Source organism: Rhizobium sp. AG855 (assembly GCF_003610655.1).
Classification (GTDB): Bacteria; Pseudomonadota; Alphaproteobacteria; order Rhizobiales; family Rhizobiaceae; genus Allorhizobium; species Allorhizobium wuzhouense.
In genome coordinates this window covers 1-115,343 of the sequence record NZ_RAQG01000007.1, presented here as the reverse complement: position 1 = coordinate 115,343, position 115,343 = coordinate 1, and the positions used below count along the sequence as shown (strand labels likewise).

Annotated in this window: 105 protein-coding genes (1 of these 105 running past the window's edge); 72 read left to right on the top strand and 33 right to left on the bottom strand. The window is 61.3% G+C overall.

The genetic code is table 11. The annotated features are described in order from the left end of the window. The 10 genes from epmA to DFO46_RS22660 form a co-directional block, all read left to right on the top strand. On the top strand, positions 1-326 hold the end of the coding sequence (gene epmA / locus DFO46_RS22705) for an EF-P lysine aminoacylase EpmA (protein ID WP_120279203.1). The gene continues 742 nt to the left of window position 1, outside the view; 326 of the gene's 1,068 nt are visible here — the last part of the coding sequence; its start codon lies beyond the left edge, outside the window; it ends in the stop codon at positions 324-326. Further along, positions 319-1,362, top strand: coding sequence for a lysine-2,3-aminomutase-like protein (locus DFO46_RS22700; RefSeq protein WP_110793690.1), 1,044 nt, complete (start codon positions 319-321; stop codon positions 1,360-1,362). Before epmA ends, DFO46_RS22700 begins: the two co-directional genes overlap by 8 nt. Positions 1,363-1,526: 164 nt before the next feature. Continuing rightward, the gene (locus DFO46_RS22695) at positions 1,527-1,778 is read left to right on the top strand and encodes an acyl carrier protein (RefSeq protein WP_110793689.1); all 252 of its coding nucleotides are present in this window, start codon (positions 1,527-1,529) and stop codon (positions 1,776-1,778) included. Then, positions 1,778-2,959, top strand: coding sequence for an acyl-CoA dehydrogenase family protein (locus tag DFO46_RS22690; protein ID WP_120279202.1), 1,182 nt, complete (start codon positions 1,778-1,780; stop codon positions 2,957-2,959). Before DFO46_RS22695 ends, DFO46_RS22690 begins: the two co-directional genes overlap by 1 nt. 5 nt (positions 2,960-2,964) lie before the next feature. Beyond that, positions 2,965-3,873: an amino acid--[acyl-carrier-protein] ligase gene (locus tag DFO46_RS22685; RefSeq protein ID WP_120279201.1), complete on the top strand. Its 909-nt coding sequence runs from the start codon at positions 2,965-2,967 to the stop codon at positions 3,871-3,873. Positions 3,874-3,880: 7 nt separating this feature from the next. After that, positions 3,881-4,846 carry a DUF1839 family protein gene (locus DFO46_RS22680; protein ID WP_120279200.1) on the top strand — a complete coding sequence of 322 codons (966 nt, stop codon included), beginning with the start codon at positions 3,881-3,883 and terminating at the stop codon, positions 4,844-4,846. Positions 4,847-4,856: 10 nt separating this feature from the next. Then, a complete protein-coding gene (locus DFO46_RS22675; protein WP_120279199.1) occupies positions 4,857-7,325 on the top strand; it encodes a glycoside hydrolase family 2 protein in 2,469 nt (822 codons plus the stop codon). 302 nt (positions 7,326-7,627) lie between these two features. Then, a complete protein-coding gene (gene purU, locus DFO46_RS22670; protein ID WP_110793684.1) occupies positions 7,628-8,512 on the top strand; it encodes a formyltetrahydrofolate deformylase in 885 nt (294 codons plus the stop codon). A 99-nt stretch (positions 8,513-8,611) separates the two neighbouring features. After that, on the top strand, positions 8,612-11,536 hold the full coding sequence (locus DFO46_RS22665; protein ID WP_120279198.1) for an aminotransferase: 2,925 nt from the start codon (positions 8,612-8,614) through the stop codon (positions 11,534-11,536). Positions 11,537-11,707: 171 nt separating this feature from the next. Then, positions 11,708-12,115, top strand: a complete 408-nt coding sequence (locus DFO46_RS22660) for a DUF3307 domain-containing protein (RefSeq protein WP_120279197.1) — start codon at positions 11,708-11,710, stop codon at positions 12,113-12,115. Between the two features lie 3 nt (positions 12,116-12,118). On the opposite strand, the gene DFO46_RS22655 is transcribed toward DFO46_RS22660, so the two are convergent. Further along, the gene (locus DFO46_RS22655; protein ID WP_120279215.1) at positions 12,119-13,021 is read right to left on the bottom strand and encodes a LysR family transcriptional regulator; all 903 of its coding nucleotides are present in this window, start codon (positions 13,019-13,021) and stop codon (positions 12,119-12,121) included. A 179-nt stretch (positions 13,022-13,200) separates the two neighbouring features. Here DFO46_RS22655 and DFO46_RS22650 point away from each other — a divergent pair, with 179 nt between their 5' ends. Both DFO46_RS22650 and DFO46_RS22645 read left to right on the top strand, forming a co-directional pair. After that, the gene (locus tag DFO46_RS22650) at positions 13,201-14,484 is read left to right on the top strand and encodes an FAD-binding oxidoreductase (RefSeq protein ID WP_120279196.1); all 1,284 of its coding nucleotides are present in this window, start codon (positions 13,201-13,203) and stop codon (positions 14,482-14,484) included. 38 nt (positions 14,485-14,522) lie between these two features. After that, positions 14,523-16,064, top strand: coding sequence for an aldehyde dehydrogenase family protein (locus tag DFO46_RS22645; RefSeq protein WP_120279195.1), 1,542 nt, complete (start codon positions 14,523-14,525; stop codon positions 16,062-16,064). Between the two features lie 92 nt (positions 16,065-16,156). Here DFO46_RS22645 and DFO46_RS22640 read toward each other — a convergent pair whose 3' ends face one another. The 4 genes from DFO46_RS22640 to DFO46_RS22625 all read right to left on the bottom strand — a co-directional run bounded on the left by DFO46_RS22640 (position 16,157) and on the right by DFO46_RS22625 (position 19,621). Beyond that, complete coding sequence (locus DFO46_RS22640; protein WP_120279194.1) at positions 16,157-17,092, bottom strand: energy transducer TonB; 936 nt, start codon at positions 17,090-17,092, stop codon at positions 16,157-16,159. Then, positions 17,089-17,565 carry a TonB system transport protein ExbD gene (gene exbD, locus DFO46_RS22635; protein ID WP_120279193.1) on the bottom strand — a complete coding sequence of 159 codons (477 nt, stop codon included), beginning with the start codon at positions 17,563-17,565 and terminating at the stop codon, positions 17,089-17,091. The genes DFO46_RS22640 and exbD overlap by 4 nt, the downstream gene beginning before the upstream one ends. A gap of 3 nt (positions 17,566-17,568) precedes the next feature. Continuing rightward, on the bottom strand, positions 17,569-18,528 hold the full coding sequence (exbB, locus tag DFO46_RS22630) for a tonB-system energizer ExbB (protein WP_120279192.1): 960 nt from the start codon (positions 18,526-18,528) through the stop codon (positions 17,569-17,571). A gap of 169 nt (positions 18,529-18,697) precedes the next feature. Then, on the bottom strand, positions 18,698-19,621 hold the full coding sequence (locus DFO46_RS22625; RefSeq protein WP_183042004.1) for a 1-phosphofructokinase family hexose kinase: 924 nt from the start codon (positions 19,619-19,621) through the stop codon (positions 18,698-18,700). Between DFO46_RS22625 and DFO46_RS24010 the strand changes: the two genes are divergently transcribed. Further along, the gene (locus tag DFO46_RS24010; RefSeq protein ID WP_183042003.1) at positions 19,620-19,790 is read left to right on the top strand and encodes a hypothetical protein; all 171 of its coding nucleotides are present in this window, start codon (positions 19,620-19,622) and stop codon (positions 19,788-19,790) included. The two genes, DFO46_RS22625 and DFO46_RS24010, sit on opposite strands and share 2 nt — an antisense overlap. A 68-nt stretch (positions 19,791-19,858) precedes the next feature. Further along, a complete protein-coding gene (locus tag DFO46_RS22620; protein ID WP_120279190.1) occupies positions 19,859-20,476 on the top strand; it encodes a riboflavin synthase subunit alpha in 618 nt (205 codons plus the stop codon). Positions 20,477-20,482: 6 nt separating this feature from the next. On the opposite strand, the gene DFO46_RS22615 is transcribed toward DFO46_RS22620, so the two are convergent. After that, positions 20,483-20,869, bottom strand: a complete 387-nt coding sequence (locus DFO46_RS22615) for a response regulator (RefSeq protein ID WP_110793674.1) — start codon at positions 20,867-20,869, stop codon at positions 20,483-20,485. A gap of 202 nt (positions 20,870-21,071) precedes the next feature. On the opposite strand from DFO46_RS22615, the gene DFO46_RS22610 reads away from it, so the two are divergent. Both DFO46_RS22610 and DFO46_RS22605 read left to right on the top strand, forming a co-directional pair. Then, positions 21,072-21,461 carry a hypothetical protein gene (locus DFO46_RS22610; protein WP_110793673.1) on the top strand — a complete coding sequence of 130 codons (390 nt, stop codon included), beginning with the start codon at positions 21,072-21,074 and terminating at the stop codon, positions 21,459-21,461. 54 nt (positions 21,462-21,515) lie between these two features. Further along, positions 21,516-22,004 carry an MgtC/SapB family protein gene (locus DFO46_RS22605; RefSeq protein WP_110793672.1) on the top strand — a complete coding sequence of 163 codons (489 nt, stop codon included), beginning with the start codon at positions 21,516-21,518 and terminating at the stop codon, positions 22,002-22,004. Positions 22,005-22,018: 14 nt separating this feature from the next. Here the strand turns inward: DFO46_RS22605 and DFO46_RS22600 are convergent, their stop codons facing one another. Next, a complete protein-coding gene (locus DFO46_RS22600) occupies positions 22,019-22,810 on the bottom strand; it encodes an SDR family NAD(P)-dependent oxidoreductase (RefSeq protein WP_245422697.1) in 792 nt (263 codons plus the stop codon). After that, positions 22,810-23,001: a DUF3008 family protein gene (locus DFO46_RS22595; RefSeq protein WP_120279189.1), complete on the bottom strand. Its 192-nt coding sequence runs from the start codon at positions 22,999-23,001 to the stop codon at positions 22,810-22,812. Before DFO46_RS22595 ends, DFO46_RS22600 begins: the two co-directional genes overlap by 1 nt. Before the next feature lie 130 nt (positions 23,002-23,131). Between DFO46_RS22595 and glgX the strand changes: the two genes are divergently transcribed. Then, positions 23,132-25,210 carry a glycogen debranching protein GlgX gene (gene glgX / locus DFO46_RS22590; RefSeq protein ID WP_120279188.1) on the top strand — a complete coding sequence of 693 codons (2,079 nt, stop codon included), beginning with the start codon at positions 23,132-23,134 and terminating at the stop codon, positions 25,208-25,210. Between the two features lie 10 nt (positions 25,211-25,220). Here glgX and DFO46_RS22585 read toward each other — a convergent pair whose 3' ends face one another. Together DFO46_RS22585 and DFO46_RS22580 are read right to left on the bottom strand one after the other, a co-directional pair. Further along, positions 25,221-26,279, bottom strand: coding sequence for a PAS domain-containing protein (locus tag DFO46_RS22585; protein ID WP_245422696.1), 1,059 nt, complete (start codon positions 26,277-26,279; stop codon positions 25,221-25,223). 178 nt (positions 26,280-26,457) lie between these two features. Continuing rightward, positions 26,458-27,645 carry an acyl-CoA dehydrogenase gene (locus tag DFO46_RS22580; protein WP_110793710.1) on the bottom strand — a complete coding sequence of 396 codons (1,188 nt, stop codon included), beginning with the start codon at positions 27,643-27,645 and terminating at the stop codon, positions 26,458-26,460. A gap of 101 nt (positions 27,646-27,746) precedes the next feature. On the opposite strand from DFO46_RS22580, the gene DFO46_RS22575 reads away from it, so the two are divergent. The 5 genes from DFO46_RS22575 (at position 27,747) to DFO46_RS22555 (ending at position 37,284) form a co-directional block, all read left to right on the top strand. Then, a complete protein-coding gene (locus tag DFO46_RS22575) occupies positions 27,747-28,673 on the top strand; it encodes a LysR family transcriptional regulator (RefSeq protein WP_120279186.1) in 927 nt (308 codons plus the stop codon). A gap of 128 nt (positions 28,674-28,801) precedes the next feature. Next, a complete protein-coding gene (locus tag DFO46_RS22570) occupies positions 28,802-34,246 on the top strand; it encodes an alpha-2-macroglobulin family protein (RefSeq protein ID WP_120279185.1) in 5,445 nt (1,814 codons plus the stop codon). After that, positions 34,246-36,333, top strand: coding sequence for a penicillin-binding protein 1C (pbpC, locus tag DFO46_RS22565; protein ID WP_120279184.1), 2,088 nt, complete (start codon positions 34,246-34,248; stop codon positions 36,331-36,333). The genes DFO46_RS22570 and pbpC overlap by 1 nt, the downstream gene beginning before the upstream one ends. A 72-nt stretch (positions 36,334-36,405) precedes the next feature. Beyond that, on the top strand, positions 36,406-36,807 hold the full coding sequence (locus DFO46_RS22560; RefSeq protein WP_120279183.1) for a hypothetical protein: 402 nt from the start codon (positions 36,406-36,408) through the stop codon (positions 36,805-36,807). Positions 36,808-36,867: 60 nt separating this feature from the next. Beyond that, positions 36,868-37,284 carry an OsmC family protein gene (locus DFO46_RS22555; protein WP_120279182.1) on the top strand — a complete coding sequence of 139 codons (417 nt, stop codon included), beginning with the start codon at positions 36,868-36,870 and terminating at the stop codon, positions 37,282-37,284. Here the strand turns inward: DFO46_RS22555 and DFO46_RS22550 are convergent. Next, positions 37,281-37,820, bottom strand: a complete 540-nt coding sequence (locus DFO46_RS22550; RefSeq protein ID WP_348627766.1) for a DUF1810 domain-containing protein — start codon at positions 37,818-37,820, stop codon at positions 37,281-37,283. The two genes, DFO46_RS22555 and DFO46_RS22550, sit on opposite strands and share 4 nt — an antisense overlap. A gap of 245 nt (positions 37,821-38,065) precedes the next feature. On the opposite strand from DFO46_RS22550, the gene DFO46_RS22540 reads away from it, so the two are divergent. Beyond that, complete coding sequence (locus DFO46_RS22540) at positions 38,066-39,169, top strand: DUF475 domain-containing protein (protein WP_120279180.1); 1,104 nt, start codon at positions 38,066-38,068, stop codon at positions 39,167-39,169. Positions 39,170-39,250: 81 nt separating this feature from the next. On the opposite strand, the gene DFO46_RS24005 is transcribed toward DFO46_RS22540, so the two are convergent. Next, positions 39,251-39,418: a hypothetical protein gene (locus DFO46_RS24005; protein WP_165826398.1), complete on the bottom strand. Its 168-nt coding sequence runs from the start codon at positions 39,416-39,418 to the stop codon at positions 39,251-39,253. 129 nt (positions 39,419-39,547) lie between these two features. On the opposite strand from DFO46_RS24005, the gene DFO46_RS24000 reads away from it, so the two are divergent. The 8 genes from DFO46_RS24000 (at position 39,548) to DFO46_RS22505 (ending at position 44,400) form a co-directional block, all read left to right on the top strand. Continuing rightward, on the top strand, positions 39,548-39,703 hold the full coding sequence (locus tag DFO46_RS24000) for a hypothetical protein (protein WP_183042002.1): 156 nt from the start codon (positions 39,548-39,550) through the stop codon (positions 39,701-39,703). Between the two features lie 125 nt (positions 39,704-39,828). Beyond that, the gene (locus DFO46_RS22535) at positions 39,829-40,482 is read left to right on the top strand and encodes an exopolysaccharide biosynthesis protein (protein WP_245422695.1); all 654 of its coding nucleotides are present in this window, start codon (positions 39,829-39,831) and stop codon (positions 40,480-40,482) included. A gap of 52 nt (positions 40,483-40,534) precedes the next feature. Beyond that, the gene (locus DFO46_RS22530) at positions 40,535-41,080 is read left to right on the top strand and encodes a sigma-70 family RNA polymerase sigma factor (protein WP_120279178.1); all 546 of its coding nucleotides are present in this window, start codon (positions 40,535-40,537) and stop codon (positions 41,078-41,080) included. Continuing rightward, positions 41,067-41,840 (top strand): anti-sigma factor, encoded by a 774-nt coding sequence (locus DFO46_RS22525; RefSeq protein WP_120279177.1) that lies wholly within the window; start codon positions 41,067-41,069, stop codon positions 41,838-41,840. The genes DFO46_RS22530 and DFO46_RS22525 overlap by 14 nt, the downstream gene beginning before the upstream one ends. A gap of 22 nt (positions 41,841-41,862) precedes the next feature. Further along, positions 41,863-42,582 (top strand): Bax inhibitor-1/YccA family protein, encoded by a 720-nt coding sequence (locus tag DFO46_RS22520; protein WP_110793658.1) that lies wholly within the window; start codon positions 41,863-41,865, stop codon positions 42,580-42,582. A 149-nt stretch (positions 42,583-42,731) separates the two neighbouring features. Continuing rightward, on the top strand, positions 42,732-42,890 hold the full coding sequence (locus DFO46_RS22515) for a YqaE/Pmp3 family membrane protein (RefSeq protein ID WP_006728180.1): 159 nt from the start codon (positions 42,732-42,734) through the stop codon (positions 42,888-42,890). Between the two features lie 266 nt (positions 42,891-43,156). After that, entirely contained in the window at positions 43,157-43,903 is a 747-nt protein-coding gene (locus DFO46_RS22510) for a cytochrome c oxidase assembly protein (protein ID WP_120279176.1), read from the top strand. After that, complete coding sequence (locus DFO46_RS22505; RefSeq protein ID WP_120279175.1) at positions 43,900-44,400, top strand: CopD family protein; 501 nt, start codon at positions 43,900-43,902, stop codon at positions 44,398-44,400. Before DFO46_RS22510 ends, DFO46_RS22505 begins: the two co-directional genes overlap by 4 nt. Here DFO46_RS22505 and DFO46_RS22500 read toward each other — a convergent pair. Beyond that, positions 44,378-44,884, bottom strand: a complete 507-nt coding sequence (locus DFO46_RS22500) for a DUF2231 domain-containing protein (RefSeq protein ID WP_120279174.1) — start codon at positions 44,882-44,884, stop codon at positions 44,378-44,380. The genes DFO46_RS22505 and DFO46_RS22500 overlap by 23 nt on opposite strands. A gap of 57 nt (positions 44,885-44,941) precedes the next feature. On the opposite strand from DFO46_RS22500, the gene coxB reads away from it, so the two are divergent. The 3 genes from coxB to DFO46_RS22485 are packed head-to-tail and all read left to right on the top strand — an operon-like array spanning position 44,942 to position 48,482. Then, positions 44,942-45,625 (top strand): cytochrome c oxidase subunit II, encoded by a 684-nt coding sequence (coxB, locus tag DFO46_RS22495; RefSeq protein ID WP_120279173.1) that lies wholly within the window; start codon positions 44,942-44,944, stop codon positions 45,623-45,625. Beyond that, positions 45,622-48,150 carry a cytochrome c oxidase subunit I gene (ctaD, locus tag DFO46_RS22490; RefSeq protein ID WP_120279172.1) on the top strand — a complete coding sequence of 843 codons (2,529 nt, stop codon included), beginning with the start codon at positions 45,622-45,624 and terminating at the stop codon, positions 48,148-48,150. Before coxB ends, ctaD begins: the two co-directional genes overlap by 4 nt. Further along, positions 48,147-48,482 (top strand): hypothetical protein, encoded by a 336-nt coding sequence (locus tag DFO46_RS22485; protein WP_147412789.1) that lies wholly within the window; start codon positions 48,147-48,149, stop codon positions 48,480-48,482. Before ctaD ends, DFO46_RS22485 begins: the two co-directional genes overlap by 4 nt. Positions 48,483-48,520: 38 nt before the next feature. On the opposite strand, the gene DFO46_RS24300 is transcribed toward DFO46_RS22485, so the two are convergent. Beyond that, positions 48,521-48,655: a hypothetical protein gene (locus tag DFO46_RS24300; RefSeq protein ID WP_281039964.1), complete on the bottom strand. Its 135-nt coding sequence runs from the start codon at positions 48,653-48,655 to the stop codon at positions 48,521-48,523. A 432-nt stretch (positions 48,656-49,087) separates the two neighbouring features. Between DFO46_RS24300 and DFO46_RS22480 the strand changes: the two genes are divergently transcribed. Next, positions 49,088-49,945 carry a DMT family transporter gene (locus DFO46_RS22480; protein WP_110793709.1) on the top strand — a complete coding sequence of 286 codons (858 nt, stop codon included), beginning with the start codon at positions 49,088-49,090 and terminating at the stop codon, positions 49,943-49,945. A 98-nt stretch (positions 49,946-50,043) separates the two neighbouring features. On the opposite strand, the gene DFO46_RS22475 is transcribed toward DFO46_RS22480, so the two are convergent. The 6 genes from DFO46_RS22475 to DFO46_RS22450 all read right to left on the bottom strand — a co-directional run bounded on the left by DFO46_RS22475 (position 50,044) and on the right by DFO46_RS22450 (position 56,415). Next, positions 50,044-51,048 carry a TRAP transporter substrate-binding protein gene (locus DFO46_RS22475; RefSeq protein WP_110793650.1) on the bottom strand — a complete coding sequence of 335 codons (1,005 nt, stop codon included), beginning with the start codon at positions 51,046-51,048 and terminating at the stop codon, positions 50,044-50,046. Positions 51,049-51,094: 46 nt separating this feature from the next. Beyond that, positions 51,095-52,372, bottom strand: a complete 1,278-nt coding sequence (locus DFO46_RS22470) for a TRAP transporter large permease subunit (RefSeq protein WP_110793649.1) — start codon at positions 52,370-52,372, stop codon at positions 51,095-51,097. Beyond that, the gene (locus DFO46_RS22465) at positions 52,372-52,905 is read right to left on the bottom strand and encodes a TRAP transporter small permease (protein ID WP_110793648.1); all 534 of its coding nucleotides are present in this window, start codon (positions 52,903-52,905) and stop codon (positions 52,372-52,374) included. The genes DFO46_RS22470 and DFO46_RS22465 overlap by 1 nt, the downstream gene beginning before the upstream one ends. Before the next feature lie 7 nt (positions 52,906-52,912). Next, entirely contained in the window at positions 52,913-54,082 is a 1,170-nt protein-coding gene (locus DFO46_RS22460) for a fumarylacetoacetate hydrolase family protein (RefSeq protein WP_120279170.1), read from the bottom strand. A 169-nt stretch (positions 54,083-54,251) separates the two neighbouring features. Then, positions 54,252-54,980 (bottom strand): FadR/GntR family transcriptional regulator, encoded by a 729-nt coding sequence (locus DFO46_RS22455; RefSeq protein WP_110793646.1) that lies wholly within the window; start codon positions 54,978-54,980, stop codon positions 54,252-54,254. A gap of 34 nt (positions 54,981-55,014) precedes the next feature. Continuing rightward, entirely contained in the window at positions 55,015-56,415 is a 1,401-nt protein-coding gene (locus tag DFO46_RS22450) for an FAD-binding oxidoreductase (RefSeq protein ID WP_245422698.1), read from the bottom strand. Between the two features lie 220 nt (positions 56,416-56,635). Between DFO46_RS22450 and denD the strand changes: the two genes are divergently transcribed. From denD to DFO46_RS22430, 4 genes are all read left to right on the top strand, one after another. After that, complete coding sequence (gene denD, locus DFO46_RS22445) at positions 56,636-57,619, top strand: D-erythronate dehydrogenase (RefSeq protein ID WP_120279168.1); 984 nt, start codon at positions 56,636-56,638, stop codon at positions 57,617-57,619. Then, complete coding sequence (locus DFO46_RS22440) at positions 57,616-58,515, top strand: NAD(P)-dependent oxidoreductase (protein ID WP_281039963.1); 900 nt, start codon at positions 57,616-57,618, stop codon at positions 58,513-58,515. Before denD ends, DFO46_RS22440 begins: the two co-directional genes overlap by 4 nt. After that, a complete protein-coding gene (locus DFO46_RS22435) occupies positions 58,512-60,296 on the top strand; it encodes an IlvD/Edd family dehydratase (protein ID WP_120279167.1) in 1,785 nt (594 codons plus the stop codon). Before DFO46_RS22440 ends, DFO46_RS22435 begins: the two co-directional genes overlap by 4 nt. A 143-nt stretch (positions 60,297-60,439) precedes the next feature. Next, positions 60,440-61,090: a BA14K family protein gene (locus DFO46_RS22430; protein WP_183042001.1), complete on the top strand. Its 651-nt coding sequence runs from the start codon at positions 60,440-60,442 to the stop codon at positions 61,088-61,090. 6 nt (positions 61,091-61,096) lie between these two features. Here the strand turns inward: DFO46_RS22430 and DFO46_RS22425 are convergent, their stop codons facing one another. Together DFO46_RS22425 and DFO46_RS22420 are read right to left on the bottom strand one after the other, a co-directional pair. Continuing rightward, complete coding sequence (locus tag DFO46_RS22425) at positions 61,097-61,495, bottom strand: response regulator (RefSeq protein WP_110793642.1); 399 nt, start codon at positions 61,493-61,495, stop codon at positions 61,097-61,099. Further along, a complete protein-coding gene (locus tag DFO46_RS22420; RefSeq protein WP_110793707.1) occupies positions 61,492-62,619 on the bottom strand; it encodes a PAS domain-containing protein in 1,128 nt (375 codons plus the stop codon). Before DFO46_RS22420 ends, DFO46_RS22425 begins: the two co-directional genes overlap by 4 nt. A 203-nt stretch (positions 62,620-62,822) precedes the next feature. Between DFO46_RS22420 and DFO46_RS22415 the strand changes: the two genes are divergently transcribed. The 3 genes from DFO46_RS22415 to DFO46_RS22405 all read left to right on the top strand — a co-directional run bounded on the left by DFO46_RS22415 (position 62,823) and on the right by DFO46_RS22405 (position 67,780). After that, entirely contained in the window at positions 62,823-64,697 is a 1,875-nt protein-coding gene (locus DFO46_RS22415) for a PAS domain-containing protein (protein WP_245408999.1), read from the top strand. A 171-nt stretch (positions 64,698-64,868) separates the two neighbouring features. Next, positions 64,869-66,302 carry a hypothetical protein gene (locus tag DFO46_RS22410; protein ID WP_110793641.1) on the top strand — a complete coding sequence of 478 codons (1,434 nt, stop codon included), beginning with the start codon at positions 64,869-64,871 and terminating at the stop codon, positions 66,300-66,302. Further along, on the top strand, positions 66,302-67,780 hold the full coding sequence (locus tag DFO46_RS22405; RefSeq protein ID WP_120279166.1) for an oligosaccharide flippase family protein: 1,479 nt from the start codon (positions 66,302-66,304) through the stop codon (positions 67,778-67,780). Before DFO46_RS22410 ends, DFO46_RS22405 begins: the two co-directional genes overlap by 1 nt. Positions 67,781-67,829: 49 nt before the next feature. On the opposite strand, the gene DFO46_RS22400 is transcribed toward DFO46_RS22405, so the two are convergent. From DFO46_RS22400 to DFO46_RS22385, 4 genes are all read right to left on the bottom strand, one after another. Further along, positions 67,830-69,530, bottom strand: a complete 1,701-nt coding sequence (locus tag DFO46_RS22400) for an alpha/beta fold hydrolase (protein WP_281039967.1) — start codon at positions 69,528-69,530, stop codon at positions 67,830-67,832. A gap of 92 nt (positions 69,531-69,622) precedes the next feature. Next, positions 69,623-70,531, bottom strand: coding sequence for a glycosyltransferase family 2 protein (locus tag DFO46_RS22395; protein ID WP_120279164.1), 909 nt, complete (start codon positions 70,529-70,531; stop codon positions 69,623-69,625). Positions 70,532-70,568: 37 nt separating this feature from the next. Next, complete coding sequence (locus DFO46_RS22390; RefSeq protein WP_120279163.1) at positions 70,569-71,459, bottom strand: glycosyltransferase; 891 nt, start codon at positions 71,457-71,459, stop codon at positions 70,569-70,571. Between the two features lie 96 nt (positions 71,460-71,555). Beyond that, on the bottom strand, positions 71,556-72,527 hold the full coding sequence (locus tag DFO46_RS22385; RefSeq protein WP_183041999.1) for an NAD(P)-dependent oxidoreductase: 972 nt from the start codon (positions 72,525-72,527) through the stop codon (positions 71,556-71,558). A 534-nt stretch (positions 72,528-73,061) separates the two neighbouring features. On the opposite strand from DFO46_RS22385, the gene DFO46_RS22380 reads away from it, so the two are divergent. From DFO46_RS22380 to DFO46_RS22365, 5 genes are all read left to right on the top strand, one after another. Continuing rightward, positions 73,062-74,192, top strand: coding sequence for a glycosyltransferase (locus tag DFO46_RS22380; protein ID WP_120279162.1), 1,131 nt, complete (start codon positions 73,062-73,064; stop codon positions 74,190-74,192). After that, complete coding sequence (locus DFO46_RS22375) at positions 74,189-75,331, top strand: glycosyltransferase family 1 protein (RefSeq protein ID WP_120279161.1); 1,143 nt, start codon at positions 74,189-74,191, stop codon at positions 75,329-75,331. Before DFO46_RS22380 ends, DFO46_RS22375 begins: the two co-directional genes overlap by 4 nt. A gap of 85 nt (positions 75,332-75,416) precedes the next feature. Further along, entirely contained in the window at positions 75,417-77,588 is a 2,172-nt protein-coding gene (locus DFO46_RS22370) for an exopolysaccharide transport family protein (protein WP_120279160.1), read from the top strand. 214 nt (positions 77,589-77,802) lie between these two features. Then, positions 77,803-77,925: a hypothetical protein gene (locus tag DFO46_RS24295; RefSeq protein WP_281039962.1), complete on the top strand. Its 123-nt coding sequence runs from the start codon at positions 77,803-77,805 to the stop codon at positions 77,923-77,925. Continuing rightward, positions 77,922-79,160 (top strand): glycosyltransferase, encoded by a 1,239-nt coding sequence (locus DFO46_RS22365; protein ID WP_183041998.1) that lies wholly within the window; start codon positions 77,922-77,924, stop codon positions 79,158-79,160. The genes DFO46_RS24295 and DFO46_RS22365 overlap by 4 nt, the downstream gene beginning before the upstream one ends. Positions 79,161-79,201: 41 nt before the next feature. Here the strand turns inward: DFO46_RS22365 and DFO46_RS22360 are convergent, their stop codons facing one another. The 5 genes from DFO46_RS22360 to DFO46_RS22340 all read right to left on the bottom strand — a co-directional run bounded on the left by DFO46_RS22360 (position 79,202) and on the right by DFO46_RS22340 (position 86,401). Beyond that, positions 79,202-80,020 (bottom strand): PIG-L family deacetylase, encoded by an 819-nt coding sequence (locus DFO46_RS22360; protein ID WP_120279158.1) that lies wholly within the window; start codon positions 80,018-80,020, stop codon positions 79,202-79,204. 200 nt (positions 80,021-80,220) lie between these two features. Then, complete coding sequence (locus DFO46_RS22355) at positions 80,221-80,880, bottom strand: peroxiredoxin (protein WP_110793704.1); 660 nt, start codon at positions 80,878-80,880, stop codon at positions 80,221-80,223. A gap of 264 nt (positions 80,881-81,144) precedes the next feature. Continuing rightward, positions 81,145-84,219, bottom strand: coding sequence for an efflux RND transporter permease subunit (locus DFO46_RS22350; protein ID WP_120279157.1), 3,075 nt, complete (start codon positions 84,217-84,219; stop codon positions 81,145-81,147). Further along, positions 84,216-85,292, bottom strand: a complete 1,077-nt coding sequence (locus DFO46_RS22345) for an efflux RND transporter periplasmic adaptor subunit (protein ID WP_120279156.1) — start codon at positions 85,290-85,292, stop codon at positions 84,216-84,218. Before DFO46_RS22345 ends, DFO46_RS22350 begins: the two co-directional genes overlap by 4 nt. Beyond that, entirely contained in the window at positions 85,289-86,401 is a 1,113-nt protein-coding gene (locus DFO46_RS22340) for an efflux RND transporter periplasmic adaptor subunit (protein WP_120279155.1), read from the bottom strand. The genes DFO46_RS22345 and DFO46_RS22340 overlap by 4 nt, the downstream gene beginning before the upstream one ends. Positions 86,402-86,506: 105 nt before the next feature. On the opposite strand from DFO46_RS22340, the gene DFO46_RS22335 reads away from it, so the two are divergent. The 17 genes from DFO46_RS22335 to DFO46_RS22255 all read left to right on the top strand — a co-directional run bounded on the left by DFO46_RS22335 (position 86,507) and on the right by DFO46_RS22255 (position 104,547). Then, complete coding sequence (locus DFO46_RS22335) at positions 86,507-87,148, top strand: TetR family transcriptional regulator (protein ID WP_120279154.1); 642 nt, start codon at positions 86,507-86,509, stop codon at positions 87,146-87,148. 339 nt (positions 87,149-87,487) lie between these two features. Next, complete coding sequence (locus DFO46_RS22330) at positions 87,488-88,663, top strand: transporter substrate-binding protein (RefSeq protein ID WP_120279153.1); 1,176 nt, start codon at positions 87,488-87,490, stop codon at positions 88,661-88,663. After that, positions 88,660-89,250: an ANTAR domain-containing protein gene (locus tag DFO46_RS22325; RefSeq protein WP_110793626.1), complete on the top strand. Its 591-nt coding sequence runs from the start codon at positions 88,660-88,662 to the stop codon at positions 89,248-89,250. The genes DFO46_RS22330 and DFO46_RS22325 overlap by 4 nt, the downstream gene beginning before the upstream one ends. A gap of 31 nt (positions 89,251-89,281) precedes the next feature. Continuing rightward, positions 89,282-90,175, top strand: coding sequence for a proline iminopeptidase-family hydrolase (locus DFO46_RS22320; RefSeq protein ID WP_120279152.1), 894 nt, complete (start codon positions 89,282-89,284; stop codon positions 90,173-90,175). 76 nt (positions 90,176-90,251) lie between these two features. Further along, positions 90,252-91,949, top strand: coding sequence for an ABC transporter substrate-binding protein (locus DFO46_RS22315; protein ID WP_120279151.1), 1,698 nt, complete (start codon positions 90,252-90,254; stop codon positions 91,947-91,949). 71 nt (positions 91,950-92,020) lie between these two features. Next, positions 92,021-93,043, top strand: a complete 1,023-nt coding sequence (locus tag DFO46_RS22310) for an ABC transporter permease (RefSeq protein WP_120279150.1) — start codon at positions 92,021-92,023, stop codon at positions 93,041-93,043. Between the two features lie 10 nt (positions 93,044-93,053). Then, positions 93,054-94,025: an ABC transporter permease gene (locus tag DFO46_RS22305; protein WP_110793622.1), complete on the top strand. Its 972-nt coding sequence runs from the start codon at positions 93,054-93,056 to the stop codon at positions 94,023-94,025. Between the two features lie 3 nt (positions 94,026-94,028). Further along, complete coding sequence (locus DFO46_RS22300; RefSeq protein ID WP_120279149.1) at positions 94,029-95,054, top strand: ABC transporter ATP-binding protein; 1,026 nt, start codon at positions 94,029-94,031, stop codon at positions 95,052-95,054. Then, positions 95,051-96,040, top strand: a complete 990-nt coding sequence (locus tag DFO46_RS22295; RefSeq protein WP_120279148.1) for an oligopeptide/dipeptide ABC transporter ATP-binding protein — start codon at positions 95,051-95,053, stop codon at positions 96,038-96,040. The genes DFO46_RS22300 and DFO46_RS22295 overlap by 4 nt, the downstream gene beginning before the upstream one ends. Positions 96,041-96,179: 139 nt before the next feature. Continuing rightward, on the top strand, positions 96,180-97,004 hold the full coding sequence (locus DFO46_RS22290) for an aldolase (RefSeq protein WP_110793619.1): 825 nt from the start codon (positions 96,180-96,182) through the stop codon (positions 97,002-97,004). Positions 97,005-97,030: 26 nt separating this feature from the next. Further along, on the top strand, positions 97,031-98,170 hold the full coding sequence (locus DFO46_RS22285; protein WP_120279147.1) for a Gfo/Idh/MocA family oxidoreductase: 1,140 nt from the start codon (positions 97,031-97,033) through the stop codon (positions 98,168-98,170). A 9-nt stretch (positions 98,171-98,179) separates the two neighbouring features. Then, a complete protein-coding gene (locus tag DFO46_RS22280; RefSeq protein ID WP_120279146.1) occupies positions 98,180-98,851 on the top strand; it encodes a D-lyxose/D-mannose family sugar isomerase in 672 nt (223 codons plus the stop codon). Next, the gene (locus DFO46_RS22275; protein ID WP_120279145.1) at positions 98,851-99,912 is read left to right on the top strand and encodes a carbohydrate kinase family protein; all 1,062 of its coding nucleotides are present in this window, start codon (positions 98,851-98,853) and stop codon (positions 99,910-99,912) included. Before DFO46_RS22280 ends, DFO46_RS22275 begins: the two co-directional genes overlap by 1 nt. A gap of 59 nt (positions 99,913-99,971) precedes the next feature. Continuing rightward, positions 99,972-100,919 carry a substrate-binding domain-containing protein gene (locus DFO46_RS22270; RefSeq protein WP_120279144.1) on the top strand — a complete coding sequence of 316 codons (948 nt, stop codon included), beginning with the start codon at positions 99,972-99,974 and terminating at the stop codon, positions 100,917-100,919. Positions 100,920-101,019: 100 nt separating this feature from the next. After that, entirely contained in the window at positions 101,020-102,522 is a 1,503-nt protein-coding gene (locus DFO46_RS22265; RefSeq protein ID WP_120279143.1) for a sugar ABC transporter ATP-binding protein, read from the top strand. Between the two features lie 14 nt (positions 102,523-102,536). Beyond that, positions 102,537-103,523 carry an ABC transporter permease gene (locus DFO46_RS22260; RefSeq protein ID WP_183041997.1) on the top strand — a complete coding sequence of 329 codons (987 nt, stop codon included), beginning with the start codon at positions 102,537-102,539 and terminating at the stop codon, positions 103,521-103,523. After that, positions 103,516-104,547, top strand: coding sequence for a hypothetical protein (locus DFO46_RS22255; protein WP_120279141.1), 1,032 nt, complete (start codon positions 103,516-103,518; stop codon positions 104,545-104,547). Before DFO46_RS22260 ends, DFO46_RS22255 begins: the two co-directional genes overlap by 8 nt. Positions 104,548-104,551: 4 nt before the next feature. Here DFO46_RS22255 and DFO46_RS22250 read toward each other — a convergent pair whose 3' ends face one another. Both DFO46_RS22250 and DFO46_RS22245 read right to left on the bottom strand, forming a co-directional pair. Next, positions 104,552-105,583: a LacI family DNA-binding transcriptional regulator gene (locus tag DFO46_RS22250; protein ID WP_120279140.1), complete on the bottom strand. Its 1,032-nt coding sequence runs from the start codon at positions 105,581-105,583 to the stop codon at positions 104,552-104,554. 128 nt (positions 105,584-105,711) lie between these two features. After that, positions 105,712-106,944, bottom strand: a complete 1,233-nt coding sequence (locus DFO46_RS22245) for a Xaa-Pro peptidase family protein (protein WP_120279139.1) — start codon at positions 106,942-106,944, stop codon at positions 105,712-105,714. A 246-nt stretch (positions 106,945-107,190) separates the two neighbouring features. On the opposite strand from DFO46_RS22245, the gene DFO46_RS22240 reads away from it, so the two are divergent. The 8 genes from DFO46_RS22240 to DFO46_RS22205 form a co-directional block, all read left to right on the top strand. Continuing rightward, positions 107,191-108,723, top strand: a complete 1,533-nt coding sequence (locus DFO46_RS22240) for a histidine kinase dimerization/phosphoacceptor domain -containing protein (RefSeq protein WP_120279138.1) — start codon at positions 107,191-107,193, stop codon at positions 108,721-108,723. A 152-nt stretch (positions 108,724-108,875) separates the two neighbouring features. Further along, positions 108,876-109,847 (top strand): AraC family transcriptional regulator, encoded by a 972-nt coding sequence (locus tag DFO46_RS22235; protein ID WP_120279137.1) that lies wholly within the window; start codon positions 108,876-108,878, stop codon positions 109,845-109,847. A gap of 233 nt (positions 109,848-110,080) precedes the next feature. Then, on the top strand, positions 110,081-111,127 hold the full coding sequence (locus DFO46_RS22230; protein ID WP_120279136.1) for an HD domain-containing phosphohydrolase: 1,047 nt from the start codon (positions 110,081-110,083) through the stop codon (positions 111,125-111,127). Then, entirely contained in the window at positions 111,124-111,450 is a 327-nt protein-coding gene (locus tag DFO46_RS22225; RefSeq protein WP_165826390.1) for an STAS domain-containing protein, read from the top strand. Before DFO46_RS22230 ends, DFO46_RS22225 begins: the two co-directional genes overlap by 4 nt. Next, entirely contained in the window at positions 111,447-111,815 is a 369-nt protein-coding gene (locus tag DFO46_RS22220; protein ID WP_110793605.1) for a response regulator, read from the top strand. The genes DFO46_RS22225 and DFO46_RS22220 overlap by 4 nt, the downstream gene beginning before the upstream one ends. Beyond that, positions 111,812-113,815 carry a chemotaxis protein CheA gene (locus DFO46_RS22215; RefSeq protein WP_120279134.1) on the top strand — a complete coding sequence of 668 codons (2,004 nt, stop codon included), beginning with the start codon at positions 111,812-111,814 and terminating at the stop codon, positions 113,813-113,815. The genes DFO46_RS22220 and DFO46_RS22215 overlap by 4 nt, the downstream gene beginning before the upstream one ends. Further along, a complete protein-coding gene (locus tag DFO46_RS22210; protein WP_110793603.1) occupies positions 113,812-114,324 on the top strand; it encodes a chemotaxis protein CheW in 513 nt (170 codons plus the stop codon). Before DFO46_RS22215 ends, DFO46_RS22210 begins: the two co-directional genes overlap by 4 nt. 17 nt (positions 114,325-114,341) lie before the next feature. Continuing rightward, the coding region (locus tag DFO46_RS22205) for a methyl-accepting chemotaxis protein (RefSeq protein ID WP_147412788.1) at positions 114,342-115,343 on the top strand (1,002 nt) is incomplete at its 3' end.

Below are 115,343 nucleotides of genomic sequence, written 5' to 3'. Positions count from 1 at the left end.
CAGCGCTTGCGCGCCCCTGCGCCGACGATCCGCGTGTCGCGGAACGCTTCGAGCTCTATGCCTGCGGTGTCGAACTCGCCAACGCCTTCGGCGAACTCACCGATCCCGCTGAGCAACGGCGCCGCTTCGAGGCCGAGATGGTCGAAAAGCAGCGCGTCTACGGCGAAACCTATCCGCTGGACGAAGACTTCCTTGAAGCGCTCGCCATCATGCCGCAAGCCTCCGGCATCGCCCTCGGCTTTGATCGTCTGGTGATGCTGGCAACCGGTGCCCTCAGGATCGACCAAGTCATCTGGGCGCCGGTGACGGAGACGCACCTTGGCTGATGCCACCCTGCGCACGGTCGAGGATCTGGTCTCGGCGGGTCTGGTCAAGCCCGGCCCGGCCAAGGCGCTTGATGCCGTCACGGAACGTTACGCCATCGCTCTCACGCCGACTGTCGCGCGGCTGATCGACACGAGCGACCCATTGGACCCGATCGCCGCACAATACCTGCCAACAGCGGCTGAACTCATCGAGCACCCCGACGAACGGCCCGATCCGATCGGTGATCATCCGCATTCGCCGGTCGACGGGATCGTGCACCGCTACCCCGATCGCGTCCTGCTGAAGCTTCTCCATGTCTGTCCGGTTTACTGCCGCTTCTGTTTTCGGCGTGAAATGGTGGGGCCTGACGGTGACGGGACACTGTCGTCTCAACAACTCGATACCGCACTTGACTACATCCGCAGCCATGACGGCATCTGGGAAGTCATCCTGACAGGCGGCGACCCGCTGATCCTGTCACCCCGGCGCCTGCGCGACGTGATGCAGGCGCTCGCGACCATCGACCACGTCAAGATCGTTCGCATTCACAGCCGCGTGCCCGCCGTCGATCCGGCGCGGATCACGCCAGAACTCGTCGAGGCCCTGAAATCGGGTGGCAAGACAGTTTTCGTAGCGCTGCATGCGAACCATCCCCGCGAACTGACACCTGAGGTTCGGGCAGCCTGCACCCGGCTGGTTGATGCCGGCATATCGATGGTCAGCCAAAGCGTGCTGCTGAAGGGCATCAACGACCATGCGGATACACTAGCAGCGCTGATGCGCGCCTTTGTCGAGATGCGGGTGAAGCCCTATTACCTGCATCATCCCGACATGGCGCCCGGGACCGGTCACTTCCGTCTGACGATCGCCGAAGGCCAGGCCATCATGCGCGAACTGCGCAACCGGATCTCCGGCCTTTGCATACCGCAATACATCCTCGACCTGCCGGACGGCCATGGCAAAGTTGAGGCGGGCGCAAGCGCACTGCGCCAAGTTGAACCAAATCGATACATCATCGTCGATCGTCACGGAGATGAACGCTCCTACCAAGAGTAAATAAACTTGGTAAATCGGCTTTCATTTCAATAAAGGTGCGATTTAGACATGCAATGATTGCCATTCACTCGGGTTTTATGGAATTCATTAGCGAAAACTTCGTCTTTCCTCTGTAAGAAATCGCTCAATAAAAATGTGAGCCATGACTTGGGAAGGAAGAGACGATGAACGACACCATTCGCGCACTCCTGTCGAAACTGGGCGGCCTTCCGGTGGCTGTCGAGACGCTCGCCGACAATGCCGATCTCTATGCAGCAGGCCTCTCTTCCTTCGCATCGGTGCAGCTGATGCTCGGTCTCGAAGAGGCATTCGACATGGAATTCCCCGATCACCTCCTGAACCGCAAATCCTTCGCCAGCATCGCGGCGATCGAAGCGACGGTCGACACCATCCTCAAGGATAGAAAGGTCGCCTGATGGACCTCTCGAGCAAGTCGGCGGACCAGAGCTTGAAAGCCCGCGCCGTCAGGGTCTCCGCCATCGCGGCCGTCTATGCCGACGACGTCGACCGCCAGGGCCGCTTCCCCCTCGAAGCCGTCGAGGCGATGAAAGCCGAGAACCTGCTCGGCATCCAGATTCCGGCGGACTGTGGCGGCGAAGGCCGGTCGACTTCCGAGATCGCGGAACTCTGCACGATCATTGCCCAGGCCTGTGCCGCAAGCGCCATGATCTTCGCCATGCACCAGATCAAGGTGTCGAGCCTCGTTTCCCACGGCACCGAGGCCGAGTGGCATCGCGGCTTCATGCGCAAGATCTGCGACGAGCAGCTGCTGCTCGGCTCGGCGACCACGGAAGGCGGCATCGGCGGCAACCTGCGCAACTCGATCTGCGCCATCGAGGTCGAGGGTGATCGCTGCCGCCTGGAGAAGGACGCCACCGTCATCTCCTACGGCAAACATGCCGACGCCATTCTCATCACCTCCCGCGCCCACAAGGATGCTCCGCCGACCGACCAGGTGATGACGGTGTTTCTCAAAGACCAGTACACGCTGGAACAGACGCATGTCTGGGACACCATGGGCATGCGCGGCACCTGCTCGGACGGTTTCCTCTTCAAGGGTGAAGCCCCCGCCATACAGATCCTGCCGAAGCCTTTCGCCGAGATTGCAGCTCAGTCGATGCTGGCAAGTTCGCACCTTCTCTGGAGCGCTCTTTGGTACGGTATCGCCGTCGACGCCTTCACCAAGGCCCAGACCTTCATCCGCGCCGCGGCCCGCAAGGCGCCAGGGACACAGCCTCCCGGCCTCGTGCAGCTGGCAGATATGTCGAGCGAGCTCCAGGTGATCCGGTCCAATATTCAGTCCGGGCTGGTATCTTACGAACAGGCGTTGAAGGACCCGGATCGCCTGTCCTCGATGGGCTTTGCCGTTGCCATGAACAACGTCAAGATCGCCTCCTCGGAGATGATCCTGCCGGTCATCAACCAGGCGCTCAGGATCTGCGGCATCATGGGCTACAAGAACGGCACGCCGTTCAGCCTCGGCCGTCATCTGCGCGATGCCCATTCTGCAGAACTGATGATTTCGAATGACCGCATTCTCGGCAACACGTCGACGATGCTGCTCGTGCATAAACAAGAAACCGGATTGCTGGGGTAACGGACATGGATATGCAGGTAAGCTTTCTCGACCGCCTCTTCGAGAGCGGCCTTCTGATCGAGACGGGTGTTGACGGCCTTTACGGCCGCAGCGGCCAGTTCGAAGACGTCATCGCCGCCTTCGAGCGATTGATCGACCGCGTCGGCGGCGCAGACGGCGCGGAAGCCATCCGCTTCCCGCCCGGCATGAACCGCGCCTATTTCGAAGCGAGCGGCTACATGAAGAGCTTCCCGCAGCTTGCCGGCACCGTGCATTCCTTCTGCGGCAACGATCACGACCATATGAGCCTCCTGCAATGCATGGAAGAGGGCAAGGACTGGACGAAGGAGCAGAGGGCAACCGACATCGCGCTCACGCCTGCTGCCTGCTACCCGCTTTATCCGACGGTTGCCAAGCGCGGCCCGATCTCCATGGATGGCGGCCTCTTCGACCTTCAGTCCTATTGCTTCCGCCACGAGCCGTCGAAGGATCCGGCACGCCAGCAGCTCTTCCGCATGCGCGAATATGTCTGCATGGGCACCGAAGCCCATGTCACGACTTTCCGCCAGACCTGGATGGATCGCGGCGTCGAGATGATGAAGTCGATCGGGCTTGACGTCGAGATCGACGTTGCCAACGACCCCTTCTTCGGCCGCGCCGGGCGCCTGATGGCCAACAACCAGCGCGACCAGAACCTGAAGTTCGAGCTGTTGATCCCCGTCACCTCGCAAGCCAACAAGACGGCCTGCATGAGCTTCAACTACCACCAGGATGCCTTTGGCCAGAAATGGGGCCTGGTCCTTGCCGATGGTTCGACCGCTTTCACGGCCTGCGTGGGTTTTGGACTGGAACGGATCGCACTGGCGCTCTTCGCTCAGCACGGTCTGGATGTCGCGCAGTGGCCCGAACACGTTCGCACAACGCTCTGGGGCTGAGAGCATTATGACGGCAGTCTTTCCCGGGCTTGATCCGGCAACCTACCAGCCCCATGCGCTTCATTCGAGCGAGCGCATGTGGCCGGAGACGAACTGCTATGTCGATCTGTGGATCGAGGTTCTGGCGGCGCAGGGCCTGAGCCCGGAAGCCATGCTGGGTTTTACGCTCACGCAGGATTTTGAGGGCGACCAGTTCACCTTCTTCAAGGTGCCGCTGGAGGACCTCGAAAGCCTCTATGATATTCGCGTCACGGAACTCGCGATCTTCGACCGCGTGGAAACGCATGTGGAAGAACAGATCCGTCGCTGCCGCCTTTGCCTGGTCGAGATGGACAGTTATTTCATGCCGGATACGCAAGGCGTCGGCTACCGCCAGGAGCACGGCAAGACCACAGTCGGCATCAACCGCCTCGACGTTGCCGGCCGCAGCATGGACTACTTCCACAATGGCGGCTTCTTCCGCGTCGAGGGAGAGGATTTCGACGGCGTCTTCCAGCTAAACCAGCCGGACGGCAGCCTGCCATTCCTGCCCTATACGGAATTTGCCAAATTTCCCGAGCGGCAGACGACGCCGGCTCATCAGCGCGAAATCGCAGCAGCGCTTTTGAGACGGCACTTCGCCCGCCGACCGCTGGCAAATCCGATCGCTGACTTTGCCAAGGTCTTCCCGACCCAGGTGGAAGCGATCGCCGAGCGCCCCTTCGGCTACTTCCACAAATATGCCTTCAACACGCTGCGCCAATTCGGCGCCAATTTTGAATTGCTCGCGAGCCACCTGACCTGGCTCGACGCTGAGGCGCATGAGCACGCAATTGCTGAGGCTCTGAAAATCAGCGAGAACGCCAAGACGGTACAGTTCCAGCTTGCCCGCGCAATCGCGCGCAAGAAATTCGACCCACTCGCCGCAGCGCTCGATCCCGCGGTTGCGGCCTGGGACCGGCTGATGGATGATCTCGGCAGCCGGCTGATTTGAAGGACAAGACATGACGGGCACGATCTATCTGGGAGCGGATGTCCGTCCGTTGGAAGCAGGCTGGACGCTACTCGTAACCGAAGCCGGTCGCCATGCCGACCCGTCGCAAGTCCATCGCCCCGCAGCACGCATTCCGGCGACCGTCCCCGGCACCGTGGCCGGGGCCTTGACCGATGCCGGCCTGTTTGATCCTCAAAACCCGCATCCGCTGCACGACAAGGACGCCTGGTATTTTCGCTCGCTGGACGGCGAAGCACCCGGTCCGGCCATCCTGCGCTTCGAAGGTTTGGCGACCATCGCCGAGATCTATGTGAATGGGGTCCTCAAAGCCTCCAGCGACAGCATGTTCGAAAGCCTCGACGTCCCCGTCGACCTGACCGGACGCGATGAACTGGCCATCTGCTTTCGCGCGCTCCAGCCGCATCTCGACAAGCGCGGCCCCCGCGCCCGCTGGCGCCCCCAGATGTTCGACCACCAGGGCCTCCGGCTCCTCCGCACGACGCCATTCGGCCACATGCCCGGCTGGTGTCCGGAAAGTCACCCCGTCGGCCCCTATCGTCCCATCCTTCTGATCCGTCCGGGACAGGACACGATCCAAGGTCTTACCATACAGGCGGACCTCGACGACTTCGGCACCGGCAAGCTGACCATTCGCCTGAAACTGGAGGGAAGTCCCGCCGCCTCGATCCTGTGCTGTGGACGAAGCGCGGAGCTGACGGCCGGCCCGGGCGGACTGCTCGAAGCCCGTATCGATCTGCCCGGCATCGCCCCCTGGTGGCCCCGCACTCATGGCAACCCGACCCTGCACGACCTCACGCTCTCGATCGACGGGCGCCTCCATTCGCTCGGCCTTGTCGGCTTCCGCCGCATCGAGGTGGACCATGACGACGACGGAAAGGGTTTTGGCCTGCGGGTCAACGGCGTTCCCGTTTTCTGCCGCGGTGCCGTCTGGACCAATGCGGATATTTTGCGCCTCTCAGGATCGGCCGAGACCTATGCGCCCTGGCTGATGAAAGCCGCCGAAGCCAATATGAACATGATCCGCATCGGCGGAACCATGACCTATGAAAACCGGGACTTCTTCGCCCTCTGCGACCAGCTCGGCCTTCTGGTCTGGCAGGATCTGATGCTGGCGAATTTCGACTATCCCTTTGCCGACGAGGCCTTCGCCGCAAAGGTTGAGCAGGAAGTTCGGAGCCTTCTGGGCACCCTGCAGGGCCATCCCTCCCTCGCCGTGATCTGCGGCGGCAGCGAAGTCTTCCAGCAGGGCGCCATGCTGGGCCTTCCAGCAGCCGCCTGGAATGGCGCCTTCTTCAACGAGACCCTTGCACACGTAGCACACGAAGCTCGTCCGGACTGCGCCTATGTCGCCAATTCACCCTCCGGCGGCGCCATGCCCTTCTCGCCGAACGAAGGCGTTACCCATTATTATGGTGTCGGCGCCTATCAGCGGCCGCTCGAGGATGCGCGCCGGGCCAATGTCCGCTTCGCCGCCGAATCTCTGGCCTTCGCCCATATCCCGCAACAGCGCACCCTCGACCATCACCTGCCGGTCAGCCCCGTGCATGATCCGCGATGGAAGGCCCGCGTGCCCAGAGATCGCGGCGCCTCCTGGGATTTCGAAGATATCCGCGACCACTATCTCGAAGTCCTCTACGGTTTCGATCCGGCACGCCTGCGCCGCGAGGACCGGGGATTGTATCTCGACATCTCGCGGGCAGTGACCACAGAAGTGGTGACGGAAACCTATGCCGAATGGCGTCGGACCGGATCGTCATGCCGGGGCGCCCTCGTCTGGACCCTCCAGGACCTCGAACCGGGGCCCGGCTGGGGTGTCATTGACGCCATCGGTGAAGCCAAGCCCGTCTGGTATGGCCTGAAGCGCGCTTTCCGTCCGCTGCAGCTGCTGATGACTGACGAAGGATCGAACGGGCTGTGTATACACATGATCAACGAGACGGCATGCTCCAAAGCCGTAAAGCTGGAGGTCGCCTGCCTGCGCGACGGTCGCCATGCCGTGGTCAAGGGCAGCCGCGACCTCATCCTCGATGCGCACCGCACGGTCCAACTGGCAGCAACCGATCTTTTCGGTGCCTTCTTCGACACCACCTATGCCTTCCGCTTCGGGCCACCGTCGCATGATGTCACCGTTGCCCGGCTTCTTTCTGAAGACGGCAGCTTGCTTGCCGAAACCTTCCATTTCCCGCTCGGACGCAGCAAGGCACTCTATCCGGCAGAATTCGGACACACCCTGAGCGCGGTCGACACCGGTTGGGTAGTCGAGCTCACCGCCAACCAGTTCGCCCAGTCCGTTCATCTCGATTTCGAGCACTATCTGCCTGAAGACGACTGGTTTCATCTGGCGCCGGGACAACCTCGGACCATCCGCCTGTCGCCACGCACAGGCACCGACGCGAATGTGAGACCGAGCGGCACTCTCGCCCATCTCGGGAGCCGGAACGGCTATTCTATCTTCTGACCATCGGCGACAAACCAAAAGCGTTGCCGGCGCCTTCACCAGCACCGTCGCCGAAATCTCGCCCCAGCCATTCAATGACGACGGGGATGCGTCTTTGGAAGACGCAACGGGAACGGAGTTTTCCGCCTTCTCGCCTAATCTCGCATCCCAGACACAAGCGGGGCGGTCGCCGACGGACGAGAGATGCATATGGCATCTGGCGATCTTCCACCTCGCAAACAACCGGTTGCACAGGCGGCGCTTTCCGAATTGCCGCAAATGCGATAGAGACGCGCGGCAGATCCGCAGGGAGAAGAGAACCGATGAAGAGCTATGTTTTGACAGTGTCCTGTGCGTCGACGCGCGGTATCGTCGCGGCGATTTCCGGTTATCTCGCGGACCAAGGCTGCAACATCGTCGACTCGTCGCAGTTTGACGATCTCCACACCGGCCAGTTCTTCATGCGCGTCTCCTTCATTTCCGAAGAAGGAGCGACCCAGGCAAAGATCGAGCAGGGCTTCGCACCGGTCGCCGACCGCTTCGGCATGAGCTGGAACCTCTACGACGATGCCAAGCGCGAAAAGGTCCTGCTGATGGTCTCGCGCTTCGGCCATTGCCTCAATGACCTGCTCTATCGCTGGAAGATCGGCGCCCTGCCGATCGAGATCGTCGGTGTCATCTCCAACCACTTCGACTACCAGAAGGTTGTCGTCAATCACGACATCCCCTTCCACCACATCCCTGTGACCAAGGCCAACAAGCCCGAGGCCGAGGCTCGCATCATGGATATCGTCGAGCAGACCGGGACGGAACTGATCGTACTGGCCCGCTACATGCAGATCCTCTCTGATCAGATGTGCCAGAAGATGTCGGGCAAGATCATCAACATTCACCATTCCTTCCTGCCGTCGTTCAAGGGAGCGAACCCCTACAAGCAGGCCTTCGAGCGCGGCGTAAAGCTGATCGGGGCAACGGCGCACTATGTCACAGCCGATCTCGACGAAGGTCCGATCATCGAACAGGACGTCGCCCGCATTACCCATGCGCAGTCGGCGGACGACTATGTCTCGATCGGCCGCGACGTCGAAAGCCAGGTGCTGGCGCGCGCCATCCATGCCCATATTCATCACCGCACCTTCATCAACGGCAACCGCACCGTCGTCTTCCCGGCCAGCCCTGGCTCCTATGCCTCAGAGCGCATGGGCTGAGTAATTTAGCCAGGAAGTACAGACGACCCTCCTCCCGGGATGGACGCTTGACATCGGTCTGGATAATGTCGCCGCCATGATTCCTTGGGGGGACCCTTCATGGCCGACTCGGCTCTTCTTCAGCGCACTGAACTCTCGCGTCCGGATGTATCCATTTCGGACGCAAAAGCCATTCTGGGCGACTTCTATGGCTTCCATGGAGAGATACGTGAACTCGGCAGCCAGCAGGACCGCAACTTCCTGATTGACACCGGACCTGAACGCTTCGTTCTGAAAGTGACCCGAGCCGAGTACCCCTATGCTGAACTTGAGGCGCAGAACCTTGCGATGATGCATCTGCGCAGTCTGGATCTGGGTCTGGACATTCCCGAACCGATCGCCACGCTGACCGGCGAATACATTCCACAATGCGAGATCGCCGGCAGTTACTACTGGCTCCGGGTGCTGACATTCCTCGACGGCCAGCCGTTGACGCGGCAGAAATTCCTGGCGGAGGATCAGGTCGCGGCGCTCGGTGATGTCACGGCCCGCGTCGCCCTTGGCCTGAAGGATTTCAAGCATCCCGGCCTCGAACGGGAGCTGCAATGGGACCTGCGCCGGGCCGGACCTGTTGCGTTGCATCTGCTGAAATCGGTGAATGATCAGTCCAAGCGGGACCGCATCGCAAAGGCGATGATCGTCGCGGTGAAGCGGATGCAAGCGGTCGCTCCCGAATTGCGCCTGCACGCCATCCACCATGACGTAACGGACGACAACGTGGTCGCCCGTCCGGGCTCCAACGCCCGTCTCATGCCGGTCGGCGTCATCGATTTCGGCGACGTGATGTACGGCTGGCTGATTGCCGACCTCGCGGTTGCCTGTGCCGCCCTGCTGCATCATGCGGAAGGCGATCCCTTCTTCATCCTGCCCGCCGTCAAGGCATTCCATGCTCGCTATCCTCTGACGCAAGCCGAACTCATCGCTCTCTGGCCGTTGATCGTTGCGCGTGCAGGTGTGCTTGTAGCCAGCAGCGAGCAGCAATTGTCGATCGATCCGGACAACGAATATGTCCTGGGCAATGCTGCCCACGAACGTGAGATTTTTGACACCGCGACATCGGTCCCTTACTCGCTGATGGAGACGGCCATTCTGGACGCTGTCGGCCTTGCCCGATCGGCCGAAATGACCTTCGCCACGCCACTTCTCCCGGACGTTACCCCGGAAAACCTGCGTCTCACCGACCTCAGCGTCACCAGCCCCGATTTTGTCGCCGATGACTGGGCAGACCAGGAAGTCGACTGGAAGCTGCTTGCCCGCGCGGCGATGGAGACCGGTTATTCCTCAACACGTTATGGCGAGTACCGCCTCTCCTACACGCGCCGGCTGTCCGAGCGTGCGCCGGCGACCTTTGCCCTGCACATTGACATGTGCCTGCCGAGCGAGACACGGGCCATTGCTCCCTTTGATGCGACGGTGAAGCGGAACGGCCACCATGTCATCCTGTCTTCGCCTGAACTCGCTCTGCATCTTGACGGCATCGATTGCCCACTGGAAGACGGCGCAAGCGTCGCAACCGGAGACAGCATCGGCCAGGTTGCCGGCGCGGCCGGCAGCATTGGTGGCCTGCGCATCCAGCTGTGCCGCGATACGGATCTGATCCCGCCGCTCTTTGCCAAACCGCACCAAAGTGCTGTCTGGAGCCAGCTGTGCCCGTCGCCTTCGCGCCTCCTGGGTATCGGCATTGACGCCCCAGCACCGCAGAGCGAGGCCGTGCTGAAACGCCGAAACAAGAGCTTTGCAAAGCCACAGAAGAACTACTACGCGGCCCCGCCGCAGATCGAGCGTGGCTGGAAGGAACACCTTTTCGACGTCACGGGTCGCGCCTATCTCGACATGGTCAACAATGTCAGCATCCTGGGCCACGGCAATCCGACCCTGGCTGCGGCCGTCGGGCGACAGTGGTCCATGCTGAACACCAATTCGCGTTTTCACTACTCGGTCGTCGCAGACTTCTCCGACCGGCTAGCAGCTCTTGCCCCGGAAGGGCTGGATACGGTCTTCCTGGTCAACTCCGGTTCCGAAGCGGTGGACTTGGCGATCCGTCTCGCCTGGGCCCACAGTGGTCGCCGCAACATCCTGAGCCTGCTGGAAGCCTATCACGGCTGGACTGTCGCGAGCGACGCCGTCTCGACATCTCTGGCGGATAACCCGCAAGCGTTGGAAACCCGTCCGGATTGGGTCCACCCCGTTCTCTCGCCCAACACCTATCGCGGCAAATTCCGCGGCGCCGGAGCGACGGAAGGCTACGTTGCAGCCGTCGCGGAAACCATTGCCGCCATCGATGAGCGGGGTGATGGCTTGGCCGGCTTCATCGCAGAAAGTGTCTACGGCAATGCGGGCGGAATCCCGCTTCCACCGGGGTACCTGCAACAGGTCTATGCCATGGTCCGCGCACGCGGCGGCCTCTGCATTGCTGACGAGGTGCAGGTGGGTTATGGCCGCCTCGGCCATCACTTCTGGGGCTTCGACCAGCAAGGCGTTGTACCCGACATCATCACGATCGCCAAAGGCATGGGCAACGGCCAGCCGCTCGGCGCCGTTATCACCCGCCGCGAAGTGGCCGACAGCCTCGAGCGTGAAGGCTACTTCTTCTCGTCTGCGGGTGGCAGCCCTGTCAGTTGCGTCGTCGGCATGACGGTGCTCGACATCATGCAGAAGGAAGACCTGCAGAGAAACGCGCGCGAAACCGGCGACTACCTGAAGGCACGTCTCGAAGCGCTGGGCCAGCGGTTCCCGTTGGTCGGCGCGGTTCATGGCATGGGGCTTTACCTGGGGCTGGAATTCGTCCGCGATCGGGAAACGCTGGAACCTGCCACGGAGGAGACGGCAGCCATCTGCAACCGGTTGCTAGATCTCGGCGTCATTATGCAGCCGACGGGCGACCATCTTAACGTCTTTAAAATAAAGCCGCCGCTCTGCCTCGCACGTGAAAGTGCCGATTTCTTCGTGGATACCCTTGAAAAGGTGCTTTCCGAAGGGTGGTGACAGGCAAGACCTGAGACCGCAGATCCTTCAAATTCGCTAAGCGGGGCCTGCAAATTGGCACCCGCTTGGCAACGAGGTAAAAAGCCCAAATCTGGGTATACGAAATGGCGGCTTCACAGCCTTTCATTGAGTGGTCTATCGTCACGGCAAGGACACCTCGAAGGAAAGCGCATGCCCATCATCCCAGAGCAAATCTCTGCCCACGTGCTGATTTGGGCCACCGCTCTGTTCATCCTGAAGCAGTTGGTCGCGGATTTCGTGCTCCAGACCAGCTGGATGGCCAGGGGCAAGGAGCAGCAATCCGGATGGCTCTTCCCCCTCGCGGCCCACGTGACCATCCACGCGCTGACAACGCTGGCGATTTGCCTGCTGCTCTCGCCATCCCTCGCATGGCTCGCCCTGGTTGACCTGCTCGTTCATGCCGCCATAGACCGCAGCAAATCCCTGATACAGATCCGACTACAGTTCAAACCGGACCAGAGTGGCTATTGGTGGATGTTGGGGTTGGACCAGACGTTGCATCACGCCACGCATCTCGTCTTCGCGATCACGCTCGCATCGGCCAGCACGGCCCCCTGATCGTCAACCTGCCATCTCGCGCGCCAGTTCCTCAACGATCCAGGTACGGAACTTGACCAGCGGCGGATAGGCCGAACGCTCTCGTGGATAGGCGAGGTAATATCGCTGTGCGCTCTGCATTGGCCGGTTCACGGCGGCAACGAGATCGCCGCGTTTCAATTCTTCACGGATGAGAAAAGTCGGCAGCAGCGCGACACCCAATCCACCGACCGCAGCCTGTGAAGCTGTGGCGAACTGGTCGAACAGCATGCCATGCACGCTGCCGAAAGCCACGCCATTCTCCGTGAACCAGCGCTCCCAGGCATCCGGTCGTGTCGTCAGATGCAGCAACGGCGCGGACAGAAGGTCGTCAGGCGTCTCTATTCCATGCGCAAGCTTGAAGCCCGGACTGCAGGCCGGCAGTGTCTCCTCCTGCATCAGGAAGGCAAGCTCCGCTCCCGGCCAGACGGCATCGCCGAAGTGAATGGCCGCATCGATGGAATCCAGCCGAAAATCGAAGGGAGAGAGCCGTGTCACAAGATTGACGGTGATCCCGGCATTGGCCTCGAGAAACCGCCCAAGCCGAGGGGCGAGCCAACGCGCGCCGAAGGTCGGCAGGATGGCGAGATTCAGAGTTCCGCCATGCGGATTGGCCTTCAGGTTCAGCGAGGCACTCGAGATGCGTCGCAGCGCCTCGCGGATTTCGCGCGCGTAGCTGTCTCCCGCCACGGTCAGGCGGATGGTCTGACGCTCCCGCAGGAACAGTTCCACGCCGAGCTGGTTCTCCAGCGCCTTGATCTGACGACTGACAGCACTCTGCGTCAGGTCGAGCTCCCGCGCTGCTGCAGTGACGCTGCCGGTTCGGGCTGCGGCCTCGAAAGCAGTCAGCAGGGAGAGTGAAGGCAGAAATCGGCGGGCAGCGAGCATGGTCATGCCTTTTCGGAATGAACTCTTGAGAATTTATCGCTGGAATGGGGTAGAATGCTCTTCTAGAAATCGCAAGATGATACGAAGTGGAATGATCTGGGAGACAGGCGCACGCGCCGGATCGATCTTCGGCTCTACCGTTTCGCCCTCCTCAGCCACCGTCCTTTGGGGACCCGCCCATGCTTGATGATCCACGCTCACACGGCCTCTGGGAAAAGACGGCGCCGTTACCGCCGGCGACGGCAAAGCTGCAAGGCGCAGCCAGGGCGGACGTTGTGGTGATCGGTGGCGGCTATACCGGTTTGTCCACCGCCCTGCACCTCGCGGAAGCCGGCACGTCGGTGGTGCTCCTCGAAGCACGTGAGATCGGCTTTGGCGGTGCGGGTCGCAATGTCGGCCTGATCAACGCCGGCATGTGGGTCATGCCCGATGACCTGCCCGGCGAACTCGGCCCTACCCATGGCGAGCGCCTGCTGGAGCTTCTCGGCAACGGCCCCCGCGCGGTGATGGAGATCATCGACCGCCATGGGATCGCGTGTGAACTGGAGCGCCAGGGCACACTGCATTGCGCTGTCGGCACCGCTGGCCGCAAGGAGATCGAGGCACGTGCCGAACAGTGGCAGCGTCGTGGCGCGCCGGTTGAGCTGCTCGACATCGCAGAAACCGAATACAAAATCGGAACGCGTGCCTATCAAGGCGCGCTGCTCGACAAGCGTGCGGGCACCCTGCAACCGCTCGCATACGCGCGTGGCCTCGCCCATGCCGCCATGAAAGCCGGCGTCATCCTGCATACATCGAGCCCGGTCGACAATTACGAACGCACGGCAGATGGCTGGCGCGTGATGACCGCAGAAGGCTCCGTCGATGCCCAATGGGTCGTCGCCGCCACCGACGCCTATAGCGAAGGCCCCTTCGCGGCGGTCCGCGAGGAGCAGATCCATCTGCCCTATTTCAACTTCGCCACGGTGCCGCTCAGTGATAATCTGCGCAAGGCGATCCTCGCCGAGCGTCAGGGATGCTGGGACACCAAGGAAGTGCTCTCGTCCTTCCGCATGGACAAGGCCGGCCGCATGGTGTTCGGCAGCGTCGGTGCACTGCGTGGAACTGGCCTCTCCATTCATCGAAATTGGGCTCGCCGTGCCCTGAAAGCGATTTTCCCGCAGATCGGAGACATTGCCTTCGAAAGCGAATGGTATGGCCAGATTGGCATGACCACCAACGCGCTCCCCCGTTTCCACAAATTTGCCCCCGGCGTGATCGGATTCTCCGGCTATAACGGCCGGGGCATTTCACCCGGTACCGTCTTCGGCAAGACACTGGCCGCCCACATTCTCGGACAGTTGAGCGAAGACGAACTTCCCTTGCCGCTGACGGACCCGCAAGCACCACCCTTCCGCAGCATCAAGGAAGCATGGTACGAGGCCGGCGCCCAATTGGCGCATCTGGCCGGCGCCCGATTTTGACCAGACAAGACCCAGGTAGACCTGACGGAAGGACCATCATGACCCTCGCCACACTCACGTTTTCGGCCGAAATCACGTCGCTCATGGCAAGCTTCGGCGTTGATGAAAAGGCGCTGAAAGGCGGCACGCTCGCCGTCCGTTCCCCGATCAACGGTGAAACCATCGCCAACGTTGCCGAAATCTCGACCGACGAAACGCGCAAGGCCATCGACGCCGCCCACAAGGCCTTCCTCGAATGGCGCCTCGTTCCGGCCCCGCAGCGCGGCGAACTGATCCGCCTGCTCGGCGAAGAACTGCGCGCAGCCAAGATCGAACTCGGCCGCCTGGTCTCGATCGAAGTCGGCAAGATCACCTCGGAAGGCCTGGGCGAAGTCCAGGAAATGATCGACATCTGCGATTTCGCCGTCGGCCTGTCGCGCCAGCTCTACGGCCTGACGATCGCGACCGAACGCGCCGAACACCGCATGATGGAAACCTGGCATCCGCTCGGCGTCACCGGAATCATCTCCGCCTTCAACTTCCCGGTCGCCGTCTGGTCCTGGAACGCAGCGCTTGCGCTCGTCTGCGGCAACCCGACCGTCTGGAAGCCGTCGGAAAAGACCCCGCTCACTGCCATCGCCACCCAGGCGATCTTCGAAAAGGCTCTGAAGCGCTACATCGCGCAAGGCGGCAAGGCTCCGGCCAACCTCTCGACGCTTCTAATCGGCGGCCGTGACATCGGCGAGATCCTGGTCGATCATCCGAAGGTGCCGCTGATCTCTGCAACCGGTTCGACCGCCATGGGCCGCACCGTCGGGCCGCGCGTCGCCGCTCGTTTCGGCCGCTCGATCCTCGAACTCGGTGGCAACAATGCCGCCATCGTCGGCCCCTCGGCCGATCTCGACCTGACCCTGCGTGGCGTCGCCTTCGCTGCCATGGGCACCGCCGGCCAGCGCTGCACCACGCTTCGCCGCCTCTTCGTCCATGAAAGCGTCTATGACACACTGGTTCCGCGGCTGATCAAGGCCTATGGCTCCGTCACCATCGGCAACCCGCTGGAGGCCGGCAACCTGATTGGCCCGCTGATCGACAAGGGTGCCTTTGACCGCATGCAGCACGCGCTCGACGCCGCGCGTAGCGCCGGTGGCAAGGTGCATGGCGGCGACCGCGTCCATGGCGAGGCCGCGTCCAGTGCCTATTATGCACGTCCGGCGCTCGTCGAAATGCCGGAGCAGGTCGGTCCCGTCGTGGACGAAACCTTCGCCCCGATCCTCTATGTCATCAAATATAGCGATTTCGATCAGGCGCTGGCGCTGAACAACGACGTGCCGCAGGGCCTGTCGTCCTCGATCTTCACCAATGACATTCGCGAGGCGGAAGCCTTCGTCTCCGACCGTGGCTCGGATTGCGGCATCGCCAACGTCAACATCGGCCCTTCAGGTGCCGAAATCGGTGGCGCATTCGGTGGCGAAAAAGAAACCGGCGGCGGCCGCGAGTCCGGCTCCGATGCCTGGAAGGCCTATATGCGCCGCCAGACCAACACCGTGAACTACGGCCGCACACTGCCGCTCGCCCAGGGCGTGAAGTTCGACATCGAGTAAAACAACGAGGGCCGGCGCCGCTGCGGCGCCGGCCTTTCAATTGTGGCCCTCACGATCCGGTCTTCAGCGACCGACAATCTCGTCCGCTCCCCTCAGCGCAGGTTGAAGCGCACCGGTGCCGTGACCGTCTTGTTGACGCCCGGCGGCGGAGCGGGCACGGGAGAGGCGTTGCGCACCATCGCGACCACCGCATCGTCGAGCGTCGCAAACCCGGACGAGCGCGACAGCGAAACCGACAGGACGTTGCCGGCATCATCGATCCGGAACCGCACATAGACAGTCCCTTCCTCGCGATTGCTGCGCGCTTCCGATGGATAACGCTTGCGCCGCTCGAGATGCGACATCAGCCGCAACTGCCATTTGGCGGGAGACACACTGCTGCCGGCACCGCTGCTGGAGGCGCGTGCGGCATTGCGATCAGCCTGGGCGACTTCCGCCTTTGCCTGCCGCGCTGTCCGCGAAGCAGGTGGCGGTGCCTGCTGCTTCTTTGCCACTTTCTTCTTCGGCGCGATCGGCTTCTCGACCTTCGGCTCGGGCTTTGGAGGCCGTATCATCGGGATCGGCACCTCGACATTCTCGAGTTGCGCCATCACCAACTCTTCGATCGGATCGATTTCCTCGACCGGCTCCGGCAAAGGTTCGGGTTCCATGATCGGCGGCGGCTCGATGACCTGTTCAGCCACTTCGGGCAAGGGTTCCGGCACTGGTTCAGGCACAGGCTCGGGCAGAGGCTGGATAGGTGGCGGCTCGTCAGGTTCCGGCAGCGGCTCACTGGAGGCGGTCTGGACCTCTTCGGCGTCAACCTGATCGGTCGAAACCTCGGTCTCCTCGGTAATCTCCGCTTCCGGCTCCGGCGCCAGTTCGATCATGATCGCCGGTCGTGGCCCGCTGTCCTCCATGGCGACCATGGGGTCACGCAGCAGCAGGGCAACAGCCCCGGCATGGGCCGTCACCACCAGAACGCCGGCCGTCGTCCACAGCAGCCATTCGCCGAGCACACGTCCTGTGGAACGGCTCTCCCCGCTCATGGCTTCGGCTCCGCAGAGGGCGCAGTCGTCTCGGCGGCGCCGTGAGGCACCGGCAGGCTTTCGAGCCCGACCAGCGCGATCTTCAGATATCCGGCATCGCGCAACAGGTTCATCACCTCCATGAACTTGCCGTAGTCGACCGTCTTGTCCGCACGCAGGAAGATGCGGGCGTCCTTGTTGCCGTCACTGATGCGGTCGAGGGACACGCCAAGCGCCTCGCGCGTAACGGTGTCGTTGCCGAGCGAGAGGCTCATGTCTTCCTTGAGCGTGACATAGATCGGCTCATCCGATCGCTCCGCCGGCTTCGCCGTCGAGGCCGGCAGGTCGACATTCACGTCAACCGTAGAGAGCGGTGCCGCGACCATGAAGATGATCAAGAGCACAAGCATGACGTCGATGAACGGCGTCACGTTGATTTCGTGGTTTTCCGCCAGGTCGTCGCCCGATTGTGTATCGCGAATGCCGCCGGCCATGACTTACTCCGCCGCCTGGAGGTTGGTGGCCCGGATCGACAGCGCACTTTTGCGAAAATCGAGATCGCGGCTCACCAGCCGTTCGATGCCAGCCGCAGCATCGGACACAAGCTGGCGGTACCCGGTCACCGAGCGGGCAAAGACGTTGTAGATGATGACGGCCGGGATTGCCGCGACAAGGCCCACAGCGGTTGCAAGTAGTGCCTCGGCGATGCCGGGAGCAACGACAGCGAGGTTGGTCGTCTGTGTCTCGGCAATGCCGATGAAGGAGTTCATGATGCCCCACACGGTTCCGAACAGCCCAACGAAGGGGGCCGTCGAGCCGATACTGGCCAGCACGCCCGTTCCCTTGGCCATCTGGCGACCTGCACGCACCTCGAGGCGTCCAAGTGCGGAGGAAACGCGTTCCTTGACGCCCTCGGCACCGGCACGATCGATGGCCCCGTCAGAGAGCATCATTTCATGTTCGGCGGCCCGCACCATGGACGCAACGACGCCGCCACGCCTTTCAAGCAAGGCCAGAGCATCTTTCAGGTTCGCGGCCTTGGCGACCGCTTTCAGTCCTCGCGCGGCGCGGGCGCGGGCACCGAACAGCTGAAGCGTCTTTGCCAGCCACACGGTCCAGGTCACGAGTGAAGCAAAACCGAGCGCAAGCATCACGCCTTTGACGATCCAGTCAGCGGCCATGAACATGCCGACCGGCGACAGGTCATGCGGAAGGGAACCGCGCGCGGCACCGGTGTCGACGGGTTGGACAGCTGGAGGCAGTGCCGTCGGTTCGATGGTCTGAGATGTAGCGGGAACACCGTCTGACATCTGTTGTGCGCCCACCGGTCCAGTTGCCGGTTCGAAAGCACCATCGCCCGTGCCTGGGGCCTGAGCACAGGCGACGGAAGCCATGAGAAGCACAGCGAGCGCAACGCCGATGCGCAAGGCCGAATGTCCCGTATGGATGAAAGACACTGGGAGCTCCCTATGAGATGGTGCGAATAAGGGCGAGCGCCATCAATGCGACCGCAATGTCCCCCTCAATAATAAACTTGAGTTTTTTTGACAAGAAATAATGGTGCCGCAGGCCGCAATTTCCAGAATTGCATGCCGGACGCAGCCCAGACCTGCCGACGCGGCAGGATCAGCCCTTGGCCGAGGCGTAGAGCCGCAAGACATCCTCACGCCGGCAGAGCTCGGTACCCGGGGTCATCACTGCTGCAGCTCCGGCCGCCTGTCCAAAAAGGAATGCGTCTTCGATGTCATGCCCTTCCGACAGCGACCAGACGATCCCCGCGACAAAGCTGTCGCCGGCTCCCGTCGCCGAGTTCACCGGAACCTGGATGGCAGGGAGCCGAATGATGGTCTCGGCGGACACCAGGATTGCTCCATCGCCCCCCAGCGTCACCGCGATGTATTCGGCGATCCCGCGTCGAACGTAATCCTGCGCCACCGGCCCGACGCGATCATGATCCAATCTCTCGCCAACAAAGGCTTCGAACTCACCCAGGCTTGGTTTGACCAGATACATGCGTGCCGAGGAGAGGGCCGACGCCAGTGCCGGTCCGGATGTGTCGAGAACGAACCGTGCGCCGCGCGCTTTCGCTGCGTCGGCGAGGCGCACATAGGTATTGTCGGGTGCTCCCCGCGGCAGGCTACCACTTGCCACGATGTAGTCGGCATCGCTGGCGCAGACCGCCTCGATGACGGGGGCCAATTCGGCTTCCGTTACCAGTGGTCCTTCGGGAACAAAGCGATATTCGAGATTTGTCGAGATCTCATGCACCGCAAACGCGACTCGAACGGGATCATGGATGGGAAATGGGCGTTCGACGATCGGCAGAGGCTGCAGCATAGCCTCCAGAAGTGTACCCGTATCCCCGCCCGCGAGAAAAGCCAGTTCGCAGGTGCCGCCGAGCGCCGCGATGACACGGGCGACGTTGACGCCGCCGCCGCCGGGAAATTGCTGCTGGTTGTGGGTTCGGGTCTTGTGCGTATGCCGCACGGCATCTGCATCGCTGGAAATATCGATCGCGGGATTGAGGGCAAGGCACAGGATTTTCGTCATGGAAACCATCAATGTACTGGCGGGGATAAACGGGCTGCGCGGCAATGCTGCAGATGTAATCCGACCACGCCCTGCACGGCAAGCGCTGCAAAAGCCGCATGCGCATGCAGATGCCGCCATTCGTCGACGCTACGGTTCCGATGCCGTTCACCAAATGCAGACGCAGTGATCTCGCCTTGGGCATTGCCTTTGCCTCGGGAGACATTACCTTCCGGCAAATTCGCAAGGAAACCGCTCATGTACACCGGCATCGTCCAGACCGTCGCCCCCGTCGAAAACGTCGTTCGCCACGACGGCTACACCACCTTCCATATCCGTTTTCCAGAACGGTTGATGAGCGACCTGCAGATCGGCGCAAGCGTGTCAGTGGAAGGCGTCTGCCTCTCCGTCACCTCGATGACCGGCACGGACGTCACGTTCGACGCCATGGATGCCACCTTGGAGCGCACAAATCTTGGCACGCTGAAAACAGGCAGTCAGGTGAATCTGGAGCGCTCGGCCAAGCCGACGGACGAAAATGGCGGGCATAACATTGCCGGTCATATCGCGACCACCGCCCAACTGATCGCCGCCAAGATGGAGATGCCGGGCGCGTTCATTCAGTTCAAGGTGCCCGACGAATGGGCCAAATACGTCTTCAAGCGCGGCTACCTCGCCGTCAACGGTGCCAGCCTGACCGTCGCCGAAGCCGATGAGAACGTATTCACCATCAACCTCATTCCGGAAACCCTGCGCCAGACCACGTTTCCACGGTACAAGGTTGGGGATTATCTCAACATTGAGGTCGATCATCAGACAATGGTGATGGTCGACGTCGTGGAACGGACACTCGAACGGTTGATGGCCAAGCGCTGATACGGGTCAGTGGCGTCCTTGGAAACGACCGTGCGGGGTGTCGGTCATCAGTGACGTTAGAACCTTCCGGTAATCCGCAGGCTTAGGCGCGCACAATTCCTCCGGGATGCCGTTGGCCTCAATTTCCTTGATCGCCGAGCCCGAGACGATCCGGAAGGGAATTCCGGCCTGCCGGAGCTTCTGAACGATCGGTGTCACCGCTCCATCCCGGACCTGGAAGTCCAGGATCGCTCCAGCGATGTGTTCACTAGCCAGAATCTCAAGCGCATCCCGAACAGTCTCGGTTGTGATCACGGCAACACCAGCCTTCGAGACTGCATCGGCCGCATCCATGGAAATGAAGACGTCATCTTCGACGATGAGAATGGTGTCGATTGCCAGTGCCTGTCGCATTGTCTTTCTCCTTCTGCAACCACAACGCACCTCCGCACGCTTTGTTCAGTTTTTCTTAAATTGCCAAATATCATGGTAAACAATAGGTTAAGAGGATTTGGCGCAGATCCGGGCCGACAACCTCTAGGATTGCATCCCCTCGCACCAGGGAACAACGCTGCCACGCCTGCGTTTTCACGTCGAAACGAACGGGAGAACATCCATGCAGATTGTAGCGACGAAAGTGCACGAACCGACCGGCTCCAGCTCCGGCTTCACCGTGGAGTTCGAAGGTGATGGCGGCGAACGTGTGTCGGTGGTCATGGCGCAGTCGCAAAGCGGCGGCGTGACCAGGGAAAACGCCTTGGAAAAGGCGCAGGTCATTCTCTTGCAGGCGGGAAGCTTCGGTGCAGCGAATGACGACACGGCAGCGAATGGCAATTATCCGGTGGATGGCGAGCCGAGCGATGCCGTGGAGAGCCTGATGCAGGAACGGGAAGAGGCCGGAAAGCCCGGAAGCAACCTGCAGGAAGGTCTCGAAGACACGTTCCCGGCAAGTGATCCGGTCTCGTCGACCTATACCTCGACAGCTGCCCGCGATCAGAAGAACTGATGGTGGAAACGGCTCCGGTCTTCGCCGGAGCCGATCCCGTCATGGAAAACAGCCATGCCACAGGAACTGACCGCGTTTGGAACCGAAACGACGCTCGCTCTCTCCTCCATCGTCATTCGCCTTTTGGTCGCGCTCGCATGCGGGGCGGCAATTGGCTTCGAACGAGAGTGGAGAAGCCACGCTGCTGGCCTTCGGACGCATATACTCGTCTGTCTATCGGCAGCTATTGTCGCCATTCTGACGATCGAGATCGCCCATCACCCCGCTTTCGATGGAGAAGAGGTCCGAATTGACCCTTTGCGTCTCGTTGAAGCCGTCACCGCAGGCGTTGCCTTTCTTGCGGCGGGCATGATCGTCTACGCAAAAGGACGGGTCACCGGGCTGACGACCGGAGCCGGCCTCTGGTTCGCTGGCTCTATTGGTCTCTCCTGCGGCCTGGGTTTTTGGCAGATCGGCCTGATTGCGACCGGCTTTGCGTTGAGCGTGCTGTGGCTGGTCAACCTCCTTGAAAATCGCATCCCGAGCCGCACCGACGATCGGTGACGACACCGTTCATCTCATCGCAGGAGGCTTTGTCCGCCGTCGACCCATATGGGCGTTCCGGTCACATGACGCGACGCAGACGAAAGAAGGAAGTGGATCACCTCCGCAACCTCTTCGATGCTGCCCGATTCTCCCCCCGTCAGGGGAATGTCGCCCTCGGGAAACGCGACCGGAACTTCCGTTTGCTCGCGGCCACGCAATGCCGTGTTGTCGTCGATGCTGGTATCGATTGCCCCCGGACACACAGCATTGATGCGAATGCCATGACGGCCCAGCTCCAAGGAAAGCTGTTGGACCATGGCGAGCTGTGCGGCTTTGGTCGCCGAATAGGCCGTAGCGCCGGGTGTGGTGAATGTTCGCGTCCCGTTGATGGAAGAGACGACGACAATCGATCCGCCCGTCCGCTTCATCGGTCCGACGCAGTGATGCAGCGTCAGGAATGTGCCACGCAGGTTGATGGCAATCGTCTTGTCGAATTCCTCTGGCATCAGGTCGTCGATCGGCGCCCAGGTCCCGTTCACCCCGGCATTCGCAACCACCATGTGCAACCCATGCCGCTCTGAAAGGAGCGTTGCGACAGCCTGTTTCATCGCCTGATCGTCGCTGACATCCGCGACAAGCACCATTCCGTCTCCACCCGCGGACCGGATCTCTGCAAGTGCGTCTTTCAACTCGTCCTCAGTCCTGCCGAGAAGGCCGACATAGGCACCCCGCGAGGCAAGCTTCAGGGCGGCACCCCGACCGATCCCGGAACCGGCACCGGTTATAAGAGCAGTCTGACCCACCATTTCCGGCTGTTGACGCATTATTTCTTGCCTTCCGCATGCTCTGGCTTGCCTTTGTGTTTCGTTGCGGCAAGCGCCTCGAGTTCAAGCTCGCTCATGCTTTTTTCCATGCTTTTGGAAGCGCCCTTCAGATCCGATTTCCTGGCATCGCCGCGTTTTGCGGCAAGCGCTGCCCCGGCGGCTTTTTGCTGTGCCTTGGACTTGGCTGGCATTTGTCATCCTCGCTATTGGTCGATGTGCCCGAAACAACCGCAACCGTCATGGATTGTTCCGGCCGGAGCATCGGAACAAAGATCCCTCCCGCCGCTTTACGGGGGACAAACGCCACGCACCGAGGAATTCATGGACACCAACAGCAAGCATTTCCACGTTGAAGCCGGTGACTGGCACCGTTTTGGCGCCCATTTTGACGGCAAGGGCACGAACTTCGCCCTTTTCTCCGCCCATGCCGAGCGCGTCGAACTCTGCCTGTTTGACGACAGCGGTAAGATTGAAACGGCCAGGATTACTCTGCCGGAATATACCCACGAAGTTTGGCACGGATATCTTCCCGACGTGAAACCCGGCCAGCTCTACGGCTATCGTGTGCACGGCCCCTATGATCCCGGCAATGGCCACCGCTTCAACGCAAACAAGCTCCTGCTCGATCCCTACGCGCGTGAAATCGTCGGAGATTTCGACTGGAACCAGGCCCATTTTGCCTATGATCTCGACAGCGAGGAGAAGGATCTCACCTTCAACGACCTCGACAGCGCCCCCTATATGCCGAAATGCCGTGTGGTTGATCCATTCGCCAACCCATCGACAAACGGCTTTTCCGGCGTCCCGTGGGCAAAGACCATCGTTTATGAGACCCACGTCAAGGGTTTCACCAAGCTCAACCCCGCGATCCCCGAGAACCTGCGCGGCACCTTCGAAGGGATGGGCCACAAGGCAGCGGTCGACTACATCAAGAGCCTTGGCATAACGTCCGTCGAACTGCTCCCCATTCACGCCTTCCCCGACGACAGCCACCTTATGGACAAGGGTCTGCACAACTTCTGGGGCTACAATACGATCGGCTTTTTCTCGCCCGCCAGCCGGTATTACGGTCCAAACGGCATTGCCGGCTTCCGCGACATGGTCCGCGCCTTCCATGACGCCGGCATCGAAGTCATCCTCGATGTCGTCTACAATCACACGGCAGAAGGCAACGAACTCGGTCCGACCTTGTCTTTCAAGGGTATCGACAATTTCTCTTACTACCGCACCTTGCCCGACAATCATCGTTACTACATCAACGACACCGGCACCGGAAACACGGTCAACACGTCGCATCCGCGCGTCTTGCAGATGGTGCTCGACAGCCTGCGCTATTGGAAGGAAGAGATGCATGTCGACGGTTTCCGCTTCGACCTCGGCACGATTCTCGGCCGTGAACCGGAAGGTTTCGACCAGCGCGGCGGTTTCTTCGATGCAATCACGCAGGACCCCGTCCTGTCGAACGCCAAGTTGATCGGCGAGCCGTGGGACATCGGGCCCGGTGGCTATCAGGTCGGCGGCTTCCCGCCGGGCTGGGCCGAATGGAATGACAAATATCGCGATTCCACCCGCGATTACTGGTTGAACGGCGACAATTGCGCCCCGGACTTCGCAGCCCGTCTTCTCGGGTCCGGAGATATCTACGACATGCGCGGCCGGCGCCCTTGGTCGAGTGTCAACTTCATCACCGCCCATGATGGTTTCACGCTCAACGACCTCGTGTCCTACGACCAGAAGCACAACGATGCCAATGGTGAAGACAACAACGACGGACACAACGACAACCGAAGCCACAATTACGGCCACGAAGGACCGACGGACGATGAGGGAATTAACGCCCTCCGGGAGCGCCAGAAGCGCAATTTCCTCGCAACGTTGTTCTTCTCGCACGGCACGCCGATGCTGCTCGCCGGCGATGAGTTCGGCCGTTCGCAGATGGGCAACAACAACGGCTATTGCCAGGACAGCGAGATCAGCTGGCTGCACTGGGAGAACCTTCCCCCGTCCTGCGAGGAGTTGCGGTCATTCACCACCCGATTGATTGCCATGCGCACGGAGCAGCCCCTGCTGCGGAGAGAAAACTGGCGCGATGGCATGAACATCGATTGGTACAACATGACGGGAGGAGCGCAGAAGCCGGAGCATTGGCTCGACGGCAATCCGCTCGCGCTGAAACTCCGACGCCAGGACCTCGAGGCCGAAGAGGGTGTCTGGCAGGAGGTGCTGATGTTGTTCAACCCGGTCGACCAGGACACGGAATTCACCATTCCGAAAACAGACGGTGGCGACTGGACACTGGAATTGACGACGTCAGATCCAGGTCGGACAGGCGATGTCGCAGCGGAAGCCGCAGGCTTCATGATGGAAGCGCGCTCCTTCGCTTTGTTCCGCCGGGCGTAAGGCTGATCTTTCAGCTCGCGTCCACGCGGGTCAGCACTTCGAAATCGTACAACTGCCCGGCGACAGAAATGCGCCGGGCAGAAATCGTCACGTCGATGACCTGGCCGTCGGCGCCGTGGATCTCGCCGCGCTGGCCGCTATACCCACCGTCCAGATCCAGCAGTCGCAACCGCTCCGCACGCGCCTCGTCTCCCTTCACCACGCCAGAGGCAACCATTTCGCTGCCCCGAATATCGTCCCAACTCTTGCCGATCAGATCGAGATAGGCCTGGTTCACGCGCACATACCGCGAATTGCGCTGACCGATGCTGGAAATGGAGAAGGCAACCGGCGAAAGCTCGAACAGAGCCTGGATGACAGGCCCTGAGAGGGCAGTCGCCTCGGCCTGATCGATGAGATCACGGCTAAACCCGGGATCCTCGGTATTGTCGGAAAGTTCGTAGTCGGCAGGCATCGCCAGCTCGTCGCGCAAGACGGCGACCAGACGCCAGAGGTCGACCTCAAGAAAATGCGGCTTATGCGCATCGTCCACCTTATCCAGAGAGGTGGGAATGGAAGCGATCGAGGCCCGAATGCGCCGGCCTTCGAGATCATTTTTCCCGGAGGAGAGGAGCGCTTCGAGCTTGCTGACGGTCACCTCCCGCAGCAGGGCGTAAGCGTCCTGCAGCTTTGTGGCACGCGCGGCCTCCACCTCTTCCATGGGAACCGTGTCGTCGGAAACAGGCAGTTCCTCCAGAATAGCCCAAACCTGCTCTTCTTCTGGACAGTCTTCATAACCTTGGGTGCCCTGCGGCGCATAGCGCACGAGGGCCAGGATGGTGTCCACGCCAAAGGCGCTGACATCGACCGGCTCGGAAGTGCCTTCTGCATCCGTTCTGATGGCGGTCAGCCGCGTCGGCCCACCATTGTCGTCAAAGTAGACGCTGACCTCGGAGACGAAGTCCGGAAAACTGAGCCAGGGATGCTCCACTCGGAATGCAGACAGGGCTGCACTATCCAGAACCGTAACGGCGTACATGCCATTTCCTCCACTACCGGCGATCATACCGTGGGTTTTGCCCTGATCCAACTCAGGATCATACTCTTCCGGCCCGCCTTGTCATGCGCAGCATGTCGAGCATGAACCCTAGTGGTTCACAAGTGTAGAAATGCTTAAATTCGGATATAATTCCAAAGGTATGGCGCAGATTCAAGACAGCCGCACCCCTCTATTTCAAGGGATATTGCGGCTGTCTTGGAACAAGACTTCAGAAGAAGGCCTGAATACCGGTTTGCGCACGACCGAGGATCAATGCATGCACATCATGCGTGCCCTCATACGTGTTCACCGTCTCGAGGTTCTGCGCATGGCGCATGACATGGTACTCGATCTGGATGCCGTTGCCGCCGTGCATGTCCCGCGCCATGCGAGCAATGTCGAGCGCCTTGCCGCAATTGTTGCGCTTGACGATCGAGATCATTTCCGGAGCGAACTGATGTTCGTCCATGAGGCGGCCAACGCGGAGTGACGCAAGCAGACCAAGCGAGATTTCGGTCTGCATGTCGGCAAGCTTCTTCTGGAAGAGCTGCGTGCCAGCGAGCGGCTTGCCGAACTGCTTGCGATCGAGGCCATACTGGCGGGCGCGGTGCCAGCAATCCTCGGCCGCACCGAGCACACCCCAGGAAATGCCGTAACGGGCACGGTTGAGGCAGCCGAAAGGACCTTTGAGGCCGGACACGTTCGGCAACAGCGCATCCTCGCCGACTTCGACGCCGTCCATGACAATCTCGCCGGTCACGGAAGCCCGCAGCGAGAGCTTGCCACCAATCTTCGGTGCCGACAGACCCTTCATGCCCTTTTCAAGAACAAAGCCCCGGATCTCGCCGCCATGCGCCTCGGATTTCGCCCAGACGACGAAGACATCGGCGATCGGCGCGTTGGAGATCCACATCTTCGAGCCGCGCAGGCGATAGCCGCCTTCGATCTTCTCGGCACGGGTCTTCATGCCGCCCGGATCGGAACCGGCATCCGGCTCGGTCAGACCGAAACAGCCGATCAACTCACCCGAAACGAGACCCGGCAGATACTTGTCCTTCTGCTCTTCCGAGCCATAGGCATAGATGGGATAGATGACGAGAGAGGACTGAACGCTCATCATCGAGCGGTAGCCGGAATCGACACGCTCGATTTCCCGCGCCACGAGACCGTAGGACACATAGTTCGCATCGGCCGCGCCATATTTCTCAGGCAAAGTGACGCCGAGAAGACCGGCTTGGCCCATCAGGCGAAAAAGCTCTGGCTCCACCGTTTCGCCGAGATAGGCGTCTGCCACCCGCGGCGCAAGTTCCGCCTTGGCGAAAGCGGCTGCGGCGTCCTGGATCATCCGCTCGTCCTCACTGAGGATCTCGGACATCAGGAAAGGGTCACTCCAGGAAAAGGGCTGCATCTCGCTCATGGTCATCGCATCCATATTTGCTTGTCGACCACAGATTGCTCATATCGGACGATTAAACAAGCCATGTTTACTCATGTTGCTATTAGGTCTAGTCATAACGGATGCTGACACATCAACGCCGCTTCCTGCCCTCGACCAGCGCGCTCGCCGCCTTCGATTCCGTCGCCAAGCTCGGAAGCTTTTCGGCGGCAGCCAATGAACTTGCCCTGACACAAGGCGCCATCAGCCGCCAGATCGGCCTGTTGGAGGACCAGCTGGGCGTCAAATTGTTTGAACGCACCAATCGCGGCGTCGAGCTGACGATTATCGGGCGAACCTATGCCAAGGGGATCGGCGACGCGCTGGCCACGATCCGCACCTTGTCATTGGAGGCCATGGCAACCCGCGACGACACACATTTGAGGCTGGCGATCCTGCCGACCTTCGGAACGCGCTGGCTGATGCCGCGCATGCCGGACTTTCTCGCTCGGAACCCTGCCGTCATCATCGACTTTGCCACGCGCATCGGCCAGTTCGACTTCGAAGGCTCCGGCATTGATGCTGCCATTCATATTGGCGAACCCAATTGGCCAGGCACCGATTGTCAATTCCTCATGCACGAAATGGTCGCACCCGTCTGCAGCCCGGCCTTTCTGGCCGAGAACCCGGTGGGGCGCCCGGAAGACCTGCTCTCCAAACCGCTCTTCGACATGGCGTCCCGTCCACGCGCCTGGGAGCAGTGGTTTGCCTCTTTGGGCATGCAGGAAGGCCATGGCGGCGGCATGCGCTTCGAGCAGTTTTCAAACGTGGTCCAGGCCTGCCTGGCAGGGCTCGGCATTGCGCTGGTTCCGACCTTCCTGATCGAACCGGAGCTTGCGAGCGGCCAGTTGGTCCGCGCCTTCGACCACGAGGTAAAAAGCGCCAGCGCCTATTATCTCGTTAGACCCTTGTCACGGATGGCCTACGGCCCGGCCAGCGCCTTCGCCACCTGGATCATCGATCAGGCGCGCGACTTCAGTGGCTCCGGACGCGCCGGATCGCGCGGCTGATCCATATCCATCGTACTGAATTTGCAGATAGTGAGAGACTGTGTCGGCTGCCGATTGACAAGCCCCTGACATGATCCAAGAGTAGTTTCTATAAGGCTGAATTTGAAGTTGGCCTCGGGGAGAAAGCTATGTTCACGCGCCGTCTGTCGGTCATTCTCACGATGACCATGTCACTCCTTGCCCTCACGCTTCCCGCGTCTGCGCAGGACAGCCGCACCGTGGTCACGGTGGATGATGCCGATTATTTCGGCTTCGACCTGAGGACCGAGAAGAACGTCTCGCTCGACGAGTGCGAGGCAAGCTGCATCGCCGATGGAACCTGCCGCGCCTTCACCTACAATCCCAAAGTGAAGTGGTGCTTCCTGAAATCCGACTACAACCAGATGAACAGTTTCGTCGGCGCCGTCGCCGGAAAGATTGTCGAGACGGCAGCTGAAGAAGACATCGGCGCCCCTGCGCCACTCGCCTTCGTATCTGAACAGCTGAAGACCGATGCGCGCAATCAGCGTGACAGCCTGACCCTCCCGCCGGACCGCGAAGGAGCCGGCCGCGAAGCCCTGATCGACGAGGCGCGCGCAGCCATTGCCGGCGGCAATGTTGATGGCGCCATTGCCGCCCTGAAGGGTGCGCTCTCGATCGAGCCCGACGATGCCGCAACCTGGCTGGAACTGGCACGCGTCGCCAATACCGTCTCCAACAACTACACCTACGCCAACGAAGCGACGATGGCGGCCATCAACGGCTATGGCCTGACCCGAGACGCCGTGACCCGCGCCGACGCGCTGGCCACCTTGGCGCTTGCGCTGGAGAAAAGCGAAAACTACCGGGCCGCTCTCAATGCCTACAAGGCGAGCCTCGAATTGGCCGCCAATGCGCAGGTGCGCGCAGCCTTTGATGATCTGCGGTCCCGCCAGGGCTTCCGTATCGTTAGCAACACCGTCGATTCCGACGCTGCCTCACCGCGCGCCTGTGTCGAATTTTCCGAGCAACTGATCAAGCGCGGCGTTGATTATGCCCAATACGTGACCCTCGACGGCAAGCCGCCGAAGGCCGTGGAAGCCAAGAATAATCAGATCTGCGTCGAGGGCCTGGAGCATGGAGGCCGTTACCGTCTCGCCATTCGCGCGGGCCTGCCGTCCTCCGTCGAGGAAAATCTGGAAGCCCCGGTCGAACTCGAGGTCTATGTCCGCGACCGCTCGTCCACCGTGCGCTTCACCGGCGACAGCTTCGTTCTGCCGTCCACGGCGCGCCAGGGCATTCCGCTGGTCTCCATCAACTCGGACAGCGCCAAGCTTGCTCTCTATCGCATCGGCGACCGCAACATCGCGCCCCTTTTGGCCGCCTCGCAGTTTCTGACCCAGCTTGACGGCTACACCGCAAGCCGCGTCGAAGACGAAATCGGCGAACTGGTCTGGCAGGGCACGGTCGACATCGCCAACAAGATGAATGAGGAGGTCATCACCAGCATCCCGCTGCAGGAGGCGCTGCCGACGCGCAAGCCCGGAATCTATGTGCTCACCGCCGTCGCCGCCAACAGCACCGCCGAAAGCTGGGATAGCCGCGCCACCCAGTGGTTCGTCGTCTCCGATATCGGCCTCTCGACCTTTGCTGGCACCGATGGCCTGCACGTCTTCGCCCGGTCACTGGCATCAGCGGCCCCGCTGGAAGGGGTCGAGCTGCAACTGCTGGCGAAAAACAACGAGATCCTGGCAACCGCCAAGACCGACGCCGATGGACAGGCCCGGTTCGATGCCGGCCTCTTGAAAGCCGGTGCAGCCATGGCGCCGGCCGTGATCGCCGCCCACACAAAAGATGATGACAACGTCTTCCTCGACATGACCCGCGCCGGCTTCGATCTTTCCGACCGCGGCGTCACCGGCCGCCCGGCCCCCGGCCCCGTGGACGTCCTCTCCTGGACCGAACGCGGCATCTACCGCCCCGGCGAAAGCGTCCATGTCGCAGCGCTCGCCCGCGACACGGAAGCCGATGCGATCAGCGGCCTGCCGCTGACCTTCATCTTCCTGCGCCCCGATGGCGTCGAGTTCCGCCGCATGGCCGTCTCCAGCGAAAGCCTCGGCGGTTACGCCATCGACCTGCCGCTGCTGGCCAATTCCATGCGCGGCACCTGGAACGTCGCCATCCACACCGATCCGAAGAAGCCGGCCATTGCCCAGTCCTCCTTCCTTGTCGATGATTTTGTACCTGACCGCCTGGACATGACGCTGGCCAGCGACGCGACCACCCTCGCCCCGGATGGAAGCGCCACGATCAATGTCGAAGGTCGCTATCTCTACGGTGCGCCGGCGGCTGGCCTGTCGCTTGAAGGCGAACTGGTCGTCACTCCCACCAGCAGCCATCCGGATTACCCGCGCTACAGCTTCGGCCTCTCCGACGAGGAGGACGTCGAAGGCGTGCGCGTGCCATTCGAAGCGCTCGACGCCCTCGATGACAGCGGCCAGGCCAGCATTGATGTCGCGATTACCGACATGCCGTCCACGACCCGTCTTCTGAATGCCGACGTCGTGCTGCGCCTGCGCGAAGGCGGCGGCCGGGCGATCGAACGCAAGCTCACCCTTCCGGTTACCCCGGAAGGCCCTGTCATCGGTATCAAGCCGGAATTCGAGGGCGACGTTGCCGAAAACAGCACGGCCGCATTCAACCTGATCGCAATCGGTCCGGACGGTTCCAAGCAGGATCTGCCCGCAGCCAAATGGAAGCTGGTCAAGCTCGAGCGGAATTACCAATGGTACCGCGAAGGTTCGTCCTGGCGCTATGAGCCGATCACCACCACCTCGCTGGTGGCCGATGGGACCGTCGACATCAAGGCCGATGGCACTGCCCTTTCCCTTCCCGTCACCTGGGGCAGCCACCGCCTTGAGGTCGAACAGGGCGGCTCCGTCTCCAGCGTCGATTTCGACGCCGGCTGGTTCGTCTCCGCGAGCTCGACCGAAACACCGGATGCCCTGCAAGTCGGCCTCGACAAGGCGACTTACCAGGTTGGCGACACTGCCCGTCTCAAGATCTCCCCGCGCTTCGAAGGCAAGGTGCTGGTAACGGTCGGAACGGATGCCTTAATCACCTCCAAGGTTGCCGATGTGCCGGCAGCAGGCGCCGAGATCGAGCTTCCGGTTACCGCAGACTTCGGTGCCGGTGCCTATGTCACCGCCACCCTCTTCCGGCCGGGTGACGCACAGGAAAGCCGCATGCCCGCCCGCGCCATCGGCGTAACCTGGCTCGGCGTTGATCCGGGTGCCGACAAGCTGGCGGTGAAGATCGCAACGCCCGAGAAGACACTTCCGCGCCAGCCGCTGGAAATCCCGATCGAGGTGGCCGGTGCCGGCATCGGCGAGGAAGCCTATGTCACGGTCGCCGCCGTCGATGTCGGCATCCTGAACCTCACCCGCTACGAGGCCGCCGATCCGGAAACCTACTACTTCGGCCAGCGCCGCCTCGGCCTTGAACTGCGCGACCTCTATGGCCGCCTGATCGACGGCTCGCTTGGCGCGACCGGCACGCTCCGCACAGGTGGTGACGGCGGCGAAGTCGCTCTCCAGGGCAATCCGCCCAAGGAGAAGCTCGTCGCCTTCTTCTCCGGCCCGGTGAAGCTCGATGCGAGCGGCAAGGCAACGGTGTCCTTCGACATTCCGCAGTTCAACGGGACAACCCGCGTCATGGTCCATGCCTGGTCGAAGACCGGGGTCGGCCACGCGCAGGCCGACGTCATCATCCGCGATCCGGTCGTCGTCACCGCAAGCCTGCCGAAATTCCTCGCCCCCGGCGATGAAAGCAGCCTGCGTCTCGACATCGCCGCGACCGATGCCCCCGATGGCACTTACACGCTGGTCGCAACCGGCAACGGTCCTGTGACGGTGGGTGGCGAAGCGTCCAACGAAGTCACGCTCGCCTCCGGCAAGACGACGACGCTGACCCTGCCATTGTCGGCGGTCAATCCGGGCCAAGGCACGATCGACGTGGCACTATCGGGTGCCGGTGGCATCACCGTCAGCCAGTCACTCGATCTCCCCGTCCGTCCAGCAACGCTGCCGATCACCCAGCGGCAGGTCATCGCCGTGGCGCCCGGCAAGAGCCTGACCGTCGACGGCAATCTGCTCGCCGACAGCCTGCTGGACGGTGCTTCCGTCAGCCTGAACGTGACGCGGGCCGATGGCCTTGATGTGCCGGGCCTGCTGATGGCGCTCGACCGCTACCCCTATGGCTGCGCCGAGCAAACCACCAGCCGCGCGCTGCCGCTGCTCTACTTCGATGAACTGGCAAAGATATCAGGTCTTCCGGAAGATCCGGAAATCGCCAAGCGCGTCCAGGACGCCATCTTCCGCGTGCTGTCCTACCAGTCTTCCAGTGGCTCCTTCGGCCTCTGGGCTCCGGGTTCGGAAAGCCTGTGGCTTGATGCCTATGTCACCGACTTTCTCACCCGTGCCCGCGAGCGCAAGTTCGACGTGCCGGAAGAGGCGCTCGTCCAGGCTCTGCAGAACCTGCAGAACCGCATCGCCTATGACAACGACATCCGCACGCGCGGCAATGACATCGCCTATTCGCTTTACGTGCTGGCCCGCAGCCGCAAGGCCTCGCTCAGCGACCTGCGTTATTATGCCGACACGATGCTGGGCGACTTCCCGACCCCGCTGTCGAAAGCCCATCTCGCTGCAGCACTTTCGCTCTATGGCGACTCGCAACGCGCAAACAGCGTCTTCGCCGATGCCTCCGGCATGTCGGAACAGGCACGCCTGACACCGGTCAGCTTCAGCCGCTCGGATTACGGCTCGTCACTGCGTGATGCAGCCGGCGTCCTGGCGCTGGCGGCCGAAAGCAAGCCTATGCCACCCGTCGTGCCGATCCTGGCAAAGGTCGTCAATGAGGAATGGAAGGCAAAGCAGACGCTCAGCACCCAGGAACAGACCTGGATGCTGCTCGCCGCCCGCGCGCTTCAGCAGGACGATGCCGGCCTGCAGATCGATGTCAATGGCGCCGACCGGACGGGAGCCTATGCCGCGACTATTCCGGGCGAGGCCCTGCTTCAGGCACCGGTCACCGTGACCAACAAGGGCAGCGATCCGATCAGCGCCGCGATCACCACGGTCGCCGCTCCCGTCGAACCACCGGCCGCCGGTGGCGAAGGCTTCGAGATCAGCCGGACCTACTACACGCTGGATGGCGAAGAGGCCAACATCACCGAAGCCATGCAGAACGAACGGTATGTTGTCGTGCTGCAGGTCACCGAAGAGGACGAATGGCCGGCCCAGCTTCTGGTCACCGACCTCCTGCCGGCCGGCTTCGAGATCGACAATCCGAGCCTGGTCGATAGCGCAGCACTCGCCAATTTCGACTGGATCGGCCAGACGGAAACCGCCCATCTCGAATTCCGCAGCGACCGCTTCGTTGCGGCCGTGAACCGGGCTGAAGACGAGAACGGCACGATCACGCTCGCCTATGTCGTGCGTGCGGTGACCCCGGGCACCTACGACCTGCCGGCAGCGGCCGTCGAGGACATGTATCGTCCGCAGCTCTCCGCAAGGACGGCAGCTGGCGGCATGACGGTCTCGGCAGCCCCCTGATGGCACGCTTTCGAAAGCCCCTGATCGTCATTGCCACAGGCACTGCCGTGACGGGGCTTTCGCTGTTTGCCCTCGACTGGGCCGACAAGCATTTTCCGCCGCCGATCGAGGCGGCCCGGTCCGTGTCGACGGAAATTCTCGATCGCGACGGGCAACTGCTGAGGGCCTTCGCCACCCGCGAGGGCCTCTGGCGGTTGAAGACAACCGCAGAGGATGTCGATCCCGCCCTGATCCGCATGCTGGTCGCCTATGAGGACCGCCGCTTCGACCGTCACGCAGGCGTCGATATGCTCGCGCTCGGCCGCGCTGCCTGGCAATTCGTCACCAATGGCCGCATTGTCTCGGGCGCCTCGACGCTCTCGATGCAGGTCGCGCGCCTGATCGAGCCCCGGCGCGAACGGTCACTCACCGCAAAGCTGATCCAGATCGCCCGCGCCCTGCAGTTGGAACGCCGGCTGTCGAAGAGTGAGATCCTCGATCTTTATCTGACCCACGCCCCCTATGGGGGGAATCTTGAAGGCGTGCGCGCGGCAAGCCTCGCCTGGTTCGGCAAGGAACCGAAGCGGCTGACAACAGCGGAAGCCGCCCTGCTCGTCGCCCTGCCACAGCTTCCAGAAAAGCGCCGCCCTGACCGCTTCGCCGACAACGCCTTGCAGGCTCGCAAGCGGGTTCTCGAACGCGCCGAAGAAGCCGCCATCATCGAGCCCTCGGAAATCGCTTTTGCATTGAATGCCGACCTGCCGAGAGCCCGTCGCCAGCTTCCGGCCCTCGCCCCGCATCTGGCCGAAGCCGCAAGGCGTGCATCCCCCACAACTGAGCGTCATCAAACAACGCTACTTCGTCCAGTTCAGGAGAAGCTCGAGACAGTTGCCGCCGAAGCCGGACGCAAGCTCGACCCCAAAGTCTCACTCGCCCTTGTTATGGCCGATGCCACGACAGGCGAAATCGTCGCCGAAGTGGGTGCTGCCGACTATTTCGACGCCAGCCGCTCCGGCTGGATCGACATGACCCGCGCGGAGAGGTCGCCGGGCTCGACGCTGAAACCCTTCATCTATGGACTGGCTCTTGAACTCGGCCTCGTCGCCCAGGAAACCATCGTCGAGGATCGTCCGGCCGATTTCTTCGGTTACCGTCCGAAGAACTTCGACATGCAGTATCAGGGCGACGTCACCATCCGCCAGGCGCTGCAACTGTCCTTGAACGTCCCGGCCGTCCGGCTGCTCGACAGCGTCGGCCCATCCCGCTTGATGGTCCGCCTGCGTCGCGCCGAAGTCGGACTAAAACTGCCACCCAACGAAGTGCCCGGTCTCGCCATCGCCCTTGGCGGCGTCGGGGTCACGCTGAAAGGTCTCGTCCAGCTCTATGCCGGTCTTGCGAACCGCGAGCAGCCAGTGAGGCTCGGCGATGGTATCCGCGACAAACCCGGCCTGATCGACGACCAGCCGCTGCTGGAACCGATCGCCGCCTGGACGATCGCCGACATCCTGGGAGCGGTACGGCCCCCGGCTGGCAGCCCACCCGCTGGCATCGCCTACAAGACCGGCACCAGCTACGGTTACCGTGATGCCTGGTCGGTGGGCTATGACGGCCGTTATGTCCTGGGCGTCTGGATCGGTCGTCCGGACAATGCGGCCGTGCCCGGCATCTCCGGCTACAAGACGGCAGCGCCCATTCTGTTCGAAGCCTTCGCCAAGTCGGGCCTCGCAGGCACTGCCCTTCCCCGAGCCCCGACAGGTGCCGCGCATCTCGCCGCCAATGATCTTCCGGCCGGCCTTCGGCGCTTCTCCATCAATCCGAACGGCCTCGTCTCGGCCTCCGCCCGGGAAAAGCCACCGCAGATCGTCTATCCGCCCGAAGGCGCACAGCTGGAACTCGGCCGCGACGCAGCCGGCACCCCACTCCCGCTCGTCATGAAAATGCAGGCGGGCCGGGCCCCCTTCCGCTGGTTGGTCGATGGCAAGCCCATGACGGATTCGACCCGCAGGCGAACCGGCGAATGGCATCCGCCGGGCCAGGGCCAGGCGACCCTCACCGTCATCGATGCCGATGGGCGGGCAGCATCGGTCAATGTCTTCATCCGCGAATAAGCGTGACGTGATCCGCGAGTAAGGTACTTCCGTAAGAGACTCGGACAGACACTCGATCGGGAGATCCACGCCATGCATTCCAGCCTGAGAACCGGACTGATGACGCTGGTGACGCTCGCGCTCACCTCTACGGCATCGCTCGCCAACGAACGCTTCACCGCCAACGATATCCGCGAGGACATTATCGGCAAGCGCATCTATCTGGCCGTGCCGCTCGGCGGCGAGTTTCCGCTGAACTATCGCCGGAACGGCCAGGTTGATGGATCGGGCGAGGCATTGGGCCTCGGCCGTTTCGCAAAGCCGAACGACACAGGTCGATGGTGGATCAAGGGTGATCGTCTCTGCCAGCAGTTCACCAGCTGGTACAAGGGCGCACCTATGTGTTTCGAGCTGCAGAAAATCAACGACAAGCAGCTGAAATGGACCCGCGACAACGGCGAGACCGGCACCGCCCGCATCGGCAGCAGCATCTGACGCTCCTTGCAAGCAGGAAGCCACAAATCTATCGTGCTTCGATCATAGTTGGAGCACGAAATGGCTGATTTGCACCAGCGCCCGATCGGCGCCACGGCGAACTTGGGAAGGACCGGTTATCCGCATGTCCGATCGGAAACCGGAGGCACGATTGATATCGTGACCGGCGTCTCCGAACCCGGTTTCAACCCGCTCGACCTGCTCCTGGCCTCACTTGCCGCCTGCATGAGCATGAGCGCCCGCATTGCAGCCCGGGAGATGGGACTGAACGACAGACTGTCTGGCGTCAGCGCAAAGGTGAGCGGCGAAAAGGCGAAGGAGGGGCCCTCTCGTTTCCAGTCCCTGACCGTTGTCTTCCGGTTCGAGGGCGGTCTCGACAGCGCCGAACAGCTCAAGGTCGCCCATCGGGCCGAGCAGGTCTGCACCGTCAGCAACACATTGGCCATCAAGCCGGACATCGTCCTCGATCCGGCTTAAGCCGACACCAAGGCCAACGTCAGTCGGTCCGGCTCACCTTCACAGAACCGAGCCAGTGCCTGGGAGAACGGGTAGGCCCGCTGATCCTCCACCACCGAAGAGAACAGCGTCATGCAGGACCGGAATTTCAGATCATCCGGCGAACCGAAGATCTCGTAGAGTGAGCGGTCCTGGATGGCGAGCACAGCCTCGGTTACCTGAACAAGGCGCGGACCGAGAATCGGATGCGCCAGATAGATGTTTGCCTCGTCGACCCCTGCCAGCCCGAAATGGCGTGCCGTTTCAGACCGTCCGAGATCACGAAGCTGCGGAAAGATGAACCACATCCAGTGGCTTTCCTTTTGGCCCCGTCGCAGTTCAGCAAGAACGGTTGCGAAGACCGGCTCCTGCGCCAGGAGAAATCGGTCGGCGTCCCAGATATCCATCGCTAATCTCCGCATGTGTGTTATCGGATGGAACGCAGCAATGGGCATTGGGTTCTTCCGGCGATCGACCTTGAAAACGGCGTCCGCCGCCACATCTGTCTGGTAGATCATCACACGTCTTGACCTTTTCGTGAGCTTCGGTGAGAAGAAGACGTGACGCAAGTTTAAGACTTGTGATCGAACCTGGTGCCGGGCCCCTCTGGCGAGAGTTTACGGCGCTCTCGTGATGTCGGTACCGCCAGCAATCGTCGGCCGGCGGATTCAAAAATAATGAACACTCGGATCATGCTTCATACGAAGGCGTGCAAGACGCATCGTATTCCCGCTCCGTGCCTCCTGATGACGGAGGTACAGTCATGAGCACTTCAGCAGCAACAGGCGCCCAGTCCACCCTCGGATATTTCCGCTGGGCCTTCATCGTCACGGTGATCGGCCTCATCCTCGGCGGCATTCTCGGCTGGCAGATGACCGGCACGATCGGCGGCATGGCCACGGTCTTCTTCATCTGCAGCGTGTTGGCCGTCCTCGAAATCTCGCTCTCGTTTGACAACGCGATTGTCAACGCCAACAAGCTGAAGGACATGACGCCCGTCTGGCAGCAGCGCTTCCTGACCTGGGGCATCATCATCGCCGTTTTCGGCATGCGCATCGTCTTCCCGCTGCTGATCGTCGTGATCGCGGCGAAGATCGGCCCGATCGAAGCCATTGTTCTCGCTGCCCGCGAGCCGGTCGAATATGCCCGCATCATGAATGAGGCACATCTGCCGATCGCAGCCTTCGGCGGCACCTTCCTGATGATGGTCGGCCTCACCTACTTCTTCGACCACGAGAAGGATGTGCACTGGATCGAGATCCTCGAGAAGAATATGGCCCGCTCGGCCTCGATCAAGGGCATCGAGATCGCAGTCGTCCTCTTGCTCATCCTGCTCTTCTCCAACCTTCTCGAAGGTGAGGAAGCGACGACCTTCGTCTATTCGGCGATCTACGGTCTCGTGACCTTCCTGGCGGTCGAAGTGCTTGGCGGCCTGCTGGATGCCTCGCAGAAGACGATGACTGAAGCGGCCAAGGGCGGCCTCGGCGCCTTCATCTACCTCGAAGTGCTCGACGCCAGCTTCTCCTTCGACGGCGTCATTGGCGCCTTTGCATTGACACAGAACCTCTTTGTCATCGCCATTGGTCTCGGCATCGGCGCCATGTATGTCCGCTCGATGACGATCATGCTGGTCGAAAAGGGCACGCTCGCCGAGTACCGATACCTGGAACACGGCGCCTTCTACGCCATCCTGATCCTGTCGGTGATCATGTATGTGCAGACGCTGGTCCATATTCCGGAGGTCATCACCGGCCTCGGTGGTGCGGCTCTCATCGGTATCTCGCTCTGGTCGTCGATCCAGTACAACAAGCGGGAGCGCGAGGAAGAAGAACGCGCGGCCCGCGAAACGGTCGCCGAAAACATCTGAGTTCACCGCTCAAAATGCAGAAAGGCCGGCGGGTTAGCGCCGGCCTTTCTGCGTTATGTCGCTCGTCGTTCCGCAACGTCCTCAGTCGGGACCTGCGTCAGCCTCTTGCGAACCTGTCTTCGGCAACGAACCGGCACCGGGCGTCTTCATCTGATCCTGGAGTTCCGGCTTGTCATGCGGCCCTGCTGCCGGCAGGTCTTTCGCGGTGGACCCGTTGTCGTCATGTTTGGGTTTGTTGGTCGTATTCATCGATACCTCCGTTGATGAACACGAAAACAGACTGGCCGGGGAAAGGGTTCCGCCCGACCGATGTTTTCGGGAACATGATGGCATGACGGGTGTTTGATTTTGAGCATCATCCACCCGAGGGAGAAGATCATGATCAACGAAAAACGCCGCCAGCAGCCGGATCCCAAAGAGGGTACCGCCAAGACGGACGACCGCGACCTGCAGCGTCAAGACGGCGAAAGGGTCGACGCTGCCGAACCAACAGAACAGGGTGTCGACCTGGATCCGAAGCGGCGGATCGACTGACGGCACGGCCATGAAAGGCTGAAACCGTCCAATGCTTTCGAGCCGCCTCCCACGTGATACGACCTCGATCAAGCGTATCCGCTCACTTGTCTCGCCGCTGGCCTCGCCTACATGTGGCTGGCAAAATGGACCCACCCCACGAGGCTGATGCGACGATGGATGACAGCCTGCCTCCAGAACCCGGTACCGCATCGCAGCGCCTGCTGCGGCTGACACAGCATGCAACGGAAGCGGGCTCAGTCAGTTTCGACGAACTGTTGGCGACCATGGGCCGCGCCAGCATCGCGTTTGCGATTCTCATCCTGTCCCTCCCAGCGCTGACGCCAATCCCAGGCCCGTTTGGCTTGGTCTTCGGCAGTTGTCTCGCCATCGTATCGCTGCAGATCCTCGCCGGTTACAGGCGCATTCGACTTCCGGCATTTCTCGGTCGGCGGCAAATATCAGCAAGCACGATCGCTCTGATTGTTCGCTACACTACCCCGCTGGTCAGTCGTGTCGAGACCTTGCTCAGGCGCAATCGCATGCGTCACCTCGCCGGCCCGCGGGCCCAAGTCGCGCTGGGACTACCGGTTCTGCTACTCGCTATTGCGGTGGCGCTACCGATCCCATTCGGTAATTTCCTGCCGGTCGGCGCTTTGGTGATGATCGCACTTGGCCTGATGGAACGTGACGGCCTCGTCACCATGCTGGGGCTCGCCCTCGGTGCGGTTGCCCTCATCGCCTCGGCCGGTCTTGTCTTTGCCGCCATGCAAGGGCTTGGCTGGGTGATCGGACCTTAAAAAAATTTCGCGACCGATGGAATAAGTCTGCGAACGGCTCCGTATATGGGTCATGACGACGAAAGCGAACCCGTTCAACGTGATTGGCCAGATCGCCGCCCTCAGGCGCTACGCCCGTTCGCTCGTCCGCAATCCGGATGAGGCAGAAGACCTCGTCCACGATGCCCTCGTACGGGCGCTGGAACGCAAGTCGACCTTTCGCAGCAGCGGCAGCCTGCTCACCTGGCTGATGTCGATCCTGCACAACACCCATATCGACCAGCTCCGCAGCAACCGTGCGACCGAGCGTCGGCACGCAGCTGCAGCCGAACTTGCAGACCTTATCGCACCGGCGGGCCAGGAACATTCCGTGCGCCTGGCCCAGGTGCGCGGTGCCTTTCTGGCCCTGCCGGAAGACCAGCGCGAGGCGCTTCATCTCGTCGCCATCGAAGAGCTCTCGTACCAGGAAGCTGCCGATGTGCTCAACATCCCCGTGGGCACGCTGATGTCACGCATATCCCGAGCCCGTGCGCGTTTGCGTGCCATGGAGCACGGCGATGTGGAAGGCTCGGCGCCCCATCTCCGAATCGTTGGAGGATCTTCCGATGACCAGCAATGATCCCGTGCTCGAAGGGGACCTGCACGCCTATGTCGACGACCAGCTCGATGTGGCCCGTCGGATCGAGGTCGAGGCCTATCTGTCGGAAAACCCCGTCACCGCTGCAAAGGTGATGGCCGATCTGCGCGTGCGCGACGAGCTTCGCCTGGCACTGGCCGGTCTGCCGGTTGCCGCCCGCCAGGAGACCCGCGAGGTCGCGCGGCGGCTGGAAAATGCGCTGAACGGTCGGCGGACCCTCGAATTCGTCCGCCGCGCCGCAGCCATTCTCGTGCTGGTCGGCGCCGGCTGGGCGGCCCATGGCTGGATCGCGCCGGGCGGCGTCGGTGAAGTCGTCGCCTCCGTACCGCCGCCGCAATTCGTCGAGGAAGCCATCCGCGCCCACCAGACGGCCGAACTGCGAGGACAGATGAAGTCTCAGGTCGAGACCCGCATCTTCAACGCTGCCGAGATCCGCTCGGCGACCGCGATCGTGTTGCCCGAGATGCCGCAGGCCTGGGCCATCCGCGATGCCCAGATCTTCCCCTCGGCCTATGGCCCGAGCGTCGAACTCGAAGTCGAGACTGAGGTCGGCAAGCGGCTATCGCTCTTTGCCGTGCGCCCCGGGAGCTTTTCGGTGCAACAGGTCCTGGTGAAGCAGGACGGCGACACACAGGCCGCCTACTGGCAGATCGGCGACGTCGCCTATGCGCTGATTTCAGAAACCACCAATCCGGACAGGCTGGCCGAACAGGCGCGCCAGCTTGCCCGTACCCTTTACTGATCCAAACAAGGAGGAAACATCCATGGATCCCATCCAGAACCGCTTCGGCTATGGGTCTCAGGCCCAGTCCGCAGCCCTTTTCGACGAAGGCCTGCGCCAGCACATGCTGCGCGTCTACAACTACATGGGCCTCGGCCTTGTGATCACCGGCATCGTCGCCTTCGTGGTCAGCCAGACGCCGGCGCTCTACGTGCCGATCTTCCAGACCCCGCTGAAGTGGGTGGTGATGCTGGCGCCGCTCGCCTTCGTCTTCTTCTTCTCGTTCCGCATTCAGACGATGTCGGCGTCAACCGCACAGATCGCCTTCTGGGCCTTTTGCGCGGTCATGGGCCTCTCGCTCGCATCCGTGTTCCTGGTCTTCACCGGAACCTCGATCGCGCGCACCTTCTTCATCACGGCCACCATGTTCGGTGCGATGAGCCTCTATGGCTACACGACGAAGCGTGACCTGTCGAAGTTCGGTTCGTTCCTGATGATGGGCCTGATCGGCGTCGTGATCGCCTCGGTCGTCAACATCTTCATGGGCTCCAGCGCCCTGCAGTTCGCCATCTCTGTCATCGGTGTCTTCGTCTTCGTCGGCCTGACCGCCTGGGACACGCAGAACATCAAGGAGCAGTATGCCGAGAACATGGATCAGGAAAGCCAGCAGAAGCTCGCCGTCTTCGGCGCCCTCTCGCTCTATCTGAACTTCGTCAACCTGTTCCAGCTGCTGCTGAGCCTGACCGGTCAGCGCGAAGAATAAGATAAACGCGTCGGGAGACTGCTGGAAAGAGAAACGCCCGGGTCCGAACCCGGGCGTTTCGCGTTCAACCGGGGGCTTTTCGATCCAGCGCGCGAACGATTGTCATCGAAGCGCGTTTATCTGGAGATAAAACCGTTATAGGGACCACAATGGACGTTCTTCGCATCCTGCTTGCCATCCTCCTGCCGCCGCTCGGCGTCTTCCTCCAGGTCGGCATCGGCCTGCATTTCTGGCTCAATATCCTGCTGACGCTGTTCGGGTACATCCCGGGCATTATCCATGCCATCTGGGTCATCATCCGCAAGTAGCTCCCCCGTGCGGATTGCCAGCCAGGCACGCCTATCCACTCCGCGGCCCGGCTGAAGGACACCCGCGTACGGGCTGCCACCAACAAAACAGCACAATGGCCGTCCGCTGACGCCGAGGAGCTCTTCACATGCCGTCCGGCAAACGTGAAGAAGCCCGGCGCTCGTTGGATGGAACAAAATCCCGCCCCGATCTGTTGCGCCCCGAGACCGCAAAGCACAGGGGGACGGGAATGCCGGGCGACGCCACAGGAAAACAGGGCTGAAGCATGGATCTCGATATCTATTGCGGCCCAGCCCCGGTCCCGGAGACCTTCTGGAGCCAATGGAATTTCGACCCGGCTCTGCTGAGCGGCCTTGTGGCCGGCGTTTTCGTCCTGCTGACGATGGGTCAGACGCCGCGACAGCGAGCCGCCGCAATCTCCGCTTTCCTCGTCGCTCTCGTGGCGTTCGTGTCTCCACTTTGCGCCCTCGCATCGGCGCTGTTTTCGGCGCGCGTTCTGCACCACATCCTGCTGGTGGCGGTGATCGCGCCGCTGGTCATTGTCGCGATCCCATCACAAAGGCGGGCCTCGATCGTGGTGCCAGCCCAACTGTCCTTCCTCGTCCATACGGCGATGATTTGGCTGTGGCACGCGCCGGGCCACTATCTCTTCGCATTGGGCTCGCCGGTCGCCTACTGGTTGATGGAGCTGACGCTGTTCGGCTCTGCGACCTGGCTCTGGCGGGATATCCTTGCACCGCGCCGCACGGTCGGCGCGGCACTTGCGTTGCTTCTCGGCACCACCTTGCAAATGGGCATGCTCGGCGCGCTGCTCACCTTTGCGAGGGAACCGCTCTTCGCAGCCCATCTCGAAACCACCCAGCCCTATGGTCTTCTGCCTCTAGCCGACCAACAGCTTTCAGGAATTCTGATGTGGGTTCCCGCGGCTCTGCCCTATCTGATGGTGGCGCTCATCGTGCTGTCCCGACTGTTTTCAGCGCGGGATGCGGAAAGGCAGGCGGCCCATCAATGATCGCCATCCTGAAGTTCGTGCACATCGCTGCGATTGCCATCTGGACCGCCGGCCTGATCAGCTTACCGAGCCTCTATGTCCAACGTGCCCATGTCACGAGCAATGACTCACTCTATCGGATGCAGCGCATGGTGCGTTTCGCCTATGTCGCGATGATCTCGCCTGCAGCATTCATCGCCGTCTCGAGCGGCATTGCCTTGAGCTTTGCAAGAGACGTCTTCTCACCGTGGTTTTCCTGGAAGCTCGGCTTCGTCGCTCTCCTCGCCATGTTTCATGTCTTTTCCGGGCTGGTGATCATTCGCCTGTTCAAGGAGGGTGAAGTCTATCCCCCCTGGCGCTTCATGCTGGCGACAGTCAGCTGTTGCGCCGTAGTCGCAGCCATCCTCGTCCTAGTGCTCGCAAAAGAAGCGCCCGTTTTCTCGCTACCTCGGGTCATGGGCGAACCGGGCGGATTGAAACGCCTCCTCGACCCATTCAATCCTTGGGCGACACCATGAGGCCAATGCCGTGATCGAAAATCAGCTTGCCCCCATGCCAGCCGGCGACACCTGTCAGGATGCCCGCCAGAACCGACAGGAGGAGGCCATGCGGCAGAACGGCGGATGGCTCCATCAGGCGAAGGCCCCAGTTGGCGCCGGCAACCGAAATCAACGTGACGGCGGCAATCGCATGCGCCCAGCTGGCGACGCGCGCCCGAATGCCAGGGACGAGCACCAGTTCCGCAGTGCCGACGATGCCAGCCGCGATGCCCGCCACGAAAGCCGTACCCGAGGTCCAGAGCCCGACACGCAACCAGAAGGGATCAGCGGTCCACCAGTAGAAAACATCGACCGCCAGGGTTCCAAAGACGAGCGCAATCGGGAAATGCACGCTCATCGCATGCAGCGGGTGACCGGCCACGGCGATCGCCGAAGCCGTATCCTTCTCCTCCAGCTTCTCGATCACAGGGTTGTTGCTGTCGGTCGTCTCTTGATTGGTCATGGAACCTCTCCGTCTGAAACGGAAAAGCCTTCCAAGCGTTTATGGTTCCCACGCGGCATGATCGCTCTCGCGACGCCCCTGATCCTCGGGAGCTGTTCCGGGGACCTATCGGCGCTCGACCCAGCCGGTCCTTATGCGGACGCGATCGCCAATCTCTGGTGGGTGATGCTGGTCGGCGCCGGTCTCATCTTCGCTCTCGTGATCTCGCTCTTTCTGCTGGTCCTCTATCGCCCTGGCTTTGGCAGCGCTCTGTCTGCACGTCGCTGGATGATCTTTGGAGGGCTCATCCTGCCGGTTCCTGTCTTGCTTACACTCATCGTCTACGGGCTCGCCAAGGGCGAATATCTTCTTGGAGCCTGGCAGAACGAGCCGGTGATAGCCCGCGTCGAAGCGCAGGCGCGCATGTGGAAATGGGAATTCGCATATCCCGATATGGATCTGTCCGACGATGCCACGGGGGTCCTGCACATTCCGGTGGGCGGCGTGGTGGAGGTGAGCGTCACCAGCACCGATGTGATCCACAGTTTCTGGATCCCGCGCCTGGCAGGAAAGATCGACGCCATTCCGGGCCACACGACACGCCTGCGCATCAAGGCGGATGCCCCCGGACGCTACGGCGGAATCTGCGCCGAATACTGCGGTACCGGCCATTCCGCCATGCGCTTCGTAGTCGAGGCTCATCCACCGGAAATCTACCGGCAACGCCTGACGGAATTGACCACGGCAAAGGCAGACAGATGACTGAAGCGCCCTACGAAACCGGTCACGAAGCCGCCGGCTCCCCGATCCGGCTGCATCACCAGCTGGATGCCGTCTGGGCCTCGGGCAAGGGCTTGAAGCGCTTCGCCGCCGTGAACCACAATGTCATCGGCATCAGGTTCATGGTCACCGCACTGGTCTTCTTCGCCATCGGCGGCGTGCTCGCCATGTTGATCCGCACCCAACTCGCCTCCAGCAACAGTGCATTCCTCGATGCCGAGCAATATGCGCAGGTCTTCACCATGCATGGCGTGATCATGATGTTTCTCTTCGCCATTCCCTTTTTCGAGGGCCTGGCGATCTACCTGCTCCCCAAGATGCTCGGTGCCCGTGATCTCGCCTTTCCGCGCATGTCGGCCTACGGATACTGGTGCTACCTGTTCGGCGGCTCCTTCCTGATCGCAGCCCTTCTCTTCGGCATCGCGCCCGACGGGGGCTGGTTCATGTACACGCCCCTGTCGTCGAAACCCTATTCACCCGGCATCAATGCCGATGTCTGGTTGCTCGGCATCACCTTCGTCGAGATTTCTGCCCTGTCGGCGGCGATCGAACTGATGGTGACCATCCTAAAACTGCGTGCACCGGGCATGTCGCTCTCGCGCATGCCAATCTTCGCCTGGTACATGCTGGTCGTTGCCGCCATGATGCTGATCGGGTTTCCGCCGCTCATTCTGGGCTCGATCCTGCTCGAAGTGGAACGGGCTTTCGACCTGCCCTTCTTTGACCCGACGCGCGGCGGCGACCCGCTGCTCTGGCAGCACCTCTTCTGGCTCTTTGGCCATCCGGAAGTCTACATCATCTTCCTGCCGGCGGCCGGTGCGCTGTCGACGATCATCCCCGTATTGTCCCGCCGAGTTTTGGAAGGCTACAGCCTGATCGTCGCCGCAATCGTCGCAATGGCTTTCCTCTCCTTCGGCCTCTGGGTGCACCACATGTACACGGTCGGCATCCCGCATGTGGCCCTATCCTTCTTTTCTGCGGCGAGCGCGCTGGTCGCGATCCCGACCGGCATCCAGATCTTCGCCTGGCTCGCCACCATGGCCCATGGGCGACCTCGGCTCTCGATACCGATGCTGCATGTCTTCGGCTTCTTCTTCGTCTTCGTGCTGGGTGGCCTGACAGGGGTCATGCTGGCCATGGTCCCCTTCGACTGGCAGGCGCATGACAGCCACTTCGTGGTGGCCCACCTGCATTATGTGCTGGTGGGCGGCTTCGTCTTTCCGATGATGGCGGCCGCCTATTACTGGCTCCCGCACATCACCGGACGTCAGCCGATCCAGCATCTGTCGAAACCCGCTTTCTGGTTGGTCTTCATTGGCTTCAACATCACCTTCTTCGCGATGCACCTGACAGGGCTCAGGGGCATGCCGCGCCGGATATACGAATATCCGCCCGAGGCCGGCTGGGAGGTGTTGAATTTTGCCTCCTCCGTCGGCAGCTTCGTGATGACGATCGGATTTGCCCTCGTCGCCCTGGACCTCATCCTGCTGATCCGCTTCGGGCGCGCCTTTCGTCGCGATCCGTGGCAGGCAGGAACGCTGGAATGGGCCACGCCCACCCCTCCGCCGTCCTACACCTTCGGCTCCCTGCCCCGGATAGACCGAAGGGCAGACGGACTTGAGCCGCAGACATTGGGGGCTGAACTGGCAGCCGGCCGGGGTTATCTCGGCTTCATGCGCAACGGCTGGATGGAGACGCTCGCCGTCGACATGGTGACCGGCAGGATCGATCACGTCGTCGTGCTGCCGCGTCCGACCTACCTACCCTTCTGGACAGCCGTCGCAACCGCCCTGTTTTTTGCCAGCCTGCTGGCAAAACTGTACTGGCTCACGCCCATCGCGGCGATCACCACACTGTTTCTCTTTCTGCGCTGGACACCTTCGACTGGCCTCAAGCAAGACATCGCACTTCTTGAAGTCGGTCACGGCGAGCAAGCACCCCATCATCAGTTGACCGATCAACCACCGTCATGGTGGGCATTGGTCTTTACCCTCACGGCCAATGCAACGCTTTACACGTCATTGCTGTTCGGCGGGTTTTTCCTGTGGCTCTCTGCCCCCAACTGGCCACCGCCAGATATCGATTTCACATTCCCGGGCCTCTCCGCAGCAGCAGCCCTTGGCCTCGTCCTTTCCGCAGTCGGCGCACGGTTCGCCACCGGCAAACGGGGAAAAACGCCGCTCTGGCTCGGGATCACCGTCCTGGGATGCTTGATCGCCGTGCTCGCCACGGCAGCCATCGGCTTTTCAATTCCGGCACCTCAGGCGCATGCAGCATCGGCCAGCGCGCTGGCGGTGGCAATCTATGTCAGCCTGCATGGAACGGTGGGAGCGATCCTCGCTGGTTACGGCTTGTGGCGCTGGCATGGCGGCTACATCTCGGAAAAGCGTTCACTGGATCTGCGGATCGGCAGACTTTGGCACGATTACACAGCAGTTGCCGGCGCGATTGGTCTTGCCTTTCCCTTCGCCTTGCAAAGTCTCGGCCAGATTGGCGGTGGCGGATGACTAGGTTTCCCTTTGTCGGATTGCTGTCCGGCTTCATCCTCTGGTCGGTCGCGTTTCTGTCGCTCTACGCCGTGCAGGCGACCGGCTGCAAACTGGGTTGGCACCAGATCCCGGTCGGCCCGAGCTCGCTTCTGCGACTGGTCTTGTCGGGCGTGCTGCTGCTGACGCTCGCGTTGCTCTACGTGATCGATATCCGCTGGCTTCGCCCACAGGCAAATGCGGGCGAAGACGAGCGACGAATGCTCCTGCGCATTTCGAAAGTCGTGCATATCGCAGCAGCAGCGGCAACCTTCGTGACATTCGCCGGAATATTCTGGCTGACGTTATGCTGACGTCAGGACATCACTCGGTGAGCTGCGTTGGTGTGGTCTCAAAGAGCGACGATCAGAACGGCGAGAAAGGCAATAGACGCTCCGGTCGTCGCAATCGCCATGCGCCGGCCATTCGCCTGCATTGCGCGCGACAAATCAGCTGAGCTGGACTTCTTCACCAGGGTTCGCGACATCAATCTCTCCAAGTCCGCCGCGCAGATTTGCCCGGCAGCATCAAGGCCACATTCTTGTCATATTTCCCCACAGGTCAATCACCACGCTTAGATCGGAATTCTAAACTGGGAGGTTGCGGGAGAAAGCCAGCCTCGGCTGACAACCGCCGGCGCAACAAATCCATTCAAGCGTGAAAAGCTTGCGAAGAGGAACAGAAGACCCTCGCAATTTGGTGGGGGCCATGACAATACCGGATACGAGAAGCAACGCGCGGGAGGCGCGCCGGCGGATGAAGCGAACCGCCGGGTGACCAAGACAACCAGCGATACGCCGGCGATTTCCTGAGATCGGCGACAGGCGAACCGGCGAACGGTTTGGGAGAGACAATGACCACAACCCCGTCCAATGCCCCAGCGGCATCCATCTTCGGCGCCTTCACCGGCCCCGCCGTCATGCTGCTTGGCATGGTGCTCTTCGCGCTCAACGACGCCATGGGCAAATGGCTGGTGGCGAGCTACGGGCTCGGGCAGGTCATTCTCATTCGCAGCATCGCAGCCCTTCTGGTTTTGGCACCCTTTCTCTGGATGGCCGGGCCGAAGCCCATTGTGGAGGCGGAGCGCCCCTGGCTTCAGATCGCGCGCGTCGTGTTCTCGACGCTCGAACTCTTTTGCTTCTATTACGCCGTGATGTATCTGCCGCTCGCAGATGTCATGACCTACTGGCTCGCGGCCCCCATCTACGTCGCTGCGGCGGCACCTTTCCTCCTGGGCGAAAAGGTTGGCTGGCGCCGCTGGACGGCGATTGCGATCGGGTTCGTCGGGGTCATCATCACGCTGGAGCCATCGAGTGCCATGTTCACCGCGCCCGCGATCATTTCGATCGTCGGCACCGCCGCTTTTGCCTTCATGATGCTCTCGGGACGCAGCCTGCGTGCAACGCCGGACAAGACGTTGGTTCTCTTCCAGACGGGCGGTGCCGCCCTGGCAGGCCTGGTCTTCGCCCCGCTCGACTGGACGCCGCTGACCTCCATCACCGAGGTCCTCCTGCTGGGCCTGCTCGGCATCGTCGCCATGACAGCCCACATCCTTGTCAACCGCGCCCTGAAGATCTCGGATGCCGCAACGGTCGCTCCGCTGCAATACACGCTTCTTCTCTGGGCCGTAGTTTTTGGCTGGTGGTTCTTCGGCGAGGTTCCGCGCCTCACCATGGTGATCGGGGCATCCCTCATCGTCGGATCAGGCCTGTTCATCTTCTTCCGAGAACAACAGTTGAAGAAGCGCGAAACCGTGCTGCCGGCCATTCCGGAATAAAGCGCCCTTCCCGAAGCATCGTTGGAAATGCCAAAGCCCGCAGCGGTCTCCCGCTGCGGGCTTTGTCTGGTGCAGCCGCCAAACTGCGACCAGGGAGGTTATTTGCGGATTGCGGCGAGTTCAGCCAGGATCGAATCCACGACGTCGGCGCCGATTTCTTCCTTGTGCTTTTCGTAGACCACCATCGACTTTTCGCGGATGCGCTTCTGCTCTTCTTCAGACAGCGTGTTGACCTCGAGGCCCGCTGCCTTGATCTTCTCCAGCGACTTCTTGTTCAGGTCGGCGATCACGCTGCGCTCGACGTCACGACCGACGCTCGCGCATTCGCGCAAGGCAGCCTGCTCTTCCGGGGCATAGGTGTCGAAGATTGCCTTGGAGAAGAGGAACAGGAACGGCGTGTATGCGTGGTTGGTCTCGGTCACGTACTTTTGTACCTCGAAGAACTTCGAGGTATCGATCGTCACATAGGGATTTTCCTGAGCATCGATCGTCTTGGTTTCCAGCGCCGAGAAGACTTCACCGAAGGCCATCGGGGTGGCATTGGCGCCGAGGTTCTGGAAGGTGTCGAGGAAGATGTTGTTCTGCATGACGCGAACCTTCATCCCCTCGAAATCTTCCCACTTGGTGACCGGGCGAACCGAGTTGGACAGGTTGCGGAAACCATTTTCCCAGTAGCCGAGATTGACGAGGCCGACGGCGGCGAGCTTCTCGCTCATCATGTCGCCGAACTTGCCGTCGAGAACGGTGTAGGCTTCCTGCGCATTGGAGAAGAGGAAGGGCAGGTCGAAGACGCCGAGTGCCGGCTCGATGCCGACCAGCGGCGAGGACGAGGTGACGACGGCTTCCTGCACACCAGAGCGAAGCGCCTGGGTCGCCTGGAGGTCACCGCCAAGAGCACCGCCCCAGAAGGCTTGCAGCTTCAGCTTGCCGCCCGACTTTTCATCGAGGCACTTCTGCATCGCTTCGATGCCGTTTCCGACGGGGTGGTCGGCATTGATGCCATTCGAGACGCGGATGGTGCGCTCGGTGAATTCCGCAAAGGCCGGTGCGGCACCGCCGGCACAGAAGGCGAGAGCGGTGGTCGTCAGCAGAAACTTTCTCATTGTATTTCCTCCCTTGGATAAAACGAGACGGTTGAAAAGGCTTGCGTCACCGGAGCCATTGCGCCGGGACGATGACGATGTCCGGAAAGACAACCAGCAACATCAGGATGAAAATCTGGGCGAGCAGGAAGGGCGTAATACCCGTCACCACCTTGCCAAGCGGCACGCGGCCCACACCGCTGACGACATTGAGCACAACGCCGACGGGCGGCGTAATCAACCCGATGCAGCAGTTCATGATGAACATGACGCCGAAGTAGACCGGATCGATGCCCGCCTGCTTGATGATCGGCATCAGCACCGGGGTCAGGATCAGAATGGTCGGCGTGAGGTCCAGAGCCGTACCGACCACGAGAACTAGCAGCATGATGACGAACATCAACAGCATCGGACGATCGATGAGCGGCTCGATATAGCGGGTGATCTCACCTGGAATATTGGCGGCCGTGATCAGCCATGCGGAGACCAGCGCGGCGCAGACCAGGAACATGATGATCGATGTGGTCTTCGCCGCTTGCAGGACGACGCCTGGCAGGTCCCGAGGCTTGAGTTCGCGGTAGATGACCATGCCGACGAACATGGCATAGGCTGCGGCAATGACTGCCGCTTCCGTCGGCGTCACGATGCCGGCCTTGATGCCGCCGAGAATGATGACCGGCATGCCCAACGCCCAGGCTGCACGGCCCGTGGCATTCAGGCGCTCCTTGGCGGGCGCCTTGGGCAGGGGAGTGATATTGTCCTTGCGGACCACAATCTGCCAGGCAACGACCAGACCAAGTCCCATCAGGATCCCCGGCACGATACCGGCCATGAACAGCTGGGTGATGGACACGTTTGCCGCGACACCGAACACGATGAAAGCCATCGACGGAGGAATGACCGGGGCGATGATGCCGCCCGATGCGATCAAGCCTGCGGAGCGCGGCACATTGTAACCCGCCTTCGCCATCATCGGAATGAGAATGGCAGCAAGAGCGGCGGTATCAGCCGCAGCCGAGCCGGAGATCGAAGCCATGATCACGGCGGCCATGATCGCCACGATCCCGAGACCACCGCGGATATGACCGACGCAGGCGATCGCGAACTCGATGATGCGGCGGGAAAGGCCGCCGGAATTCATCAACTCACCGGCCAGAACGAAGAAGGGAATGGCCAGCAGCGTGAAGGTATCGGCGCCGGCAATCATGTTCTGAGCGATGATCTGGCTGTTGAACATCCCCATGTACCACATGAGTGTGACGCCACAGAACATCAGGGCAAAGGCAACCGGCACGCCGATGGCCATGACACCGAGAAGTGAAACGATAAAGACGACGAGGGTCATCAGGCGCGCTCCACCAGTTTCTCGATGCCCATATGCTCGCCGGCGAACATGGCGACCTCCTCATCGGTGACGCGGCCGGTGAGCAGGCGGAACAGGCGCTCCAGCGCAATCAGGCTACAGCCGGCACCGGTGAAGAAGCCGACACCATACACCCAGCCCATGGACAGGCCGGTGACCGGGGCTTTCATGCTGGCATTGATCGGCAGCTGTTTCCAGGTCCCCCAGAAGAACAGGGCAGATACGCCAAGGATGACGAGATTGGACAGGATCATGCAGACGATCCGCCCGCGACGACCCAGAAGCGCAACAAGCGATTCCACACCGAGGTGGCCATATTCACGGAACCCGACGACAGCGCCGATGAAGGTCAGCCAGACAAAGAAATAGCGGGCCATTTCGTCCGAGACCGTCAGGCCGGAATTGAAGGCGTAGCGCAGGATGACATTGACGAACACCATCACCGCCATGCCGCCGAGGAGCACGATCAGCAGGAACTCGAGAAACCGGTAGAACAGATCGACAGCCTTGGTCATCAGCGCCTCACACCTGATCGAGAAGGCCGCGTCGGGCCAGGTTGGCAAACAATGCACGGGTTCCGAAAGTCCATTCGGGGCAGGCATCGGTCCGATCGACCCAATTCACCAGGCGCCCGAGCTTCGGCGTGGAAATTTCGACCCGGTCTCCCACCTCGTGGGTGAAGCCGAGCCCGGCTCCCCGGCGATCCTTGACCGGTGCGAACATCGTGCCCAGGAACAGGACAGCCCCATCTGGATATTGGTGATTGCGGTTCCGCAGTTGCGCGACAAGGTTCTCCGGCGTGCGGCTGATCGCTTTCATGGGGCTCTCGCCCGTCATTTCGAAACCGTCCTCGCCACGCACAACGAGCGCAACGCGGACCTTGCGCAACACATCGATCGTGAAACGTTCATCAAACAGGCGAATGAAGGGTCCGATCGCACAAGACGCATTGTTGTCCTTCGCTTTCCCCAGAAGCAGCGCAGAACGCCCCTCGACATCGCGCAGATTGACATCGTTTCCGAGTGTCGCCCCGACGATCGTTCCGTTGGAACGTACGGCCAGAACAATCTCCGGTTCCGGATTGTTCCACTGCGAAATCGGATGAATGCCGACCATGTCGCCGCAGGCAACGGACGCCATCGGCTGCGCCTTGGTGAAGATTTCCGCGTCAGGGCCAATTCCGACTTCGAGATATTGGGACCATAGACCCATCTCCTGCAGCAGTCCCTTGACCTTGGCGGCCTGTTCGGAACCGGCAACGACACCGCGCAGGCTGTCACCGAGAACGGGCGCCAGTTGACCGCGAATGGCCTGGGCACGGCCGGAATCGCCCTTTGCCTGCTCTTCGATCACGCGTTCCAGCATGCTGTCTGCAAATGTAACGCCCGCCGCTTTGACGGCCTGGAGGTCGATCGGCGCCAGCAGACGGCCGGATTTGCCGGAGAGGAAATCATCGACCGATCCGAGATCGGGCAGATCCGACGCCTGCGCCAGACGTGTGGCAATGCCATCCATCTCCAGCAAACCGGCTGAGGTCGCCGAAATGCTGGTCAGATCCAGAACGCGCCCGGCCCGCACCAATACCGGGCATGGCCCGCCAGCAGTCTCTGACCACACGCGACCAACAAGGATGGCCTCTGCGGCATCCTCGGGAAGAATATCACCGGACTTCAAACTGCGATCCACCGCCACGAAGGGCCTCCTCCACGTCCCCAGGCAGGCGACACCTCCTGTCGCCTTGCCGTATTGTCAGGATGTCTGACAACTCTCCGCAAACATTAATAGGCAGGGAATTCTACCCTGTCTACCCCCGCCGCGCTCAATCCAAACCCATGGCTTGGTCAGAGCGGCGGTCCAAAAATCAGAATTGCTCCAGGCTGAGCTGGATTCGGCTCGCCGCTCCATGCATATGAAGCCGCATCGCCTCGCGCGCCTCGGCCGGGTTGCGGCCGGCAATCGCATCTCGCAGCCGAACATGCTCGGCAATCGTCACCTCGACGATTTCCTCCAGGACCGCGCGAGAGCGGGCCGCATCGATCGCGAGGCTGATACGCTCGGCGATGAAACCGACAAACATCGAGAAATATTCGTTATGCGTTGCGTCCGCGACTGCCCGGTGAAACGCGAGATCCGCATCGATGCTCTGATGCGACCATTTCTCAGGACCGGTCATATGGGCCAACGCTTCATCGATGCGAGCAAGGTCGGCAGCCGTGTGATGCACGGCCGCAAGCCCTGCCGCCTCGATTTCCAGCGGCACCCGCAACTGAAACAAGGCACGGAAGCTCTGAGGATCGAAGAGGTCCCCCTCCTTGATGCGGATAAGGCGCGCCGGTCGTTCGCTGACAAACGCCCCCACTCCCTGACGCGTCTCGACCAGCCCCTCGTTGCGCAACTGGGCGATCGCTTCACGGATCACCGAACGGCTGACACCGATCGTCTTGGCGAGCACATGTTCGGTCGGCAGCTTGTCACCCGGCGAAAGACGGCCTTCGTTGATCTCGGCCGCGAACTGCGCCGCGATCCGCGTCGGAAGATGATCGCTGCGCTTGATCTGTGCGAGGTTGATTTGACCTATATCGATCGCCATGCCCACCTGGTCTCCGTACCACCCAGCCGGTTGTTCACGAATCTTCCGCGAAATTCAATTGGCAACCGGGATTCATGATAATCTTGGGATCGATCGCACGTTTGACCGCGCCCAGCAGGCGGGCCTGGGTTTCAGGGAGCCCCGAGGCAAAGTCGGACTTCTTGAGCCTGCCGATCCCATGTTCGGCACTGATAGACCCACCGAAGCGCGCAAGCACCGCGTTGATCAAGCCCTTGGCCTGATAGATCAGGCTATCGCTCTCGCTGCGAGAAAGCCCTGCCGGCGGCAACACGTTGAGATGCACGTTGCCGTCACCGACATGCCCATAGGATACACAGAGGCAATCCGGCAGCGCCAGCGTGACGGCCTCTTCCGCCTGCTGCACGAAGTCTGCGAGCTTCGACAACGGTACGGAGACATCGGTACGCAGATGCGGCCCCCGCTTCGCCTGCCCCTCGTTCATGCCCTCCCGGAAGAGCCAGAGATTGCGTGCCTGGGCCCGCGATCCTGCCGCCACGCCATCAAGCACCAGACCGTCTTCCATCACGCCTTCCAGGAAGCGATGCATGAGATCCTCGATATCGACCAAACCGGAGCCCGAGATTTCCATCAGCACATAGGCCGGATAGTCCCCCGGCATCGGCATGACGAGATCCGGCATCGCCTCGCGGGCGAGCGTGAAAGCCACCGGCGGCATGAATTCGAAAGCCGACATCAGATCGCAGCAATCGCGCCGCGCCCTACGATAGAGCGCGATAGCATCGGAGAGGGCGTTCAAACCGAGGAGCGCGGTTGCCACCTGTTCGGCAGGCGGCATCAGTTTTACCGATACGGCCGTCACGATCCCCAAAGTGCCTTCCGCACCGATGAACAGTTGCTTCAGGTCGATCCCACGGTTGTCCTTCCGCAGTGTCGACAGTCCATCGAAGATCGACCCGTCCGGCAGCACCACCTCGAGACCGAGCACGAGTTCGCGTGTCATCCCGTAGCGCAGGACATTGATGCCGCCGGCATTGGTCGAGACATTGCCGCCGATGCGGCAGGAACCCTGAGCGCCGAGAGCGAGAGGAAAATAAAGCCCGGCCGCTTCCACCTTGTCCTTGAACTCCGACAAAACGATCCCGGCTTCGACGACCGCCGAGAAATCGTCGACGTCAAGCCGCCGGATCGCCGTCATCCGCTCGAGACTGATGACCACTTGCCCCTCCGGATCATCCGGTGTTGCACCGAGAACGAGCCCGGTATTACCGCCTTGCGGCACAATCGAAAGGCCTAGATCGCCAATTGCTTTGACGGCAGCGGAGACATCGGCAGCGCTTCTCGGCCGGATGACCGCCACGGCCCCGGTCGTGATATCGCCATGCCAGTCGCGGCAATAGCGCTCGGTATCCGCTCCCGACAGCACGAGATCATCGCCCAGCCGCGCTCTCAGCATCTCCACGCGCGCGTCGCTCAGCCCAATATCGGCTCCATTAACGCCCCCACGCTCCATGTCATTCCTCCTGCCGGATCGCATCACGCATGCACCGGACCAACTATTCGGTTTTCAACGGTCAAATATAAGGTTATCAGACAACCTTACAAATGTTTTTTCAGGTTGAGTGCTTGTGCCCGCAGAACGCTCGGCGGATGAATGGAATCGGAGGAGAAGAACCATGCATGTTTTGATAATCGGTGCCGCAGGAATGGTTGGCCGGAAGTTGGCGCAGCGCCTGACCAAGGACGGCTCGCTTGATGGCAAACCTGTCGATGCCATGACGCTGGTCGATGTTGTTGCTCCCGACGCGCCTGTGGGCTTCACCGGCCGGGTCGCCCTGGAAACAGCCGACCTCTCGGCCCCCGGCGCTGCCGAAAAACTCGTTGCCCGCCGCCCCGACGTCATCTTCCATCTGGCCGCCATTGTCTCCGGTGAAGCCGAACTCGATTTCGAGAAAGGCTATCAGATCAACCTGGACGGCACGCGTTATCTGTTCGAAGCGATTCGCCATGCGCATCTTGAAGACGGCTATCGTCCGCGCGTTGTCTTCACCTCGTCCATCGCCGTCGTCGGCGCGCCACTGCCTTTCCCCATCCCGGACGAATTTCACACGACGCCGCTCACCAGCTACGGCACGCAGAAGGCGATCTGCGAACTGCTGCTTGCCGACTATTCCCGCAAGGGCTTTTTCGACGGCATCGGCATCCGCCTGCCGACGATCTGCATCCGTCCAGGCAAGCCGAACAAGGCTGCATCCGGTTTCTTCTCCAGCATTCTTCGCGAGCCACTGGTCGGCCAGGAAGCCGTGCTTCCTGTCACCGACGATGTTCGTCATTGGCATGCCTCCCCTCGCTCTGCCGTCGGCTTCCTTCTCCACGGCGCGACCATCGACGTGGAAAAGGTGGGCCCACGCCGCAACCTCTCCATGCCGGGCGTCAGCGCGACGGTCGGCGACCAGATCGAGGCGCTCCGCCGCATTGCAGGCGAAAAGGCCGTCAAGCTCATCCGCCGCGAGCCGGACGAGATGATCATGCGCATCTGCGCCGGCTGGGCTCCCGGCTTCGAGGCCAGGCGCGCACGTGAACTGGGCTTCGTCGCGGAAAACTCCTTCGACGACATCATCCGCATCCATATCGAGGACGAGCTGGGAGGCAGCCTTTGACAACGACGACCAAAACGCGCGTCGCCTTTCTCGGCACGGGCCTGATGGGCGCCCCGATGGCGCGCCGATTGCTTGGTGCAGGTTTTCCGGTGACCGCCTGGAACCGCGATATCAGCAAGGCTGAAGCACTGGTCGGCAGTGGCGCAACCTTGGCCCGCACCGCGGCCGAAGCGGTCAGCGATGCCGATGTCGTGATCACCATGCTTTCGGACGGCCAAGCCGTCGGCGACGTCCTCTTTTCTGCCGGCGTCGCTGACGCTCTCACGCCGGGCGCTGTCGTCGTCGACATGTCGTCGATCGCACCACCGATTGCCAAGGATCATTCAGCCAAGCTGAGCGATCGCGGCATCGCCCATGTCGATGCGCCCGTCTCAGGCGGCGTGGTCGGGGCGGAAGCCGGAACACTGGCCATCATGGCCGGCGGCGAAGCCTCAGTGATCTCGCATCTGACAGACGTGTTTGCCGCCCTCGGCCGCGTCACGCATGTCGGGCCGTCTGGCGCCGGTCAGATCTGCAAGCTGGCCAATCAGCAGATCGTGGCGATCACCATTGGCGCGATTGCCGAAGCCATGATGCTGGTTGAAGCCGGTGGCGCATCGCGGGAGAAGTTTCGCGAAGCCATCCGTGGCGGCTTCGCCGAGAGCCGCATCCTCGACCTGCATGGCGCCCGCATGGTCGAGCGCCGCTTTGAGCCGGGAGGCCCGTCGCGCCTGCAATTGAAGGATCTGAATGCAGTGGCTGCCATGGCCGCTGAATTTTCGCTCGATCTACCCCTGACCGCAGATATCCGTCGCGCCTTCGAGGCCTTTGTCGCAGACGGCAACGGAGATACCGATCATAGCGCACTGCTCCTGCATCTGGAGAAAATCAACCATCGGGAGGAGGATCGCAAATGAGCGGATCAGAACACCCCAAACGCCGCCTGCGCTCGCAGGACTGGTTCGACAACCCTGACCACCTCGACATGACCGCGCTTTATCTGGAGCGCTTCATGAACTACGGCACCACGCCGGAGGAACTCAGGTCGGGCAAACCGATCATCGGGATCGCCCAGTCGGGCAGCGACATCAATCCATGCAACCGCCACCATCTGGACCTTGCCAAGCGCGTGCGTGATGGCATTCGCGATGCTGGCGGCATCCCGATCGAATTTCCGTCGCACCCCTTGTTTGAAAACTGCAAACGCCCGACCGCAGCCCTCGACCGCAACCTCGCCTATCTCGGACTGGTTGAACTCCTCTACGGCTACCCCTTCGACGGCGTCGTGCTGACGACTGGCTGCGACAAGACCACGCCGTCGGCACTGATGGCGGCTTCGACGGTGGACATTCCGGCCATCGTACTTTCAGGCGGACCGATGCTGGACGGCTGGCATGATGGCGAACTGGTTGGCTCCGGCACCGTCATCTGGCGTTCGCGCCGCAAATACGCGGCCGGCGAAATCACCAAAGAAGAATTCCTCGAACGCGCACTCGATTCCGCCCCATCCGTCGGTCACTGCAACACGATGGGCACGGCCTCGACCATGAATGCCATGGCCGAGGCACTCGGCATGTCGCTCACCGGCTGCGCCGCAATCCCCGGTGCCTACCGCGAACGCGGCCAGATGGCCTATCGCACCGGTCGCCGGGCCGTCGAACTGGTGCTCCAGGACATCAAGCCGTCAGACATTCTTACACGCGAGGCGTTCCTCAATGCCATCCGCGTCAACTCCGCCATCGGCGGCTCCACCAATGCACAGCCACATCTGATGGCAATGGCCAAGCATGCAGGCGCCGAACTGCATCCGGAAGACTGGCAGGTCCACGGCTTTGACATCCCCCTCCTTGCCAATGTTCAGCCGGCCGGCGCCTATCTCGGCGAGCGCTTCCACCGTGCCGGCGGTGTGCCGGCCATCATGTGGGAACTGCTGCAGGCCGGAAAGCTGAACGGCAGCTGTCCGACCGTCACCGGCCTGAACATGGCGGAGAATCTGGCCGGCAAGGAAGCCATCGACCGCGAGGTGATCAAGCCTTACGGCGAACCGATGCGCGAGCGCGCCGGCTTCCTGGTTCTGAAAGGAAATCTCTTCGACTTCGCCATCATGAAGACAAGCGTCATTTCGGAGGGATTCCGACTGCGCTATCTCAATCAGCCGGGACGCGAAGGCATCTTCGAGGGCCGCGCCATCGTTTTCGACGGCTCGGAGGACTATCACAAGCGTATCAACGACCCGTCGCTCGCGATCGATGAAGACTGCATCCTGGTTATCAGGGGCGCGGGGCCTCTTGGCTGGCCAGGCTCTGCTGAAGTCGTCAACATGCAGCCGCCAGATCACCTGATCCAGCGCGGCATCCTGAGCCTGCCGACCATCGGCGATGGTCGCCAGTCCGGTACGGCCGACAGCCCGTCCATTCTCAATGCGTCGCCCGAAAGTGCGGCCGGCGGAGGACTGGCCTGGATCCGCAACGGGGACACGATCCGCATCGACCTCAACCAGGGTCGCTGCGACATGCTGGTCTCTGACGAGGAGATCGTGCGGCGCAAGGCGGAGGGCATTCCAGCCGTTCCTGCGGATGCCACGCCCTGGCAGATGCTCTATCGCCAAACCGTGACGCAACTCGCTGACGGCGCGACGATCAAGGGAGCGGAGGGCTTCCGCCAGATCTCCAAGAGGCCGCCCCGCCACAATCACTGAACGGGTCAACAGACAGCCACCAATTCAATTCGGTGGCTGTCATACCACACGGTAACCATTTCCAGCAGCCGGCCTGTTCCAGATGGAACCGACCGGGCGGCAAATCATTCTCCATCCACATAGTCGCATCGATGGAGACTTCAATGAAATCCGTAGCTTCGCTGCTCGCGGGTACCGCGCTTGCCGTGACCGTGATGCTGGGCGGTGTCGTGATGGCATCGGCACTACTCGTCCCTCAGGAGGAGGAACCGCACTTCACCGGTCTCGATGTGAAGGACCTCTGGACCCTCACACCGGTCAGGATCGATACGCAGGCTCAGACTTACGAGCGACTGCCGCCGCGCTATGGAAGCCAGGTCGTCATGGCGAGCGTGGAAGAGAAGCAGGAGGCTGATGTCCAGCTGACAGCGACCTCCGTCGCGGCGGACCTCGACATCATCAAGACGAGCGCTCTGGCGGACAGCGACGACATGAATCGACTGCCCGAGCAGCATGTCGATTGGTGCAAGGAGCGCTACAGATCCTATAGCGCGGATGACAACAGCTACATGTCATACGGTGGAGATATGCGCACCTGCATCTCGCCCCATTTGGAGGGCCCCACCACCGGTCAGCTTCAGGGTGAAAATGCAATCCTGGTTCAGGACGTAGCCGATGGCACGACTTCTGTGGCGATCAGCTCTGCCCATGCGCAGAATTGCCTGCAGCGCTATCGCTCTTATCTTGCGCAAGACAATTCCTACCAGCCCTATGGTGGCGGACCACGCAAGCAGTGTGAATTGCGCTCGTTTTGAGCGCACTCAGTCCGCCAGGATCAGACCGGGCGGTGGTGCCACGGGCTCCTGCCCTGAGATGCGTGCCGTCAGATAGGTAAGCGCGTTTTGCAAGCCGTTCATCGTATAGGGCTTCTCGATTGCGCCAATCGCGCCAACGAAGTCGTCAGGGATTCGCTTCACGTTGCCCGTGACGAAGACAAAGGGAATTCCCGTCACGGCCAGATGGCGTCCGATCTCGATCCCTGACGGTCCGTCACTTAAATGGACGTCCACGAAGGCGAATTGAGGTTCGGCCTGTTCGACTATGTCGAGCGCCGCAGTGCGCGATGCAGCCGTGCCGACCACCTCGTGGCCCGCAGCTTCCACTTCCAGTTCCAATTCGAGCGCGAGCAGCGCTTCGTCTTCGACGATCATAATTCTCAAGCGTCGACACCCTTCATATCTTCCACCAACATGGTCACCAGCACGTCGGTCCGGTGGCCTTCGACGCTTCGCTCGACATCGGCCCTGAGCTGCTTCGCGCAGGTTTCCAGCATCAGCCGTCCGAATGCCTCCTCGTCGGGATTGACGGGAACAGGATCGGTTGTGTCCGTAACCCGAATGACAAAATGCCCATTTGTCCGCTTCACCTGGAGATGAATCTCGCCACCCCCATCGCTCAAGCCTCTGCGAACGGCGTCGAGCACGAGTTCATTGACGATCAGCGCCAAAGGCGAGGCTTTGACGGACGGTACCAGCACCGGGGACAGGTCGGTCGTGACCCGGATATCGTCACGCTTCAGGGCACCAACCAGATCCTCGATCAGATCCTTGGCAAAGTCCGCCACATCGAAGCGACCAAGGTCGCTGTTTTTGAACAGCTTCCGCTGCACCGTGCTCAGCGCCTCGACGCGGTTGAGCACCGAAAACAATGTGCGCTTGACCACGTCGTTCTCGGACATGCGAGCCTGCAGTTTGACGATGGATGCAATGGTAAGAAGGTTGTTCTTAACCCGATGGTCGACCTCATGGACCAACATGGTCTTGGCGTTCAGTGCTTCGCTCAGATCCCGTGTCCGACGCGCCACTTCCTCCTCGGCCGACATGCGCGCCTGCGCGAGTTCGACTTCCTTGCTCTTGATATTGGTAAAGTCGAGCTGTGACGCAAAGAAGTAGATGACCTCGCCGCTGATATCGCGAACGGGGCTGACGAACAGCGCGTTCCAGAATGTCGTGCCATCCTTGCGGTAGTTGAGGATATCGAGCGCCACGTCACGTTCGGCGGCAACCGCATCACGCAGTCGCTGGACAGCAGCGCGATCAGTCTGCGGCCCCTGCAGCAAACGACAGTTGCGCCCAATCAGCTCGTCCATGCCGTAGCCAGTGAGCGTCTCGAAGGCTCTATTGCAGAAGATGATGGGATTGTCCTGCTGCCGCGGATCCGTGATCAACATCGGCATTCGCGTGGCCTTGAACGCGGCGGCGAAGGGATCCTCGGACGGATGCGACGCGAGAAGCCTGTCACCAGCGTCTTGAGCATCACGCTGAGGGGAATTGTCATCAGTCATATACATATCGTCCTGGGCCAGACTGCCCACACCAATGATCCGTTCATTGAAAAAGTTCCCTTCACTGACAGAAAAATCACAAAGATGACGACACGCTCCGATCTGCACCGGTCTGAATTTTAGACAAGCAACCACATGGACTTAGTGCGGCAATTGGCGTATTCCAAATCTCTTTGCGGGCGTTCGTATTTCGAGGTTGAGACTTGACATCCACGGCCGATGAGTTCGCCTCCTATCCCGCTTTCCTGAAACACGGCGGCCATATGGCCGAACTGATCCGTGACCGAGACTGGTCTGACGGATTGGGACCAATAGACAGCTGGCCGCCATCACTGAGGTCGGCTCTTTCGATCTGTCTGAGCTCGGCATTTCCCACGGCAATCTACTGGGGACCGGAACTGCGCCTGCTCTACAATGACAGCTGGGCGCCCATTCCTGGCGAACGACACCCTGCAGCCCTCGGCCAGCCTGCTCGCAAAGTGTGGGCGGACATCTGGGAGGTCGTCGGCCCACAATTCGAAGAGGTGCTGGCGACAGGCAAGGGCCTATCGACCTACGACCAGATGCTGCCGATGGTCCGCTCGGGCACGAAGACGGAGACCTATTGGAATTATAGTCTCACGGCCATTCGTGATGAAAACGGCGCCATCGTTGGCATCTTCAACCAGGGCAACGAAACGACGGCCGCAGTGCTTGCCCGCAGGCAGGCCCAGGAGGAAATTTCGCGGCTCGACCGCATGTTCGCCCAGGCTCCCGCCGCCATCGCCATCCTCGAAGGGCCCTCGCACGTCTTCAAGCTGGCGAACTCTGCCTATGAGACTCTCGTGCAGCGCGGAGATCTGGTCGGGAAGACCGTCGCAGACGCGCTGCCAGGCATTGAGCAGCAGGGCTTCACCGATCTCCTTGATACCGTGTACCGGACTGGCACGCCCCATGTCGGGCAAACCGTGCCCGTTCAGTTCGTCCGCCCGGACGGCAGCATCCAGGAATATCAGGTCGACTTCATTTTTCAGCCGTTCATCGATACGGAAGGCCATACGCTCGGCATCTTCGTTCAGGCGACCGACGTTTCCGAGGCTGCCAAGGCCATGGCCGCCTTGCGCGAAAGCGAGAAGCGCTTCGAAGCGATCGTCAATTCGATCGACCAGATGATCTGGTCGACGACGCCCGACGGGCATCACGACTACTTCAATCAACGCTGGTACGAGTACACGGGTCTGAGCGAGGGAGCGACAGATGGCATTGCCTGGGAAAATCCCTTCCACCCGGACGATCGAGCGGAAGCCTGGAAGATCTGGCAGCACAGCCTTGCCACCGGGCAACCCTATCATGTCGAATATCGGCTGCGGCATCACTCCGGCGCGTATCGCTGGGTAATCGGTCGAGCCCAATGCGTGCGGGATGACGACGGCAGGATCACGCGCTGGTATGGCACCTGCACCGATATCCATGATTTGAAGATTGCCGAGGAAGCGCGCCAGCTGCTGCTGCGGGAACTCAACCATCGGGTCAAGAACCTCTTTTCCATCACCTCAGGCATGATCAACATGACCGCGAGGACGGCCGCCACAGTGCCGGCGATGGTCGACACGCTTCAAGGCCGCCTGCGCGCCCTCTCCAAGGCCCACGAACTGGTCCAGCCCGCCATCGCTTCGGGGCCACAGGCACCCGAGACCGGCTCCCTCGGTACCTTGGTCGAGGATATCCTCAGCCCCCATGTCGAGGATCCTGCACGGGTCTCCTTGTCCGGCCCACTGGTAGAGATCGGGCTGAAGGCCTCGACAAGCCTTGCCTTGATACTCCACGAACTGGCCACCAATGCCGCCAAATACGGCGCCTTTGCCGATTCTGAAGGCAAACTCGACGTTCGATGGGACATCGTCGAAGGTGCCCTGGAGCTGCTGTGGAATGAAGCGCTCGTTGGACGACAGATCGCGGCTCCCCAAAGCCTCGGCTTTGGCAGCAAGCTCGCGCGGACAAGCGCCGCTCAGCAACTGGGCGGAGAGATCCATTTCGACTGGGCCGCCCATGGCCTGCGCATTGTCCTGCGCGTCCCCATCGATCGTCTTGAGCGCTAGGCGGTGGCTGCGGAGACAATCGATGCCGTTTCTTGCCGGCGAACCACGATGGCGAGCAATTTGACCGTCGGCTAAAAGTTTAAGCAAAGATTCACGGCACTGTGGTTTGGTCGAACCCTGGCGGCAGGTGCCGAGCGCTTCCGCCTGTGTCGGGCCAGCCGAGAAAGCGACATGGATTTCGTTTCCATCATACTGTTCTGGGTGCTGCTTCTGGCAGCAATACTGAGCCGTGGCCCCTTCATTTTCTATCTCCTCTTCGGTTCCATGGCCTTCGGGTCCTTTGCCGTCATTCCCCCGGAACTCACGCAGGGGCTGAGCTTCACCCCGCCGCCGATCATCGCGCTGGTGATCGTTTTCATGTATGGCGGCGGCACCAATGGTCTGGCGCGCATGCTCAGCATCGCCTTGCGCCCGTCGCAATGCCTGTTCCTGACACTGTTTTGGATCGTCGCGATTTGGACGACACTGTTCATGCCACGAATGTTCGCCGGCATGGTGACCATCATACCGATGCGCCTGGAGGAGGCGACGAACGGAGAGCCGCTCTACCCCACGCCGCAGAACATTTCCCAGATCATGTATCTGTCGATTTCAGTGTTGACCGTCTTTGCCTGTGCCCTGGCGTTTCGAGCCTCGGCGATCCGCCAACACGTTCTCGGCGCACTCTGCATCGGCGCCGTCATGGTGATCGTCACAGGGATGCTCGACCTCGCCGGTCTCGGCCCCTACCTCGACATGTTTCGGACAGCCACCTACGTCTATTTGACAGATGTCGAGATCGCCAACGTCAAGCGTGTGGTGGGCTTGATGCCGGAAGCATCGGCCTTCGGCTCGCTTGCGGTCGGCTTCCTGACGGCGATCTACTTCCTGCGCAGGGCCATTGCCCGCCCCTGGCTACGGCTCATCGGCGCCCCATGCCTGATCGTTTTACTGACCATCTTCGCCCTGCTCTCGACCTCGTCGACCGCCTATGGTGGACTGGCCGTTTTCGGTGCCGTCGCAGGGGCGGAATGGCTCTGGCGCTTGCTGACGGCGGCCAAAGGCAGCAGAGCACGCGAAGGACTGGTTCTGGAATTCTGGGCTCTCATACTCGCGGTGGGCGCAGTCTATCTCCTCGCGCTTTTCAACGCAGCCGTCTTCGATCCCTTCCTCGAACTGGTCAACACCATCGTTTTTCAGAAGGCCTCGTCCGATTCCTTCGAGGAACGCAGCATGTGGACCGTGGTGTCGCTGAAGGCGCTCTTCGACACATGGGGACTGGGCGTCGGCATGGGCGGCACGCGCGCATCGAACGGCCTTGTCGCCGTCTTCAGCAATACCGGACTGATCGGCGGGTTCCTCTATTACGGCTTCATGATCCAGACCTTCCTGCGTCGGGCAGCGCCCGGCGACGATGAAGGTGCCGTGATCCTGACCGCCGTACGGTTCTATATGCCGCCAGTCTTGATCATGGGCATTCTCGCCGGCACCTCGGCCGATTTCGGCATCATGAACGCCTGCATCTATGCCCTTGCGGCTGCGACCGCGATGACGGTGCCTGTGAAGTCAGGTGCGGCGACCAATCCCTCCCGCCGCCGGTCGGCCGGCACGCAAAGGCTGGTTTGATGACGGAACCGTCTGCCGCGCCGCTGACCGACAGGACGATCCATGCCGGGCTCTGGACCGTAGGCGCCCGGCTGGCCTCGCGCGTCATCGACTTCCTGACCTTGCTGGTTCTGGCGCGTTTCCTCGGGCCTGCCGACTTCGGCCTGGTCGCGACGGCCATGACGCTGATCTTCATCGTCGAAGCCGTGCTTGAACTGCCTTTGGCCTCCGCGCTTCTGCGCCTGCCAGAGATCACGGCCCGTGCTTACAGCACGGCATTTACGCTGGGTCTGCTGCGCGGCCTGCTGGTCGCGGGCCTGATGGCGGCGCTGGCATGGCCAATTGCGCGGATTTACGGCGACGAGCGACTTGTCTTGCTGGTCTGCACGCTGGCACTCGCCCCGGCCACGCGCGGCTTGATCAGCCCCCGGATGATCCTGTTCGAAAAGGCGATGGATTTTCGCCGCAGAGGCGTTTTGGAGCTGCTCGGCAAGACACTGGCGGCAACGGTCGCGATCAGCATTGCCGTCACCACGGGCAGCTATTGGGCCATCACGGCCGGGACGGTCATGACGCCGACTGTGATGATGCTCTGCTCTTACGTGATGGCACCGATGCGGCCGCGCCTGACATTGGCGGACTGGCCGCTCTTTGCCGATCTGGTTGGCTGGAACTTCATCTCCCAGACGATCAGCGCCATCAACTGGCAGATCGACCGTATTCTCCTTCCGCGCTTCATCGACGTCGCATCTTTCGGGCGCTTCGCCGCCGCCAACGATCTGTCCGCCTTACCCTACCAGGCTGTGGTTGCTCCGGCCTCAGGTCCGCTGATGGCAGCCTTCGCATCCGCGCGCGACAATGGACGCATCCGCGAAGCCTATCTCAGCAGCAGCGGCGGCCTGATCCTCATGCTGCTGCCGATCTTCGTCTTCATGGCGATGCTGTCCGGCCCCGTCATCCGTGTCCTTCTCGGACCGCAATGGGACGGCGCATCGCCGATCCTGGCGGGCCTGGCATTGGCCGGCCTGCTCGCAGTCCCGGCGATCCCCATGCCGCCATTGGTCATGGTTCTCGGCCACTCCCGCAGCCTGGCCACGCGTTCCCTGATGGAACTCATCGTTCGCGTGCCGCTGTCGCTCGTCGGCGTCACCTTCTTCGGCATTCCAGGAGCGATCATTGCACGCGCCGGCGGTTCGCTCGCGGTCAGCGTCTCCTCGATGGCACTGGTGAAATCTGCGGCCGGAATTGGAATCCTGGATCAGCTTCGCGTCGCCCAACGGCCGATCCTGTCGATCATTCCGAGCGTTCTGGTTCTGCTTGCATGCAAGCATTATCTTGATTTCGAACAGGACCTCTACGTCGCATTCTTTGCGTCCGGCATCCTGTTTTGCCTGACCTACGCCGTATCCGGTTATGCATTATGGGTGATTGCGAAGCGTCCTGGCGGCGTGGAGGCGAGCGCTTTCCGCATCCTGTCGAAGATCCTGCAGAGGCACTGAATTCGCACCGCCCGAGCGGCTCCATTCGGTCATTGGCTGCAACCTCCAATCAATTCGATGGAGAAAGCTTGCCTCTCAAGAACTGAGCGATGACGTTGGTCACATCCGAACGCACGGACACGGGGCTGAGATTGTGGTCCGCCCCTTCGATCACGTGAACTGCCACATTCGGATAGGCGGCGAGCTTTGCAAGATCCCGACCGGCCCATTCCTGCAGATCACGAAGTCCCGGATCCCCTTCGCTGTAAATCAGGGCAACCGGCACATGCCTCGCCGTCAGCGACTGCAACCGGGCCTGCACGATACGGCTGATGCGGGTGTGACGCGAGCGGTTGCCGAACAATGGGGCCAGCTTCTTTGCTGCGATCTCGACAAGTGTGCGCGAAAGCTTTCTCAACACCGTCGACACCTTGAGTTCGCCGTTGAGGATGCGCTTGAACTGGCGCGTGCTGCGCAGGTTCTGCCGATACGTATCGACCGGTTCGACCGGATCGCGGATAGCTTTGAGAATGTCCTCATCCGGTTCCCAATGCAGTTTGCGCACGTTGATCATCACGGAGGCCACGACCCGACGATCCGAAACCGCAGAAAGAAATGCCGGGTATCCTCCACTGCAACGGCCGAGGAGAACGACTTGTTCGATCCCGGCCTCGGCCTCCATCCAGTCGATCGCGCAGGCGACATCGTCATTCGCGCGCAGCGAATACATCACCGGTTGTTGCTGACCAGGCCAGAGCGGCGTTTCCCCAATGCCGGCCTGATCGATCCGCATTGATGAGAAACCTTGGCGGGCAAGATCGCGGGCAAGGTCGACCGAATGGCGCCCCCATCCGACGGAATGATCGGCCCCTGCATTGAGAATGAGAACCGCTGTCTTGGTCTTCGGGCCAGACGCCGGCCTGGTAAAAGCGCCGAAGAACATGTCGGAAGGCCCAAAGCGAAAGAAGCTTTCGGCATAGCCGTCACCGTCGAGGTGCGCCACTGCCTGCCCGACGGTGACGGAGGCCTGTCGGCCGGTCGTCGCAGGGAAGCGCTGCGCCACCCAGTTCGCGACCTTTTCAAGGGTCTCGGTCGGGATCGTGCCGAAGATCGGACTGGAGACGTAGTCGGCATGGTCGGCAAACACGGTGGTTTCAACCACGAGACCATTGGCAGAAAGTTCCTCCGACAACCGGGCATCAGCGGCATTGTCCGGGCGCGTTGCAAGCAGAACCCGCTGAACCACCGCCGGTAGACTTCCCAAGGGCTGCAACTGTCGGATCTCGTTCACCGTCGCGGCCGACAATACGAAACCGGCCGACATGAAGCCTCCGGGCGGACCATCCGTCGAACTGACCTTGAACTCGCCCTTGGTCATGGCCGTCCACGCAGCGATCTCACGCAAGTGTCCACGCCCCTGCGTGGCCGGCGCAAGGAGAACGAGCCCAGAGACAGGCCTTTGTTGTGCAAGATGAGCGGCCAATAACCCACCCAAGCCTTGTCCAACGACAATGACCCTTTGCGCCTGGCTGAGGCTACAAAGGTGATCACACGCCTTGCAGACCGCAGTCCGCCAAGAGTTCTCGTCCGAGATTTCGGCGCTGGCAAGGGTCGAATGACCGGTACCAGGGAGATCAAAGCGCAGGCAGGGATAGCCGAGTGCAGCGAACCGCTCCCCGAGCAGACGGTAGGTCATGCGCGAACACAACTCCTCAAACCCCCAGGGTGACAGGAGTAGAACAGCAGTGTCACCGTGAGCTGCGTGATACATGCCGGCCAGCCCGTCGAAACAGATGGGCCGCGCAGGCTCGCCAGAGCTTGCGAAAACCTCCGGCCCACGCAGTTCTTCTGACGCCACGCGCATCATTGTGCCCGCCCCTGCCCAATGGATGTGCTTTCCGGCCGTGCATGCTTGATCGCGCCGCGCCGGCCGCCCAGATAACCCTCGATGCGCCCGGCGGAAACATGGGCGTAATAGGCTGCCCTTGCGCCGTTTAGCTTGAGCAATGACAGCACGATGCCACCAATTGAGCGCACCACATATCGTACGAAGTAGCCGAACGAGTAGCCATGGCGGCCGAGCACATAGCCCATACCGCGGGCATAGCCGCGTGCCTTCTTGCGCATGCGTGCATCTGGATGAACAACATTGAGTTCCGGATGATGTCCGAAGAGAGCGGGATCATACCAACCGCGAAAACCGTGTTCGAGCATACGCAGGACGATGTCCTGTCCCTCGTTTGCCTGCCATGGCGTCGAAGCCCCGACGCCGACATCCTCATCGAAACCCGAGACAGCCTTGAAGGCGGTGCGAGTGAAAAACAGCATCCATTCGATCTGTGTGGAGAAGACATTCGCCTTGGACACCGCCTGTGCCTGTGGCTCGTATCGCCCGTTGATGTCTCGACCGTTCTGGTCCGCCGCCCGCCCACAGACGATGTCGACACCCTTGCTGGCGAAGAGTGCCAAGGCATCGTCCAGGAGATGCGGCGGATAGAGGCAATCATCATCTGGAAAGCAGACAAGATCACCCTCGGCCAACTCGAAGCCGATATTGCGGCCGCGGCTTGCACCGCGAACCCCCGGAACATGGCGATACTTCAGCGGGAAGGATGGCCCAAGCGTCGGAATGGTTTTGGCCAGCGCATCGTCATCGTTCTGGTCCACGATGACAACCTCGAAGTCACGGCAGGTCTGCGCTTCGATGGTACGAACGAATTCGAGCACATCGGCATTGCGCCCGAGCGTCGATATGATCAGCGAGAATTGCATCTGTGTTTCTTCCTTCGGCCCTTTCGAGCACCTGCGTTCACAGGTCCAGTATCTTCTTGGGATCAAGCTTGCCGGTGATCAGGTCTTTAAGCGCCAGCAGATTTCCCGAAAGGCGCCCTCGGCGATCCACCCAGGGCTCGGGATTGAGGCTCTTGAACAGATTGGCGCAAAGGTTGCGGATATTCCCGTCCCAGACCTGGAAGACGTTCATGTTACCCTTGCGCTGAATGTAGATGCGGTTGGCGATCTGCGAGTAGCCCAGACGGCGTCCCGGACTACGACCAGCCTTCTTGGTGCCAAGATGGACCCCACGCAGTTGCGTGGCATGAACGACGCTTCCGTGAGCAGCCATCTGTCGGGAAAAGTCCACATCCTCCAGCCAGGCATAAAGCGGCAAATTCTCATCGAAGCGAATGCCGTGACTGCGCACCGGCGCCAGGCGGATCGCCATGTTGCAGCCGTAGCCATTGAAGATCGGCGTCACGGAGTACGGTCCGCGAAACGTATCCTGCGTCAGGATCGCCCGGCCTTGTTCCATTTCGAGCCCCGGACCCAGCGCGCCGTCGGCAACCACATGACCTGTGGCAACCATGACCCGTCGGTCAGCGGCAAACAGAGCCTCGACTTCGGCGAGATAGGATGGTGACGGCAGAAAATCATCGTCGAAGAAGACCATCACGTCGGCATTCGATGCCTCGATCATGGCATTGCGCTGGTGGGAAGAACCGACGGCGCCTTCCACGATCTGCACAACGCCGTTAAGCCCCCGCACGCCCTCGACATCGACATCCTCGAACCGCGCCGGGCAGACCAGGAACTCGTCCGGTTGGCGGATCTGGTTGTTCATGAAGGCGATCGTCTCGGTGAGGATGTCACGCCGCCCCGCTGTCGCGATGGCGACCGCCAGAGTGATGTTATCCTTGCCCATTCGTTCTATCCCCGAAGCGGTCTCTTCCGCCCTGTTGTTCTTGCTCAGCCATGCCGAAACGCAGGCACCAATCCGCCTTCGGATAGCACGCGCCGGTCAGGCAAACCGACCGCCACTCGCCGCATGCCATCGCTCGATGGCCGACGGAAGCCGACCGGGGCGGGCAAGACCGACCGATGTCAGCCAGTCCGGCACGACATCCGTCGATTTCACCAGCTTGGTCACGCGATCGGGGTGGATCCCAAGCCCCAAGGCCGAGAACGGCTTCAACAGGGCAGCAGCGCCCGTCACCACGATCCGTGGCACCAGGAAGGTTCTGACACCCGGCATATGGCTTTTGCGGAAGGTCTCGACGATCTCTTCAAGCGTATAGCGGTCGGGATAGCAGCCGTTGAAAAGGACGAACCGTTCCTGCCTGTCGACGGCAAATTGCAGCGCCTCAAGCAGGTCGTCGACATAGAAGCAGGCTTTGATCGTATCCTTGCGACCGGGATAGATGAAGAAACCCTTCTTCAAGAGCGTTGCCATGCGGGTGAAGTTCCCGCCTTCGCCGGGGCCGAAGATCACTGCGGGCCGGCATATGACCAGCCTCCGGCTGGTGTCCTCTTCCAGCCAGGCCATTTGGATACGCTCGGCCATGAACTTGGACCAGCCATAGGGAGACACAGGTGCCGGTGGCGTCGTTTCGCTTTTCGTTTCCTCGCCCGGCCCGTAGACGGAGATGGAACTGGTGAACACGATCATCTTGACACCAAGCCGCCTCGCCAGCGCCGTGATTGCGTTCGCGCCGAGAATATTCGTCTCGTAATATTCGTGATCGGGATGACCGGGGGTCGTGTGAATGGCCGCAAGATTGTAAATGCGGTCGATCGGCATGCCTGGGTCGAACCCGGACAGATCCCGGACATCGGCCTGCAGATAGGCAACGCCGTCCAACCGGACACGCGGCGGCTTGATGTCCACCGACACGACGCGATGTCCTTCGCCCGAAAGCCGCGCAACAAGACGCGTTCCGATAAAGCCGGAACCGCCGAATACCAGGACGTTTTTCAAACCCTCGCCTTGCATGCGCTATGCCTTCCTGCATCAGATATCGGATGCGCTTGTTAGCGGCACCCCGAAATTTCAGTCTTCCTGATCGCCAGGCACCGGCAGTGGACGATCGCCACGCCATATCCGCCTGGCGGCCGGATACCGGCACTCAGCGGCGCCGCGATGCGACGGGCCCCGCTGCGATACAATGCGCATTTGGTGTAATTTCTGTATGAATCCGGGACGAGCGCGACCAGAAATGACAGGAATGGTTAATTCTTGGTCTCGGGCCGGATAGCGGCAAAACAAAGAGAGGCCCGTTAAAATCGCAGATCTTCGCATCCTGGAGGCGAGGAGCGACACATCAGAGGGATCGCGAGATGTGAGGAGGCATTAACCAACTTTATCTTTTCTCATCGCATCAATCCCGATTTCGTACAGAAATTATACAAGACCGCCCTCTCCCATGCGAATGCAGGTCTTGTTCTTCATGCTTTTCGGATATTCGCTGCCGCCTACGACTGATCGCTGTGATGGTCTGGATAAACAACCGCCTTGGTGGAGTCTCTCTTGAAAGTCGCACTGGTACATTATTGGCTTGTCACGATGCGGGGAGGAGAAAAGGTCCTCGAAGCCTTCTGCGATCTATTTCCTGACGCAGACATCTTCACGCTGGTTGCCGACCCGGATCGCCTGTCGCCAAAAATCCGTCGCCACAAGATCACCACCTCGTTCCTGCAGAAGATCGGTGGACGCAAGCATTACCAGAAGATGCTGCCGCTGATGCCGCACGCTCTGGAGTCCCTCGACCTTACCGATTATGACGTCGTGATTTCGAGCGAAGCCGGCCCAGCCAAGGGCGTCATCACGCGCCCAGATGCTCTGCATATCTGCTACTGTCATTCCCCGATGCGTTACATCTGGGATCTATACCCGCAATACATGGCCGAATCCGGCCTGCTCGCGCGCGCCATGCTGTTCATGGCAGCGCCAGGTCTGCGGCAATGGGATGTCACCACCTCGCACCGTGTCGACCATTTCATCGCCAACTCGGACTATGTGGCCAAGCGCATCCGGAAATTCTATCGCCGCGAAGCGGAGGTCATCCACCCGCCGGTCGAAGTCGGCCGCTTCAAGATCTCTGACGGGCCGAAGGACTTTTACCTCTGCGCCGGCCAGATCACGCCCTACAAGAAAATCGAGCTCGCAGTCGCCGCCTGCACGCAGCTGAACCTGCCCTTGGTGGTGATCGGCGATGGCGCCTCCGCCAAACTCAAGCAATCGGCCGGACCGACCGTCAGCTTCCTCGGCTCGGTATCGGACGCGGAAATGGAGCGGTGCTTCTCCGAGTGCCGCGCACTGATCTACCCCGGCGTCGAGGACTTCGGCATCGTTCCTCTGGAGGTGATGGCAAGCGGTCGGCCGGTCATCGCATTCGCCCGAGGCGGAGCACTGGAAACGGTCGTGGATGGCAAGACCGGGTTCTTTTTCCACGAGCAGACAGTCGATTCGCTCAGCGCGGCACTCACGCGCTTCGAAGCCGACAACAGCATGTTCGACCCTGCGGCGATGCGGGCGCATGCAATGAGCTTTGAGCCCGACCGTTTCCGCGCAGAACTGAAAAAATCCATCGCGGATTGCGTTGATCGTCAGAGCCGAAAGACCTCTTTGGAGCGGCAGGTTTGGGACAAGAGCGCGTGAAACCGATCGTCTTCAATGGCAAGTTTCTGACGGTTGCACCCACCGGCGTCCATCGTGTCGCGGAAGAATTGATCCATGCCTTTGAACGGCTGGTGATCAGCCGCAGGAGTGCGATCGAACTGTCCGACGTGACGGTGGTTGCTCCGACCTCTGCACAACGCAAACCGTCCTTCTCAATGATAGGCGTGATCAAACGGGGCTTTGCGAGCGGACTGCCCCGGGAATATCCATGGGAACAAATCAACCTCCCGTGGATCGCGCGCAACGCTCTTCTGGTCAACCTCTGCAATATGGGACCCGTCTTCCATTTCGATTCCCTGACCATGATCCATGACGCTCAGGTCTACCTGACACCGGCATCCTATTCGCTGGGTTTCAAGCTCTGGTACCGGTTGATCCAGCCGCTGCTCGGGCGCACCAGCCGGGGCATCCTGACAGTCTCCGAATACTCAAAGGAGCAGTTGGTCCGATACGGCGTGGCGCCCGCCGAGAAGATCACCGTCATTCATAACGGCTGCGATCATGTGCTCGCAAATGCTCCGGCCCATGGCTTCGTCGCAGCGAGCGGCCTTGACGAAGGACGCTACGTGCTCGCGCTTTCGAGTACGCAGTCACACAAGAATATCCGCGTGTTGTTCCAGGCCTTCGCCGACCAGCGCCTCGCACATCTGACGCTTGTGCTGTTCGGCGCGGCCAGCAAGTCGACTTTTGAGAGCCTCGGCTTCGAAGTGCCTCCCAATGTGCGCTTCGTCGGACGGATCGACGATGCCGAACTCGCCGCTTTGATGATCCATGCGCTGGCCTTTGCCTGTCCTTCGACCACTGAAGGCTTCGGCCTTCCGCCTCTCGAAGCCATGATCCTCGGCTGTCCCGCGATCATCGCACCGTGTGGCGCGCTTCCGGAAGTTTGCGGTGACGCGGCCTTGCAGGCCGACCCGCACACGCCTGATGAATGGGTTGAGAAGATCATGAGCCTGGCCGCCGATCCCAAATTGCGCGCGCACATGCGCGAAAGCGGACAACGCCAGGCAGCTTTGTTCACCTGGGATACGGCCGCGCGCAAACTGGCACACCTCCTGGGCTTGAACGTGCTCGACCGCCCCGGGGAAGCCGGTCCGACTGACATGCAATCACGGTAAATAATATCTTAAGACATCGCCAATAGGCTTCGCTCGGATCAGCGGTGATTCCGGACAATCAGCCAACCATTGAGCGGTATGTAGCATGGTCGAGAATTCGATCCCCCCTGTGGAGCGCGAAGAGACGCAGGATACTGGCGCAATCCCCCAGATCGACTTGGCGCATTTCTTTTCCGTGCTGCGCGGCCGCCTTGTTGGAATCATTGCAATTACCATGCTCTTTGCGGTCATGGCCGTGATTTTCTCGCTGCTGCTGAAGAATTACTACGTCTCCACGGTCAGCATCCTCGTCGACCCTGAAGGGTCGAGGATCGTCGAAGGCGAGATCTACAGCGACAGTAAGGCTACCGAAGCCCGCACGCTGAACCAGCAATTCATCCTGACGTCCGTGAGGGTCCTCGGAGCCGTGGTGGAATCCGAGTCCCTTGTCGACGACCCGGAATTCGGAGCAGCCAAACCCTACGAGACCGATCGCCGAAAGCGCGCCCAACGGGCACTTGAGGCTTTGCAGAAAGCGATCGTCGCCGATCTCAACAAGGCGAGCTTCGTCATTGATCTCTCCGTGACCACCAGCGACCCCATAAAGTCCGCGCGCCTGGCCAATGCCGTCGCCGACACCTACATCCAGACCCGCATCCAGATGAACAACGGGGTCGTGCGCCAAGCAACCACAGACCTTTCAGCGCAGCTTGCAAGCCTCGAAAAGGCGGTGGAGGATGGCGACCGTGCCGTGCAGGCCTACAAGGCCGAGCACAACATCATTGACGTCGGTGGGCGCCCGACGGCCGAACAGCAGATTGCCGAGACCAACACGGAAATCACCCGGATCTCCGGCACGATCGCTGAAAATGAAGCGCTGATGTCGGAACTGAAGCTGGCGCGGTCAAACCCGGAATATCTGCGGTACACGCCGGATTCGTCACTGACGCCGGCCATCATCGAATTGCGCACCCGCTACCATGCAGCACTGGAACAGCAGTCGGTGCTGCAGTCCTCCTTCGGGGATCGCCATCCCTCCCTTCAAAGCGCCCGTGCCCGCACGCAAGCCGTCTCTGCACTTCTCAACACCCAGCTGAGGGACTTCGAGACATCTCTGGCCCGCAATGCCGAGAAGCTGAAGAGCCAACGACAGCTCATGTTGAAGAATCTCGCCAGCCTCAAAGCCAGCCTGAACGAGTCCGATGAATCCATGGTCCAACTGCGCGAACTGGAACGCAAGCTGGCCAGCGATCGGCTCGTCTACGAATCCTTCCTGCTGCGGACGCGCCAGCTGTCGGGGCAGGAACGCACCGTCAGCGAAAATCCGCAGATCATTTCCGCAGGGCAGATCCCCCTCACCAAGGCCGGCCCCCGTCGCTCCCTGATCGTTGCCGGCGCCACGATCCTCGGTTTCCTGGTTGGTTGCGGCATTGCCCTGGCACGCGACGCCAGACCGACCACCGCCGGCACACCGGCACAAGCCGACCTTGCGCCAGCCACGGCCACAGCTGCACGGGTTGAGCCCAAGCGCCGCCGGCCCATGCGCGACTGGTTCCGGCGCAAGGCTGCCCAAGTTCCTGATCCGTCGCCCGACAACGACACCAAAGAGCCGGAAGATGTCTCCGTTGTTGTGAAGAACCGCAAACCCCGCGTAACCGGCCCAGTCGACGATGCAAGCGATCTATACGCCACGGCGATGCGTCAGTTGATGCGGCAGGCTACAGGACAGCCGAACCATTGCATCGTGCTGCTGACCTCGCCCCAGCATCGCAATGGTCATCGTACCGCGATGAACCTGGCCAAGAGCCTTGCCGGGACAGGCAAGGACCTGCTCCTGGTGGATGCCGAGAGCGAGGCCAATCTTACCCGGTTCGTTGCGGCAACCGGGAAGCCGGGATTGCTCGATGCCATCTCGCTTCAGCGGATCGAAGGCGACTTTGTCAATCCGGACCGCACGCCCGGCCTGTGGTTGATGCCGGCCGGCAGACGTTCTCCGCGCATTTCGACCAAGGGCATCCACACTGCGCTGTCGTTGAAGGACTGGCTGCAGGCAGAAGGGCTTCAGTTCGATGTGGTCCTGGTCTATTCGGGGCGCTGGAACGGGCAAAAACTGATCCCAGCAATAGAGGACGCCGCTGAAAGCTTCGCCGTCATCGGCAATTGGTTCAACCGCAACGACGTTGAAGACACTGTCTCCGCCCTGGAACAGGTCGGACTTTCGCCGATCACTCCCCTTTTCCTCGACGAGGAGATGGAGACTATTCCCCGCGCTGGTTGACCGGCGAAGCCCTCACGCCGGTTAGGCTTCGCCCCTCAAGGGCTGAGACCGTTAGGCCCATCTTAAGCCTGCCTTGAGAATACGACACAAGTAACAGTTGATCGCACCAGCAAGTGCAGCCGGTTATCATTATCGAGAGGAAATGCGGCTAAGGCTGTGCGGCAGGGATATCAGGGGTTGAACGACCGGATGTCGCGAGGTTGAGGAACAGGATATGAAGGTCGCCGTCGAAGCGAGCACCCGCACGAAAGCCGGTTTGGCACATGCACCGCGTGCCGTTCGAGCCGATGGCAACATCATGTTTTGCCTGCAGCAATGGAAGGTCGGCAAGCCGTGAACCAGCCGGCGGAGCGTGTCGTCGTCATCAATGACTTCTCCATCGCCCGCGGTGGAGCGACCACACTTGTGCTTCTGCTTCTGCGCCTGCTGCGCACCAGAGATATTCCCGTGACCATGATCGTTGGTGACGACGGCGACAACCCGCTTTTCTCGGAACTCGGCGCAGATGTCGTGCGGCTCGGACAGAAGGAATTGCTGAAGGGCAACCCGTTGAAAACGGTGCTCAACGGCATTCACAACGGCTCCGCAAGCGCCCTCATCCGCGACTGGATCGAACATAACGATACACCGCGCACCATCTATCACGTCCACATCTGGTCGCAGATCCTCTCGCCTTCGATCTTTGTGCCGCTCCATCGCGTCGCGGAACGCACGCTGATCCATGCGCACGATTCCTTTCATGCCTGCCCGAATGGCGCCTATATGAACTATCCCAGGGAGACCCAGTGTCAGCTGGTTCCTCTGGGAAGAGACTGTCTCACGACCCATTGCGATCGCCGGTCCTATGCCCACAAGCTTTGGCGGGTCACCCGTCAGGCGCGGCTCTTCTCCGCCATGGGCAGTGACATTCCCTGGGGCAAGTTCCTGCTGATTCACGAAAAGATGGCCGCTGGCTTTCTGCGGGCCGGCTATCGCGAGGAGGACCTCCTGGCCATTCGCAACCCCGCTTCACCTTTTGTCGACCACCGGGTTCCGGTCGAAGACAACAGCAGCTACTTCTTCATCGGCCGCCTGGAGCAGGAAAAGGGTCCTCAGGATGCGCTTGCCGCAGCAAGGCTCGCAGGCGTCAGGCTGGAGGTTGTCGGAGACGGTCCGCTGAAAGAGGCGCTCGTCGCGCAATACCCGGAAATGATCTTTCACGGCTGGCGCCGGGCTGAGGAGATCGGCGAACTCATCACGACCGCCCGCGCACTCGTCATCCCGTCACGGCTGCCGGAACCTTTCGGTCTTGTTGCTGTGGAAGCGGCGGCAAGCGGCATTCCCCTGATCCTGACCGAAATGGCATTTTTAGCCGAAGAAGTGATCAAGGACGGCACCGGCATCACCTGCAACACCCAGGATGTGGCCCATTTTGCCGCGGCCTTGCATTCGATGGATACCATGGCTCGTGAGGACATCCGACAGATGAGCGAACGGGCCTATGCCCGGGCGATCGCCATGGCCAACACGCCTGACGGCTGGGCTGACAAACTGACCGGGATTTACGCAGACCTGCTGGCAGGCGAAATGTGACAGCGTTGTCCAAAAAACCCGATAGCCGAGACCGTTAGATTTCAGCGCATGCCCCGCGCTCGACGCAAAACCGCCTCAAGCCTCACAACGAATTGCCGCTTGAGGCGACGTAACAGGCGATGCCAGAGCGGAAGGCGCCCGTCGATCCACAGCATGTTGACAGGGTGAGAGGCCATGATGCCCCGTGCGGGCCGGAGGGGCGCGTCGACGGATGTGATCTCGTAGAACAGCTCCTGTTCCGGCCATTCGTAACCGTCGTCCCAGGTCCAGCTGTCGTGCTTCTGATAGTGGCGTTTCAATGTCTCCGCCAGAACCTTGTCAGTGGGAAGAACCGCGAAGGCTGAGCTGAGCCGTGGTGCATTCATCTCCATGAAGGACAGCACCCGATCACTCGCATAGCCGGTGACGAAAAGCCGGAAGTTCCGCGTCTTCTTCAGCTCCGAGACCGCACGATAGATCTGCACATGCTCTTCATGCCCATATTCCCCCCAGGGATTGTGGGTAACGACTACGTCGCCGTCTGCAACATGGTCTTCGATGGCCGCAGCGATCAGATGGAAGTTGCGGGCATAACAATCTCTGTCGCGGCCGCACAGGATCCCATGCGGCGTCTCGACAGGGTGCTCCCAGTCGGTAGTGAGAAAACTGCGCGATTCTCGAATATTGAGGCTAACAACAGAGGGAATTGGAAAGTCGCGCAGCAGCGTCTCCCGTCCCCGGCTGACAGCCGCGTCGACAGAGTTCCCATAACAGAGCACGACTTTCTTTGCCGCAGCCAGAACCGAGCTGGCCCAGAGGATCTCGTCGTCTGGATGCGCCATGATGATGACGCACTGATGGAAATCGCTGGAATTGAGCATCGAGCCTATCTCGGTCCAGGGCGAATAAATCCGCCGTCCTGCAGCCTTTAACTCGGCCACACTGCCCGCCTTGCTCCCGTGTTGCAACACGGGGTGGGAGGTGGGCTAGCGTTAAGGTTAAGCGGCTGCCGCCAGCCAATAGACGCACTGGGCCGATGCACCCGCCCCACCGTGAACGGCAAGGGCGGGGGAGCAATCAGTCAGGCTGCCGGCTGCTTGGTCTTGCGCAGGTAAGGCAGAACCGTCTCGAAAGCGCCGAAACGGGCGAGAGCATCCTCGTTCGACACGGCCGCCGTGATGATCACATCATCACCCTGCTTCCAGTTGGCAGGCGTCGCAACCTGATGCTTGGCGGTCAGCTGAATCGAGTCGATGGTCCGCAGGATCTCGTCGAAGTTGCGGCCCGTGGTCATCGGATAGGTGAGGATGAGCTTGATCTTCTTGTCCGGCCCGATGACATAGACCGACCGCACCGTGGCATTGTCGGCCGGGGTGCGACCTTCCGACGTTTCACCGGCATCGTCGGGCAGCATGTCGTAAAGCTTGGCCACCTTCAGATCCTTGTCGCCAATCAGCGGATAGCCGACGTCGAAACCGGTCGCGACCTTGATGTCCTGCTTCCACTTGGTGTGGCTTTCGACGGGATCGACCGAAATGCCGATAACCTTGACGTTCCGTTTGGCAAATTCGTCCGAGAGGCCCGCCATGGCGCCCAATTCGGTGGTGCAAACCGGCGTAAAATTCTTCGGATGAGAGAAGAGGACGGCCCAGCTGTCACCGATCCAGTCGTGGAACGTGATGGCCCCCTGGGTCGTTTCAGCGGTGAAATTCGGAGCGGTCTGGTTGATGCGCAAGGTCATGAAAAATTCCTCCTGAAGGTTGCCGCCAGTGAAGACCAAAACGCCGGCCCAAGGAAGCGCGTTCGTATCAATTCCCCCATGAATTCAGTCAGATCTTTCCCGTCAGGCAGGAGACGGGAGTAGATTATTCCGAGCAGGCCAGATTGCAGACAGACTTGTCGAATACCAGTCGCTTGCCATCAAACGCGGATGGCGGCCGACGAAACGGCCGCCATCGCTGTCTTGCTGTTGCGTCAGTCCGCGCCGGCGCGGCTGCTTTGCACGTCAGGCCACGACGGTCTCGGAAGGCTCTTCGGTCTCTGGACGCTTGATACCGAACCAGACCACGTAAAGCGCGGGCAGGAAGAGCAGCGTCAGCACGGTCCCGACGACGATGCCCCCCATCATGGCATAGGCCATCGGCCCCCAGAAGATCTCGCGTGAGATCGGAATCAGCGCGAGACTTGCGGCCGCAGCCGTCAGCATGATCGGTCGCATCCGGTGCTCTGCGGCCTCCCTGACAGCCTCCCACGCATCCTTTCCGGCTTTTCGCAATGAGTCGATTTCCACCACGAGAATGACCGAGTTGCGGATCAGGATCCCGATCAGAGCCAGAACGCCGAGGATCGCCACGAAACCGAGCGGCGCACCACTCGACAGCAGGGCGACAACCACCCCGATCAATCCCAGCGGTGCAACGATGAACACCATGAAAAGCCGCTGGAAGCTCTGCAACTGGAACATCAGGATCGTGGTCATGGTCAGCAGCATGAGAGGAACGACGGCAACGATCGGTGCCTGGCTCTTTGCGCTGCTTTCGACGGATCCGCCCGTCTCCACCGTGTAGCCGTCCGGCAGCTTCGCCGAGAATGCGTCGATCGACGGCTTCAACAGTTGGTCGACGGTCGCCGGCTGCGAGCCGTCGGTGATCGCCGCCTGAAGTGTGATCGTCGCCATTCGGTCGCGGCGCCAGACGACCGGTTGCTCCAGCTCATAATGGAAGTTTGCAATCGCAGCCAACGGGACGGCCTGACCGTTGCTGCCTGGCAGTTGCAGGTTCCGCAAGGTTTCGATCGACTCCCGCTCGGCCTTCGGAGCCCGTCCAACGACATCGATGAGATAGATGCTGTCTCGGATCTGCGTGATGGTGGAACCACCCGTCACATTGTTGAGCGCTGTCGCGATATCCGAGGAACTGACACCAAGCTGGCGCGCCTTGTCCTGCAACAGGTCGACCTTCACAACGCGCGCCGGCTCGTTCCAATCCGAGACGATGCGCCCAAGTCGCGGATTGTCGCCGAGAACCGAGGTCAGATCGGCAGCGTAGGTGCGAACCTTCTGCGGGTCCGGCCCAGCCACGCGGTACTGGATCGGCCGGCCAACAGGCGGTCCAAGTTCCATCTGCTTCACGAAGACATCTGTACCCGGATATTCGACGGTGGCAGCCTGAGACAGCGATGCGATCAGCCGGTCACGCGCCTCCACACTTTTCGCCACGACGATCATCTGGCCGAAATTGCTCGAATTCGGTTGAACATCGAAGGAGAGAACGAAGCGCTTCGCTCCCTGGCCGACATAGGACGTCCAGTGATCGACGTCCTCATTGCCGATGAGATGCTTCGCCTCGAACCCATCCATCTCGGCCTTGGTCTGCGCCAGCGTGTAGTTCTGCCGCGCGGTCCAGTCGACAATCAGCTCAGGACGATCGGAAGCCGGGAAGAACTGCTGTTGCACGAAGCCCATGCCGAAGAGCGACAGGCCGAAGAGACCGGCCGTCGCCAGAATGGTCAGTTTCGGCCAGGTCATGCAGACGTTCAGCAGGCCGCTGAAGGTACGCGAGAAGAAGCCCTTGGTTTCCGCGTGCTTCTTCATGGCGCTCGGCAGAATGAGAATGCCGAGAAGCGGCGCGAAAAGTACCGCAACGATCCACGAGACGATCAGAGAAATGCCGATAACGACGAACAGCGTGAAGGTAAATTCACCGGCCGCGCTATCGTTCAGGCCCACAGGAATGAAACTGGCGACGGTAACCAGCGTCCCGGTCAGCATGGGAAAGGCCGTCGACGTCCAGACGGCCGTGGCCGCCTTGGGCAAGGGTTCCCCTTGCTCCAGTTTCGACACCATCATCTCGATGGCAATCATGGCATCGTCGACCAGCAGGCCGAGCGCGATGATCAAGGCCCCGAGCGAAATGCGCTGCAAGGAGATTCCGAGATACTCCATGAAGACGAAGGTGATGGCGAGGACGAGTGGGATGGAGACGGCGACGACGAAACCGGCCCGCATGCCAAGACTGATGAAGCTCACCGCAAGCACGATGGCGATCGCCTCGAACAGAGCCTTGGTAAATCCGCCGACGGCTTCCTCGACAACGACGGCCTGATCGGCGACATGATGAACGCCGATCCCGATCGGGAGATCCGCGATCACCTTGTCCATCTTTTCCGTCAAAGCTTCGCCGAAGCGCAACAGGTTGGCGCCCGGCTTCATGCCGATCGCCAGGCCAATCGCGGGTTTCCCATTGACGCGAAACAGCGGCTGTTCCGGATCGGAGTAACCGCGGGTGATGGTGGCCACGTCGCTCAGGCGAAAGAAACGATCGTTGACGCGCAGATTGATGTTGCGCAGCGCTTCATCGGAGGCGAACTGCCCGGAGACGCGCAGATTGATTCGTTCCGAACTTGTCAGCAGCGTCCCCGACGCCACAACGGCATTCTGGTTCTGCAGCGTCTGGACGATGTCTTGCTGCGATATGCCCAAGGCGGCCATCTGCTTGGGCGAAAGATCGAGGTAGACGACTTCGTCCTGCGCCCCGATCATCTCGACCTTGCCGACATTGGGCACGGAGAGGATCTGCTGGCGAGCGGATTCGAGATAGTCGCGCAGCTGTCGCTGGGTAAGGCCATCGGCCGTGAAGGCATAGATGTTGCCGTAGACATCGCCGAAACTGTCGATGAAGGCCGGGCCTTGGACGCCCTGCGGCAATGTCGGCGCGATGTCGTTGATCATATTGCGGACCTTGACCCATGTGGGCTTCACGTCCGCAGCCTTGGTGTTTTCCAGCAGGTTGACGTAGATCGTCGTCTGACCCGGCGTGTTTATGCTCTTGGTATAGTCGAGAGAATCCAGTTCCTGCAGCTTCTTCTCGATGCGGTCGGTGACCTGGCTCGTCATTTCATCGACGGAGGCGCCAGGCCACGAGGCCTGGATCAGCATGGTCTTGATGCTGAAATCCGGATCCTCCTCACGTCCGAGATTGATGTAGGACATGATGCCCGCCACCATCGACAGGATCATGAAATACCAGACGAGCGACTTGTGCTGCAGGGCCCATTCGGAAAGATTGAATGACTTGTTCATAGGGGGGTCTCATTCGAAAATCGGATGGGCTGGTTGTCGGTGAGCGAGTTCACGCCGGCCGAGACGATGCGGTCGCCGCGATTGATGCCGCTGATGATGTCGAAACCGCCGCCCAGCGATGGCTGCACCTCGACCTCGTGCCTGGAAACGGTACTCTTGGTGGCGTCGATGACCCAGACGAACGGCTTGCCATCAGTACCGCCGACGGCACTTTCCGGAAGCCACAGGTGATCGTCCGTGCGGGCGATCGGCGAGGCCGTGATGGTGCTGCCGAGGCGATAGCTGTCCGGAGGGGATTCGAGAGCGATCTTGGTTCTCCGGCTGCGCGTCGCGGGATCAGCCTGAGGCGTCGTTTCGCGAACGGTGCCGCGTACCGTCTTTGCCGGGTTCGCCTGAAGCGTGATCTCGAACGGCGTGCCGATGGCGGTGAGAGCACCGTAGCGGTCCGGAATGTCGACGACCGCATCGCGCGCTTCGAGACGGGCAATGGTGACAACAGGGGTTCCCACCGAAACGACCTGACCGACCTCTGCTGAAACAGCGGAAACCACGCCGTCCGTATCTGCCGTCAGCGTGGCATAGGTCAGCTGCTCGCGAACCTTGTCCAGGCTTGCCTCGAGTTGCTGAACAGTCGCCTCGGCGGCCTCGCGGGCCTGCACGGCTTCTTCGAGTTGCTCTCGAGTGCTGGCATTCGAGGCCACCAGCGTCTTCTGCCTCTGCTCGGTAACACGTGCCAGATCAAGTTTGGCGTTGGCGGAGGCGAGGTCCGCCTCGGCCTGTTTCACGCTGAGCTCCAGGGCCGCAAAATCCAGATTGGCGAGAACCTGCCCCTTCTGAACAAGGTCGCCGACATGGACATGCCGGGCCGTGATGCGCCCGAGCACCTGGAATCCGAGGTCCGTACTGAATTTGGCTTCAACTGTACCGGTAAACCCGGACACGACAGCCGCCCTGGGCTCGGCGACGACGAAGAGAACCGGGCGTACCGGCGCAACGGCTTCAGGCTGGTCGTCGGAACACGAAGAAAGGACCCCTGCCAGAAGCAAAAGTGGAATCAAGGCGGGAGCTCTCATTGAGCCGCTCCTTTCAGAATGGCAACTTTCTGGTTCTCTCGGAGAAACTGCACACCATCGACGATGACGAGTTCCCCCGGCTCAATGCCGGACGTGAGGACGACCCGATCAGCGTCGTAGCGCTCGATCTTGACCGGCTTCAGCGCAGTCGTCAGTGCATCACGATCGACGACCCAGACGGCCGGATTGCCTTCCTTGGAAAAAATCGATTGCCAGGGAATCGAGATGCGGTCCTGCTGCGCCAGCACGACATTTGCCACGATGGCAGCACCGAGGGTCATTTCCGCAGGGGCATTTTCGACCGAAAGCTTGACCCGCACGGTTCCGAGCGAGCGATCGAGGGTGGGGCTGACCTCGCGGATCTTGGCCGGCACCGAGATATCCGGACGCGACAGAAGGCTCACATTGAGCGAGATCGGCTCTGCCCCGGTGCTCAGGGCGTTTTCCTGCACGTTGAACACCGCGTCGCGCGCACCGTCATGCGCCAGGGTGAAGACAGTGGCAGACGCCTGCACCACTTGCCCCACTTCAACATTCCGGGCCGTGATAGTTCCGTCCGCATCGGCTCGAAGCTCAGTCTGCTTCAACGCCTCCTGCGCCGTCTCCAGTCTGGCCTTGGCGGCATCCAGGTCCTTCTGGGCAGACAGGAACTCCTGCTGCGCACTATCCACTTCCTGCTGCGACAACGCGCCGGTCTGGATCAGTGTCTTGCGGCGATTGAGGATGGAGCTGGCTTTGCGCAGCGTTGCATCCTGCGCCGAAACGCCGGCCTCTGCGGATTGGATATCGGCAAGCTGTTCCGTCGGATCCAGCGTCGCGAGCACCTGACCGGCGGTCACGCGATCCCCGACGCCCACTTGCCGCTCGATCACCCGGCCACTGAGCTTGAAAGACAGCTCACTTTCGACCTGCGCCTTGATTTCCCCCGTGCCTGCAGCACGCAGAACATCCCGGTCGAGCTTGGCAACCTCGACGGTGACCTGAGGAACATCAACCTCGGTCTTCTTGTTGTCACCCTCGCAGGAGGAAAGCGCGAGAACGGAAAAGGCGGCGAACAGCGTTACCCTTCGCAATCTGCCGCCTTGCAGACGTTGGGATTGATTGACCATGAGACGTTCCGGTGGTGAGGTTGACGACGAAAAGAGTTTTATTCATCACGCATTGAATATATGTATTCAAATGGCGATTAAGTCAATTCAGAGGCGTACGCACATATGACTTCAGCGGAGCGAAACCGGGGGCGGCCCAGGAAGGGCGACGAACAAGACACCGACACCCTGCTCGAAGCGGCACTGACGAGCTTCGCGGAACACGGTTTCGACAAGACACCTCTGCGTTTGATCGCAACGCGAGCGGGGGTCGATGTCGCCCTCATTTCCTATCGCTACGGCTCCAAATTCGGACTGTGGGAGGCCGTCGTGCGCTCCGTCAGTGACGATTCGAGGCTTCAAGCTGCGGAATTCATGCGTCAGGCGGAAGACCTGCCACAGGAGCACAGGCTGCCATTCATCAGCACCCATCTCGTTGACCTGATCTTCCAGCTTCCGGCCTTCTCACGGGTCCTTCTTACCGAACTCATTTCTAATGTAAGTGACGATCGTAAAGAGCTGATTACAGAGGCTCTGCTGAAGCCGATGCATCAGACGATCCTGGTGTCACTCCAGAAAATGGGACTCGTTGCCGACATGGAGGGCGAGCCGGACTCAGGGCTCTCGCTGATGTTCGCAATCGGATCTGTGGCGCTCATCTCCTCTATCAGCACGGTGGCGGCAGCCTTGACCAATCTCGAGGACGACGGCCCGCAGTTTCGGGAAGATCTGGCCAAGCTGCTTTGCCGCATTCTGCGACAACAGTGATTGCCGCCTTGTCGCAGGAATTTCCCGCCGGCATGGAGTGGACGCCGATCCGATTTCCGCAGGGAGCAGAGACGTTCAAAGCCCTTTGGCCCAAAATTTGGGCAAACAAAGTGATTGACCACAAAACATCCATATCCTAGCTTGAACCCCGAAAAGGCATTGGATGCCAGATGGCAATTGGGCCCCGATACCGCGTTAGACGCGGTGCGGGGCCTTTTTCGTTTCTGACAGCCAGTGGGCGGGAACGCGGCCACAGCAGGCGTGGGTGTCAACCATGAAGGCATTGGAAGTTCTGATGGGATTCGTCTTGCGGCCGCACCGCCAGATCTGGGGCGTCGCATGAGGACACGCGAAGCACATCCCATTTCCATCTTATACTCCACCACCGGACCCTATGCGGCTCTCGGTCGCGAAGCTCTGGCTGGCGCTCTTGCGGCCATCGCCGAAGTCAATGCCGACAACGACTTGCCATTCCGGCTTGAGCCAAGGATCGATGATCCCGCCGGCCGTGCAGAATTCTATCCGCTGCGAACGGAAGCTGCCATCCGCAATCACGGCTGCCGCCATGTCATCGGAACGATCACGTCCTGGAGCCGCAAGGATGTGTTGCCGGCCATCGAGCGGAACGGTGCGCTCCTGTGGTACGCTTTTCCCTATGAGGGATATGAGGCGAGCGACAGCGCCATCTATCTGGGCGCCTGCCCCAACCAGCATCTCCTCCCCCTCTTCGACCATGTCCTGCCGCGCTTCGGCAACAGGCCCTTCATCGTCGGCTCGAACTATATCTGGGGCTGGGAAAACAGTCGTATCGCGCGCGAACTCACCGAGGCCTCGGGCGGACAGGTGCTCTCCGAACGTTTCGTTCCGCTCGGCGCGGTTGAGGTCGATCACCTGATCACGGAGATCGAGCAGAAACGGCCGGATTTCATCCTCAGCAATCTCGTCGGCGCCTCAGCCACGGCCTTCTTCGCGGCCTACGACCTGTGGCGTCGCAATCGCCCCGCAGCGCCACCCATCGTTGGGTGCAACCTTTCGGAAACGGAGCTGGACAGTCTGACCCCCGAGGCCCGCGCCGGACACATCGCCGCCGCACCCTACTTCAACCGGCTGGACATCCAGGAGAACCGCGAATTCAAAGCCCGGATGGCTGCCCGCTACGGAGCCGAGCGACGCATCACAACGTCATTCTGTGCGACGTATATGAGCGTGACAATCCTGGCGCAGGCGATGAAGGATGCAGCCACCGACGCGCCGGACGCTATTCGCCGCGTCGTGACATCACGATCTTTCGACACCCCCATGGGGCCAGTCGCCATTCACCCACGAACCCATCATGCAGCCCTTCGCCCGCATCTTGCCGTTTCGGACACGAGCGGCGAATTTGACATCTTCCACAGCGCAGCCGAGCCGGTAGAGGCCGACCCCTATCTGGTTCATGCCTTTCACCGACCGAAGCAGGGTGATGGCGACAGCCATTTGCAGCGTCAGGGCAGTCATCTGAAGGTGGTCAAATGAGCCGCCCCGGTCGCCTCTCCCTTGCCACCTGGCGCGCCCTCATCCTGCATCGGGAACACCCCTCGGTCGAGGCGCTCGCCCGCCAGCTGGATCTCCTGCACATGACGGTTGAGGTGGTCTGGCCGCAGATCGATGCCTCGCATGTCAATGCCGATATCGTCTTCTTCGACGCAGACATGGGGCATGACGGCCAGTTCCCCTGGCCGCGCGGCTTTGCCCCGATGCCGATGGTTGCCCTGATCGGCTCCGAAGCCCCCGGCCGCGTCGAATGGGCGCTGGCGCAGGGCTCGAACGCCCATCTCTTGAAACCGATCGGCTCGACCGGGGCCTATAGCGCGATCCTGATCGCCGCCCACGCCTACCAGATCGCGCGAAGCCAGGCCGACGACATCCGCGTACTGGAAGACAGGCTGCGCCAGCGTCCCGTCGTCGTCCGCGCCATCCTCAAGCTTTTGCAGGCCGAACAGCTCGACGAGGACGGCGCCTGGAAGCGGCTGCGCAAGATCGCAATGGACTGGGGCATGACAACAGAAGAAACGGCGGAAGCGATCTGCCGCGACGACCGCCGCACAAAGACAGGCGGCTGAAAGACCATGAGACGACAAAGGAGCATCACGCGTGTCGATCACTGAAGGCTTCGCCCCTTACGGCGACTACAAGACCTGGTACCGGATCACCGGCGATCTCGCCTCGGGCAAGTCGCCGCTGATCGTCGCCCATGGCGGTCCCGGCTGCACTCACGACTATGTCGACAGCTTCAAGGACATTGCCGCCACTGGCCGTGCCGTCATCCATTACGACCAGGTCGGCAATGGCAAGTCGACCCACCTGCCAGAAAAGGGCGCGGATTTCTGGACCGTCCCCTTCTTCCGCACCGAACTGCACAATCTGATCGACCATCTCGGCATCCGTGACGGCTATTGCCTGCTCGGCCAGTCCTGGGGCGGTATGCTCGGCGCGGAATTCGCCGTTGAACGCCCCGCTGGCCTGAAGGCGCTGATCATCGCCAATTCACCGGCTGCGATGAGCACCTGGATCTCGGAAGCCAACCGCCTGCGTGCCGACCTGCCCGCTGACGTCCAGGCGACTCTGCTGCGCCATGAGGAAGCCGGCACGACCGACAGCGCGGAATACATGGAGGCAACGGATGTCTTCAACCAGCGCCATGTCTGCCGCGTCGTGCCGATGCCAGACGAGGTGAAGCGCACATTCGATGCGATCGGCACGGATCCGACCGTCTATCACACCATGAACGGTCCCAACGAGTTCCACGTCATCGGCACGATGAAGGAGTGGTCGATCGTCGGCCGTCTCTCCACCATCAACGTCCCCACCCTGCTGATTTCCGGCCGCTACGACGAGGCGACGGAAGCCTGCGTGCAGCCCTATGCTGACGAAATCCCGGATGTGCGCTGGAGGATTTTCGAACAATCGAGCCACATGCCGCATGTCGAGGAACGCAAAGCCTGCATGGCCGAAGTCTCTGCCTTCCTCGACGAAAAGGCACCCTGACCAACACCAACGACAAGCCCGGCCAACGGGCACATGCGACGAAGACGTTCAAACAAAAACAGAGGGAAACAGCATCATGACACTCTATCTGAAGCCTCTTGCCCGCCGCGCCGGTCTCCTGACCGCCGGCATTCTACTGGCCCAGACAGCGCTATCCGGCGCAGCTCTGGCCGAGGACCGCGCCGAACTGATGGCCAAGCATCGTGGTGGCACCATGACGCTTGCCGCCGTTTCGGCAGCCGGCACCATCGATCCGATGATCAACTACACGGCCCAGTTCTGGCAGCTCTACCAGATGACCTATGACGGCCTCGTCAAGTTCAAGCAGGCCGGCGGCACCGACGGCTTCGAGATCGTCCCGTCGATCGCCGAAGCGATCCCTGAGCCGACCAATGATGGCAAGACCTATGTCTTCAAGATCCGCAAGGGCATCATGTTCTCCAATGGCAAGGAGCTGAAGCCGTCTGACGTGCTGGCATCCTACCAGCGCATCTTCAAGGTCAAGGGCCCGACCACCGGCAGCTTCTACAACGGCTTCGTCGGCGCCGACAAATGCATTGCCGAGGCCGAGACCTGCACGCTCGAAGGCGGCGTGATCGCCGACGATGCGGCCGGCACCGTGACCATCAACCTCGTCGCGCCGGATTCGGAGATCTTCTCCAAACTCGCCGTCCCGCACGCATCGATCCTCCCGGCCGACGCGCCGGCCGCCGATGCCGGCACCACGCCGATCCCCGGCACCGGCGCCTATTATTTCGACAGCTACAATCCGACCGAACAGTTGGTCATGAAGCGTAACCCGCATTTCAAGGAATGGAGCGTCGACGCCCAGCCGGACGGCTATGCGGACGAGATCATCTACAAGTTCGGACTGACCGAAGAAGCGACCATCAACGCCATCGTCAACGGCCAGATCGACTGGATGTTCGACACGCCTCCGGCTGACCGCCTGCCGGAAATCGGCGCCAAATATGCAAGCCAGATCCACATCGATCCGCTCGCCGCCTTCTGGTATGCGCCGATGAACACCAACATCGCCCCCTTCGACAACGTCAAGGCCCGCCAGGCCCTGAACTATGCCCTCGACCGTGACGCCCTCGTCGGCCTGTTCGGCGGCGAAGTTCTGGCCCAGCCGACCTGCCAGATCCTGCCGCCGGACTTCCCCGGCCATGTCGACGACTGCATCTACACCGCCGAACCCGGCCCGGAATGGGTCGGCCCCGACATGGAGAAGGCCAAGCAACTGGTCGAGGAATCCGGCACCAAGGGCCAGAAGGTCACTGTGATCGCCGAGGATAATGCCACCGCACGCGGCATCGGCACCTACATCCAGAGCGTACTCTCCGAACTCGGCTATGATGCCTCGATGAAAGCCGTCTCGCCGAACATCCAGTTCACCTACATCCAGAACACCAACAACAACGTCCAGATCAGTATATCCCAATGGTATATGGACTATCCGGCGGCTTCGAACTTCCTCAATGTCCTCCTGTCCTGCAGCTCCTTCACCCCCGGCAGCGATTCCTCCATCAACATCTCCGGCTATTGCAACAAGGATCTCGACGCCAAGATGAAGGAGGCGATGACACTGGCCCTCACCGATCCCGATGCCGCCAACGCCAAGTGGGCGGAAGTCGACAAGGGCTTCATGGAGCAGGCCCCCATGGCTCCATTGTTCACCCCGAAAAGCGTCAACTTCACCTCGGCCCGCCTCGGCAACTACCTGTTCAACAAGCAGAACCGCTGGATCGCCTCGCAGTCCTGGGTGAAGTGAACACCCTTTGACGGAAGAACGGGTGGCAGTCCTCTGCCACCCGAACCACCAATCGGCCTATCGGGGACCAGATGACCGACGCAACTCCAACCATTCACGCCGACGCTCCCCTGACCCGACCGTCTTCGGGTCCGTGGCGGCGTGCCTGGCGTATCCTGAAGCGCGACCGGCCAACACTGCTGGCAGCCTTCGTCCTTTTCGTCATCGTGTTGTCGAGCCTGGCTGCCCCGCTCTATGCCAGCTATGTTGCCGGTAGCGATCCGTTCCGCTCTAACCTCAGCGGCCGCATCATGCTCGATGGCAAGCGGGTCAAGGTCATGCAGGCCTCCACAGAGGGCTTGGGTCTCGGCGTGACGCCCATCGGTCCGACTTGGGGAGCGCAGTATTTTCTCGGCGCGGATACACAAGGCCGCGACGTCGCAGCACGTGTTCTCCATGGCGGCCGCAATTCGCTGTTCATCGCCGCCTCCGCCACCGTCATCTGTCTTGTCCTTGCCGCACTGATCGGCATATCCGCCGGCTTCTTCGGCGGCTGGGTCGACAAGATCCTGTCGCGCATTCTCGACATCCTCTGGGCCTTCCCGGTCTACCTGCTCGCCATCTCGCTCTCGATCGTGCTGATCTCCAACGGCATCGTCATCGGCCCGATCGAGATCGGATCGGACAGCCTCCTGCTGCCGATTTTCATCATCGGGATCATCTACGTCCCCTATGTCGCCCGCCCCCTGCGCGGTCGCGTCCTGTCGTTGCGCGAAAGCGAATTCGTGCTCGCCGCCCGCGGTCTCGGTATTCCGTCCTGGCGCATTCTGTTGCATGACATCCTGCCCAATGTGACGACCATGCTGATCGTCTTCATTCCTCTGATGATGGGCCTCAACATCATCACCGAATCCTCGCTGTCCTTCCTGTCGATCGGCGTACAGGCACCGGATGCCAGCTGGGGCACGATCATCCAGGACGGCCAGACCCTGCTCTACACGCGGCCCATCGTGTCGCTCGCCCCGGGCATCGCCATCGTCCTGACGGTGCTGTCGCTCAACGTGCTTGGTGACAGCCTGCGCGACGCCCTCGATCCCCGCACCAAATTGGCCTGAGGAGGGCTCCATGACCATTGCCGTTCTCCAGCGCTTCGGCCAGATGATCTTCGTGATGTTCGGCATCTCGGCGCTCGTCTTCCTGATCTTCTTCGCCACACCCGGCTCCGATCCCGCTGCGCGTCTCGCCGGGCGCAACGCCTCGCAGGAAACCATCGAGGCGATCCGCAAGGAATTCGGCTTCGACCGGCCCCTTCCGATCCAGTACGGCGTGATGATGAAGCGCCTCTTCATCACCCAGGACCTGACCTCCTTCGTCAATCGCGGCTACCGGATCGTGCCCGCCGTCGTCGCCGCAGCACCTGTCACCCTCTCTCTCGTCGCGGGTGCGGCGGTCCTCTGGATCGTCGGTGGCATCTTCGTCGGGGTGCTGGCCGCCCTGACGCGCGACACGCTGATCGACCGTGGGCTGATGGCGCTGGCGCTGATCGGGGTTTCCATGCCGGTTTACTGGTTGGGCGAGATGATGAACCTGATCAGCCAGAGCCGTTTTCACGACACCTGGCTGTTCTCTTGGGTGCCCGCCCTTGGCTATAAGCCGCTGATGCAGGACCCGATCGGCTGGTTCAAGACGCTTGTGATCCCCTGGTTCACACTCGCTGCCCTCTATATCGGCATCTATGGTCGCGTCTTGAGGGCCAATCTCGTTGAAGCCTACCAGGAAGACTTCATCCGCACGGCGCGCGCAAAAGGCCTCTCGCCCGCCCGCGTCATGCTGCGCCATGCACTGCGCACCTCGCTCATTCCCTTCGTGACCATGTTCGGTCTGGACTTCGGCGTGCTGGTCGGAGGTGCCGCTCTTCTGACGGAAGTGGTCTTCGGCCTGAACGGTGTCGGGCGCCTGACCTATCAGGCCCTCCTCAACCTCGACCTGCCGATGATCCTCGGCACCGTCATGTATGCCTCCTTCTTCGTCGTCATCGCCAATGCGTTGGTTGACGTCGTCTATGTGCTGATCGATCCACGGGTCAGGGGGAACTGAGCGATGGCCATCTCGGACAAACCCATTCTCCTCGACGTCGACGGCCTCTCGGTCTCTTTTGCCACCGATCGCGGCCCGGTCCAGGCGGTGCGCGACGTCTCCTTCCGCGTCCACGAAGGCGAGATCCTCTCGATCGTCGGTGAGTCCGGCTCCGGCAAGTCCGTGACGTTGCTGTCGCTACTCGGGTTGCACGATGCCAAGACCACCCGTGTCGACGGCGCCGTTTCCTTCAAGGGCCGGCCCATTCTCGACCTTCCGGCCAGCCAGATGCGCTCCATCAGGGGCAAGGAGATCGGATTGATTTCCCAGGACCCGATGACGGCACTGACGCCCGTCTATCCGATCGGCTGGCAGATCGCCGAGCAGATCCGCGCCCACGAAAACATCTCCGCCCGCGCTGCCCGCCGCCGCGCCGTAGAACTGCTCGGCGAAGTCGGACTGTCCAATCCTGGCGAGGCCGTCGACCGCTACCCGCACCAACTGTCAGGCGGCATGCGCCAGCGCGCGGTCATCGCCATGGCGCTCTCCTGCAACCCCGCCCTTCTGGTTGCCGACGAACCGACGACAGCACTCGACGTCACGGTCCAGGCCCAGGTGCTCGACCTGCTGCTGCGCCTGCGCAAGGATTTCGGCTCGGCGATCATCCTGATCACCCATGACATGGGCGTTGTCGCCGAGGTCGCCGAGCAGGTGGCCGTCATGTATGCCGGCCGCATCGTCGAGCGAGGGCGGACCGACGACGTCTTTGCGCGCCCGCTGCATCCCTACACCTGGGGCCTCATGGCCTCCATTCCGCCGCTCACCGGCAAACGGCTGGACAAGCTTCGGTCGATCCCCGGCATGCCGCCGACACCGGATACGATCGGCGAAGGCTGTGGCTTTGCGCCCCGCTGCGACTTCGCCCGCTCTGCCTGTCTGGATCGCCCGCCGCTGCGCCGCGCCGACGACCAGACGGCCCTTTGCGTCCTCGACGACGACGAACGCCCCGCCCTGCGGCAAGCAGCCCTCCCCCTCAAGGAAATGGCATGACCCCTCAGATCACCCCCGCCGCACCGCTGCTCCAGGCAAAGGGGCTCACCAAGAATTTCACTGTCGGCAAGACCATGATGCCCGGCTCCGGCAAGGTGCTGCATGCAGTCGACGCGATCGATCTTGAGGTTCGCCCCGGCGAAACGCTCGGACTGGTCGGAGAATCCGGCAGCGGCAAGTCGACGCTGGGCCGCTGTCTGACGCGCCTCTACGATATCACCGCAGGCGAACTGACCTTCGATGGTCAGGAAATCGGCAAGGCCGATACGAAAGCCCTCAAGCCCGTTCGTCGCAAGATGCAGATGATCTTCCAGGACCCCTCCGCTTCGCTCAATCCGAAAAGGCGGGTACGCGACATGCTGGCGGAGGTACTCTCCGTCCATCACATCCGCGAGGGTGCTGCGATCGGCGAGCGGCTGGACGAATTGATGGAACTGGTCGGCCTGCGCCGTGAATATCTCGATCGCTATCCGCACGAATTTTCCGGCGGCCAGCGCCAGCGCATCGGTATCGCCCGCGCGCTGGCAGTCGAGCCAAAGCTGATCGTCGCCGATGAACCAGTGTCCGCCCTCGACGTTTCGGTGCAGGCGCAGGTGGTCAACCTCTTCGGCGAATTGCGCGAGAGACTGAACCTCACCTATGTCTTCATTGCCCATGACCTCGCCGTCGTGCGCCATGTCTCTACCCGTGTCGCTGTCATGTATCTGGGCTCGATCGTCGAGACCGGCGAGACCGAAGCACTCTACGCGCGGCCGCACCACCCGTATACACGCGCCCTGCTGTCGGCCATTCCGCAGCCACACAACCGGGGGAAGCGAGACCGCATCCTGCTCACGGGCGAAATCCCAAGCCCGCTCTCGCCGCCATCAGGCTGCAAGTTTTCCACGCGCTGCCCTTATGCCACGGATCTCTGTCGCGCGACCCGGCCGGAGCTCACCGCAGTTTCGGCAGGCCGCGAGGTCGCCTGTCACTATCCTCTCGACTGAACGTCGGGTCGCGCAGCAGCATTACGTGACAAAATCTCACGCTTGAGAAAATGTGGTAACGTTTCCACATTCGTCGTTGACGACGCAGCAATCGATCGATAGCCTCCATGAAAACGATACCACATCGGGAGGAAAATCGATGAAATCAGCGCGGCTCAACCGCCTCTTCGGCACGTCTGGAAACTGCTTCGACGTCGCGATCGACCATGGCATGTTCAACGAGCGCACCTTCCTGGCCGGCATTGAGAATATGCGCACGGCGATCGACATCATTGCCGCCGCTGCCCCGGATGCGATCCAGCTGCCGCCGGGCACCGCGCCCATGCTGCAATCGATCCCCGGCAAGGCCCGCCCTGCCCTCGTGCTGCGCACAGACATCGCCAATATCTATGGCAACCCGCTGCCGAGCGCGCTCTTTTCCGAAGTCATCGACCGCCCGGTTGAACAGGCCATCGCGCTCGATGCAGCCTGCGTGGTCGTCAACCTGCTGATGCTGCCGAACCAGCCGGAGGTCTACCGCGCCTGTGTGCGTAACGTGAACAGCCTCAAGCGCGAATGCGAGATCTACGGCATGCCGCTGATGGTGGAGCCGCTGGTCATGCAGGACAATTCCAAGGGCGCCTATATGGTGGACGGCGCGATCGACAAGATCCTGCCGCTGGTCCGCCAGGCAGCCGAACTGGGTGCCGACATCATCAAGGCCGACCCCTGCGACGACGTCTCGGAATACCACCGCGTCATCGAGATCGCGCAAGGCTTGCCGGTTCTCGTGCGCGGTGGCGGCAGGGTCTCCGACCAGGAGATCCTCTCACGCACCAAGGTTCTGATGGAACAGGGCGCCCGCGGCATCGTCTATGGCCGCAACGTCATCCAGCATGCCAATCCGGGCGGCATGACCCGGGCATTGATGGCAATCGTCCATGACGGCGCAACCGCCGAGGAGGCGTCGCGCCACCTTAGCTAAGGCAGCGTGACGGGAGGAGGAAAGACATGAAGACATTTCGTTTCGGCGTCATCGGCTGCGGCCTGATGGGACGCGAATTCGCCAGCGCCGCCGCGCGCTGGATGCATCTGACGGACGCCAAGGCGCGGCCGGAGATCGTTGCCGTCTGCGACACCAATCCCGACCTGATGGCATGGTTTCAAACCCATGTCCCCTCGGTCCGCCAGGCAACCACCGATTACCGCGAACTGCTGGCCAATCCAGACGTGGATGCGATCTATTGCGCAGTCCCGCATGTCCTGCATGCGGAGTTCTACACGGACATTCTGAAAGCCGGAAAACACCTGCTGGGCGAAAAGCCCTTCGGTATGGACCGCGAGCAAAACCGGGCGATCATGGCAATGCTCGCTGAACATCCGGAGCTTATCGTCCGCTGCTCGTCCGAAATGCCTTATTTCCCCGGCGCCCAGAAGGTGATCGCATTGGCTGCAAGCGGCGAGATGGGCGAGATCCTCGAAGTCGAGGCCGGCTTCCTGCATTCTTCCGACATTGATCCGAATAAGCCGATCAACTGGAAGCGCATGGAGCACATCAACGGCGCCTATGGCTGCATGGGAGACCTCGGCATGCATGTGCTGCACGTGCCTCTGCGTCTCGGCTGGCACCCGGAGACATTGCACGCCAATCTCGTGAAGCGGGTGACCGAGCGTCCGGATGGCAAGGGCAACATGGTGCCCTGCACCACCTGGGATAATGCCACCATCAGCAGTCGCGTGCGAACGGCAGATCAGGATTTCCCGCTCGTCCTCAAGACCTGGCGCATCGCGCCCGGCGAATCCAACACCTGGTACATCCGCATCCTCGGCATGAAGAAGAGCGCCTTCTTCTCCACCAAGCAGCCGCGCCAGTGGCAATGGATGGACTACCAGGGTAGCACACAGTCCTGGAACACGGAGGACCTCGGCTACGGCTCGGTCTTCCCCGCCATCACCGGCAAGATCTTCGAATTCGGTTTCGCCGATGCAATCCAGCAGATGTGGGCGGCCTTTGTCGACGAACTGGCGGGTGGCGCGGCGAATGGCTTCCCTTGCGCCAGCCCGGCTGAGGCTGCTGCCCACCATGCTGTGTTGACGGCAGCCCTTCAGTCCGGTCTCGAAAACCGCGTCGTCACCGTCGACTACGATTGAGGCGCGGCAATGAAACGCTCTGAAATCAACGCCGCGCTGCGTTTTGCCATCGGAATGCTGGACACTTGGCGGTGGGCTCTTCCTGCTTGGGGCCAGTGGACAACAGCCGACGTCGCGGCCAATCCGGAGGTCGCACACTATCTGCGCAGCCGTCAGCTCGGCTGGGATGTGACCGACTTCGGCTCTGGCCGTTTTGCAAAACAGGGTCTGGTGCTCTTCTGCCTGCGCAACGGCATCCTCGGTCTGGACGGCGAACGCAGCTATGCGGAAAAGCTGCTCTTCATCCAGGAAGGCCAGCTCACACCCGCGCACCTGCACAAGGCCAAACAGGAAGACATCATCAACCGCGCCGGTGGCGATCTCGTCATCGAATTCTGCGCCGCCGACGCCGCGGATAAGACGACCGCCTCCGACGTGACCGTCCTCGTGGACGGGATCGAACACCAGCTCGGCACTTGGCAGCCGCTGATCCTGCATCCCGGCCAGAGCGTCACCATCCCGACCGGCCTCTACCACCGCTTCTATGGCGCGAAGGGCAAGGGGGCGGTGCTTGTCGGCGAAGTCAGCCAGGTCAACGACGACCGGACCGACAACTATTTCCTCGATCCGATCGGTCGCTTTGCTGATATCGAGGAGGACGAACCGCCTCTCCAGCCTCTCTGGAACGAAGGAGGCGTCTGATGCGAACCGGGGAGGAGGTTCAAGACAGACGCGAGAGACAAGAGCCGGGCGGCATCGTCTGCGTCGGCAATTTTATCGTCGACCGCATTCACACGCTGTCCTATTGGCCGGAACAAGGCAGCCTCGCACATATCCTTCACCAGGACATGGGGGTCGGCGGTGGCGCGGCCAATGTCGTGACCGACCTTGCCTCGCTCGGCTTCCCCGGACGCCTCTCAGTGGCAGGCACCCTGGGCGACGATCGGGACGGCGACTATGTGCGTGATCGCCATGCGGCCCTCGGTATCGACGTCGAGGGGCTTCGCACGCTCCCCGGCCATGCCACAGCCCACACCCATGTGATGAATGTGCCGGGCCAGAGCCGTACCTTCTTCTATCACGGCGGGTCCAACGATCTGTTGACCGACAGCGCTATCGACCCCGCAGCCTACGCCGCAAGCGGACACAGGATCTTCTACCTCGGTTACCTGATGCTCCTGCCGGCGCTTGACCGGAAAGACGAACACGGCTCGTCCGGTGCGGCGCGATTGCTGAAAGCCGCGCGCGATGCCGGTCTCACGACCTGCGTCGACTTCGTCTCCAGCGAGGATCCCGCCTTTGCGGACCAGGTGGCCGTGGCACTGCCCCATTGCGACTACGTCATCGTCAACGAGACCGAGGCAGGGCGTGCGACCGGAATAGCCGTTCGCGACAAAGCGGGCACGCTCCTGATGTCATCAGTGGAAACGGCGGGCCAGAAACTGCTGGATGGCGGTGTCGCCAAGGGCGTCGTCATTCATGCGCCCGAGCTTTGCATCTGGTTCACCCCCGCAGACGCGCCGGTCAGAACGCCCGCCTATCCCGTCGATCCCGCATCAATCGTCAGCCCGGTCGGCGCCGGAGACGCCTTTTGCGCGGCGGTGCTCTACGGGCTGCACGAAGGCTGGTCGATCGAAACCATTTCCGCTGTCGCTCATCGCGCAGCGGTCCATTGTCTCGGCGGCGCAACTGCCACCGACGGCATACCCGACATGTCGATCCTGCTCGCCGAAATCGGCGACAGGGTCCCGACAGCCGGATAGCAGGCCGGTCACGGCGAGGAGGCCGTGATCAACAATCGAAACCTTAGGGAGGAAAGACCATGAAGAAACTCATCATCGCAGCCACGCTCGGCCTGACCGCCAGCACCGGCATCGCCGCGGCCGAAGACAAACCTGTCATCGCCAGCATCGTCTTTCAGGGCGACCAGTTCATGAAGTCGCTCCAGGCCGGTATGCGCGATGCCGGCGAAAGGGCAGGCGCCGAAGTGCTGGAAATCAACATTGACGGCGACCAGGCGAAAGAAAGCCAGGCGATCGACACTTATATCGCCCGCAAGGTGAACGCGATCGTCATCGCCCCCGTTTCCGCCAAGAATTCGGCAGCGGCCCTGAAGCGGGCGCGCGACGCGGGCATCGTCGTCGTTGCCGTCAATGGCGGCCTGACGGAAGCGGGTATTTCGCAGGCAACCTTCTCGACTTCGAACAAGGATCTCGGCGCCACCACCGGCAAGGCGGCTGCAAGCTTCATCAAGGAAACCCTGGGCGGCAAGGCCAAGGTCGCGATCCTCGGCTTCAAGTCACTTCTGCCGGAACAGAGCGGCGAGCGCACCGAAGGCTTCAAGGAAGCGGCCGCTGACGGCAACAGCATCGACGTCGTCACCGAACAGGACGCCTGGCTGCCGGAAAAGGCCGTCTCGGTCGCGACCGACATCCTGACGGCCAATGCCGACGTCAACGTCATCTATGCAGCCAATGAAGGCGGCACCATCGGCGCCATGCAGGCCGTCCGCAACGCCGGCAAGGCAGGCTCCGTCTATGTCTTCGGCATTGACGGCTCGGAACAGCTGGCCAAGGGCCTGCTCTCGTCCGACAACGTGCTGCAGGCCGTGACCGCCCAGTCGCCATTCGAGATGGGTGCCAGCGGCGTCAACGCAGCTTTGGCAATCCTCAAGGGTGAAAAGGTGGCAGAGCAGACCTCTGTCCCGACGCTGCTCCTGTCGCGCACGCAGCCGGACGGCGTCAAGGCTTTCGCCGAGTCGCTGAAGTAAGGCCGGCGGAGAGACCTCCATCCCGCTGGAACGGGTGCAGAGCACGACCGGGCTCTGCACCCCCATTTCCCGATTGCACGCTGGAATGCACGGAGCAACGATGGCAAACGCGCTCGAACTGCGGCACCTGACGAAACACTACGGGACCGTCAAGGCACTGAACAACTTCAGCCATTCTTTCGCGAAGGGCCAGGTCCATGCGCTGCTCGGCAAGAACGGCTCGGGGAAGAGCACCTTCATCAAAATGCTCGCCGGCGCCGTCCAGCCGACCTCGGGCGAGATCCTCGTTGACGGCCACCCCTGCAGCTTCGCCCACCCCTCGGATGCGCTGAAGGCGGGGATCGTCACGGTGTATCAGGAGCTCAGCCTCGTCCCGCATCTCTCAGTCGCCGAGAACATCTATCTCGGCCGCCTGCCCCGCCATGCGAACACCCCCTTCATCGACTGGCCCGGCCTGCTCCGGCAGGCAAAGGCACTCCTCGATGAAATGGGGGCTGGCGACATAGACCCGGCCCAACCGGTATCGAGCCTCTCGATCGGCCGCCAGCAACTCGTCGAAATCGTCAAGGCGATGTCGCTCAATCCAACCGTCCTGCAGCTGGACGAACCGACCTCGGCGCTCGCCCAGGCGGAAGTGCAACAACTCTTCAGCCTTGTTCGCCGCCTGCGCGACCGGGGCGTAACGATCATCTACATCTCCCATCGCCTCGCCGAACTTGGCGAAATCGCCGACACCGTGACGGCGCTCAGGGACGGCAACTTCACTGGATCCTGCCCGATGGCTGAGGCAACGCCTGCCGTCATCCTCGAAATGATGTTCGGCGACATCACCCCGGTGACACGCCCCCCTCGTCCGATCGCCGCAGAAGAGCCGATCCTCAGCGTCCGCGACCTCAGGATCGAGCCGATGGTCCAAGGCGTGAGCTTCGATCTACATCGGGGCGAAGTCTTAGGGATCGCCGGCATGCTAGGTTCCGGCCGTACCGAATTGCTGCGTGCTATCTACGGTGCCGGGCCGATCAACGGCGGCGAGATTCAGGTGGACGGCAAGCATGTCGAAAACGTCTCGATCCCGACCATGAAGCGCCTCGGCATCGGCTACACCTCGGAGGACCGCAAGGAGAGCGGGCTGGTCCAGATCCTCTCGATCCATGCCAATCTCTGCCTTGCCGCCATGCAGCGTTTCAGCCATCGCGGCTTCGTCACCGAGGAACGGGAACGGCCAGCCGTCGAGCGCCAGATCCGGGATCTGTCCATCAAGATCGGCAGCCCGATGCTTCCCGTCTCCAGCCTTTCCGGCGGCAACCAGCAGAAGGTTGTCGTCGGCAACTGGCTCAACAACGCCCCGCGCATCCTGCTCTTTGACGAGCCCGGCCGTGGCGTCGATGTCCAGGCCAAGCAGCAGATCTATCAGATCATCTGGTCAAAAGCCCTCGAAGGCCTGTCAAGCATCGTCGTCTCCACCGAACTGGAAGACCTCGTCGAATGCTGCGATCGCATCCTGATCCTGCGCGACGGCCGCATCGCGCAAGAATTCGTCAATGACGGCCTCGATCCCAAGACCCTTTATGCCGCCTGCATGGCGCGACAGACAAACCCATGATTTCGGAGAGGCCGATGACCCGCTCGGGCACCACTTTCGCGACCTTCGCACGACGCAATTCGATGCTGATCATCCTGATCGCCCTCTACATCCTCGTCGCTTTCACCGCGCGCGGCTTCATGAGCATCGACAACCAGCTCAACATCCTGCGCACCATCGCAGTGCCCGGCATGATCGCCTTCGGCATGACGCTCCTGATCATCGTCGGCGAGATAGACCTCTCTGTCGGGTCGATGGTCGCAGCTTCGGCTTGCGTGCTCGCCTGGCTGGTCCGCCTGATATCCGGCGGCGCCTTCGAGCCTGATATCTGGCATGTGGTCGCGGCTGGAATTCTCACGCTCGCCTTCGGCGCCTCGATCGGCATCTTCAACGGCTGGCTGCGCAACCGCTTCATGGTGCCGACCTTCATCTCGTCGCTTGCGATGATGGCAACGCTTGCCGGTCTCGCCAACCTCATCACCGATGGCACGCCGATCGAATCCTTCCCCTCCTGGTACTATTTCATCGGCAGCGGCCGCATCTTCCACATTCCCTTCCCCGTCTACCTGCTGCTCCTCGCCTTTATCGTCACCCATGTGCTGGCCAACTACACGAGCTTCGGCCGATCGGTCTATGCGATCGGCGGCAATGCCGAGGCGGCCAGACTGTCCGGTCTGCACGTAAACCGCACCCGAACCTGGTGCCTCGTCATCACCAGCCTGTTCGCCGTGGTCGGCGGCATCGTCTATTCCTCGCTTCTGAACTCGGGCAATCCGACCATCGCCAAGGGCATGGAGCTTGAGGTGATCTCGGCCGTCATCATCGGCGGCGTCAGTCTCTTCGGCGGCAAGGGCTCGATCTGGGGCGCCTTTGTCGGCGTCCTCTTTCTCGGCGTCCTGCTCAACGCCATGACGCTCTGGGGCTTCAACCCCTATGCGCAGCAGGTCGTGCGCGGGGTCCTGATCCTCGGCGCCGTCTTCATCAACCTCATCATCGATCGCCCGAAGGCAAGCCATGGCTGAAGAGGAACACATCGAGCGCATCTCGATGCGCTGGGATCGCGGCGAAGCCACACTGCAAAGCCTTGGTGGCATGCTGGCCCCGGTCCGTTTCGATCTGGAGGACGGCCGCTCCGTCTCTCCCCTGCATGTCGCGCCATGGGAAGACGAGGACATGCGCGATCAGCCGGGCGTCCTGCGCCAGCTGCGCGGCGACTGGCCCTGCATTCCCTTCGGCGCTCCGCCAGCCAGACGCCTACCCTTTCCCTGGCATGCCAAGGTCGCCCGGATAGGCAATCACCGTCTCCCTTCGGAAGGTCATCCGCACGGCTATGGCGCAAACCATCACTGGGATCTGCAGGCTTCAACCGGAAACCGGCTGAGTGGCACGATCCGTTATCCCGACGATCATCCGATCGAGGCGCTGGAACGCCACGTGGACGGCGTCGCCGGACGGACGGAGCTCACCTGCAGCCTGACTGTAACACCTCGCAGGGATTGCCACCTGCCGATCGGCCTCCATCCTGTCTTCCGCCTGCCGGAAGGCGAAGGTGACGCCCTCGTCGATGTCGGCCCGCACGGGACGGTATGGTCCCATCCACTGGACGAGGATGTGCCGCTGTCCATGGTCGAGCCCAACCGCCATTTTGAAACCCTCGACAGGCTGTGGAGCAGACAAGAAAGGCCATTGTCGCTGGCCCGCTTGCCGCTCGGCGGTCAATCGGAAACGCTGCTGCTGCTGACAGGTGTCTGCGGTCGTGTCGTATTGACCAACAAGGCAGAGCGCTATCGGGCAACGCTCCAGTGGGATCCGAAGGTCTTCCCGAGCCTGATGCTGTGGATATCCAATCGTGGCCGCGCGTATCGGCCATGGAACGGCCGCCATCTCGCAATTGGGATCGAACCCGTCCGTGCAGCCTTCGATCTCGGCGTGCGCATATCCACATGTCCCAATCCGCTGAACCAGGCAGGTGTGGAAACCAGCTACCCCTTCCAGGCAGGAACGCCGTTCACGACAAAATACACGATTGGTGTCGAGGCCGTCTGAGAACCTATCCCTGACAGCTTTCCGGAACGGGTCCGGTAGATTCCCGTTCGATCAGGCGAACCGGCAGCCGGACGCGCGTGACCGGTCGTCGGTCAGATCCCTGCTGCCGATCGACAAGCCGCTCCTCCAGCCTGCGCGTCGCCTCAAGGGCGACCTCGCGGATGGGCTGGGCGACGGTGGTCAGGCGCGGCAGAACATAGCTCGCCTCCGGCAGATCATCGAAGCCGATCACCGAACAGTCCGCCGGCACCGAGCGCCCGAGATCGCGTGCGGCATGGATCGCTGCGACAGCCGCAATATCGGTGGTGCCGATGATCGCGGTCACGTCCGGGCGACGCTCCAGCACACCCTTGGCCAAAGCATAGGTCGCGGCAAAACTGTGATCCTCGCCAATCGCTTCAAAAGCCGGGGGGTAGCCGCGTTCCTCAAGGACCTCTCGAATGCCGCCGAGGCGAAGCTGGATCGGCTGGCTATGTCCCGGCGCCCCGACCACGGCAATCTGCCGGTGACCGAGATCGACCAGATGTCGGGCCATGATACGCCCGCCCTCGGCATGATCCGCCATGAAGACGTCATCGGAAATGCCCACCAATTCGCGGTCGATCGCGATGATCGGGATACCAGAATCGACCAGCGGCTGCAAATGCGCCGTGCCGCCATAGGCGCTGGCAACGATCACGCCCTCAACGCGTTGCGCGCGAAGCATCGCGACGTAACGCGCCTCGTGATCCTCGTTCTCGGCGGAACTGCAGATCAGTGTCTGATAGCCACGTTCGAACAGCTCGCGTTCTATGGTGCTGGCGAGAATGCCGAAGAACGGCACGTCGATGGATGGCAGCATCAGGCCGATCATCCGGCTTGCCTCGCCCCGCAGCATGCGCGCGCCCTTGCTCGGCGCATAATTGAGGTCCTTGATCGCAGCCTCGACGCGCTGCCGGACTTCTGGGGAGACATAGCCGCTGTTGTTGAGAACACGCGAGACCGAGGAGACCGAGGTCTCGGCAACCTTGGCTATCGTCCGAATACTGGTTGTCACGCCCTGTCTTCCCGCATTGCTTCACAAGACACTGGAGTACGCACAATTCCAGCTCTGGACAAGTTGTCCGGCAATCCTATGAGACCCGACTTAAGGGGAAGACACAGACGTACGCGATCTATGGACGCTCACATTGAGGAAACATCCCGCAATCCACGTGGCAGCGCATTCATGCACTCGATCCCCGATGGCGTGACCAAAAACTGGTCCTCGATCATCAGGGCTCCGAAATTCTGCCCGTAAAACGGAGCCTCAAGCGCCACGACCATACCGGCTTCGAGAACCTCCGGATTGTCAGCGGAAAAGAATGGCCATTCCTCGATCCCGACACTACCGCCGACCGAGTGACCGAAATGGCCGCGAAAATATTCGCCAAACCCATCACGGCGCATGGAAGACAACATGGCCCGGTGAACGGCACCGAAGGTGTTGCCGGGCCGGACTTGTTCGAGCCCGGCGGCAAAGGCCGTTTCCAATGCCTTGAACACGTCCTGTGCAAGGGATGACGCAGGACCGAAGGTGAACGTGCGCGCGCCGTCCGAAGAATAACCGTCGACCAACGCGCCGACATCGGCCTTGATCAGCGCGCCCGGCGTCACGACGGCGGTCATATCCGAGAGATCCGTTCCAACAGAGATGAAATCCCAATGTCCGCTGAGGGCGAAGCCAGCGGCTTTGGCCGTCTCCTGGGCACCCGCCTTCCAGGCCGCCGAAAGTTCGCCGAGCGCGACACCGGGCCGGATGGTCGCAGCCATGCGAACCAACCCACCTTCAGCAGCCTTTGCCGCCTGCCGCAACCGTCCAATCTCTCCCTCAGTCTTGACCGCCCGCAGGCGACGCAGCACGGCAGAGCCGTCGATCCAGGTGATCTCGGGCAGCGCCTGGCGCAGCGCCTCGTAGTCTACGGCGGGCATGAACTCCAGATCGACGCCGATCCGTCCTCCCCCAAGGCCCCGCTCCGTCAAGAGGTCGCCGAGCAGATCGAAGCACCGGGTCCGGTCAAACGTCTCCGGCCGCGCGCCACCGATTGAAGCGCGTCGATAAAAGCCGTCAATCTCGCCGACCTTCGTAGCGCCGCCGAGGTCGACCGTATCGATCCAGATCCGGTGGGTGCGCAGGTCGAGCCCCGGTGCCTTCGCTCGGATTGAAGATGCGGCATGGTCGCTGGCGACAGCGGCAAGCGGCGATCCTGCATCGCGAGGCACGAGGGCTGCGGCCGCGCCCGCTCGCCCCCACATCGTGGCAACTCCGGCGGGCGCACCGATCGCGAAGCGGAAAGCCTCAGGCTGAAAGAGCACCAGAGCGTCGATGTCGGCGTCCCGCATCAGCGCCTGCGCTCGCATCCTGTCGATGTCGCTCATCTCGACACTCTCCTTCTTTGTCCCGCGATGGATCTACCGAGACACGCCGCGAAGTGCCAGAGTTATGCCGAACATGCGACCATTTCCACAATGTTGAATGCGCCATAGCGCCCGGTGGCATATGACAAGACGCGCATGGAACTTGATGGCACCTGCGCGGTGGACTAAGTGTGACATGGGCGCACGCGATACTTGCGACGGGTATACGCACATATGCACGACTTTGATCGGGATTGAGGAGTGTAGATGGAGCGGCAGTCATCCGGTTCGGCGCAGAAATTCGCGGCAAGGGCCGGTCTCATTGCCTGGATCGGTTTCGTCGCACTTGCCGTGACCTGGGGCTCGCAATCCTACAGAAACACGGTGCGAACGGCACAAGACAGGGTCGTGACATCGACGCAGATTGTCGCGACCCATGCGACATGGGTTTACGAACTTGGCGTGCAAGCGACAAGGCGTATCGCCGACACCGTGCGGGCGCCGCGTGATCCCGGCTACGGCGGCACCGTACGAGACATCGCGGATGCGGTGGAGGGCCTGCCTGGATCAGTCAAGGCTTACGTCGTCGACGAACACGGCCGGACGCTCTACTCGACGGACCCTGGGGTAAAACCGATTGACATCACCGACCGGGATTACTTCGTCGCGCTCAAGGAGGGGCGGTCGGAATATGTCTCAGCTCTCCTGATCAGCCGGTTGAACAACGACCGGATCTTTGTCTTCAGTCGCCGCCTGGAAAGGGACGGCGCCTTCGCCGGGGCCGTCACCGTATCCCTGTCTGGTGACATCATGAAACCGATCTGGGAATCGGTGGATCTCGGCGGAAGCTTTACGGTGAGCTTCATTCGAAACGACGGCCAGTTGGTCGCGCGCTATCCGGAGCCGGACCAGGGGCTCGACATGAGCGAGCATCCCCTCTTCACCCAATATCTGGAAGAGGCCGATCAGGGCACCTACTTGTCCGAGGCTTCGCCCGTGGATGGTGTTCGCCGCTTGGTTGGCTATCGCAAGGTTTTAGGCACCCCCTTCATCGCCGTTGCCGCAGCGGACTATGGACTGCTGATGCAACCGTTCTGGCGTGACATGGCGGTCTTGGCCACGGTCACCGTTCTCGCCTGTCTCGGTTCTCTCGCCGCAACCTGGCGAACACGGCAATTGCTACGGATCCAGGATCACCAGTCTGCGGCCCTGCAGGTCGCCCTGGAAAACAACGAATTCCTGCTTCGGGAAGTCCATCATCGGGTCAAGAACAACCTCCAGTCGGTGATGTCGCTGATCCGTCTGCATATGAAGGGCAATGAGAAGTCGGAGGCCTTGAGCAACCGGATCAAGGCCATGGTGGCGGTCCACGAACAGATCTATCAGCGGGACTCGTTCAGCGAGGTGGATGCCGCTGAACTCGTGCAGACTGTTGCGCAGAACGTCGTTGCCGCCTACGGCGCGGATGTGCAGGTAAAGTTCGACCTTACGACCACCGCCGTTTCCAATGATCGGGCCACATCGCTCGCTCTCCTGATCAACGAACTCGTCACCAACTGCATGAAATACGCTTTCACGGATGGCGATGAAGGCGTGGTAACAGTGATATTGCGGGGGCCGGGGGAGGATGGCTTCTGCAGGCTCGAAGTGATCGACAACGGCCGTGGCTTCGACCCAGCGCATCAGTCAAAAGGAACCGGCACGCGCCTGATCGAGGGCTCCATTCGGCAATTGGACGGTAGCTTCAGCATTGAAGGCAATGCCGGGACGCATTTTTCCGCTCGTGTAAGACTGATCTGAGACCTGGCCAATTTCGCCGGGCACATAGTGCACTTCTGCCGATTCGTGGCAACCGCCAAGGCGAGCAGTGGCTCGACGATTCCCGCCGGATTAGAATAGGCGTCCAAAAAGATGCCTGATCTTAACACGATTTTTCAAAAAATCCCGGTTCCATGTCACTTTTGAAGAAGCACAGAATTCATTCAGAGGACGCTTTCGAGACGCAAACGATAACCGAAGCGGTTTTTCGTCCGGCTGAGATCCTGCGATTCCACGATACCGGCTTGTTCGACATCAATGGCGACATCACCTCAATCCAGGACATGACGCTCTGGCACATGAGCACGCAATCCGGATACCGCACGCGGTATGGCTGTTCGCTGCAACACCAGATCGAAATTCATTTCGTCGAAACCGGCACCTTCAAGTTCACCGCCTCGGAAGAGGAGATCGAAGCGGGTGCCGGTACAGCAGTTCTGCTCAAGGATACGCGCCGTGTTGAGATCGTTGCCCGCCCTGGATCCAGCAAGCTTGCCTTCCTCGTCCCCTTCGAACAGGTAGCGCCCCACCTGCACCGGGGGTATGGCAGCCTGGGACGAGGGCTCGGTGCATTCCAATCTCACATCGGTCCTGACACGCCCGGTATTGAGATCATTCAACGGATTGCCAGTCACCTGCTCCAGGGGTTCGATCCAGCGGAAGCGTCTTCGCAGGATCATGCCGCCTCGGCGCTGATCCATGATGCTCTGATCATGATGTTCGTCAGTCTCTGGCCCAAATCCGATGCCAAGGCGGATGAGGGGTCGGCCCTGCCACGTCATCTCGAACGCGCGATCGACTGGCTGGATCGCCATGCGGATCAGGAGGTTTCGGTTGAACAGCTCGCCCGGAGATCGGGTGCCAGCATCCGAACCCTGCAGAATTCGTTCCGGCATCATCTGTCCACCACCCCGAATGCCTACATCCTGCAGACACGCCTGAGCCGTGTGCACGATGAGCTGCTGAACGGCTCCGGTGACGAAACGATTGAAGGAATTGCCTCCCGCTGGGGTTTTCGTCACATGGGATACTTCGCCGCCCGATACCGCGCCTTGTACGGCGAATCACCCTCGGACACGCGCAGAGAGCGTCGCGGTGGCGAATAAGCCCGCCGCCGACATCACGAATACGCAACAGTATCCGAAAAACGCATAATATTGCGTGCCCCGATGAAATGAATACACGCTTAAGTCTGCGTTAACACGCAAGCGCCAATCTTGTCTCATGCACGGGCCTCCCAATGGAAGGCCAAACGTCACCGCATGAAGCGGACCTCACAAAATCCCCAATATAAAACTGCCCCGCCACGCAGAGACTTCTGCTCGGCCGAGGAACAACTATGCTTATTTTCGCAATCGACGATAGTCCATCCATTTTATCTTTCATTCAGCGCGCGATCAGAGCGATTGAATCCTGCGATATACTGCCGTTCCTCGACCCGAAGGATGCACTCTCTGTCCTGCAAACCCAGCAGGCAGACCTTGTCCTGGTTGACTACAACATGCCGGGCATGAATGGCATCGAACTGATTTCGAAATTTCGGCAGTTGCCGCGGGCCAAAGAGGTTCCGGTCATCATGCTGACATCCGAGACAGATCCGGCGATCAAGCTCGCCGCGATTGAGGCCGGCGCAACCGAATTTCTCACCAAGCCGATTGACCAGGCGGAGTTCGGCATCCGCGTCCGCAATCTTCTCGCCTTGCGATTGGCGCAACAGGCGCTCGCCAATCACGCTGAGGCTCTGGAGAGGGACGTGGCTGCTGCGCAAACGAGGATTGCTGCGCAGGAAAAGGAAATCATCTGGCGCCTGTCGAAAGCCATGGCCTGCCGCGACGGAGAAACAGCACTTCATCTTGAACGTGTGGCAGTCATTGCCCGGATGATTGCCGAAGAACTCGGCATTGACAGCGCTACCTGCGAAAAAATCTACCTGGCAAGCCCTCTGCATGACGTCGGCAAGATCGGCGTATCCGACGCGATCCTGCTCAAAGCAGGTCCGCTTGATGCAGGGGAAATGGACCAGATGCGTGCACATGCCACCTTGGGTGCGGAGATCCTTGAGGGCAGCGAATCCGCCATCATTCGCATTGCCTCGACTATCGCGGGCAGTCACCACGAGAAGTGGGATGGCACCGGCTATCCGAAGAGGCTCTCCGGTGATGCAATTCCCCTTGAAGGCCGCATCGTGGCGATTGCCGATGTCTTCGACGCCCTGTGCTCGGAGCGTCCTTACAAGAAGGCATGGCCGGTGGACGAAGCCCACCGCGAGATCCTGAAATGCAGTGGTGCGCATTTCGACCCCGCCTGCGTCGCCGCTTTCGATCGCAAATGGCACCTCATCCGCCCGCTCTACGCAAAGACCAACACATTGGAAACAGCAGCATGACCGAGGATTTGACGACGCTCCGCCTCGAAGGCGCACTGACCATAAAGACGGCTGCGGAGACCCGCGATCGTTTGCTGGCCGCCTTCCAAAGCGCAAAGACAGACCGACGCCCCCTGGAGATCGAGATCGCCGAAGACTGCGACTGTGATCTCACACTGCCGCAGCTCCTGCTCTCGGCCAAGGCAACAGCGGCGAAAGACGGCATCGATCTTCGCATCCGCGCCGATGCGCGCGGCAGATTTTCAACCACGCTCGAACGGGCAGGCCTGTCCGCTGCGGTCGAAGGTGGTTCCCTTGTGACCATGAATGGAGACCAGAGATGAGTGCAAACATCCTCACCGTAGACGATTCCGCAAGCATTCGAATGACCACCCGGATCGCACTCACCAATGCCGGCTACAACGTAACCGAAGCCGTTGATGGCGCTGACGGGCTGCAGAAGATGAAGTCCGGCAGCTTCGACCTGATCGTGACCGACCTGAACATGCCGAACATGGATGGTCTGACCATGATCCGCAATCTGCGTCAGCTGCCCGCCTATATGGGTACGCCGGTGATCTTCCTCACCACGGAATCCGATGGTGACATCAAGCAGCAGGCAAAGGCCGCAGGCGCCACGGGCTGGCTTACCAAGCCCTTCGATGCAGACAACCTCACCAAGATTGCGCGCAAGGTCCTCGGCCGATGAACAATCTCGATCCCATAGCGGTTTTCCGCACGGAAGCAGCCGAGCAGCTTGAGGTCATCGAAGCCGGCCTCCTGGATCTGACCCGCAACCTCGACGACAAGGCGCAGATTGATGCCGTGTTCCGTGGCCTGCACACGCTCAAGGGATCGGGTTCCATGTTCGGCTTCGACCAGCTGGCGGCCTTCACCCATCACTGTGAGACGGCTTTCGACCGTGTACGCAAAGGCGAGGCGCCGGCAACGAGCGAGCTGATTGCCGCCGTCCTTGATGCACAGGGCCACATGCAGGCTCTGCTCGACCAGCCCAACGGCGACCACGATGCGATGAGCACCAGATTGCTCGATCAGTTGCACAAGGCCGTCGGCCGGGAAGCATCAAGCGCGGGCCATCCCGCTGCAGCCAAGCCGGCCGCAGCGACATCGGAGCCGTCGCTGCGCACCTGGCAGCTCGATTTCCGCCTGCCGGCCGATTCCATGGTCAATGGCACCAATCCGCTGGGTCTGCTCGACGAGCTTCGAGACCTCGGCGAATGCACGCTGAGCGTCAACACCGACTCATTGCCATCGCTTGAGGCCATCGAGCCAACTCAGCTCTATCTCGGCTGGAGTGCAACCATTGTGACCGACAAACCCCGTTCGGATATCGAGGATGTCTTCATCTTCGTGATGGACGAGATGGTCATGGACCTGAAGGACGTGACCCCGGCGGGCGAAGTGGCGAGCGCCGGACCCGTTGCCGCTCAACCCACAGCAGCATCGACCGTTGATACGCCCGTGGCCCGCGAGGATCAGCGCGCGCCGGCGGGTGACGCCAAGTCCCAGAGGCAGTCGGACAACGTCCGCGTCCCGGCGCTTCGCCTCGACGAAATGATGGATCGCGTCGGCGAGCTGGTGATAGCGCAGTCACGATTGAGCCAGATGGCCGGCTCCGTTGTCGATCTCGGCTTGCGTTCGGTTTCGGAGGAAATCGAACGCCTGGCCGGTGAACTGCGCGACACGATGATGGTCCTGCGCATGATGCCCGTCGCGAGCCTTTTCAGCCGGTTCCGGCGACTGGTGCACGACCTTGCCCGCGAAACCGGCAAGGAAATCGAACTCGTCACCACAGGCGAGAGCACGGAAGTCGACAAGACCGTAATCGACCGGCTGGGAGATCCTCTGGTCCACCTGGTCCGCAATTCGATCGACCACGGGCTGGAATTGCCGCAGGACCGTCTTGCCGCAGGGAAGCCGGCCGTCGGCCAGGTGACACTCTCTGCCCACCAGACCGGCAGCGAGGTGGTTATCACCATCAAGGACGACGGCCGTGGCATCGACCGGGCGCGGGTTCGCGCGAAGGCGGAAGCCAATGGTCTGATCCAGCCTGGACAAGCCCTGTCGGATCAGGAACTCCTGCAGCAGATCTTCCAGCCCGGCTTCTCCACCGCCGAAAAGGTGACCAACCTGTCCGGCCGCGGCGTCGGAATGGATGTCGTCAAGAAGACCATCGAAGCGCTGCGCGGCTCGATCGACGTGAAGAGCGACGAAGGCTCAGGCTCGGAAATTGCCCTGCGCATTCCTCTCACGCTCGCAATCATTGACGGGCTGCTCATCCGGGTGGGCAATGGCAATTACGTCATACCGCTGTCCGCAGTGGAAGAGTGCCTGGAACTGTCTGTCGAAGAGGATCTCCGTTCGCGTGGGCGCAGCTTCATCTCGCTGCGGGACAATCTCGTGCCATTCCTGCGTCTTCGCGAACTGTTCCGCACCGGTAGCCAGCCGGATCCCCACCAGAAGGTCGTGGTCATCTCGACCGGCCGGGAGCGCGTCGGTCTCGTCGTCGACCAGATCATCGGCGATCACCAGACGGTCATCAAATCCATGTCGAAACTGCACGATCAGGTGTCGTCCTTCTCGGGCGCGACGATCCTCGGAGACGGGAATGTCGCACTGATCCTCGACGTCGCGCACCTGATCGCGGCCGGACAGCAACAGGAGGCGCAAATGCGGGCTGCAGGATGAACCAACAAAACGCAAAATCGGACCATCGCGCGGTCTTCATGGGCGCGGACGATCTCTCGGTTCTGACCTTCACGCTGAACGGCGAGACCTTCGCCATCGAGGCAACGATCGTCCAGGAAATCCTCGATCTCCTGCCTGAAACCAGCGTTCCCGGCAGTCTGCCCTTCGTCGGCAGCGTCATCAACTTCCGCGGCAAGGTTATCCCGCTTGCCGACATCCGCGTCGCCTTCGGCATGGAAGCCGGCGAAGTGACGATCGACAGCCGGATCGTGGTCACGGAACTCGATCTCGACGGGGAACTCTCCCTGATCGGCATACGCACGGACAAGGTTCACGAAGTGACCCGCCTTCCGGCGTCCGCCAGCGAGCCGCCACCGATCGTGGGGATGCGGTGGCGCCCCGATTACGTCCATGCCCTCGTCAAGAGGGAAGGCGAATTCATCATTCTTCCCAACCTGCAGGCGATTTTCGCCTCGCAGCGCGGATCAACCATTTCAGCGACAGCTTGATAGAAAGCGAGGGGGCAATGCGCTTCACCATCAAACTCAAACTTCTCCTGGCCTTTGGCTTCATCATCACCATGCTGGTCGGCACTGCCTTCTACAGCGTGTCGAGCATTGCCGATGTGAACAGCCATTGGTCCGATACCCTGAACGGTCCGGCCGCCCGCCTGAGTGCGGCACAGGATCTCAATATCGCCCAGCTGCAGCAGGTTCGCCAGCAGAAGAACATGCTGGTATCGGCTTCGACCGACGAAACCGAGAAATACATCGTCAGCAGCGACAAGGCCCGCGCCGAATACGATGAAACCTTCAACATCATCCTTGGCAAAGCCACCGATCAGGGCATGGTTCTCTGGAACAAGCTGAAAGGCCTCACCGCCGACTTCCGCAAGCAGGATGATCAGATCCGCAGCTTCATCCTGGCCGGCAACCTCGACGCCGCATCGCGCATTTCGACGACGACTGCCCGTGCGACGACCTCCGAGATCGACGCGCTCCTGGCCGACGTGTTCCAGCTGGAGCGCGAACGTCTGGCGGAAGCGAGCAAGAACGCGGTGGAAGAATATACGAACATCCGTTCCATCGTGATCGGCGTTGCCGCCGTCGCTTCGGTCGCCGCATTTGCTGCCGCAATCTGGATCATCATTTCCATCAGCCGTGGCATCAGCACGGCGGTGACGACCGTACAGCGTGTGTCGGAAGGTGACCTGACCAAATTTGCGGATATCCGCACCAGCGACGAAATCGGCATGCTGCTCGGTCACGTCAACTCCATGGTTGAGCGCCTCCGGGCCGTCGTCGGCGATGCCCTGACCGCATCCGAGAACGTCTCCGCCGGCAGTCAGCAGCTGTCTTCGGGTTCGGAACAGCTGTCGCAGGGCGCAACCGAACAGGCATCGTCTGCCGAAGAGGCTTCCGCATCGATGGAGCAGATGGCCGCCAACATCAAGCAGAACGCCGACAATGCCGCCCAGACCGAGAAGATCGCCCGCCAGTCGGCAACCGACGCCGAGGAAAGCGGCAAG

Bases quoted from the DNA above. Each gene is read 5' to 3' on its own strand.
- DFO46_RS22665 (WP_120279198.1), top strand. From the start codon at position 8,612: ATGGCCGACTCGGCTCTTCTTCAGCGCACTGAACTCTCGCGTCCGGAT.
- DFO46_RS22335 (WP_120279154.1), top strand. From the start codon at position 86,507: ATGACTTCAGCGGAGCGAAACCGGGGGCGGCCCAGGAAGGGCGACGAA.
- DFO46_RS22560 (WP_120279183.1), top strand. From the start codon at position 36,406: ATGCATTCCAGCCTGAGAACCGGACTGATGACGCTGGTGACGCTCGCG.
- DFO46_RS22310 (WP_120279150.1), top strand. From the start codon at position 92,021: ATGACCGACGCAACTCCAACCATTCACGCCGACGCTCCCCTGACCCGA.
- DFO46_RS22230 (WP_120279136.1), top strand. From the start codon at position 110,081: ATGCTTATTTTCGCAATCGACGATAGTCCATCCATTTTATCTTTCATT.
- DFO46_RS24005 (WP_165826398.1), bottom strand. From the start codon at position 39,418: ATGAATACGACCAACAAACCCAAACATGACGACAACGGGTCCACCGCG.
- DFO46_RS22400 (WP_281039967.1), bottom strand. From the start codon at position 69,530: ATGTATCACGCAGCTCACGGTGACACTGCTGTTCTACTCCTGTCACCC.
- DFO46_RS22575 (WP_120279186.1), top strand. From the start codon at position 27,747: ATGCTGACACATCAACGCCGCTTCCTGCCCTCGACCAGCGCGCTCGCC.
- DFO46_RS22275 (WP_120279145.1), top strand. From the start codon at position 98,851: ATGCGAACCGGGGAGGAGGTTCAAGACAGACGCGAGAGACAAGAGCCG.
- DFO46_RS22645 (WP_120279195.1), top strand. From the start codon at position 14,523: ATGACCCTCGCCACACTCACGTTTTCGGCCGAAATCACGTCGCTCATG.
- DFO46_RS24000 (WP_183042002.1), top strand. From the start codon at position 39,548: ATGATCAACGAAAAACGCCGCCAGCAGCCGGATCCCAAAGAGGGTACC.
- DFO46_RS22555 (WP_120279182.1), top strand. From the start codon at position 36,868: ATGGCTGATTTGCACCAGCGCCCGATCGGCGCCACGGCGAACTTGGGA.
- DFO46_RS22245 (WP_120279139.1), bottom strand. From the start codon at position 106,944: ATGAGCGACATCGACAGGATGCGAGCGCAGGCGCTGATGCGGGACGCC.
- DFO46_RS22435 (WP_120279167.1), top strand. From the start codon at position 58,512: ATGAGCGGATCAGAACACCCCAAACGCCGCCTGCGCTCGCAGGACTGG.
- DFO46_RS22690 (WP_120279202.1), top strand. From the start codon at position 1,778: ATGGACCTCTCGAGCAAGTCGGCGGACCAGAGCTTGAAAGCCCGCGCC.
- DFO46_RS22465 (WP_110793648.1), bottom strand. From the start codon at position 52,905: ATGACCAAGGCTGTCGATCTGTTCTACCGGTTTCTCGAGTTCCTGCTG.
- DFO46_RS22655 (WP_120279215.1), bottom strand. From the start codon at position 13,021: ATGCTCGCTGCCCGCCGATTTCTGCCTTCACTCTCCCTGCTGACTGCT.
- DFO46_RS22695 (WP_110793689.1), top strand. From the start codon at position 1,527: ATGAACGACACCATTCGCGCACTCCTGTCGAAACTGGGCGGCCTTCCG.
- DFO46_RS22510 (WP_120279176.1), top strand. From the start codon at position 43,157: ATGGATCTCGATATCTATTGCGGCCCAGCCCCGGTCCCGGAGACCTTC.
- DFO46_RS22410 (WP_110793641.1), top strand. From the start codon at position 64,869: ATGGATTTCGTTTCCATCATACTGTTCTGGGTGCTGCTTCTGGCAGCA.
- DFO46_RS22610 (WP_110793673.1), top strand. From the start codon at position 21,072: ATGCAGATTGTAGCGACGAAAGTGCACGAACCGACCGGCTCCAGCTCC.
- DFO46_RS22290 (WP_110793619.1), top strand. From the start codon at position 96,180: ATGAAATCAGCGCGGCTCAACCGCCTCTTCGGCACGTCTGGAAACTGC.
- DFO46_RS22520 (WP_110793658.1), top strand. From the start codon at position 41,863: ATGGATCCCATCCAGAACCGCTTCGGCTATGGGTCTCAGGCCCAGTCC.
- DFO46_RS22615 (WP_110793674.1), bottom strand. From the start codon at position 20,869: ATGCGACAGGCACTGGCAATCGACACCATTCTCATCGTCGAAGATGAC.
- DFO46_RS22455 (WP_110793646.1), bottom strand. From the start codon at position 54,980: ATGGCGATCGATATAGGTCAAATCAACCTCGCACAGATCAAGCGCAGC.
- DFO46_RS22225 (WP_165826390.1), top strand. From the start codon at position 111,124: ATGACCGAGGATTTGACGACGCTCCGCCTCGAAGGCGCACTGACCATA.
- glgX (WP_120279188.1), top strand. From the start codon at position 23,132: ATGGACACCAACAGCAAGCATTTCCACGTTGAAGCCGGTGACTGGCAC.
- DFO46_RS22355 (WP_110793704.1), bottom strand. From the start codon at position 80,880: ATGACCTTGCGCATCAACCAGACCGCTCCGAATTTCACCGCTGAAACG.
- DFO46_RS22280 (WP_120279146.1), top strand. From the start codon at position 98,180: ATGAAACGCTCTGAAATCAACGCCGCGCTGCGTTTTGCCATCGGAATG.
- DFO46_RS22680 (WP_120279200.1), top strand. From the start codon at position 3,881: ATGACGGCAGTCTTTCCCGGGCTTGATCCGGCAACCTACCAGCCCCAT.
- DFO46_RS22395 (WP_120279164.1), bottom strand. From the start codon at position 70,531: ATGCAATTCTCGCTGATCATATCGACGCTCGGGCGCAATGCCGATGTG.
- DFO46_RS22685 (WP_120279201.1), top strand. From the start codon at position 2,965: ATGGATATGCAGGTAAGCTTTCTCGACCGCCTCTTCGAGAGCGGCCTT.
- DFO46_RS22295 (WP_120279148.1), top strand. From the start codon at position 95,051: ATGACCCCTCAGATCACCCCCGCCGCACCGCTGCTCCAGGCAAAGGGG.
- DFO46_RS22675 (WP_120279199.1), top strand. From the start codon at position 4,857: ATGACGGGCACGATCTATCTGGGAGCGGATGTCCGTCCGTTGGAAGCA.
- DFO46_RS22475 (WP_110793650.1), bottom strand. From the start codon at position 51,048: ATGAGAAAGTTTCTGCTGACGACCACCGCTCTCGCCTTCTGTGCCGGC.
- coxB (WP_120279173.1), top strand. From the start codon at position 44,942: ATGATCGCTCTCGCGACGCCCCTGATCCTCGGGAGCTGTTCCGGGGAC.
- DFO46_RS22625 (WP_183042004.1), bottom strand. From the start codon at position 19,621: ATGACGAAAATCCTGTGCCTTGCCCTCAATCCCGCGATCGATATTTCC.
- DFO46_RS22220 (WP_110793605.1), top strand. From the start codon at position 111,447: ATGAGTGCAAACATCCTCACCGTAGACGATTCCGCAAGCATTCGAATG.
- DFO46_RS22470 (WP_110793649.1), bottom strand. From the start codon at position 52,372: ATGACCCTCGTCGTCTTTATCGTTTCACTTCTCGGTGTCATGGCCATC.
- DFO46_RS22265 (WP_120279143.1), top strand. From the start codon at position 101,020: ATGGCAAACGCGCTCGAACTGCGGCACCTGACGAAACACTACGGGACC.
- pbpC (WP_120279184.1), top strand. From the start codon at position 34,246: ATGGCACGCTTTCGAAAGCCCCTGATCGTCATTGCCACAGGCACTGCC.
- DFO46_RS22235 (WP_120279137.1), top strand. From the start codon at position 108,876: ATGTCACTTTTGAAGAAGCACAGAATTCATTCAGAGGACGCTTTCGAG.
- DFO46_RS22255 (WP_120279141.1), top strand. From the start codon at position 103,516: ATGGCTGAAGAGGAACACATCGAGCGCATCTCGATGCGCTGGGATCGC.
- DFO46_RS22515 (WP_006728180.1), top strand. From the start codon at position 42,732: ATGGACGTTCTTCGCATCCTGCTTGCCATCCTCCTGCCGCCGCTCGGC.
- DFO46_RS22315 (WP_120279151.1), top strand. From the start codon at position 90,252: ATGACACTCTATCTGAAGCCTCTTGCCCGCCGCGCCGGTCTCCTGACC.
- DFO46_RS22485 (WP_147412789.1), top strand. From the start codon at position 48,147: ATGACTAGGTTTCCCTTTGTCGGATTGCTGTCCGGCTTCATCCTCTGG.
- DFO46_RS22285 (WP_120279147.1), top strand. From the start codon at position 97,031: ATGAAGACATTTCGTTTCGGCGTCATCGGCTGCGGCCTGATGGGACGC.
- DFO46_RS22300 (WP_120279149.1), top strand. From the start codon at position 94,029: ATGGCCATCTCGGACAAACCCATTCTCCTCGACGTCGACGGCCTCTCG.
- DFO46_RS22390 (WP_120279163.1), bottom strand. From the start codon at position 71,459: ATGGGCAAGGATAACATCACTCTGGCGGTCGCCATCGCGACAGCGGGG.
- DFO46_RS22450 (WP_245422698.1), bottom strand. From the start codon at position 56,415: ATGCTGAGAGCGCGGCTGGGCGATGATCTCGTGCTGTCGGGAGCGGAT.
- DFO46_RS22640 (WP_120279194.1), bottom strand. From the start codon at position 17,092: ATGAGCGGGGAGAGCCGTTCCACAGGACGTGTGCTCGGCGAATGGCTG.
- DFO46_RS22370 (WP_120279160.1), top strand. From the start codon at position 75,417: ATGGTCGAGAATTCGATCCCCCCTGTGGAGCGCGAAGAGACGCAGGAT.
- DFO46_RS24295 (WP_281039962.1), top strand. From the start codon at position 77,803: ATGAAGGTCGCCGTCGAAGCGAGCACCCGCACGAAAGCCGGTTTGGCA.
- DFO46_RS22340 (WP_120279155.1), bottom strand. From the start codon at position 86,401: ATGGTCAATCAATCCCAACGTCTGCAAGGCGGCAGATTGCGAAGGGTA.
- purU (WP_110793684.1), top strand. From the start codon at position 7,628: ATGAAGAGCTATGTTTTGACAGTGTCCTGTGCGTCGACGCGCGGTATC.
- DFO46_RS22270 (WP_120279144.1), top strand. From the start codon at position 99,972: ATGAAGAAACTCATCATCGCAGCCACGCTCGGCCTGACCGCCAGCACC.
- DFO46_RS22660 (WP_120279197.1), top strand. From the start codon at position 11,708: ATGCCCATCATCCCAGAGCAAATCTCTGCCCACGTGCTGATTTGGGCC.
- DFO46_RS22605 (WP_110793672.1), top strand. From the start codon at position 21,516: ATGCCACAGGAACTGACCGCGTTTGGAACCGAAACGACGCTCGCTCTC.
- DFO46_RS22215 (WP_120279134.1), top strand. From the start codon at position 111,812: ATGAACAATCTCGATCCCATAGCGGTTTTCCGCACGGAAGCAGCCGAG.
- DFO46_RS22260 (WP_183041997.1), top strand. From the start codon at position 102,537: ATGACCCGCTCGGGCACCACTTTCGCGACCTTCGCACGACGCAATTCG.
- DFO46_RS22385 (WP_183041999.1), bottom strand. From the start codon at position 72,527: ATGCAAGGCGAGGGTTTGAAAAACGTCCTGGTATTCGGCGGTTCCGGC.
- DFO46_RS22480 (WP_110793709.1), top strand. From the start codon at position 49,088: ATGCTGCTTGGCATGGTGCTCTTCGCGCTCAACGACGCCATGGGCAAA.
- DFO46_RS22325 (WP_110793626.1), top strand. From the start codon at position 88,660: ATGAGCCGCCCCGGTCGCCTCTCCCTTGCCACCTGGCGCGCCCTCATC.
- DFO46_RS22525 (WP_120279177.1), top strand. From the start codon at position 41,067: ATGACCAGCAATGATCCCGTGCTCGAAGGGGACCTGCACGCCTATGTC.
- DFO46_RS22360 (WP_120279158.1), bottom strand. From the start codon at position 80,020: ATGCTCAATTCCAGCGATTTCCATCAGTGCGTCATCATCATGGCGCAT.
- DFO46_RS22505 (WP_120279175.1), top strand. From the start codon at position 43,900: ATGATCGCCATCCTGAAGTTCGTGCACATCGCTGCGATTGCCATCTGG.
- DFO46_RS22210 (WP_110793603.1), top strand. From the start codon at position 113,812: ATGAACCAACAAAACGCAAAATCGGACCATCGCGCGGTCTTCATGGGC.
- DFO46_RS22530 (WP_120279178.1), top strand. From the start codon at position 40,535: ATGACGACGAAAGCGAACCCGTTCAACGTGATTGGCCAGATCGCCGCC.
- DFO46_RS22240 (WP_120279138.1), top strand. From the start codon at position 107,191: ATGGAGCGGCAGTCATCCGGTTCGGCGCAGAAATTCGCGGCAAGGGCC.
- DFO46_RS22405 (WP_120279166.1), top strand. From the start codon at position 66,302: ATGACGGAACCGTCTGCCGCGCCGCTGACCGACAGGACGATCCATGCC.
- DFO46_RS22570 (WP_120279185.1), top strand. From the start codon at position 28,802: ATGTTCACGCGCCGTCTGTCGGTCATTCTCACGATGACCATGTCACTC.
- DFO46_RS24300 (WP_281039964.1), bottom strand. From the start codon at position 48,655: ATGTCGCGAACCCTGGTGAAGAAGTCCAGCTCAGCTGATTTGTCGCGC.
- denD (WP_120279168.1), top strand. From the start codon at position 56,636: ATGCATGTTTTGATAATCGGTGCCGCAGGAATGGTTGGCCGGAAGTTG.
- exbD (WP_120279193.1), bottom strand. From the start codon at position 17,565: ATGGCCGGCGGCATTCGCGATACACAATCGGGCGACGACCTGGCGGAA.
- DFO46_RS22430 (WP_183042001.1), top strand. From the start codon at position 60,440: ATGAAATCCGTAGCTTCGCTGCTCGCGGGTACCGCGCTTGCCGTGACC.
- DFO46_RS22600 (WP_245422697.1), bottom strand. From the start codon at position 22,810: ATGCGTCAACAGCCGGAAATGGTGGGTCAGACTGCTCTTATAACCGGT.
- DFO46_RS22345 (WP_120279156.1), bottom strand. From the start codon at position 85,292: ATGAGAGCTCCCGCCTTGATTCCACTTTTGCTTCTGGCAGGGGTCCTT.
- DFO46_RS22595 (WP_120279189.1), bottom strand. From the start codon at position 23,001: ATGCCAGCCAAGTCCAAGGCACAGCAAAAAGCCGCCGGGGCAGCGCTT.
- DFO46_RS22535 (WP_245422695.1), top strand. From the start codon at position 39,829: ATGGACCCACCCCACGAGGCTGATGCGACGATGGATGACAGCCTGCCT.
- DFO46_RS22550 (WP_348627766.1), bottom strand. From the start codon at position 37,820: ATGATCTACCAGACAGATGTGGCGGCGGACGCCGTTTTCAAGGTCGAT.
- DFO46_RS22420 (WP_110793707.1), bottom strand. From the start codon at position 62,619: ATGACTGATGACAATTCCCCTCAGCGTGATGCTCAAGACGCTGGTGAC.
- DFO46_RS22330 (WP_120279153.1), top strand. From the start codon at position 87,488: ATGAGGACACGCGAAGCACATCCCATTTCCATCTTATACTCCACCACC.
- DFO46_RS22350 (WP_120279157.1), bottom strand. From the start codon at position 84,219: ATGAACAAGTCATTCAATCTTTCCGAATGGGCCCTGCAGCACAAGTCG.
- DFO46_RS22620 (WP_120279190.1), top strand. From the start codon at position 19,859: ATGTACACCGGCATCGTCCAGACCGTCGCCCCCGTCGAAAACGTCGTT.
- DFO46_RS22580 (WP_110793710.1), bottom strand. From the start codon at position 27,645: ATGAGCGAGATGCAGCCCTTTTCCTGGAGTGACCCTTTCCTGATGTCC.
- DFO46_RS22305 (WP_110793622.1), top strand. From the start codon at position 93,054: ATGACCATTGCCGTTCTCCAGCGCTTCGGCCAGATGATCTTCGTGATG.
- ctaD (WP_120279172.1), top strand. From the start codon at position 45,622: ATGACTGAAGCGCCCTACGAAACCGGTCACGAAGCCGCCGGCTCCCCG.
- DFO46_RS24010 (WP_183042003.1), top strand. From the start codon at position 19,620: ATGGAAACCATCAATGTACTGGCGGGGATAAACGGGCTGCGCGGCAAT.
- DFO46_RS22500 (WP_120279174.1), bottom strand. From the start codon at position 44,884: ATGACCAATCAAGAGACGACCGACAGCAACAACCCTGTGATCGAGAAG.
- DFO46_RS22540 (WP_120279180.1), top strand. From the start codon at position 38,066: ATGAGCACTTCAGCAGCAACAGGCGCCCAGTCCACCCTCGGATATTTC.
- DFO46_RS22650 (WP_120279196.1), top strand. From the start codon at position 13,201: ATGCTTGATGATCCACGCTCACACGGCCTCTGGGAAAAGACGGCGCCG.